The sequence below is a fragment of the Streptococcus hyointestinalis genome, from assembly GCF_011039275.1.
GTDB classification, from domain to species: domain Bacteria; phylum Bacillota; class Bacilli; order Lactobacillales; family Streptococcaceae; genus Streptococcus; species Streptococcus hyointestinalis_A.
The window spans coordinates 57,524-170,825 of sequence record NZ_JAAKGB010000001.1 but is presented as its reverse complement, the minus strand read 5'-3'; the positions used below and the strand labels follow the sequence as shown (position 1 = coordinate 170,825).

114 protein-coding genes, 18 tRNA genes, 3 rRNA genes and 1 pseudogene (2 of these 136 cut by a window edge) are annotated in these 113,302 nt (G+C 44.4%); 14 read left to right on the top strand and 122 right to left on the bottom strand.

The features are described 5' to 3' along the window. The 43 genes and pseudogenes from G5B60_RS01015 to G5B60_RS11540 all read right to left on the bottom strand — a co-directional run. Positions 1 to 2,126: the 5' portion of a phage tail protein gene (locus tag G5B60_RS01015; RefSeq protein WP_164682180.1), read on the bottom strand. 1,393 nt of this gene lie to the left of the window's left edge; only the first 2,126 of its 3,519 coding nucleotides appear in the window; its start codon is at positions 2,124 to 2,126; its stop codon lies off the left edge, out of view. 27 nt (positions 2,127 to 2,153) lie between these two features. Further along, entirely contained in the window at positions 2,154 to 3,707 is a 1,554-nt protein-coding gene (locus G5B60_RS01010; protein WP_206225078.1) for a distal tail protein Dit, read from the bottom strand. Further along, entirely contained in the window at positions 3,704 to 8,479 is a 4,776-nt protein-coding gene (locus G5B60_RS01005; RefSeq protein WP_164682179.1) for a tape measure protein, read from the bottom strand. Before G5B60_RS01005 ends, G5B60_RS01010 begins: the two co-directional genes overlap by 4 nt. Position 8,480: 1 nt before the next feature. Next, the gene (locus tag G5B60_RS01000; RefSeq protein WP_164682178.1) at positions 8,481 to 8,639 is read right to left on the bottom strand and encodes a hypothetical protein; all 159 of its coding nucleotides are present in this window, start codon (positions 8,637 to 8,639) and stop codon (positions 8,481 to 8,483) included. 44 nt (positions 8,640 to 8,683) lie between these two features. Beyond that, positions 8,684 to 9,034 (bottom strand): phage tail tube assembly chaperone, encoded by a 351-nt coding sequence (locus G5B60_RS00995; protein ID WP_164682177.1) that lies wholly within the window; start codon positions 9,032 to 9,034, stop codon positions 8,684 to 8,686. A gap of 51 nt (positions 9,035 to 9,085) precedes the next feature. Further along, entirely contained in the window at positions 9,086 to 9,697 is a 612-nt protein-coding gene (locus tag G5B60_RS00990) for a phage tail protein (RefSeq protein WP_164682176.1), read from the bottom strand. A gap of 12 nt (positions 9,698 to 9,709) precedes the next feature. Beyond that, positions 9,710 to 10,087, bottom strand: a complete 378-nt coding sequence (locus G5B60_RS00985; protein WP_164682175.1) for a DUF806 family protein — start codon at positions 10,085 to 10,087, stop codon at positions 9,710 to 9,712. A 3-nt stretch (positions 10,088 to 10,090) separates the two neighbouring features. After that, positions 10,091 to 10,510 (bottom strand): HK97-gp10 family putative phage morphogenesis protein, encoded by a 420-nt coding sequence (locus tag G5B60_RS00980; RefSeq protein WP_164682174.1) that lies wholly within the window; start codon positions 10,508 to 10,510, stop codon positions 10,091 to 10,093. 1 nt (position 10,511) lies between these two features. Beyond that, a complete protein-coding gene (locus G5B60_RS00975) occupies positions 10,512 to 10,859 on the bottom strand; it encodes a phage head closure protein (RefSeq protein ID WP_164682173.1) in 348 nt (115 codons plus the stop codon). A gap of 1 nt (position 10,860) precedes the next feature. Then, on the bottom strand, positions 10,861 to 11,169 hold the full coding sequence (locus G5B60_RS00970) for a head-tail connector protein (RefSeq protein ID WP_164682172.1): 309 nt from the start codon (positions 11,167 to 11,169) through the stop codon (positions 10,861 to 10,863). A 12-nt stretch (positions 11,170 to 11,181) separates the two neighbouring features. Further along, the gene (locus G5B60_RS00965; RefSeq protein ID WP_164682171.1) at positions 11,182 to 12,387 is read right to left on the bottom strand and encodes a phage major capsid protein; all 1,206 of its coding nucleotides are present in this window, start codon (positions 12,385 to 12,387) and stop codon (positions 11,182 to 11,184) included. Continuing rightward, positions 12,384 to 13,064, bottom strand: a complete 681-nt coding sequence (locus G5B60_RS00960) for a head maturation protease, ClpP-related (protein WP_164682170.1) — start codon at positions 13,062 to 13,064, stop codon at positions 12,384 to 12,386. Before G5B60_RS00960 ends, G5B60_RS00965 begins: the two co-directional genes overlap by 4 nt. After that, on the bottom strand, positions 13,051 to 14,220 hold the full coding sequence (locus G5B60_RS00955; protein ID WP_164682169.1) for a phage portal protein: 1,170 nt from the start codon (positions 14,218 to 14,220) through the stop codon (positions 13,051 to 13,053). Before G5B60_RS00955 ends, G5B60_RS00960 begins: the two co-directional genes overlap by 14 nt. An 18-nt stretch (positions 14,221 to 14,238) precedes the next feature. Further along, complete coding sequence (locus G5B60_RS00950) at positions 14,239 to 14,427, bottom strand: DUF1056 family protein (protein ID WP_164682168.1); 189 nt, start codon at positions 14,425 to 14,427, stop codon at positions 14,239 to 14,241. A 13-nt stretch (positions 14,428 to 14,440) separates the two neighbouring features. Further along, positions 14,441 to 16,321 (bottom strand): terminase large subunit, encoded by a 1,881-nt coding sequence (locus G5B60_RS00945; protein WP_164682167.1) that lies wholly within the window; start codon positions 16,319 to 16,321, stop codon positions 14,441 to 14,443. Then, the gene (locus tag G5B60_RS00940) at positions 16,318 to 16,785 is read right to left on the bottom strand and encodes a phage terminase small subunit P27 family (protein WP_164682166.1); all 468 of its coding nucleotides are present in this window, start codon (positions 16,783 to 16,785) and stop codon (positions 16,318 to 16,320) included. The genes G5B60_RS00945 and G5B60_RS00940 overlap by 4 nt, the downstream gene beginning before the upstream one ends. 123 nt (positions 16,786 to 16,908) lie before the next feature. Continuing rightward, positions 16,909 to 17,400 carry an HNH endonuclease gene (locus G5B60_RS00935; protein ID WP_164682165.1) on the bottom strand — a complete coding sequence of 164 codons (492 nt, stop codon included), beginning with the start codon at positions 17,398 to 17,400 and terminating at the stop codon, positions 16,909 to 16,911. Continuing rightward, positions 17,400 to 17,531, bottom strand: coding sequence for a hypothetical protein (locus G5B60_RS11555; protein WP_277423779.1), 132 nt, complete (start codon positions 17,529 to 17,531; stop codon positions 17,400 to 17,402). Before G5B60_RS11555 ends, G5B60_RS00935 begins: the two co-directional genes overlap by 1 nt. Before the next feature lie 116 nt (positions 17,532 to 17,647). Next, positions 17,648 to 18,052 carry a DUF1492 domain-containing protein gene (locus tag G5B60_RS00930; protein WP_164682164.1) on the bottom strand — a complete coding sequence of 135 codons (405 nt, stop codon included), beginning with the start codon at positions 18,050 to 18,052 and terminating at the stop codon, positions 17,648 to 17,650. A gap of 71 nt (positions 18,053 to 18,123) precedes the next feature. Beyond that, positions 18,124 to 19,038, bottom strand: coding sequence for an N-6 DNA methylase (locus G5B60_RS00925; RefSeq protein ID WP_164682163.1), 915 nt, complete (start codon positions 19,036 to 19,038; stop codon positions 18,124 to 18,126). Beyond that, complete coding sequence (locus G5B60_RS00920; protein WP_241154460.1) at positions 19,031 to 19,342, bottom strand: DUF1372 family protein; 312 nt, start codon at positions 19,340 to 19,342, stop codon at positions 19,031 to 19,033. The genes G5B60_RS00925 and G5B60_RS00920 overlap by 8 nt, the downstream gene beginning before the upstream one ends. A gap of 75 nt (positions 19,343 to 19,417) precedes the next feature. Next, positions 19,418 to 19,774: a hypothetical protein gene (locus tag G5B60_RS00915; RefSeq protein ID WP_164682162.1), complete on the bottom strand. Its 357-nt coding sequence runs from the start codon at positions 19,772 to 19,774 to the stop codon at positions 19,418 to 19,420. After that, a complete protein-coding gene (locus G5B60_RS00910; RefSeq protein WP_164682161.1) occupies positions 19,774 to 20,328 on the bottom strand; it encodes a DUF1642 domain-containing protein in 555 nt (184 codons plus the stop codon). Before G5B60_RS00910 ends, G5B60_RS00915 begins: the two co-directional genes overlap by 1 nt. A gap of 2 nt (positions 20,329 to 20,330) precedes the next feature. Beyond that, positions 20,331 to 20,486 carry a DUF7204 family protein gene (locus tag G5B60_RS00905; protein ID WP_164682160.1) on the bottom strand — a complete coding sequence of 52 codons (156 nt, stop codon included), beginning with the start codon at positions 20,484 to 20,486 and terminating at the stop codon, positions 20,331 to 20,333. Further along, positions 20,483 to 20,710, bottom strand: coding sequence for a hypothetical protein (locus G5B60_RS00900; protein ID WP_164682159.1), 228 nt, complete (start codon positions 20,708 to 20,710; stop codon positions 20,483 to 20,485). Before G5B60_RS00900 ends, G5B60_RS00905 begins: the two co-directional genes overlap by 4 nt. Then, positions 20,707 to 21,105: a RusA family crossover junction endodeoxyribonuclease gene (locus tag G5B60_RS00895; RefSeq protein WP_164682158.1), complete on the bottom strand. Its 399-nt coding sequence runs from the start codon at positions 21,103 to 21,105 to the stop codon at positions 20,707 to 20,709. The genes G5B60_RS00900 and G5B60_RS00895 overlap by 4 nt, the downstream gene beginning before the upstream one ends. Further along, positions 21,098 to 21,379 carry a DUF3310 domain-containing protein gene (locus tag G5B60_RS00890; RefSeq protein WP_164682157.1) on the bottom strand — a complete coding sequence of 94 codons (282 nt, stop codon included), beginning with the start codon at positions 21,377 to 21,379 and terminating at the stop codon, positions 21,098 to 21,100. Before G5B60_RS00890 ends, G5B60_RS00895 begins: the two co-directional genes overlap by 8 nt. A gap of 5 nt (positions 21,380 to 21,384) precedes the next feature. After that, on the bottom strand, positions 21,385 to 21,615 hold the full coding sequence (locus G5B60_RS00885; protein ID WP_164682156.1) for a hypothetical protein: 231 nt from the start codon (positions 21,613 to 21,615) through the stop codon (positions 21,385 to 21,387). A 315-nt stretch (positions 21,616 to 21,930) separates the two neighbouring features. Further along, on the bottom strand, positions 21,931 to 24,192 hold the full coding sequence (locus G5B60_RS00880; RefSeq protein ID WP_164682155.1) for an AAA family ATPase: 2,262 nt from the start codon (positions 24,190 to 24,192) through the stop codon (positions 21,931 to 21,933). 15 nt (positions 24,193 to 24,207) lie between these two features. Beyond that, the gene (locus tag G5B60_RS00875; RefSeq protein ID WP_164682154.1) at positions 24,208 to 25,791 is read right to left on the bottom strand and encodes a DEAD/DEAH box helicase; all 1,584 of its coding nucleotides are present in this window, start codon (positions 25,789 to 25,791) and stop codon (positions 24,208 to 24,210) included. A 10-nt stretch (positions 25,792 to 25,801) separates the two neighbouring features. Further along, positions 25,802 to 26,416: a hypothetical protein gene (locus tag G5B60_RS00870; protein WP_164682153.1), complete on the bottom strand. Its 615-nt coding sequence runs from the start codon at positions 26,414 to 26,416 to the stop codon at positions 25,802 to 25,804. Between the two features lie 16 nt (positions 26,417 to 26,432). Then, a pseudogene (locus G5B60_RS00865) lies at positions 26,433 to 27,166 on the bottom strand (hypothetical protein). Between the two features lies 1 nt (position 27,167). Then, positions 27,168 to 27,590 (bottom strand): hypothetical protein, encoded by a 423-nt coding sequence (locus G5B60_RS00860; RefSeq protein ID WP_164682152.1) that lies wholly within the window; start codon positions 27,588 to 27,590, stop codon positions 27,168 to 27,170. A 39-nt stretch (positions 27,591 to 27,629) separates the two neighbouring features. Continuing rightward, complete coding sequence (locus tag G5B60_RS00855) at positions 27,630 to 28,814, bottom strand: ATP-binding protein (RefSeq protein ID WP_164682151.1); 1,185 nt, start codon at positions 28,812 to 28,814, stop codon at positions 27,630 to 27,632. A gap of 3 nt (positions 28,815 to 28,817) precedes the next feature. Continuing rightward, entirely contained in the window at positions 28,818 to 29,006 is a 189-nt protein-coding gene (locus G5B60_RS00850) for a hypothetical protein (RefSeq protein ID WP_164682150.1), read from the bottom strand. A gap of 12 nt (positions 29,007 to 29,018) precedes the next feature. After that, positions 29,019 to 30,320 (bottom strand): AAA family ATPase, encoded by a 1,302-nt coding sequence (locus G5B60_RS00845; protein WP_164682149.1) that lies wholly within the window; start codon positions 30,318 to 30,320, stop codon positions 29,019 to 29,021. Beyond that, positions 30,301 to 30,549: a hypothetical protein gene (locus tag G5B60_RS00840; RefSeq protein WP_241154459.1), complete on the bottom strand. Its 249-nt coding sequence runs from the start codon at positions 30,547 to 30,549 to the stop codon at positions 30,301 to 30,303. The genes G5B60_RS00845 and G5B60_RS00840 overlap by 20 nt, the downstream gene beginning before the upstream one ends. After that, positions 30,533 to 30,964 carry a hypothetical protein gene (locus G5B60_RS00835; protein WP_164682148.1) on the bottom strand — a complete coding sequence of 144 codons (432 nt, stop codon included), beginning with the start codon at positions 30,962 to 30,964 and terminating at the stop codon, positions 30,533 to 30,535. Before G5B60_RS00835 ends, G5B60_RS00840 begins: the two co-directional genes overlap by 17 nt. After that, on the bottom strand, positions 30,964 to 31,116 hold the full coding sequence (locus G5B60_RS00830) for a hypothetical protein (protein WP_164682147.1): 153 nt from the start codon (positions 31,114 to 31,116) through the stop codon (positions 30,964 to 30,966). Before G5B60_RS00830 ends, G5B60_RS00835 begins: the two co-directional genes overlap by 1 nt. 10 nt (positions 31,117 to 31,126) lie before the next feature. Next, positions 31,127 to 31,261, bottom strand: a complete 135-nt coding sequence (locus tag G5B60_RS11550; RefSeq protein ID WP_277423778.1) for a hypothetical protein — start codon at positions 31,259 to 31,261, stop codon at positions 31,127 to 31,129. Positions 31,262 to 31,263: 2 nt separating this feature from the next. Then, complete coding sequence (locus G5B60_RS00825) at positions 31,264 to 31,440, bottom strand: BOW99_gp33 family protein (protein ID WP_164682146.1); 177 nt, start codon at positions 31,438 to 31,440, stop codon at positions 31,264 to 31,266. A gap of 80 nt (positions 31,441 to 31,520) precedes the next feature. Further along, positions 31,521 to 31,649, bottom strand: a complete 129-nt coding sequence (locus G5B60_RS11545; RefSeq protein WP_277423777.1) for a hypothetical protein — start codon at positions 31,647 to 31,649, stop codon at positions 31,521 to 31,523. 3 nt (positions 31,650 to 31,652) lie between these two features. Then, positions 31,653 to 31,781 (bottom strand): hypothetical protein, encoded by a 129-nt coding sequence (locus G5B60_RS11540; RefSeq protein ID WP_277423776.1) that lies wholly within the window; start codon positions 31,779 to 31,781, stop codon positions 31,653 to 31,655. A gap of 70 nt (positions 31,782 to 31,851) precedes the next feature. On the opposite strand from G5B60_RS11540, the gene G5B60_RS00820 reads away from it, so the two are divergent. Continuing rightward, positions 31,852 to 32,064, top strand: a complete 213-nt coding sequence (locus G5B60_RS00820) for a hypothetical protein (RefSeq protein ID WP_164682145.1) — start codon at positions 31,852 to 31,854, stop codon at positions 32,062 to 32,064. Here the strand turns inward: G5B60_RS00820 and G5B60_RS00815 are convergent. Both G5B60_RS00815 and G5B60_RS00810 read right to left on the bottom strand, forming a co-directional pair. Beyond that, positions 32,048 to 32,395 carry a hypothetical protein gene (locus G5B60_RS00815; RefSeq protein WP_164682027.1) on the bottom strand — a complete coding sequence of 116 codons (348 nt, stop codon included), beginning with the start codon at positions 32,393 to 32,395 and terminating at the stop codon, positions 32,048 to 32,050. The two genes, G5B60_RS00820 and G5B60_RS00815, sit on opposite strands and share 17 nt — an antisense overlap. Positions 32,396 to 32,448: 53 nt before the next feature. After that, positions 32,449 to 32,682, bottom strand: coding sequence for a helix-turn-helix domain-containing protein (locus G5B60_RS00810; RefSeq protein WP_277423800.1), 234 nt, complete (start codon positions 32,680 to 32,682; stop codon positions 32,449 to 32,451). A gap of 199 nt (positions 32,683 to 32,881) precedes the next feature. On the opposite strand from G5B60_RS00810, the gene G5B60_RS00805 reads away from it, so the two are divergent. The 3 genes from G5B60_RS00805 to G5B60_RS00795 all read left to right on the top strand — a co-directional run bounded on the left by G5B60_RS00805 (position 32,882) and on the right by G5B60_RS00795 (position 35,813). Next, positions 32,882 to 33,661 carry a helix-turn-helix domain-containing protein gene (locus G5B60_RS00805; RefSeq protein ID WP_164682143.1) on the top strand — a complete coding sequence of 260 codons (780 nt, stop codon included), beginning with the start codon at positions 32,882 to 32,884 and terminating at the stop codon, positions 33,659 to 33,661. A gap of 54 nt (positions 33,662 to 33,715) precedes the next feature. Next, positions 33,716 to 34,240, top strand: coding sequence for a PH domain-containing protein (locus G5B60_RS00800; RefSeq protein ID WP_164682142.1), 525 nt, complete (start codon positions 33,716 to 33,718; stop codon positions 34,238 to 34,240). 127 nt (positions 34,241 to 34,367) lie between these two features. Then, the gene (locus G5B60_RS00795) at positions 34,368 to 35,813 is read left to right on the top strand and encodes a recombinase family protein (RefSeq protein WP_164682141.1); all 1,446 of its coding nucleotides are present in this window, start codon (positions 34,368 to 34,370) and stop codon (positions 35,811 to 35,813) included. Between the two features lie 76 nt (positions 35,814 to 35,889). Here the strand turns inward: G5B60_RS00795 and comGB are convergent, their stop codons facing one another. From comGB to G5B60_RS00770, 5 genes are all read right to left on the bottom strand, one after another. Continuing rightward, positions 35,890 to 36,975, bottom strand: coding sequence for a competence type IV pilus assembly protein ComGB (gene comGB / locus G5B60_RS00790; RefSeq protein WP_277423775.1), 1,086 nt, complete (start codon positions 36,973 to 36,975; stop codon positions 35,890 to 35,892). After that, positions 36,857 to 37,798: a competence type IV pilus ATPase ComGA gene (comGA, locus tag G5B60_RS00785; RefSeq protein ID WP_164682139.1), complete on the bottom strand. Its 942-nt coding sequence runs from the start codon at positions 37,796 to 37,798 to the stop codon at positions 36,857 to 36,859. Before comGA ends, comGB begins: the two co-directional genes overlap by 119 nt. Before the next feature lie 220 nt (positions 37,799 to 38,018). Continuing rightward, complete coding sequence (locus tag G5B60_RS00780; RefSeq protein WP_164682138.1) at positions 38,019 to 38,384, bottom strand: DUF1033 family protein; 366 nt, start codon at positions 38,382 to 38,384, stop codon at positions 38,019 to 38,021. A gap of 78 nt (positions 38,385 to 38,462) precedes the next feature. Then, entirely contained in the window at positions 38,463 to 39,029 is a 567-nt protein-coding gene (locus G5B60_RS00775; protein ID WP_164684059.1) for a TMEM175 family protein, read from the bottom strand. A gap of 76 nt (positions 39,030 to 39,105) precedes the next feature. Continuing rightward, the gene (locus tag G5B60_RS00770) at positions 39,106 to 40,398 is read right to left on the bottom strand and encodes an adenylosuccinate synthase (protein WP_115268045.1); all 1,293 of its coding nucleotides are present in this window, start codon (positions 40,396 to 40,398) and stop codon (positions 39,106 to 39,108) included. 209 nt (positions 40,399 to 40,607) lie between these two features. Between G5B60_RS00770 and gshAB the strand changes: the two genes are divergently transcribed. The 3 genes from gshAB (at position 40,608) to G5B60_RS00755 (ending at position 45,022) form a co-directional block, all read left to right on the top strand. After that, a complete protein-coding gene (gene gshAB / locus G5B60_RS00765; RefSeq protein WP_164682137.1) occupies positions 40,608 to 42,854 on the top strand; it encodes a bifunctional glutamate--cysteine ligase GshA/glutathione synthetase GshB in 2,247 nt (748 codons plus the stop codon). A 65-nt stretch (positions 42,855 to 42,919) separates the two neighbouring features. Beyond that, the gene (locus tag G5B60_RS00760; RefSeq protein ID WP_164682136.1) at positions 42,920 to 43,747 is read left to right on the top strand and encodes a hypothetical protein; all 828 of its coding nucleotides are present in this window, start codon (positions 42,920 to 42,922) and stop codon (positions 43,745 to 43,747) included. A 12-nt stretch (positions 43,748 to 43,759) separates the two neighbouring features. Further along, positions 43,760 to 45,022: a toxic anion resistance protein gene (locus G5B60_RS00755; RefSeq protein ID WP_164682135.1), complete on the top strand. Its 1,263-nt coding sequence runs from the start codon at positions 43,760 to 43,762 to the stop codon at positions 45,020 to 45,022. 36 nt (positions 45,023 to 45,058) lie between these two features. Here G5B60_RS00755 and G5B60_RS00750 read toward each other — a convergent pair whose 3' ends face one another. Further along, complete coding sequence (locus G5B60_RS00750) at positions 45,059 to 46,231, bottom strand: hypothetical protein (protein WP_164682134.1); 1,173 nt, start codon at positions 46,229 to 46,231, stop codon at positions 45,059 to 45,061. Then, positions 46,228 to 46,824, bottom strand: coding sequence for an ABC transporter ATP-binding protein (locus G5B60_RS00745; protein ID WP_164682133.1), 597 nt, complete (start codon positions 46,822 to 46,824; stop codon positions 46,228 to 46,230). The genes G5B60_RS00750 and G5B60_RS00745 overlap by 4 nt, the downstream gene beginning before the upstream one ends. 142 nt (positions 46,825 to 46,966) lie before the next feature. Here G5B60_RS00745 and hslO point away from each other — a divergent pair, with 142 nt between their 5' ends. Both hslO and dusB read left to right on the top strand, forming a co-directional pair. Then, on the top strand, positions 46,967 to 47,842 hold the full coding sequence (gene hslO / locus G5B60_RS00740; protein WP_164682132.1) for an Hsp33 family molecular chaperone HslO: 876 nt from the start codon (positions 46,967 to 46,969) through the stop codon (positions 47,840 to 47,842). Beyond that, positions 47,826 to 48,806 carry a tRNA dihydrouridine synthase DusB gene (gene dusB, locus G5B60_RS00735; protein ID WP_164682131.1) on the top strand — a complete coding sequence of 327 codons (981 nt, stop codon included), beginning with the start codon at positions 47,826 to 47,828 and terminating at the stop codon, positions 48,804 to 48,806. Before hslO ends, dusB begins: the two co-directional genes overlap by 17 nt. Before the next feature lie 40 nt (positions 48,807 to 48,846). Here the strand turns inward: dusB and perR are convergent, their stop codons facing one another. After that, the gene (gene perR, locus G5B60_RS00730) at positions 48,847 to 49,314 is read right to left on the bottom strand and encodes a peroxide-responsive transcriptional repressor PerR (protein ID WP_164682130.1); all 468 of its coding nucleotides are present in this window, start codon (positions 49,312 to 49,314) and stop codon (positions 48,847 to 48,849) included. A 129-nt stretch (positions 49,315 to 49,443) separates the two neighbouring features. Between perR and G5B60_RS00725 the strand changes: the two genes are divergently transcribed. Together G5B60_RS00725 and G5B60_RS00720 are read left to right on the top strand one after the other, a co-directional pair. Next, positions 49,444 to 49,980, top strand: a complete 537-nt coding sequence (locus G5B60_RS00725; protein WP_164682129.1) for a phenolic acid decarboxylase — start codon at positions 49,444 to 49,446, stop codon at positions 49,978 to 49,980. Positions 49,981 to 50,038: 58 nt separating this feature from the next. Beyond that, positions 50,039 to 50,578: a PadR family transcriptional regulator gene (locus G5B60_RS00720; RefSeq protein ID WP_164682128.1), complete on the top strand. Its 540-nt coding sequence runs from the start codon at positions 50,039 to 50,041 to the stop codon at positions 50,576 to 50,578. A gap of 21 nt (positions 50,579 to 50,599) precedes the next feature. Here the strand turns inward: G5B60_RS00720 and G5B60_RS00715 are convergent, their stop codons facing one another. The 12 genes from G5B60_RS00715 to G5B60_RS00660 form a co-directional block, all read right to left on the bottom strand. Beyond that, the gene (locus tag G5B60_RS00715) at positions 50,600 to 50,776 is read right to left on the bottom strand and encodes a hypothetical protein (RefSeq protein WP_164682127.1); all 177 of its coding nucleotides are present in this window, start codon (positions 50,774 to 50,776) and stop codon (positions 50,600 to 50,602) included. Between the two features lie 33 nt (positions 50,777 to 50,809). After that, complete coding sequence (locus tag G5B60_RS00710) at positions 50,810 to 50,989, bottom strand: hypothetical protein (protein WP_115268036.1); 180 nt, start codon at positions 50,987 to 50,989, stop codon at positions 50,810 to 50,812. A 3-nt stretch (positions 50,990 to 50,992) separates the two neighbouring features. Next, on the bottom strand, positions 50,993 to 51,178 hold the full coding sequence (locus G5B60_RS00705; protein WP_164682126.1) for a hypothetical protein: 186 nt from the start codon (positions 51,176 to 51,178) through the stop codon (positions 50,993 to 50,995). After that, complete coding sequence (locus tag G5B60_RS00700) at positions 51,165 to 51,368, bottom strand: hypothetical protein (protein ID WP_164682125.1); 204 nt, start codon at positions 51,366 to 51,368, stop codon at positions 51,165 to 51,167. The genes G5B60_RS00705 and G5B60_RS00700 overlap by 14 nt, the downstream gene beginning before the upstream one ends. 18 nt (positions 51,369 to 51,386) lie before the next feature. After that, positions 51,387 to 51,542 carry a hypothetical protein gene (locus G5B60_RS00695; RefSeq protein ID WP_164682124.1) on the bottom strand — a complete coding sequence of 52 codons (156 nt, stop codon included), beginning with the start codon at positions 51,540 to 51,542 and terminating at the stop codon, positions 51,387 to 51,389. Next, complete coding sequence (locus G5B60_RS00690; protein ID WP_164682123.1) at positions 51,539 to 51,721, bottom strand: hypothetical protein; 183 nt, start codon at positions 51,719 to 51,721, stop codon at positions 51,539 to 51,541. Before G5B60_RS00690 ends, G5B60_RS00695 begins: the two co-directional genes overlap by 4 nt. Next, on the bottom strand, positions 51,718 to 51,909 hold the full coding sequence (locus G5B60_RS00685) for a hypothetical protein (RefSeq protein ID WP_164682122.1): 192 nt from the start codon (positions 51,907 to 51,909) through the stop codon (positions 51,718 to 51,720). Before G5B60_RS00685 ends, G5B60_RS00690 begins: the two co-directional genes overlap by 4 nt. Positions 51,910 to 51,996: 87 nt before the next feature. Continuing rightward, entirely contained in the window at positions 51,997 to 52,887 is an 891-nt protein-coding gene (locus tag G5B60_RS00680; protein WP_164682121.1) for a helix-turn-helix domain-containing protein, read from the bottom strand. A gap of 128 nt (positions 52,888 to 53,015) precedes the next feature. Further along, complete coding sequence (locus G5B60_RS00675; protein WP_164682120.1) at positions 53,016 to 53,444, bottom strand: CoA-binding protein; 429 nt, start codon at positions 53,442 to 53,444, stop codon at positions 53,016 to 53,018. Between the two features lie 10 nt (positions 53,445 to 53,454). After that, the gene (gene polA, locus G5B60_RS00670) at positions 53,455 to 56,100 is read right to left on the bottom strand and encodes a DNA polymerase I (protein WP_164682119.1); all 2,646 of its coding nucleotides are present in this window, start codon (positions 56,098 to 56,100) and stop codon (positions 53,455 to 53,457) included. A gap of 83 nt (positions 56,101 to 56,183) precedes the next feature. After that, positions 56,184 to 56,510, bottom strand: coding sequence for a carboxymuconolactone decarboxylase family protein (locus tag G5B60_RS00665; protein ID WP_164684057.1), 327 nt, complete (start codon positions 56,508 to 56,510; stop codon positions 56,184 to 56,186). Between the two features lie 9 nt (positions 56,511 to 56,519). Then, positions 56,520 to 56,960, bottom strand: coding sequence for a cupin domain-containing protein (locus G5B60_RS00660; RefSeq protein WP_164682118.1), 441 nt, complete (start codon positions 56,958 to 56,960; stop codon positions 56,520 to 56,522). Positions 56,961 to 57,108: 148 nt separating this feature from the next. Here G5B60_RS00660 and G5B60_RS00655 point away from each other — a divergent pair, with 148 nt between their 5' ends. Next, positions 57,109 to 57,990: a LysR family transcriptional regulator gene (locus tag G5B60_RS00655; protein WP_164682117.1), complete on the top strand. Its 882-nt coding sequence runs from the start codon at positions 57,109 to 57,111 to the stop codon at positions 57,988 to 57,990. A gap of 26 nt (positions 57,991 to 58,016) precedes the next feature. On the opposite strand, the gene G5B60_RS00650 is transcribed toward G5B60_RS00655, so the two are convergent. The 5 genes from G5B60_RS00650 to pbp1b all read right to left on the bottom strand — a co-directional run bounded on the left by G5B60_RS00650 (position 58,017) and on the right by pbp1b (position 69,477). Next, entirely contained in the window at positions 58,017 to 58,352 is a 336-nt protein-coding gene (locus G5B60_RS00650) for a hypothetical protein (RefSeq protein WP_164682116.1), read from the bottom strand. A 1-nt stretch (position 58,353) separates the two neighbouring features. Continuing rightward, on the bottom strand, positions 58,354 to 59,436 hold the full coding sequence (locus tag G5B60_RS00645) for a hypothetical protein (protein WP_164682115.1): 1,083 nt from the start codon (positions 59,434 to 59,436) through the stop codon (positions 58,354 to 58,356). Between the two features lie 189 nt (positions 59,437 to 59,625). Then, entirely contained in the window at positions 59,626 to 63,261 is a 3,636-nt protein-coding gene (gene rpoC, locus G5B60_RS00640) for a DNA-directed RNA polymerase subunit beta' (protein ID WP_164682114.1), read from the bottom strand. A gap of 61 nt (positions 63,262 to 63,322) precedes the next feature. Next, positions 63,323 to 66,904, bottom strand: coding sequence for a DNA-directed RNA polymerase subunit beta (rpoB, locus tag G5B60_RS00635; RefSeq protein WP_164682113.1), 3,582 nt, complete (start codon positions 66,902 to 66,904; stop codon positions 63,323 to 63,325). Between the two features lie 326 nt (positions 66,905 to 67,230). Next, on the bottom strand, positions 67,231 to 69,477 hold the full coding sequence (gene pbp1b, locus G5B60_RS00630; protein ID WP_241154541.1) for a penicillin-binding protein PBP1B: 2,247 nt from the start codon (positions 69,475 to 69,477) through the stop codon (positions 67,231 to 67,233). A gap of 153 nt (positions 69,478 to 69,630) precedes the next feature. On the opposite strand from pbp1b, the gene tyrS reads away from it, so the two are divergent. After that, positions 69,631 to 70,887: a tyrosine--tRNA ligase gene (tyrS, locus tag G5B60_RS00625; protein WP_164682111.1), complete on the top strand. Its 1,257-nt coding sequence runs from the start codon at positions 69,631 to 69,633 to the stop codon at positions 70,885 to 70,887. 216 nt (positions 70,888 to 71,103) lie between these two features. Here the strand turns inward: tyrS and G5B60_RS00620 are convergent, their stop codons facing one another. The 46 genes from G5B60_RS00620 to G5B60_RS00395 all read right to left on the bottom strand — a co-directional run bounded on the left by G5B60_RS00620 (position 71,104) and on the right by G5B60_RS00395 (position 108,114). Further along, a complete protein-coding gene (locus G5B60_RS00620; protein ID WP_241154458.1) occupies positions 71,104 to 71,445 on the bottom strand; it encodes a DUF2200 domain-containing protein in 342 nt (113 codons plus the stop codon). Positions 71,446 to 71,785: 340 nt separating this feature from the next. Next, complete coding sequence (purH, locus tag G5B60_RS00615) at positions 71,786 to 73,333, bottom strand: bifunctional phosphoribosylaminoimidazolecarboxamide formyltransferase/IMP cyclohydrolase (RefSeq protein WP_164682110.1); 1,548 nt, start codon at positions 73,331 to 73,333, stop codon at positions 71,786 to 71,788. Positions 73,334 to 73,406: 73 nt separating this feature from the next. After that, positions 73,407 to 73,778 (bottom strand): hypothetical protein, encoded by a 372-nt coding sequence (locus G5B60_RS00610; RefSeq protein WP_164682109.1) that lies wholly within the window; start codon positions 73,776 to 73,778, stop codon positions 73,407 to 73,409. Positions 73,779 to 73,824: 46 nt separating this feature from the next. Continuing rightward, positions 73,825 to 74,001 (bottom strand): hypothetical protein, encoded by a 177-nt coding sequence (locus G5B60_RS00605; RefSeq protein ID WP_164682108.1) that lies wholly within the window; start codon positions 73,999 to 74,001, stop codon positions 73,825 to 73,827. A gap of 13 nt (positions 74,002 to 74,014) precedes the next feature. Beyond that, on the bottom strand, positions 74,015 to 74,392 hold the full coding sequence (locus G5B60_RS00600; protein WP_115268013.1) for a hypothetical protein: 378 nt from the start codon (positions 74,390 to 74,392) through the stop codon (positions 74,015 to 74,017). Then, positions 74,389 to 74,949 (bottom strand): phosphoribosylglycinamide formyltransferase, encoded by a 561-nt coding sequence (purN, locus tag G5B60_RS00595; RefSeq protein WP_164682107.1) that lies wholly within the window; start codon positions 74,947 to 74,949, stop codon positions 74,389 to 74,391. The genes G5B60_RS00600 and purN overlap by 4 nt, the downstream gene beginning before the upstream one ends. Beyond that, the gene (gene purM / locus G5B60_RS00590) at positions 74,946 to 75,965 is read right to left on the bottom strand and encodes a phosphoribosylformylglycinamidine cyclo-ligase (RefSeq protein WP_164682106.1); all 1,020 of its coding nucleotides are present in this window, start codon (positions 75,963 to 75,965) and stop codon (positions 74,946 to 74,948) included. The genes purN and purM overlap by 4 nt, the downstream gene beginning before the upstream one ends. A 117-nt stretch (positions 75,966 to 76,082) precedes the next feature. Next, on the bottom strand, positions 76,083 to 77,522 hold the full coding sequence (gene purF, locus G5B60_RS00585) for an amidophosphoribosyltransferase (protein WP_164682105.1): 1,440 nt from the start codon (positions 77,520 to 77,522) through the stop codon (positions 76,083 to 76,085). Between the two features lie 35 nt (positions 77,523 to 77,557). Further along, a complete protein-coding gene (locus G5B60_RS00580) occupies positions 77,558 to 81,274 on the bottom strand; it encodes a phosphoribosylformylglycinamidine synthase (protein WP_164682104.1) in 3,717 nt (1,238 codons plus the stop codon). A 1-nt stretch (position 81,275) separates the two neighbouring features. Continuing rightward, the gene (purC, locus tag G5B60_RS00575) at positions 81,276 to 81,989 is read right to left on the bottom strand and encodes a phosphoribosylaminoimidazolesuccinocarboxamide synthase (RefSeq protein WP_164682103.1); all 714 of its coding nucleotides are present in this window, start codon (positions 81,987 to 81,989) and stop codon (positions 81,276 to 81,278) included. A 181-nt stretch (positions 81,990 to 82,170) separates the two neighbouring features. Next, positions 82,171 to 82,425 (bottom strand): acyl carrier protein, encoded by a 255-nt coding sequence (locus G5B60_RS00570; RefSeq protein WP_164682102.1) that lies wholly within the window; start codon positions 82,423 to 82,425, stop codon positions 82,171 to 82,173. A 12-nt stretch (positions 82,426 to 82,437) separates the two neighbouring features. Then, positions 82,438 to 83,442: a phosphate acyltransferase PlsX gene (gene plsX, locus G5B60_RS00565; protein ID WP_164682101.1), complete on the bottom strand. Its 1,005-nt coding sequence runs from the start codon at positions 83,440 to 83,442 to the stop codon at positions 82,438 to 82,440. A gap of 145 nt (positions 83,443 to 83,587) precedes the next feature. Then, entirely contained in the window at positions 83,588 to 84,355 is a 768-nt protein-coding gene (recO, locus tag G5B60_RS00560) for a DNA repair protein RecO (RefSeq protein WP_164682100.1), read from the bottom strand. Then, positions 84,345 to 85,520, bottom strand: a complete 1,176-nt coding sequence (locus G5B60_RS00555) for a pyridoxal phosphate-dependent aminotransferase (protein ID WP_164682099.1) — start codon at positions 85,518 to 85,520, stop codon at positions 84,345 to 84,347. The genes recO and G5B60_RS00555 overlap by 11 nt, the downstream gene beginning before the upstream one ends. A gap of 117 nt (positions 85,521 to 85,637) precedes the next feature. Continuing rightward, positions 85,638 to 86,609 carry a ribose-phosphate diphosphokinase gene (locus G5B60_RS00550; protein ID WP_115271569.1) on the bottom strand — a complete coding sequence of 324 codons (972 nt, stop codon included), beginning with the start codon at positions 86,607 to 86,609 and terminating at the stop codon, positions 85,638 to 85,640. A 108-nt stretch (positions 86,610 to 86,717) separates the two neighbouring features. Next, positions 86,718 to 88,139, bottom strand: coding sequence for a CHAP domain-containing protein (locus G5B60_RS00545; RefSeq protein WP_164682098.1), 1,422 nt, complete (start codon positions 88,137 to 88,139; stop codon positions 86,718 to 86,720). Positions 88,140 to 88,260: 121 nt separating this feature from the next. Further along, entirely contained in the window at positions 88,261 to 88,758 is a 498-nt protein-coding gene (locus G5B60_RS00540; protein WP_164682097.1) for a sigma-70 family RNA polymerase sigma factor, read from the bottom strand. Positions 88,759 to 88,948: 190 nt separating this feature from the next. Continuing rightward, positions 88,949 to 89,036, bottom strand: a tRNA-Ser gene (locus G5B60_RS00535). A 2-nt stretch (positions 89,037 to 89,038) separates the two neighbouring features. Next, positions 89,039 to 89,112, bottom strand: a tRNA-Ile gene (locus G5B60_RS00530). A gap of 27 nt (positions 89,113 to 89,139) precedes the next feature. After that, positions 89,140 to 89,210: transfer RNA gene (locus G5B60_RS00525), tRNA-Gly, on the bottom strand. Positions 89,211 to 89,217: 7 nt separating this feature from the next. After that, a tRNA-Phe gene (locus tag G5B60_RS00520) sits at positions 89,218 to 89,290 on the bottom strand. Between the two features lie 7 nt (positions 89,291 to 89,297). Beyond that, positions 89,298 to 89,371: transfer RNA gene (locus tag G5B60_RS00515), tRNA-Met, on the bottom strand. A gap of 9 nt (positions 89,372 to 89,380) precedes the next feature. After that, positions 89,381 to 89,470 (bottom strand) — tRNA-Ser (locus G5B60_RS00510). A 10-nt stretch (positions 89,471 to 89,480) separates the two neighbouring features. Continuing rightward, positions 89,481 to 89,554: transfer RNA gene (locus G5B60_RS00505), tRNA-Ile, on the bottom strand. Positions 89,555 to 89,575: 21 nt separating this feature from the next. Then, a tRNA-Met gene (locus G5B60_RS00500) sits at positions 89,576 to 89,649 on the bottom strand. A 7-nt stretch (positions 89,650 to 89,656) separates the two neighbouring features. Then, positions 89,657 to 89,730: transfer RNA gene (locus G5B60_RS00495), tRNA-Pro, on the bottom strand. A 15-nt stretch (positions 89,731 to 89,745) separates the two neighbouring features. Beyond that, positions 89,746 to 89,819, bottom strand: a tRNA-Arg gene (locus G5B60_RS00490). Positions 89,820 to 89,830: 11 nt separating this feature from the next. After that, positions 89,831 to 89,915 (bottom strand) — tRNA-Leu (locus G5B60_RS00485). Between the two features lie 12 nt (positions 89,916 to 89,927). Further along, positions 89,928 to 89,999, bottom strand: a tRNA-Gly gene (locus G5B60_RS00480). Between the two features lie 3 nt (positions 90,000 to 90,002). Next, positions 90,003 to 90,075: transfer RNA gene (locus G5B60_RS00475), tRNA-Thr, on the bottom strand. A gap of 12 nt (positions 90,076 to 90,087) precedes the next feature. Beyond that, positions 90,088 to 90,169 (bottom strand) — tRNA-Leu (locus tag G5B60_RS00470). 6 nt (positions 90,170 to 90,175) lie between these two features. After that, a tRNA-Lys gene (locus tag G5B60_RS00465) sits at positions 90,176 to 90,248 on the bottom strand. Between the two features lie 9 nt (positions 90,249 to 90,257). Beyond that, positions 90,258 to 90,330, bottom strand: a tRNA-Asp gene (locus G5B60_RS00460). A gap of 6 nt (positions 90,331 to 90,336) precedes the next feature. Next, positions 90,337 to 90,409, bottom strand: a tRNA-Val gene (locus G5B60_RS00455). A 4-nt stretch (positions 90,410 to 90,413) separates the two neighbouring features. Then, positions 90,414 to 90,529 (bottom strand): 5S ribosomal RNA (gene rrf / locus G5B60_RS00450). Between the two features lie 80 nt (positions 90,530 to 90,609). Further along, positions 90,610 to 93,507, bottom strand: a 23S ribosomal RNA gene (locus G5B60_RS00445). A gap of 114 nt (positions 93,508 to 93,621) precedes the next feature. Continuing rightward, a tRNA-Ala gene (locus G5B60_RS00440) sits at positions 93,622 to 93,694 on the bottom strand. Between the two features lie 53 nt (positions 93,695 to 93,747). Further along, positions 93,748 to 95,296, bottom strand: a 16S ribosomal RNA gene (locus tag G5B60_RS00435). Together the 16S, 23S and 5S rRNA genes with 18 tRNA genes alongside form the textbook arrangement of a ribosomal RNA operon. Before the next feature lie 615 nt (positions 95,297 to 95,911). Beyond that, positions 95,912 to 97,252 (bottom strand): ISLre2 family transposase, encoded by a 1,341-nt coding sequence (locus tag G5B60_RS00430; RefSeq protein ID WP_164682096.1) that lies wholly within the window; start codon positions 97,250 to 97,252, stop codon positions 95,912 to 95,914. Between the two features lie 97 nt (positions 97,253 to 97,349). After that, positions 97,350 to 97,655, bottom strand: a complete 306-nt coding sequence (locus tag G5B60_RS00425) for a hypothetical protein (RefSeq protein ID WP_164682095.1) — start codon at positions 97,653 to 97,655, stop codon at positions 97,350 to 97,352. A gap of 116 nt (positions 97,656 to 97,771) precedes the next feature. Beyond that, entirely contained in the window at positions 97,772 to 99,073 is a 1,302-nt protein-coding gene (locus G5B60_RS00420) for a site-specific DNA-methyltransferase (protein ID WP_164682094.1), read from the bottom strand. 12 nt (positions 99,074 to 99,085) lie between these two features. After that, complete coding sequence (locus G5B60_RS00415) at positions 99,086 to 100,711, bottom strand: helical hairpin domain-containing protein (RefSeq protein WP_164682093.1); 1,626 nt, start codon at positions 100,709 to 100,711, stop codon at positions 99,086 to 99,088. Further along, positions 100,671 to 101,057, bottom strand: coding sequence for a plasmid mobilization protein (locus G5B60_RS00410; protein WP_164682092.1), 387 nt, complete (start codon positions 101,055 to 101,057; stop codon positions 100,671 to 100,673). The genes G5B60_RS00415 and G5B60_RS00410 overlap by 41 nt, the downstream gene beginning before the upstream one ends. Before the next feature lie 315 nt (positions 101,058 to 101,372). Continuing rightward, positions 101,373 to 101,663: a hypothetical protein gene (locus G5B60_RS00405; protein ID WP_164682091.1), complete on the bottom strand. Its 291-nt coding sequence runs from the start codon at positions 101,661 to 101,663 to the stop codon at positions 101,373 to 101,375. A 54-nt stretch (positions 101,664 to 101,717) separates the two neighbouring features. Continuing rightward, positions 101,718 to 106,385 (bottom strand): PBECR4 domain-containing protein, encoded by a 4,668-nt coding sequence (locus G5B60_RS00400; protein WP_164682090.1) that lies wholly within the window; start codon positions 106,383 to 106,385, stop codon positions 101,718 to 101,720. After that, positions 106,375 to 108,114, bottom strand: coding sequence for a DNA topoisomerase (locus tag G5B60_RS00395; protein ID WP_164682089.1), 1,740 nt, complete (start codon positions 108,112 to 108,114; stop codon positions 106,375 to 106,377). Before G5B60_RS00395 ends, G5B60_RS00400 begins: the two co-directional genes overlap by 11 nt. Positions 108,115 to 108,288: 174 nt before the next feature. Here G5B60_RS00395 and G5B60_RS00390 point away from each other — a divergent pair, with 174 nt between their 5' ends. Next, a complete protein-coding gene (locus tag G5B60_RS00390) occupies positions 108,289 to 109,197 on the top strand; it encodes a hypothetical protein (protein ID WP_037608016.1) in 909 nt (302 codons plus the stop codon). On the opposite strand, the gene G5B60_RS00385 is transcribed toward G5B60_RS00390, so the two are convergent. The 6 genes in view from G5B60_RS00385 to G5B60_RS00360 are tightly spaced (at most 21 nt apart) and all read right to left on the bottom strand, a layout consistent with a single transcriptional unit that may run on beyond the window. Beyond that, positions 109,173 to 109,532, bottom strand: coding sequence for a hypothetical protein (locus tag G5B60_RS00385; protein ID WP_241154457.1), 360 nt, complete (start codon positions 109,530 to 109,532; stop codon positions 109,173 to 109,175). The genes G5B60_RS00390 and G5B60_RS00385 overlap by 25 nt on opposite strands. Positions 109,533 to 109,553: 21 nt before the next feature. Continuing rightward, positions 109,554 to 109,784, bottom strand: a complete 231-nt coding sequence (locus G5B60_RS00380; protein WP_164682088.1) for a hypothetical protein — start codon at positions 109,782 to 109,784, stop codon at positions 109,554 to 109,556. 19 nt (positions 109,785 to 109,803) lie between these two features. After that, positions 109,804 to 111,780: a VirD4-like conjugal transfer protein, CD1115 family gene (locus G5B60_RS00375; RefSeq protein WP_164682087.1), complete on the bottom strand. Its 1,977-nt coding sequence runs from the start codon at positions 111,778 to 111,780 to the stop codon at positions 109,804 to 109,806. Further along, complete coding sequence (locus G5B60_RS00370) at positions 111,777 to 112,274, bottom strand: DUF3801 domain-containing protein (protein ID WP_164682086.1); 498 nt, start codon at positions 112,272 to 112,274, stop codon at positions 111,777 to 111,779. The genes G5B60_RS00375 and G5B60_RS00370 overlap by 4 nt, the downstream gene beginning before the upstream one ends. 12 nt (positions 112,275 to 112,286) lie before the next feature. After that, on the bottom strand, positions 112,287 to 113,090 hold the full coding sequence (locus G5B60_RS00365) for a hypothetical protein (protein WP_164682085.1): 804 nt from the start codon (positions 113,088 to 113,090) through the stop codon (positions 112,287 to 112,289). After that, on the bottom strand, positions 113,090 to 113,302 hold the 3' portion of the coding sequence (locus G5B60_RS00360; RefSeq protein ID WP_164682084.1) for a hypothetical protein. It continues 54 nt past the right edge of the window; the window shows 213 of its 267 coding nt (coding positions 55–267); its start codon lies off the right edge, out of view; the stop codon is at positions 113,090 to 113,092. The genes G5B60_RS00365 and G5B60_RS00360 overlap by 1 nt, the downstream gene beginning before the upstream one ends.

Below are 113,302 nucleotides of genomic sequence, written 5' to 3'. Positions count from 1 at the left end.
TGGGTGTATTGAGTTCGACCGTCTGCGCCCTTGGCACCGGGCAAACCTTGGTCACCTTTAGGTCCCTGTATGCCTTGGGCACCATCTCGACCATTAACGCCGTCCGCTCCAGCAGGTCCACGAGGACCAACGTCACCCCTATCTCCTTTCTCACCTTTAGCTCCAGTGTCGCCCATTTTAGCGACAGAGTAGCTGGTTTCAGTGGTGCTGTCTGTATACGTCCAGACTGTTTTTGTCCAAAGATATTGCCCAGCTGGGACACTTGGGACTTGACTTGTCCAGCCAGTGGTTGGGGCAGTCGTGCCAGAGGTGGCTTTGGCGTAGGTGATTGTGGTATCGCTGATACCGACACCGTCCTTACCAGCTATCCCGTCGTTACCGTTATTACCATCTTTGGCAATGTAAGTAGCAGAATAGCCAGTCTCACTAGTTGAGTCCGTATAAGTCCAGATAGTGCGTGTCCAAAGATACTTGCCCTTGATGAGTTTAGGGACTTGTGCTGTCCAGTTTGACGTTGGGGCGGTTGTTCCAGTTTCACCAATCGCATAGCTGATTGATGTCGCATGAATACCCACGCCATCTTTACCAGCGATACCGTCGCTACCTCTGTCGCCCTTGTCACCTTTAGGTCCTCTATCTCCTTTTTCGCCTTTCTCGCCCCTGTCACCTTTTTGACCGTTGACACCATCGTTGACATTAACGAGAGTCACTTCATCCACAGCCACTTCTTCATCGCCGATGTAAGCAGCCATAGTCAAGATACCTGTATCTTCAATATCGCTTCCTTGTGCGACAAAGAAAGTACCTGTGATGACATTGCCTTCTAGTGAAAATCGCCATGTCACGTCTGCGGTGATGATTTTATCACCCTTTTTCAAAGTCGGTGTAATGGTGCTTTCACCAGTATGATTTTTAAAAGCTGTGCCGTTGGTCGTTGCGACTTGGATAGTGTAAGGCACTTTCTTGTCAATCATCTCTTGCATACGAGCAGACAAGCTAGATGATAGCTGTGACTTGAGTTTGACGTAGTTTGAGAACGTCAAGGTGTTATTGTTTGGATTTGAAAAGCTGATGACTTGTTCAGATACACGAGCTTGCAAAATCAACCCATTGACAAAGTTCTCATCTTGAATCTTAACAGTATCACCAAGCGCCAAGTCACTGTAGTTGTTGACGAAGTTAGACTGGATAGTCGCTGTGTATGCCATTTGTGGATAGGCGTATTGTTTCAGAGTGCGAAAAGCGTACGCTAACAAGTCATTAGCGTTGGTGTACTCTGTTTGATAGTCACGTCTAATCCATTTATCAGTCAAGGACGCCACGCCTGAACCGTACATTTCAGCTGCTTTTGGTGCGTAGACCTCTGACGTGCCTTTTCGTGTATAGAACTCTTCATTGCCAAGCTCGTCTTTGTCTGACCGCTCTAAGTCGTTGAGATTAACACCATCAGCGCCAGTAAAGACGCCCATAGTGAATAAGTCCGTTTTGTCAGTCGTGACCTGCACGCCCTTAACATCCTTGCCATAGCGCAAAATGACATCATCCCTAATCCGTCCCACGCCGTGGTGGGTATCGTCGGCTTTGTGATAAATGTTCAAAACTATGCGCTTATAAGAGCCGTCACGATTAAGCTCTACGTTGAACTTAATTTCAGCGTCAAAGTGTGACGCCAAAGACAGCAAGCGTGCCAGCTTAGTCTCTTGATTTTCAAAGGTCAAGGTGCGTTTCGTGTCTGATACTTCAAAAACACCAATCTCACCACCATCAAAGACCAAAAGTTCCATTTGTCGGATATACCAGTCCATGGTATGGGCTTCGGAACTGGTGAATGGATTGGCTAGCTCGTTAATCAGCTCAAGACTGGTATTGTTGCATGTCAGTTGGATTTGGAAATCATCCTCAACCATTTGTGCAACGTAAAAAAGATGGTCTTCACCTTGATAGCGAAAAGAGAGATAGATCCTATCTGTGATATAGATGAGGTCATCATGCAGCTTGCCATTATAGAATTTAGGAATAGTCAGGTCAAAAGTAGACGTCGCTTCAGCAAGATAACGATGCCAAGTATCGTTCGTAAACGATAGCATACCTTGAACTTTGTTGTTCAGAGCTGTCAGACGTCTCAAATTACTGTCTCTCACTACAATTTGCAATTAGATATACCTCTCTTTCCATTCGATTTTGATTGTTGGGTCTTTTGCTAACCAGCTTGAAAATTGGAAATCAAGCTCACTTTTGCCGACTGGTAGCGCCAATGGTTCAGAACCGTTCAGTTCTTCGCTATTTTTTGGCATACCGTCCAAAGTTGTTTTACCAGTAGACATGTCAATCACCAATTGGCTACTCATCGGATAGCGATTGGGGATGTCTCTAGTCGTTGGGACAAAGTCTTTTCGATAATAGAGCTTTTCCACATACATCCTTGTCACTAGTGGCTTATTGCCAACAGCTCCAAAAGCGATATGGATTTTAGCGGACTTGCGCCCCTTGATTTCAGGAATGGTGAAAGTCGGATAAGACCCCCACCAAAAAACCTGCACCTTGTCATCATTGCGCTTGAGGTCTGACCACCCCCTAGGCTCATTGAAAGGATTTTGTGTGTCAAGGTGTGTGGCGTCAAACGTCCAACGCTTGAGAATGTTATAACCACCCTTGCCATCGCTTGCTAGGAAATTATACTCACTTCTCAAACCGTTTGAGCGCTTAAACGTTTCAACCCCATAGAGAAACTGTCCGTTCGTGTCCGATACCGTCAATTTGATAAAGCCGTACTGATTAGCTGCGCCTGCCCAAAAGAGTTGACGCCACCAGATATAGTCGTTTAGCGAACCTTTTGTGCCATTGCTGTCCGCTGGAATATCCCAGCTAACAGAGCCTGCACTATTTCCGCCAGAGGTAGACCAATTGGACAAAAAGAGAAACTTCCTGCCATTGAAATCATAAGACCCAACTTGACCATTAAGCGCCTGCGATGTGTCATTTAAGATAGCTTGACGTTGCTTAGCAGCCTGCAAGCCATCACTCCACAAATTAAAGCGATAATCGAGCAAGGGTTCAGAACGTTTGATGTTCTCTGTATCTGCTTCTTCTGGATTGCCAATCTCATATATCCCACCAGCGTTCACCAAGCCCACATAGCCGTTCTCAGCGTTGTTTTTGATGGTGATGATAGGATAAGCCTCAGCCGTCCCTAAATTGTTCAGAACGGCTTTATATGAGCCGTCAGACTGCTTCACAAGCGAACCATACTTACCGTTAAGTTCTGTTGAGACCATAGCTGTTGTTTTGCTGGTTGCATAGGCGCTTGGTACTTCAAAGTTAATCGTCACAGTCGCTGTTGCTGGTGATGTTGAGTGATCAATCGCAAAGGACTGCGAACCAGTCGGCACTGCAAGCCATTCTTTGTTTGGCTCATCACCAAAAACGAGTGGTTTAGGCTCGGTCACATTTAAGAGACCTCCTAACCACTCCTGCGCTGATACTAAAAAGGGCTGTGTGCCCCTTAGTTTCAAGGTCACAACGATAGGCTTATAAGCCAGTGTTCCATACATGAAAGACTGACCGTAGCGTTGTGAGCCTTGGTCTTGGTAAGTGTTACTAAAACTACTGCCAATGTTTCGAGTGACATCGCTAGTCTGTGCTATACCCCCGAGGTCTTCGAGGGCTTCAAGCACGTCAATGTCGTTGTAATTAAAGCTGATACTCATAGTATTTCTCCCCTTTCACCTCGTAGGATTGCCATACGTTTATCATAGGCTTCTTGTGCTTTTGTCATGTAAGGCGCTAAACCGTTTGATACACCTTGACCGTCAATGATGTTGCGAATTTCAACGGGCTGTTGACCGTTCGCTACTAATTGACTCAAGAGCGTAATCATTGTGTCTAGCTTATTTTCAAGTTTTGATAGTGCGCTGTCATCATCACTAGTCTTTTTGAACTTGCTGTCATCGTCTCCGATGAAATTACCAACGACTTCTGCCAATAGTTGCCAAGCTCTGCTACGTCTTGCGATGTCCGTTGGGATGACGTACTCTGGTTTATTATTTTCAGCCAGCTCATAAATGCCGTGTTGGGACACTAAGCCACCGTTTGCGTAAGCATACTTAGCAACTCGTGTAAAGGCTGCGTCAGACGAACCATAACGACTGATGATGTAGTGGATAGAAGCCAGCAAGTTGTCATATCCGTTACGAATATTCTTGTGTCCAGGGAAAGCATGAGCGTTGAACGTGCCGACAGTCGTCTGTGTAAGACCGATGGACGGATTACCATTTCTTGCATTGATGTCCCAGTCATTCATAACGGTCGGATTACCGTTTGACTCACGCTGGATAAGTTGCAACATGGATGTGACTTGGTGGTCAGTAGCAGGTAAGCCGTTCTTTTTGAGGGCTTTGATGACCGTACTACGCCAACGCTCTACACCAGTGCCACCACCACCAGACGGCTCGCTGTCCGTTTCAGGCGCCAAGAATTTTTTAATCCAGTCAAACATGCCACCGACCTGACTCTTAATGAGTCTTTGGAGTGGTGAGTTGGCTTTCTTAGCGCTGTCTGAACCGTTGTCATCGTCACTGCTACCACCTCGGACACCAAAGTCCAAGAAAGTCGTCGCTTGTGACGCTAAGCGGTTGGCAAACGTGTGATACTTACCATCGCCACTTTGGTTGTATTCCTCACCGCTATACCTGTCACCGTTGACGGATGACACGATAGCGACGTGGTTAGGGAATTGGCTACCCGGTGCGTAAACGGCTACGCTACCAGCCTTCGGTTTACTCATATGGGGTACTCGTGCACTTACCCAGTCCGCACCGTTTCCAAGGTGTGAAAACTTAGCTGGATTGACGCCCCAGTTATTAAGACGGTTGGCAACAAAGGACACACATTCACGGATGAAATAGCCCCAAGGGTCTGCGATAGCGTCCTTAGCCATGTTCTTCCATTTGGCAGGATAGTCGTCACCAACTGCGCCCATAGCCACAGAGCTACCTTCATCAGCAGCTGACTGCGCCATACCCCACAACTCTTTCCACCAATTCTTGGCTTCATTGATTGGGGTCTTAAAGAGTGCATTACCTAATGGATTAAAGAGTCCATCGAGTTTGTCCGCTTTTGGATTGAATTTCTTGGCTAGTGTGCCGACTGGGTCTTTCACGGCGTCAGCGATATAGCCAAGCATTTTCGTGAACTTAGTGACAGTATCCTTGATACCGTCCCAAACGTTACCAGCAACATCGGTCGCTGTGTTCCAAATCTTAGACCAGAAACCAGTACCACTCTTGAACGGTACTTGATTGCCAAGGCTTGATAGTAGCCGTGTTTCAAAGGCGTTTAGCACTTCTGTGCCAGCTGGTAAAATAGCGGACACATTGCGCCCTTGCGGTTGCCAAACATTGCCATTAGGGAAAATGACAGTCTCTTGATTGCCTGTTTCAGGGCTATCATTACCGTCATTTAGCAGGGCAAGCGTTGGTCTTGTGATTGGTCGGCGGACACGAGAGATACCTTCAAACGCACCAGTACCTTCAGCAAACTTCACTTTAGGAATTTTCTTGATAGCATTTTTAGAACCGCCAAAAGACTCAATCAAGCTGTTGATACCGTCAATACCAGCGTTTGGGATTTTAATAACGGCGTTGATACCGTTGCCTGCGAGGTCTTTTAAACCGTCCCACATTGACCCAAAGCCCTTTTTAATAGCGTCCCAAGTATCGCTGAACTTCTTTCCGATACTGTCCACAACTGGACTTAAGAGTTTTTTCAGACCCTCAACGCCGTCTTTTCCCTTTTTCTTCATGGTGTCCCATGTTGAACCAAGAAAATCACTAGCAGCTTTCCAAGTGTCGTTCCAGCCTTTGGAAATGCTCTTAGACACATCACCGATTATTTTAGCTGTGGCATTGTAGGTCTTCCCAACGCCTTTTTTGATACCGTCGAAGGTATCACCGATGAACTTGCCTGCTGCACCAAAGAACTTCTTGAAACCGTCGTACAAGTCTTTTGCACCCTTGATGAGACCGTTGATAAAGTCCCTAAAAGGCTTGACATGCTTGTACATTAGAGCAAAACCAAGAACAAATGGATTTGAAAAGACTAGAATTTTCATCACTATCGTTCCAAAATTAACGACAGTCTTGATGATATTGCCAAAGAACTTCACAACCTTGCCGACACCGTCAGTAGTTGCCTTGACCATTTTACTAATGCCTTTGCCAAAGTTACTAAAGAACTTGCCAACACCTTTGAAAAAGTTGCCCATGGTCTTGAATGCTTGACCGAACCACTTTCCGACTCCTTTGAAAAAGTCAGCACAAGCCTTGATGATGTTATCGACAAACTTTTTAAAGGTCTTATTGTGCTTGTAGAGTTCGACAAGCGCCACGACAACTGTCGTCACAGCCAGCGCAATCATCCCAAATGGATTAGTCGCAAAAGCAACCTTAACGGCTTCAAAGCCAGACTTTGCAAGCATAAGCCCTTTGTAGAGCGATTGAAAACCATTGATGACTTTTGTAGCGATGAAATACGTCGCAATAACCATCCCAACTGCTTTCAAGGCTTCTTTGTGCTTAGCGATTTCTTTCAGACCACCAGCAAGACCAGTGACTGACTTTTTAGACTTCTTGCTGTTGCCACTCATGAGTGCAAAGCCATCAGCGATAAAGCCGATAGTGTCCTTAGCAACTGCCCAAACACCTTCACCTAAAGACTTAGCGATACTTGCCACAGAGCCTACACCAGAAACAGCGTTCTTTGCGAACTGGGCGATTTCGGGCGCATGAACAGCAATGCTATTTGAGAGCTTTTCGACATAGCCTGTAAACTTGTCCATGATGTCGTTCATGACATTGCCTTTATCGCCAAGATTAAAGACCTTCTTGAAACTGTCTACGACTTTATCAAGACCTTTAGAAGCAACTTCACCAAGATGAGTGAACTTGTTTTTAGTCTCATCGCTGGAAATCCACTCGGACGCTTTGGCTAAAAGCGGATTTTTCATCTTCATAAACGGCGCTTCAACTGCTGCAATCAGCGCTGGTCCACGCCCTTTAATCGTCCGCTCTAGCCCCTCTGTGGTATTCGCAAAGTTCTTTGTAGCGTCCTTATACTTTTCACCCATTCTTTGCAGGGCTTTATTAGCGATTTCAGACGTGACTTCACCGTTCTTTTGCATTTCTGCAAATGCAGCGTTGGTGATTTCAGCGCCACCTTTCATCTCTGAAATGACGCCAATCATTTCCTGCTTAATAGTTGGGAAAACGTTCATAAAGGACAGCATGTCCTGTGCTTGAACCTTACCATTTCCCAACATTTGCCCCCATTGTGTGGCAAAGTTTTGGACAGCGTCATCCGCTACCCCAAAAGCGTCCTGCAAGGTCAGAATGGTGTTTGTAAGCTGTTTGGTATCATCTGCATTATGCGTTACTGCATAGATTTTCTTGTTCAGCTCATCAACCATTTGGGCGCTGTTGGACGCCGCTTGAGCCATGTCGTTTGTCATGTCGACCATGACCTTGCCTTCTTTGGCTGATCCAGTCAAAGTCGTCCATGACGCCGTCATGACTTCTTGGTAGCGGATGTACTCATTGCCTTGTTGCAAAAGGTCTGAAAAGAGACTTTTTGCAGTGCCTAAACCGTTCATCAAGGCACTAGAGAGGATATTGGCACTAAAGACACTCTTGAAAATAGAGCCTGTTTTATTGGCTTTCTCACCAGTTTCTTCGGTCTCTTTGCCCAAACCCTGCATTTTTTCTTTGAGACGTTGGATAAGCGTTGGGTGTTCGTTCAGTTTTTTCAGCTCATCATTGAGCTTATCTTGCTCACGCTTGGCATTTGCCATAGCTGTGGCAGTCTCGTTGAGCCTAGTCTTTTGTTTTTGATAGGCTTCGCTAGCTGTGCCGCTTTCTTTAGCGACCTTTCCGAGCATTCTCTCTTGAACCTCATATTGTTTCGAGAGGTTCGAGATAGTGCTTTTTAGACCTGTAGCTTTAGCTTGCAGGGCTTCATTTTCCTTGCCTTCAGCTTGCAAGCGCTTGACGTTGCTTTCTGACAGTTCGTTTTGCGCTTTGTAGCTTTTTTGCAAATCTGCTAGACCAGACTTGTAGTAGTCCATAGACTGCTTAGCCTTGGTCTGTTGGGCTTCCATGCTAGCCAGTCGGGTGGTAGCTTGGTCAATTTGTTGTTGATATTTGAGGTACTCGCCAGCCGTTTCGGTGGTGTTCCCTTTGAGTTCTGATTGTTTTTGTTTTAAGTTTTCGATTTTAGCCTTTTGGGCTTCAATCGCATTGCCCAAACCTTGATATTTGGTTTCAGCCGCCTTGGTGTAGTCTCCTACGGCTTTTAATTGCGCTTCCTGCGCTTTCCAAGCGTTGGTGGCACTATTTACCACGCTGGTCAAATTACGCACGGATTGGCTTGCTTTGACTAAATCTAGGGCGATTTCTGTGGACATCTGGGCTTGAATTTTCTTTGCCATGCTACCTCCTTCCTAGTCCTAGCAATGTCATCGGGTCTACAGGTCTTTCTTCGACTTCTTTGGCTGTCATGACTTCCATCAAGCGGAAATAGTCCGCATTTTCATAGTCATCGAGTGTCCAGCCAAAGTTCATCAATGCGTGCTTTTCAGCTAAGTCCATGTCAGCGATGACATTCTCAAGCTCAAAGACACGCCTGCTCCAATCTACTGTTCCTTTGGGGCTGACTCCTGCGCTTCAATTTCCTCGTCAGATAAGCCCATCATGCGCCCTGTGATACGTTGAGCAATCTTTTGAGTTTCTTCATAGTCCATGTTTTCGAGGACTTCCATTTGTGCGTCGTCCAAGTCGAGGATTGAACGCATGAATTTTAGTGTTTCGTCAATGATATTGATACCAGCCTCAATTTGCGCTGTTAAGTCATCGTCTGGTGTATCAGACAGTTTTGCAATTTCAAGTTGATATTGTTGCATGCGTCGCATGTTGCGATTAGTGGTTGCGATAACAAAAGGCTTTTTAGCCAATTCTGGGATAGTAAGTGTTTTAATTCCTGCCATGATAGTCTCCTTTACAAAAATAAAAGGTCGCAATATGCGACCTTAGAGCAATTAAGCGCCTACGCTTGCTGGGGCAGCATAGCCACCAAGTACTTCTTTAAGCATATTCTTCTTGTCGAAGCCTGTTGCGCCCGAAAAGTAAGTCTTGATAGGCTCACCGTCAAAATTCTTAGTAGACAATGCATTGTAAGTCATGTTGTCATCGTTACGTGTTTGAGCTGTGTCTGTGTCAGTACCGATATTTTGAGCAGTTTCTTGGAAAATACCAGCCCCAAAACCAAAGTAAATTGAGTTCTTACGGTCTAGTGTTTCAGTCTCAATCAGCACTGCGACGTGTGGCTTAGTGCCTTTGTCCACAAAACCACCTTTACCGTCAGACTCACGCCCTAGAATTTTTTGTTTCACTTCAAAATCAAGATTATTAAAGTCAAACGCTACTTGAGGTGAACCAGGTCCCACAAACACGTCTTGAACTTGGTTATTACCAGGCACTTTTGAGATACTACCTTCAAAATTTGTGATATTCGCTGTTTTAGTACCAAGCATGGTGTTGTCAACTTCAACGATACCACTTTCTGAAAGTCCTTCTGCGCCTTTTAAAAGTTGTTGTGTCTTTGGATTTACGAGAGCCAAAGTAACCATTTTTAAACCAACTACTGCCATTTAATTTTCTCCTTATACTAATTTTTCTTGAGCAACATAAAAGACCGCCGTCACTTGTAACGTGTCGGGGTCTACTGTGTGCTCTCTAATGTCTGTGATTGACCAGTGATTTTCTTTGAAAAAGCGATAGAGCGATAACTCAAAAGCGTCCATGTCAAAGTCATCTGGTAAATCAAACTTGTAAAATAACTGAATTTCCACCGCATGACGCACGCCATAAAAGGTGTTATTGCCTTCAAGGTCAAGAGTCGTATTAACGTCAGTGATTAAAGCGATTGTCTTATCGGTGTTGTCTTGCATTTCTTGAGGGATGTTCGTGGTGTAGATATAGTCTATATCTGTAAACTGACCCTCTTCCAGCAAGCGTTGGGCTTCTAATGTCGCTAACATAACTCACCCCCTCTTTTTATTGACAATACGTTCATAGGCTTCTTTTTCAGCCTGTAAGACTTTGGCTTGCACCTCTTTGCTGTCCTGAACATTAGTCACAAAGTGGTCAGCCTTGTATTTCTTTGTGCCGTCATTCAAACGGCGGGCATTGGACGCATGATAGGGATTGTTCCAGCCTACCGTCGACACGCCTGTCACACGTCCGTCTACATCCTTGCCTTGGACAGCAAGATTGTCTGCCATATGCCCATAGACAGAGTTTTTATGCCTTGAGTAGTGTCGTTTTTTCGTCTCTCTTTCAAGTTCTTCTTTGAACACGTCAGCGCCAGCTTTAGTGACTTGCGCCTGCTCTTTTGGCGTGAGGTCAGTTAAGTGCTTGACTTCATCTAGCCAATCATTAAGAGCGCTATCGAGTCCAATCATATCAACGCCCCACTTTCTTTTGTTTGCGCAAGGTAATGTAGTCATACTTGCCAAAACCAAAACTACCGTCAGAGCTGATAGTGACAATATCATAAGCGACGCCGTCCATACGCACCTTATAGCTGTCATTTAGCTTTTTATTGTGCCTACACACAATAACTATCGTGTCGTCTAGTCCAGCTTGTGTCGCTTGATATTGCTGATTAAGTGTGCGCTTTTGCGGTTTGACGTGCAAAGTAAAAGCCGTTGTCAGCCTTGGCACATTGACCCCAGCGGCGTTTGGGCTTGAGGTCATCGTGCAAAACTCCGCCTTTTTATTGAACTCGGATGGTAAGAACTTCTTAACCATTCTACACCTCCTCTAGGTGGCTATCATATAGCCCTCTTAGCTGTCCAATAATGCTATTTAGCGTCAAGTCAATAGCGTACGTTTGAGTGTCACTAAGCGCAATGCGATACTGATAGTAACTACCAGCTAGTGCCTTGACCGCAACATCAAAGAGCGGTACAACGTCAGCTTTACTGTAAAAGGTCTCATCGCTCCCAATAGCATTTTTGACAAACGCTGTAGCAGCTGTCAGATAGCTTTCAATGAGTGTGTTATCATCGTTGCCATCAACTGCCATCATGCTTTTAATGTCTTCAACTGTGACACTCATACGCTATCCTCCTTACGCTCCAGCGGTGGTTTTAAGGTTACCTGCTTGATCAGCGACTTTCTTAAATGACCCTGCGACAAACGCTTCTTTGTCAGTTGTAACCACGTCAAAGCGGTCAATCACACGGATTTTAGTCAAGTCTTTTTCAAACGCACCAGCACCGATGTTAGTAGTGAGCAAGGATAGGTGTTCACGGTCAAAGAGTGTCACGGCTTGCTTGAGGTCACCAAAGTAAAGTGGGTGGTTGCCTGACTTGCTTGGTAGCCATTTATCAGCGATTTCAACGACTTGTTTGCCTTCGATGAGGTAACGGTCTGGTTGAGTCACATCACGCTGCAAGAGGTAGTTGCCCATGGCGTCCTTGACTTTGGCAAGCTCTGTGATACCTGATGTGTTTGTCAAAAAGAAAGAGGTAGAGCGAATGGATGGGTCTACACCTTTAAGCGCCAAATCCTTGATGTCATCAAAGCTGGTGATGGTTGGTTTAGCTGGTACAGCGTCCATGGCTTCGATGATTTTGAGGTTACGAGTCACAACGACTTTCTTAGCAATCCAGTCAGACAACCAAGCCAAAATGTTTTCAGCGGTGTCTTTGAGCAATGTGTTAGTTGCTGTAGTGATACCTGCATAACGCTTGATAGCGTATTTAACAAGAGTAAGTTTAGGGTCGTCATTGTCGCCAATCGCTGCGTCTTCAGCGTCAAGGTTGGCAAGTGGTGTGATGTCAGACCATTTTTCAAAGACACGAGACCCAGTTGGGGTTGTGACAGACTCTTTATTGACGTATTGCTCAAGGCTGTCAAAACGACGTACTAGCTTGTTGATAGTAGTGCGGATGTCTTGAGGGATAGTCAAGCCAATTTGATTGCCAGACTCGTCAGTGTCAGAGCCGACTTGTGCTAGGATAGTTGGGTCACCTTTGACCATAGACACAAAGTTTTTAACAAAGGTGTCTTTGATGTCTTTTTCTTTGTCAGTCAGTTCTTCCACGTCATCTTCTGACATAGCTACTACTGCCTGCGCTTGTGCTTCAATCATTTGTTCATGCAAAGCGTCACGGCGTGCTTTGGCGTTGTCACGCTCTGCTTTAAGTTCTTTGAATGACTCAGCAGAGAAAGAGTCATCGTTAAGTGCTGCGTTGATTTTTTCGTTGAGGTCTTCGACCTTGTGCCCTGCTGAAATCCAGAGTTCATTAAGTTCGTTTACTGTTTTGTTCATGTTGTCATCTCCTTTTCTTGCAAAATCGCAAGTTTCTGTGCTTTTAAGTTATTTGTTGTTGCTTTGTCTTTAGCCAGCATATTCAAAAAAGTGTTGAGCGCTGTCTTGCTTGGCAAGCTGTGCATGCTGTTGGTGATGATGTCTTCATCTTCATTGACGAACATCATCTCGTCAGCAAAGCCCATGTCAACTGCTTTTTGGGCGTTCATCCACGTCTCATTCTGCATTAACTGCAAGATGTCCGCTTCATCACGCCCAGTCTTTAGCTTGTAAGCATTGACAATAGCACTGTCCACGCTGTCCAACGTCTCGGCATTGTGGCGCATATCGTCCGCATTGCCAACTAGACCACTGCTCGCTTTGTGTATCATCATTTGAGCCGTTGGACTCATCTTGACCACATCGCCAGCCATGGCAATCACACTAGCTGCGCTTGCTGCTAGACCTTGGACACGCACGGTTACTTTTTTACCGCTCGCTTTTAGCATAGTGTAGATTTCGCTTGCTGCAAAGACATCACCGCCGTTTGACGCAATATCCAAGACAAGCTCATCATCTTCGTCGTTATCAATCGCTTCTTTCACTTTTTTGGGATAGACGCTGTCTATTCCCCAATAGTCAAAAAAAGTGCCGTAGAGATTATCAACGACATCGCCTTTAATATCAATTGTCCCCATTTCCCTCACCTCCTTTCGTTGTCTTATGGGTGCTCAATAGAGTTCGGTCTGCTTCAGGCAAGTCATCCGGCAAGAACCCAGCACGCTTCAAAAGAAACTCGCCTTGGTTTTGCGCCAGCGTCCCTTTAGCGACCATGCTCGCAATAGTTGAGGCGTAGCTCTCGCCCACTGGGTCAATGGCTGGGTAGATATTGACATCAATCGCTGTGCCTAGTTTAAAGCATAGCTCGCTAACTAGTGGTTGCATATAGCGATTGATAGCATGGGCGTACAGCCCCTTGATTTGGTCAAGGGATGACTGCTGGTCACCTTGACCGCCTAAGTAGCTGTCTGGGATACCGTAGACCTTGGCGAACTGCGTCGTTGTCCAGTTTGCTTGATTAAGTAGCTGCGACACGTTTGACTTGATTTCCAGTGATTGAAATTCTTCTAGGTCATCCAGCACCAACGGTCCGCCTGTCATTTGCCGTTGTACTGCTCTTGAGCGTGCCGCCTTTTCTTTCATGGACAATAGACCACCGTTCTTAATCTTGAGCACACCATTGGCGTTGAGTGAGTTTTTGAGGGCGTCTAATGTCAGCTTGTGCGACGCCTTTTGGATTTCACGCTCATTAACTAGAGCTGTGAGGGGGCTGACACCGTTCCGACCACCGTCAATTGAAAGTAGCTTGAAATGCAAGACGTCATTTTGCGGGACGTGCATTTTAGGGCTAACTTTTGGGTCTTCAAAGCTGATATTGTAGTAAAGACCATTTTCATAATCATAAGGGTATTGAGTGACTTGTGAGGGCTTCAAAAACTCCCATTTCACGTCAGACCCATTTTGATTGCGCCAGCGATAGGCAAAGGCTTCACCACCAAGTAAGAGCTGGGCAAAAATGGACTGGTAAAAGCTGTGTCGGCTCACGATATTGCTTGGATTGTTTACAATCCCTTGCATGCGACTGCGCTCAACGGTCAAGGTGACGTTGGCTAAGTCGTTGGACAGCTGATTAACGATTGCAAACAAGTCCGAATTTTTAAGTGCTTCATGAGCAGATACCCAATCCCCACCAGTCAAAAGCTGGTTGAGGTCAAACGAGGTTAGTCCGTAGGCGTCCACCTCGTTTTGGGGTGGTTCTTTGTTTGCTGTGTTTGAAAAGTGTAAAATCGGCATAGTTTAGTGTTCTCCTTCCTATTCTCGTTTATGCCCTGCAATCAATTCAGCCCCTAGACCAGCTAAAATGAAAGTCACAGTGAGCGTGATACCAAAAGCAAGCCAGCCGACATGATACATGGTCACGTTGATAGTGATAGCTGCTGCAATAAACATTAAAACGTCAAAAATTGCCCAAATTCCTGTAAAAAATGACTTAAATAGCATGTTTTTCCTCCTTTCACCAATAATCTTCATCCGAGATTGAGCCAGACTCATCCGACATTAGCCACTCTCTGACCGCTTCTTGGCTCATATGGTCAACCATATAAGCCCTGTCGTTTGGCAAGCCATAGTCCTCAAAGTGAAACATAGCTTGATAAAGGGCGTTAATAATAGCGTCCACCACGTCAATTTTATAGCTTGCTGTGGTTTTGCTGACTTGAATACCAACCTTGTCCTCAACGATGACTGCATTTAACAAGGCTTTTCGCATGATAGGGTCATCAAGCCGTGTCGCATTGCCCTCAATAAACAAAGTCTGTAAGAACTTTGTTGGGTCTTTTAGTTCACTAGTCCTTTGGCGGATAGGCTGCAATGGATAGCTGGTGTTAAGCTCCAAGGCTTTAATCACCTTCGTGATACCCATAGCGTCATATCCAAAAAAGATGACATCTAGCTGATTGTCCTCAATGTAATTGACTAGCCACTGATAGACCTGATCATCGTTGATGAGACCTTGAGGGTGGCTAGTGATAGTACAGTAGCCCTGCTCTGCCAGCTCACGATAGTTCATACCGTCCTTTTTCTCTTTAGCTTCAAGACTGCCAGCTTGTTGCCAAGGAATGAATGAATGCTGTTCAATATGCCATTTTGGCGTATTGTTATCATCGGCGTAGGGGTACACAAAAGCTATCGCCGTATTATCGCTAAACAGCGAATAGTCCACGCCGACGTAAACTTGACGATTGCGAATGTCAAACTTTGGAATAACAGCTGACTCAATGTCATCAAGGTTCAGAAATGAGTTGCTATCAGCATTTAGCCACATATTCATATTTTTGACTTGAAAGTCTGCTAGTTTACCCATCATCATCTTTTTGTCTCGCTCTGAAATCAAGCTCTTCATCAAGTTGTCATGGTGGCTTTTAAGATATAGCAAAGGATTGCTCTTATACCATGTTTCGGGCTTAAAAGTCTCCTCAAGGCTGTCTTGAGACCAAATAAGGCACAGCTGGTCATCGCCAGCTCGGTCAAAGTCTCGTTCCATGACCTCAATGAGCTTTTGTTGTTCTCGATGAAACGGCACGTCAGGCACAGTGTAAGCTGTTGAAATCTCAATAAAGCGTGAGCCTTCAGTGTTAACTTGTCCAGATGTAATCTTGGAAATACCGTCATCCACCCTAAGCTCGCCGACCTCATCCGCCACAGCCAGCTTAAAGTGCTTACTATCGAATTTGCCGGACTCGAAAGAAATCGTATTGATGACATTGTTAGCTGCTAGTGATTTGATTTCACGAGAGTAGAGCTGTACGCCTGTTTCTTCGGCTAGGCTCTTGAATGGCTCACGTTCGATAATACGAGCCATCATTGACTTGATATATCCAAAGAGCTTCATGGTCTGCTCAAAGTTCAGAGAGCTAACCAGAAAGTCTTGGTTAGATAGCCCTATAGTCTCAATCAAAAATGAGTAGCATTCCAAAATACCAGCTATCATCGTTTTGCCCTGCGCCCGTGCAATAGATAAAACGATATTAGAAAAGCGTGGTAGACCTTTATCATCTAACCACGCCATTATCTGACTGAAAATAAAGACTTGCCAATCCATAAGATGTAACGGCTCGTCCAAGTTATCAATATTTGGGACAATGCTTGTAAACTTCAAAAACTTGTTTAAAGCACTGATTGAGTAGACAAATGGAAAGTCATCCTGCCCCTGCCGTTGCAAGTCTCGAAGGTGGCGAAAACAAGCCAGCTGGATTTTATAGCTAGCCATGATGTCACCGTCAAGAACTTTAAAGGCGTATGCTGTGCCGGGGTCTTTGTAGTTTTTGCGGATGTCTGTCCAATCAATGCTCTTGTAAGCGCCGATGACATCATGGGTTTTAGTTAGATCAATCATTCAGCACCTCCAAAGAAATCCTTGAGGGCGTCGCCTGCGCTCTTATCATCCTTGTCCTCATCCACGATTGCCAGCAACTCTTGACGCCCTTTTGGTGTCAGTCCCAGCTGTATAGCAACCTTATTGAGAGTGTCCACAGCGTCTTTCATTGTGGCGACTGCTGGGTTCTTTTTAAAGCCTAAAAACTGCTCGCCCAATATCTCACCACTGCCCTGTGCTTGAATAGGCTTGGTGATTGCTTGTTGTATGCCGTTTTCTTTAACGTCTTGGTAAGACAGCCTGTAGACCTCGTAAGTCGTGCAGTACAACTCAACCAACATGCTGTCGATACGCTGGACTTTCTCTGTGTGTTCTAAAAACGGAACGATTTTCACCCAAACTGCCCTCGCCACCTTACCTAGATAGTTTGGAGGGTCGTTGGGTAACTTCCCTTTATTCTGCTTAAAGTACGGGTTCTTTACCACTCGCCACCCCTCCTTCCTAATTTAATTAAGACACCCATTAAAAATCTGAAAAAATCGTCTGCGACGTAAGAAAACACCTTGTGGCGGCTCTCCTTACGGCTTGACTAGGCGGGGGGTGTAAAATTATTTTGTCATTAAACGAACGATAGTTTTGATATTTTTGATTTGCGGAGCGTTTGTTCGTTTATTGCCTGCCCCAGTGCCGTAATAGCACCGCTCCCATTCGGTTTTTAGGTTATGACAGGCTCTGCAAGTCGTTGCTAAGTTTGAACTGTCAGCTTTTAGTTGACTGTTGATCTCGATTGGAATAATGTGATCCACAGTCTTGCTGTTTGGCGTTAGCTTGCTCTTTGCTAGACAGTACTGACAGAGATAGTGCTGACTGTCCAGCACCGATTGTCTTAGATGTACCCATTGCTTTGACCTATAGAACTGATACTGTTCTTTCTTCTCGTCATTGCGATTGCGTTGATACTTGTTGTATCTCGAACGACTGTATCGCTCACGCTCTTCTTTGTACTTAGCTTCGTAGTGTATGTGCTGACTGCAATAGTGCAGTGGTAACTCTACCAGAGCGTGACAGTTGTCGTATCTACATCGTCTCACTCGTGGCATTACTTCATATCCTTGAACGTTTGAATAGCAGCAGCGATAAGCATTACACTGATAAAGATAAGAAAGCCTAGCACCATTAAGCCAAAGATGATAGCGATAGCATTCCAGATAAAGTTGATTAGTAATAACATATTAACCTCACAAGAAAAGAGCCGCGATAGTCTCACAGCTCTTCGTTCAATTATTTGATAATACTATAATAACACTTTGCAATGTGTTGATTAGTGTTAATTTGTGTTAATTAGTGTTAATTTGTACCGCCTAGTAAAATCTCATCCAACATTTTGATACCACCTTTTTTAAGTTGATAGTACCTATTGCGACCAATTCGCAATCGGTCTCGGATTTCATATTCACTGTACCTGTTAATAAACGCCATTCTCAAGACCAGCCCTTCCTCGTGCGGTAGTTGCTTAAGTAATCCAGTCAGCTCTCGTTTACGTTTGAGAGCTTCTTCAAGTTCCTCATCAATGCCAAGCATACTAATATACGAGTCATCAACGTTGCGTTTAATACCGCCAGCAACTTTCATGTCACTGATTTTTGGACTGGTCAAGAGTGATGCTCTCAACTGCTCACGCTCATCTTCTAAGCTTTGAATGTATGGCGTCAGCATTTTGAGTTCGTTTAAAATATCGTACGCTTTGCTCATGATTACCCTTTCATGTTATAATAGTATTAAATATATGCTTTAACATGCTGTGAGTAATCACGGCTTTTTTATTACCCTCCAAGATTGTACTGTACTTCATAGTTCGCTAGAATATCGTACGCCTTTGAAATAAAGCCTAGATAATCAATATCCGCCCCAAAATAGCGAATAACCAGCAATTGTGACTCTAGGTGCTTTTGCAAGCGGTCTAAGACTATCCTGTCCAGTTCTTGATTGACAAAGTCAATGTCGATGACTTCTTTTTCCGCTTCAATCCGCGGCTGTTCCCAATTATCCGTATCAATTCCCCAACTGTCAACTAATAGTTGACTACCACTCTTGCAATCGTAGATTTCACGTTGACAGGTCTTGCCTGTCTTTTCTTTATCAACAACGATAAACAAGACGTCAATACTTGTGTCCTCAAAGCCATTCTGGACAAGGTTCAATTCAGCTAATTGATTGCCAATCAACTCTCTAAACTTCCGTTCAGTCCCACGATAGCCGACACCCGGAAAGAGGATATAAAAGCCGTAACGTTTGCTGTGTTTGAGCGATTTCAAGACAAACATGTCATCAATCTTGCCTGACTTTTTCCAAGGAAATTCTTTTTGAATGACTGCTTTTTCATGGTCTGACAAGTCCTTAAACATCAATGAAAACGGTGGGTTCATGATGACACAATCCGCTAAAACGACCTCTTCAAAATCAAAGAACGATTGATTATAGACATGAGCCTTGTCGCCGTAGTTCTCTTTGAAAACCTCACAAGACGCTGACTGGATTTCTACGCCATAGACATGCCTTGGCTCAACTAACCACTCTAGCTGTCCAGAGCCGACAGCACCGTCAAAAACACTTGGATTATCGCCAACATACTGCTTGACCTTGCCCGCCACATATTTTCTAAAGGCTTCACCAGTCACATATTCAGCGTATTGATTAGCGATTTTGCGGTTATTATGTTCTTTGAAAACTTTAGTCATTCGCCTTTCCTTTCAAATAATCAGGCACATTATCACCAACAGCCACTGACTCATACTGTTCTTTTGTGACAAGGAACTTACCATAAGCCCCAACTGTCACTGTATAGCACCCCTCGATGATTTCCTTGTCTGTGACTTTGCCGACAATCGAAGCGCCAGCGTTATCAACTTTGTGAATGATGATTTTGGGCTGTTGTGTCTCTAGTTGATGACGTAAACGATTATTTTCGTTAAAACAAGCTATAACTATCAATAACAAAATAACTATTAACGTTGCTGTGATTGTCTCGTATTTAGTCATCATTTCCTCCTATCTATGAACGCCAGCACCAGCACAGTGCCAGTAATCAGTAGACCCAAAACGAGGCTCGCTGTGTTGTTAGTCATTTACTACCTCCTCAGCTCCCACACTTCCTGAATATCCATATAGTAAATAAACTATCATCTCCATCTGAGCCATATTATGCAAATAACCGACCCATTCTGTGAAAGTTTCTGTCATAGGTAGCCATGGTTTAGTAGCTCCTAAATCATAATCTGTTGGCTTTTCCTCTGCAAATATACATTCAACAACCCCTAAGAAAGTCAACCCATCTTCCGCCATTTCTGCGAAATAATCAGCTCGTTCTTTAACTTCACGAGGAAATTTATGAACTGGTGCAACCGCCTTGTCTCCGCTAGTAGTCCAACCATAAATACCCTTGAACATATTTTCAAAATTGCTAGGTAATTCCATTACTCTACCTCCTCCACTTCAAACATTTCGTTATCAAACACACCACCAAATCCTGCGTCGATGAGTTCTTTCTTGGTGAAAGTCGTTTTTCGCTCAAATACAGCACTGATATAAGCAAATCCAAAGTTACCCTCTTTATGCAAGTGCAAAAATTGTCCAGTACTTTTAATAGCTACTGTATACAGCTTATCTTCCTCCACCTCATACCCATCAAGCCATGCTCGAGCGAAGAGTTCTTGATTTTTTGTGGACTTCATCCATAAAATCGTATCAGGTTCCTGAAAATGTTTTCGCATAAAAGTGGGCGACATCGCTGTAAATATACTTATAGGAAGATTTTCCTTACATACTTCTAAGTAATCCGCCACCGATTTCGGTAGTTTAACCTTGGGCTTTTCCAGTAATAACGAAACAGTCTTTTCATACACCTCGCTACCATCAGAAAGTAGATATCTTACTCCAGTTTCATCAGTGCTAAGACTTGCTCCTATAATTTCGAGTCCACCAATCAATTTAGTCTCACCATTATATTTTCCTTTTTGTATTTTAAACATGTCTACTTCACCTCCTCAAATTCCACTTTATACATCGGCTTACCACGATATTTAGCCTTGAGCTGTGCTAGACACTTTCTAGCGTCGCCCTCTTTTTCAAAGTAGTGTGTTTCGTCAACTTCCATGTTGTCGAAAATCACTGTCACTGTGTAACTCATGCTTGTACTCCTTTCGCTTTTTCGTCTAGCCAGTCCCAGATAAGATGAAACTGACCATTGACTAACTCGTCATTTTCATAGCGCTCACAAATCGCTACGATAGACTGATTGCACCATTCCCAATATGCCAACGAACCAAAACCAAGTTCAGCCATTTTTTGATTGCTTTCTCTCATCCAGCTTGGCACAACAGTCTCGAAAAACTCGATATAGTTTATCTTCATACTAATTCCTCCAAGCGAACGTAGATACCAACTGTATCACCCCAAAATTTTTCAGTAATCTCACTCGCCACACGACTATCATTGACGTAGTAGCCAGTCCGTTCCATGCAGTCTTTTAGTAGCTTGATGAGATTGTCTGTATCGGGCTTTGTGTGTTTGGGTTGACCGTCGTACGTTCCACGCACTCGTGGAAAAATCCATTTTGTGGTTAGTCGCAATGGACCATCCATTGGCTTATCTGGTCGATGACTGGCTAGCATATCCACGAACTGCGCTCGTGTCGCTTTCAGTTCATCTGGTTCGTAAAACTGTGGTCTACCTTTCACCACACGGACTTTTTTCTGTTGGTGGGTAATCGTTGGAATTTTTTTCATCGGCAAGAAAAACTCAATCATTGTTCTTACCTTCCAAACTCTCAATTAACCAATTCAAGTTTTGACGTGCTTTCTTCAAATCTTGAACGCCACCTTTTGCATGCCAGCGCAACATATACTTGATAGCATTGCCCCAGTAGAACCCCTCAATGTATTCAGGACAAGCTGCAAAGTTCGTCACAACGTCAATCGCTTCTAGTCCATAACGACCTTGATAGTGCGATGGTCTTTTTACTGGGTCTGTTCCCATAAATGGTAAATCATGCTGACCTGTTTCAAAATTGTATTTACTCATAGACTTTACTCCCAATCCTCTATTCCAGACCACACACCAGTTTCAGAATTGTACTCAACATAACCTGCTGTTTTTAGTTGAGCGAATGTCCATTCCAAAAGTTGTGGTTGCTCTGCTATCCATTTCAATACTTCGGAATTTTGAGCGTCATAAATTTGGTTGGGCAATTTATGATATAAAGGTGGCATGCGTTTACCAATCTCCAACTTCGCTGACCTTACTTTTTTACGTCTCATTTTTTCTCCTTTCAAAATTCATGTTTTATGTGCGCCTTTGTCAAAGATGAGACAAAGGATAAAGGGGCAGAGCTTACAGCCCCTTTTCCTTTTCTCTTTGACTTTTGACGAAGGAAAAACATTTTACTACGACTTTTAAGTCTAATACTGTTTTCTTCATGAAAATAACATGTTTTTTCTCGTTTTTTTCGTAGCAAGAAATCTTTGAAAAAAACATTATTTTTCGTGGTACGAAATGAAAATAACATACTCTTTCACGTTGTTTTCAACATGTTTTTTTCTTTCTTTCGTAGAATGCACCTTTTGAAAAAAACATTATTTTTCATTTTTTTCTGATTGAGCAACTTGATAAATTGTTCCTTTTTGAGCGATGAAACCGTCATGTTCTTTCACATAATTGAGTACAGTTCTCTCAGTAGTGTCCAGATATTCAGCAAGCTCTTTTTGAGTTACTGGCGTTGTGCCATCGAACAATGCGCTATAAGCTGTCTCTAGTTTCTCTTGTCGCTCTTTGAGTTTTTCTTTTTTGGACTTTCTACTGTCCTTGGCTTTTTGCCATGCAGGCTTACTATCTTCTAGCTGTATATCAGCCAGCACGCCTGTGTCATCAATGCTGTGGACTGGATAGCTAAACCACATATTTACTGGTGGAAACTTCGCAAACTCACGCAACGTTCCCTCAACTCGCCAAGCGGTACTAATCTCGATAGCGTGTACCGCTGCTTTCATAGCGTCAACGTAAGGCGCTCTAACTAGCACATCGTCTATAGCTTGTTCAAAATGCTTTTGCATTTGTGCTCGACTTTGCAAGTCATCTAATGAAACATGCTGTTGATAGTAAGCTAAGTTTTGCTCTTGCAGAGCTTTCTTGTAGTGTTCGCATTTGACTTTATCAATGCGTGTCTTGATGATGTCGTCTGACAGCTCAAGCTCAACTAAGTCTATCAATGCGTCAGGGTCACGAGCAAACACTCCTGAACCGCTCGCACGGTCCATAGACTTCTTACCACCTTGAGCGCCTTTAGAGTGGTGATGACAGTAAATCACAGAACAGCCAAGCTCTGTAGCGACTTTGTCGAACTGATTGGTGAAGTGCGCCATCTGGTCTGCACTGTTCTCATCACCAGTCAGCACTTTGTAAATCGGGTCAATGATAACTGCTTGATAGTTCTTTTTAAGTGAACGCCTGATAAGTTTCGGCGCTAACTTGTCCATCGGAACAGTCTTACCACGCAAGTTCCAAATGTCGATGTTTTTCAGATTGGCAGGTTTTAGCTGCATTGCTTGGTAAACATCCTTGAAACGATGAAGTGCTGACGGTCTGTCTAGCTCCAAGTTGACGTAGAGCACACGCCCTTGTTCACACTGCCAACCCAGCCAGTCTCTACCCTCTGCAATGGCGATAGATAGCTCTATCAAGGCAAAGGACTTACCAGCCTTGGATGGACCAGCGATTAAGAGCTTATGTCCTTGACGTAAGACGCCCTTTATAAGTTCTGGCGCTAAGTCAGGCAGATTGTCCCACTGCTCTGATAGCGTTTCAGGGTCAGGCAAGTCATCGTTCAAGTCTTCAATCCATTGATACCACTCGTCATAATTCGCTTTACCGATGTTAGTATCAATCAAGAACTGCTTATGTCCGTCACGAATGACACCAGGCATGCGAGACAGCCTGCTTGGATTGCGGTTCTGCGTGTCGATGTCTAAGCCATTTTTTTTACAGATTTGATAGATGTAGTCTACACGCTTACGATACTCTTGATAGTCTCTAGCGTCGACTTTCACGATAGCGTGTAGCGACTTCTTACCACTATGCACCAATGTGGCGATTGGCAATTCTAGCTCTTTAAACAAAGCGTATTGCTTGCCAAGTTCCATGCTGTCCGACTCGACCAGCGCAAAACGAAAATCAGTTACATTGTCATTTTTGACGCCGTTCCCGTCCAATGGATTGAACCGTATCCACGCCCCAGCTTCTTCTTTGTAGTCTCCAAAGACAGCTCCGATGTCGCCATTGCATTTCTGCAAGGCTTGGATGAGTTCGCCTGCTGTTCTGTCATACGCCCCTTTTGTTGGCTTGTAGATTGTTCCCTTGTCTGTCTCGATTGGATAAGTCTCTGTGACATAGCCAACCTTATCCGTCGACTCAAAAAGGGTGTCGATGTAAGTGATGAGGTCATGCACTGGCGACCAGTTGACTGGCTCTCTGATTTCCTTAGCTTCGACCCAGTTTTTATCCACAATGCGATAATCACGGTCAATCGTGCTGTTCCAGTCCAACTCGTGAGCGTCGTTGCTCATAGCGCTGTAGTCTGATACCCAGCCGTTTTCTTTAGCCATTTGAGTAATGGTCGCACCCGTTACTGTGCCTAGACCATCTTCTTTGAAAGTATCCCATTTAGCAAAACACTCACCCTTTTTGTAGCGACTGTCTGCCTGCGACCAGCTATCCCAATCCATTGCGGTATAGCCCTCATGTTTGAGAGCCATACCGACATTTATCCATTCTTGATACGACAGAACAGAAGGATTGATATAGTCTAGCAGAGGGATTAAGTCAAAATTACCTTCTGTCATTCTTCACCTTTCTATTTATTGTGGTTGATATTCTTTGGCAATGACGCCTTGCGGCAATCGCCAGCCACTAGCTGCTATGCGATTGATCATATAGCTTGCTTGTTCAAACTTCCACAAACCCACATTTCTAAAGCCATAGCGCTCCAGTAGTCTGATTTGTTTTGGCGTAGTCAGTCCATTTATTTTGCGCTTGTTGAGACGGTCTAGCAGTTTGCTAGCTTTTCCAGCGTTGCCGATTTCATCCGTAAAAATACCGTACTTTTCAAGAGCTTTTAGCTGACTGTCGCTTGGTGGTTCCATTTCCCAACCAAAAGACGGCACATAGTCCGCCAAGTCCTCAGCTTGGATAGACATTTCAAATTGCAGAGGGTCAACGAGCTTACGCTTACGTTTGCGCATTTCCTCAAGCTGTTTGGCTAGGGCTTCCTCACGCTCAGCCACGACATCTTGACTGGCGACTTCTTCAGCTTCGATGAGTTCGAAAGCTGTTTCAGTGTCTTCAGTCATCTCTTCAATCATCTTTTTAGCGACTTCTGGACTGTCAGTCACGAGGTGAGCAGGACGACACAGCTCATGGCGTTCAGTGTGCCAGAGGAAGTCCAGCAATAAAAGATTTTCTTTGCCGTCGGCTAGACGTGTGCCACGCCCCACCATTTGACTATAAAGCGCACGCACCTTTGTTGGACGCAAGACCACCACACAGTCAACGCTTGGACAGTCCCAGCCCTCTGTCAAAAGCATAGAGTTGCACAGTACGTTGTACTTGCCCTTGTCGAAATCCTCTAGCACTTCTGCACGGTCTTTGGACTCGCCATTGACTTCTGCAGCTTTAAAACCTTTGGCGTTTAAGATGTCTCTGAATTTTTGTGAGGTCTTTACCAGTGGTAAGAAGACGACTGTTTTGCGGTCTTTACATTGCTTGACCATTTCGTCTGCAATTTGCTCTAAGTAAGGGTCTAATGCTGTCCCGATGTCACTCGCTTTAAAGTCCCCAGCTTGTTGACTGACACTGGATAAGTCAAGCGTCAAGGGGATAGTCACCGCCGAAATCTTAGACAGATAGCCAGACTTGATAGCGTCAACTAATGAATACTCATAAGCCAAACTATCAAATACCTTGCCTAGATTTTGCTTGTCTCCACGGTCGGGCGTAGCTGTCACACCTAAGACCTGTGCGTCACTGAAATAGTCCAGTACTGTCCGATAGCCTGTAGACAAAGCGTGATGAGCTTCATCGATGACAATCGTGTCAAAGTAGTCTTTTGAAAACTGGTTCAACCGTTTTTCACGCTGTAAGGTCTGCACAGACCCAACCACCACACGATACCAAGAGCCAATAGCACTACTCTCCGCTTTTTCAAGCGCTGTGCCAAGTCCTGTTGCGGTCTTGAGTTTATCGCTGGCTTGCTCCAAAAGTTCTGAACGGTGCGCTAGTATCAGGACACGCTCACCACGTCTAACGCGTTCTTCAATGATTTTTGAAAAGACAATGGTCTTACCACAGCCAGTGGGGAGGACAAGAAGCGTCTTCTTCTTGCCACTTTCCCATTCCTGCTGTACAGCAACCACAGCCTCTTTTTGATAAGGTCGTAGTTCCATTTAGACCTCCTTAAAAGCCAGTAAAGGTTTGTTGTTGTGGTTGCTGTGGTTGTTGTGACTGCGGTTGCTGTGTTTGAGGTTGTTGGTAAGTCTGCTGTGGCTGTTGATAATTTTGTGGACTTTGTTGCGCTGGTTGTGCTTGTCCTTGATGAGCGTTAAGCACCTTAGACCAGTCCACTTCATCGGCGTAGACCATGGACTTGATATTGTCGAACTCTCTATCAGCGTATTCGCCAGTTCCTTTACGTTTATTGATTTGACAAACACCTTCAGCGCCAAGAATGTTCCAGTTCATGCGTAGTGGTTCACCATGTTTCTTTTGACCGATAGCACCAAAGAATGCTGACAACATGCCTTCAGTCGACGTGTGCAAGAAAAGATTGTGCTTAAGTTGTGCGATACCTTCTTCAGTTTCGATTTCAATTGTGATAATTGCTTTATTGCAGGCTGGCAATTTACCGGGATTTGTAGGATTAGGCGTGTGACGTCCACGTTCAAAATTAGTCACAGTAAATTGATAGAACCCCGGTGTCAGACTGACGAACTGCGCACCATCTTGAGTAATCTCATCTTCCCAGCCAAGCTCGTGTTCAAAGTTGTTGTTAGTGTTGTTGTATTGTGTCATTTTTTGAGTCTCCTTTTTAAGCTAAAATTGTGATGTTGTCTTGCAATACAAGACTTTCTTTCAGGTAGTTTGCGATATTGTTGATAGCTTCTAAACGCCATTTTCCGCCGTCGGCTTCAAAGAGTGCCATTTGAGCATTTTGATTGATACGAAAAACAAACTGGCTCGCTGGTTGCTCCACCTCTGCAAAGGTGCGATATGGGCGCAAAGTCACTGGATTAGGCGCTTTTGCTTTTGCAAGACTAGCCACACCATTTTGACAGTCATTGTCTGACTGATACCATCGTCGACCACCTCTGAACCATTTTCGATTTTCAAGGCACTCGCAAAGCTAAGTACAGTTTCACGGTCATCGCTATCTTCAAACAGAGATTGCAAGAATACATTGAAATCAGTAGCGTTCTCATATTCTCCAAAAGGAACATGCGGAGTAAGTGACTGCACAGTAGCAATGTGACTACGTTTGACTTCAGGGTCCAAAGGTGAGTAGACATTGACCTCTTTGGGACTTTCCACAACGATTAACAGCTGTGAGTTCAGAATGTTATCTAATCCAGACTTCAAATAGTCAATCAGACTGTCTAGTGTGTTGAAGTGCAGCGGTGTTGGATAAGGTGTTGGTTTTAATCGACGCATGCTGGTTTTGTTGGCGTCGTAATACTCTGTACCGTCAGCAGCTGTGACGATTTCCATACCATATTGATTTAATTCCACTGCATACTCTAGCGCTTCTTTGATGTTTTCGCTCATGTTACTTACCTACTTTCTTTTGCTTGTTAAAATCAATGACATCTTCATTGATACCTTTTTCTAAGTCTTCGACTGGCTCTCCCAAATCGGTCCTTAATGTCGCTTGGTCGTCAAAATACATTTGACCAGGAGCGCTACTTTTAAGCTCGTTGGCGTAGACATGTCCGTCTTTCTGACCGACAAGGACAGTCGTAGCGACTCCATTTTGCGGAGCTAGTGTCGACTTAACTTCCATGCTAGTACCAACCACCTCACGACTTTCGTCAGCGCTCATCGTCAGTGTGATAACGAGCTTACGTTTGGTCTTGTGGTCTGTGTTGGGGTCTAAGATATTGTCAAAGACTTTTTCAAGCTCTCTGTCTACTTTCTCTTGGAGACCACCATCACCCAAAATTGATAAATCTAAGTTAATACGTCTTTCCATTGTTTATTAAACCTCGCAATCGCTTCTAAAATCCAAAACCTATGCCCCCTCCACGGTAAAGGGTATATCTGGATTAGCTCGTACTTTTTCATTGATGACTACCATCACCTTATCCCAGACACTAGCCATATAGTTCCAATAATCGGGGTCGATATTTTCTACTGGTGTGCCCAATGGGTAAATGTTATTGACATAAGTTGCTTGTAACACTTCTTCTTGTGTGACTTGGTTACTAATCATCAAATCTTGTAGCGCTTTAGGGATGAGCGGACTGATAACATTAGCTTGTTGGGATTGTTCCGCTGTTGGTACTGGTTGCGCCTTGTCTGCAACGACGCTCATATCTAAGTCAAGACTCGTCTGTTCTTGTGCCTGTGGACTGTCTTGCGCTGGATTTTGAGTCTGTGGCTGTTGTGGTGTTGGGTCTGCTCGCTCAACTGGATTAGGTTCCATTGTGCCAGCTTGCGGTTCTTGCTGCGGTTGTGGTTGTGCTGGTGCGAAGATATGAGCAATACCTGCATAGTCTAGTGGCAATTCGTCTGGCAAGCCGTGACGGTTTTTAGCGTCCCAAGCTGGTGAGTGGGTCGTATGAATAACACGCTGTCCACCCTGTGCTTTTTGTTTCTTGGTTTTATCGTCTGTAACGATATACGTTTTATAGTCAATAAACAAAACCATATCAGCCCACTCTTTAACTTTAGCAGACACATTCGCTTCAGTTTTTTTATTACTTAGCTTCAATTCATAGCGGTCATAGCCACCCATTTCATCAGGCTTGGTAAACTTCTTAACTTGAGCATGCGCTGTGAGTACAACGTTAATCCCAATTTCAACTAATTCTTGCAACAGGTTTAAGAGACGTCCAATTTCCTCCCACAAATAGACATAGCCATTGCCATAACCGAAACTTTCAATACCCGGTTGGTTATTTTCAGCACAAATATGATTGATAGCCAAAGCCTCCGCCCAGTCAATGGTATCAATGACCAGCGTCTTGCATGCCGTTGGGTTAGCTTTGACCCATGCAATTTGATTTTTCAGCATGGTATAGCCGGTTGGTTTCGGCAGACGTGCCACATTCATGTTATCCGTTGACCCCTCTGTATCAATAAAGAGCGGTTCTGGGAACTGTGCTGCAAAGCTAGACTTCCCAATGCCCTCTGGTCCATAGATAACCACACGCTGCGCACGAGCACGTTTACCTCTTGTGATTGTAAAATCCATAACTTAACTCTCCAATCCTTTCATTTTTTCATAATGCTTAAATTCTTTTGTTGCAAGTCCTGACCATTTAACTAGAGTGCACTCTCGACGTTCTCCAATCGCATAACCGACAACTTCAAACAGCCAGTTGGGATTATTTCGAATATCTTTGTTCAATTCGTAAGTACTCCAGTACTCTTTTACAAAAATCATAGCATTTCCTTTCTAAAATCCACCTTGCCAGCTTGGTGCTGTCGCTGGTGCTGGTTTAGCTTGATGGTTTTCGTTTTCGACAGAATAGCCATCTTCGATTATGATAGAACATTCATCACCAGTAGAGACACGAGTAGCGATAGCCTGTAAGCCCTCCTGCTCTAGCCAAGCCCCAAAGGTTTCTAAAGTCTGATTGTCCATTTGTTCCAGCTTGTCGATAAGGACAAAACCACAATCTGGCTTGAGCTTGCGGATAATAGCTGTCGCTACTTGCAACTGCTGACTGCCTGACATGTTATCCCAAGCCTGACCAAGATAGAGTAACTGTCCATCTTCGACGGTCAGACCCGCTAGTGGCAAATCCGCATTTGTCAGCAAGTCCGTTTTCTCTTGACGAACTTTGTTGATGTCAGTCGTCAAAGCGTTGTACTGCTCACGTTGCAGTTTTGCGTCATCTTCCGCTTTTTCCTTGTCAAGGTTCGCACGTACTTTACGATTGATGTCATCAATTTCAGCGATATTCTTTTCAATCTCTGCTGTTGACTCATCGTGCAAGTCCATAGCGTCTTTTTGCGCCACTTCAAGGTCATTAGCCAGTTGGGCAAGCTGTTCTTCTGCCTGTTTCAACTTCATCTTGAAATCATTGACTTCTGCTTGTTTGAACTCATAATTTTGCTTAATGATGTCCACATTCTGACGCTTACGAGCATTCTCACCATTTTTGGCTAAGATGTCTTGTTGTTGCTGGATAAGCTCTGAAATAGATACCATTTCCTTTGGCGCTTCAGGATAGTAGACCTGTTCTTTAGCGAACTTTTCCTTTTGGTCTGCAATCACACCAATTGCATGACGCTGATTGTACAGTTCCTTTTCTTTGAGTTCCAGCTCAGCCAACTGATCACCAACGCCGATGATTTGTAAAAGCGTGTTTGCCTTGTCTTTAGGACTACTTTCAAGGAACTTTGGCAAGTTAATAGCTAACTCCTCCACAAAGCTATCCAGTAACTGCTGTCCGCCTTTTTGACCGTTTGGGTCAATGACTTTTAGACTAGCATTCTTGCCCTTACGCTCTACTATAAGACCGTTTGACATTGTTATTTTTAGCGTTGGCGGGACTTGTGACCCTTCACGCATAGCTTTACTTGGTTTGTACTTATTGCCACCTAGCGCCCACGCAATGCTGTCTAAAACGCTTGTCTTACCTTGGTTATTATTACCACCAATAATCGTCAATCCTTTTGCGGACGGCTCAATCTTGACCGCTTTAATCCGCTTGACGTTTTCGATTTCCAGTTTATTGATTGTCATTGTCATCGTTAAATTCCTCCGCACCAATTCTAAACGTGTGCACCTCTACCACTTTTTCTTCTGTGATAATCTCACTGTGCTCCAAAGCATAACCTAGAAGTGCATTCGTCACGCTCGTTAGTGTAAAGCCACACTTATTAGCAATATCAACAATTTCATCATACAAAGCCATATCACAGCCAATACGACCATATCCATTTGATTGTGAACCAATTTTCTTATTTGCAATTCTCATCTTGTAACTCCTCCAATTGCTGCACAATTTTCCAGATTTCATTCAGCACAAATCCAGTATCTTTGTAAGTTTCTGTTCCTGTTATCGCTGGTATATTTGGCGTCCAGTCACAAGCATGGACACAATCGAAACCAACAACACGCCCCTTCATTGAAAAGAAATCCACATTTTCTTGGTCAAACGTAATCCCACCATGACAATCAATGTCATGAATATTGATTGTGAGATTATCTGGAACTTCGACATATCCACATAAATGATTTTTACCAATACGCTTAATAGCAGCATTGAAACCGTTGATAGTTAAATACTTCGTTTCATTGAAACCGATATTTTGCAAGTCCAATTCGTAGGCTTTCTTTTGGTCTACACGCATGTCTCGCAATTTCACAAACGAATTTTTAATTACTGTCATCACTTCTTCCCCTTCCAGTTATGAACCGACGTTAAAATACTATCAATCACAGCGTTTAACTCTGCATTTTCCTTGATGTAGTAGTCACGCTGACGTATGATTTCTTGCCACTCGCTACGTTTCAAAGTGACTGTTTCTTCTGTAAAGTCCATTCTTGCCACCTCAAATCAAACTGTCCTCTGCAATGTCGTGAGCCTTGTTGTAAAGCTCTTTTGATTTTTCCCAGCTTTGCCATTGTCGTTGTGGCAATTCGACTTGTTCTTGTTTTTTACTAAAAATAAAGTTAAATAGTTTCATTGTTATGCTCCTTTGTCTAGCTGTTGTCTGTTTAAATCTCTGATGATGTCATAGTACTGATGCCCAGCAGGGATGACATACTCCGATGGTTCAAACTTAATCCATTGCTCTTTGCCGTCCTCGACAACTTTCCGTAAATTGACAATGGCTGGTTCCCATTTCTTTTTTGCTGTTTTCATGTTATAATATCCTTATAATATTTTTGCTGCGCTTCTCATTGAATTGCCGTTCGTGAGAAGCTTTTTTTGATATAGTTGAATCAAAGAAATTTCACGATAAATAGATAAAAGATAGCTGTTCCGATGACTACACCGATTAAACTACCTATGATTGCTAATGCAATATCTCCCTCGTCTAAATATGCGAAGGCTTTTTTTAGTTTTTTCATGTATCAATCTTCCTCCTCTTCAAAATTTTCCGAAGATTTTTGGTGTTCTTCAAGGGACTCTTTAAACATAGAGAAGACAATCGGTGAGTAAATAATAGCCCAAAGCAAAATGATGACTAAAAATCCTCCCATGCTTACCTCTTTCCTTTTTTGACTTTTATTTAAACTCATCTCTGATATAATAAAATCAGGAGGTGATTTTATGACCATCGACGAACTAAGAGGTTGTCTCAATTCCATTGACGACTATGAAAGAACAATTTTACATTCTACGGTCGGTTCTTTCAAAATTGACAATTGGATTGAATTTGATAGTAGTCGTGAGATGCTTGTTTTTGTACAAGACAATGAAATTGTAGCTTTAAAAATAAGTTCAATCTTTGGCTACTCTACTCTTCCTAAAACATATCGTTAGGAAGTTCAGCAAGTATTTTGTAAATTTCTAGCTTATCTTTAGAATTAGCAAAATGCCACTTCAAGCTTAGACGTTCGCTAGGTTTCAACCAACCTGCTCTTTTGAGTAGGTTTTTCATTATTTCCATCGGTACTGTTGCTGTTGTCCCTTTTTCTTCTAGACGTGTAAAAACACAAGAGTCAATAGTATTTAGCACAATGTCTGTTGCTTCATTAGCGCTAACTGTATCATGATTGGCTTCAAGAATAGCTTCAGTAAGCTTCTTGCTGTCTATCTCATTTGAGATAGGCTTTTTTCTTTGTCCGCTATACGGATATTTTTGTGGTTTCATTTTTCCCCTTTCTAGTCTCTATATGATTTTAAATCATATATGGTTTAAAAAAATTATGTGACTTTCTTAATGCCAAGAATGTCATCAGTTGAAACATTGAAAAACAACGCTAAACTAATAAGATGTTCTCCCGCTATTTTAGTCTGGTCCTTTTCCCAATTGCTGATGGATGTTTGAGTAACACCAAGTTTTTTTGCTAACTCACGTTGAGACATCTTGTTATTTTTAGCTCTTAGCTCTGCAATAGTGACCATTTCTTTTTTCTCCTTTCGTTTTGATGATTTTATTTTATATGATTTTAAATCTTATGTCAAGTATTTTTTATGATTTATTTTCTTTTTTTTTGAAATATTTTTTAAATTCATATGTCATATAAAACTTTTTTCTTATATAGTTGATTTTTAATCATGTATTTGATATAATAAACTTATCAAAATAAAGATAAAGAATAAACAAAATATAACATTTGAGATAAGGAGGAGTCTCATGGAACAATTAGGTGATAGAGTACGAAAGTTAAGAGAGAGTCGCAACATGACGCAAACTGAACTTTCTGAAATACTTGGAATGAAGACTTATACAACTGTATCAAAATGGGAAAAAAACGAAAACTTCCCAAAAGGTAAAGATTTAAAAAAGTTATCAGAGATTTTTGGCGTTACTTCCGATTATCTTTTGGTATTAACAGACAGTCCACATGGAAAAATTTCAGACTCAAATAAACAGTCTGAAATTGCAACTGTTTATAAACAGTTAGAAGAGCCACGACAAAAGAAGGTTCTTGACTTTGCACAAGAGCAATTAGAAGAACAAAACAATCCAAAAGGAACAGTCACATCGATCTTTGATAAATTGAAAGCTGAGGAGGAAAATCCAGAATATACCACAGACTATGTTGAGGGACTGGTATCAGCAGGTCAAGGGGTCTTTCAGGACGACAATTTACACATGGAAGTTAAGTTGCGTGTGGATGATATTCCTGAAAGAGATAAATATGACACTGTCGCTAAGGTTGCTGGTGACTCAATGGAACCACTGATAAAAGATAATGATTTACTATTTATCAAAGCATCTAGTCAAGTCGAAGTTAATAAAATCGGTATTTTCCAAGTCAATAATCAAAACTTTGTTAAAAAGTTAAAACGTGATTATGATGGCTCATGGTACTTACAAAGTCTCAATAATAAATATAGTGAGATCTACCTGACTGAAGATGACTCGATTAGAACGATTGGTGAAGTTGTAGACATCTATAGAGAAAACTAAAACAAATATGTGCAATAACTGATCCACACTAAAAGCTGTGTAGGAGAAAAAAAGATGAATATTGAAACAGTATTAAAGCAATTAAAAGACGCTGGTGTTTATGATACTTTTGGTACTAAAAAAGAAATTAAATCTCTTCCTGAAATTCTTTACGATGATGAAGTCATTCAATATGCAACATCTGGATTAGTTAACGGAAATACTGTTTTAGTTGTGCTCACTCAAAAACGATTGCTCTTTATCGATAAAGGATTTTTCTACGGCGTACGAACCACTGAAATTCCTCTTGATATGGTAAATGGTGTTTCTTATTCTAAAGGACTTCTTTTAGGGGAAATTTCTGTAATGAATGGCACTACTTCCGTCAAGGTAGGCAATGTTGCAAAACAAACAACTGATATTATGGCAAATGCTATCAAAGAAAACGCTGAAAAGTACAAAAAACAGTTACATGGATATAGCGCCCAAGCTGAGGGAACTGTAGCTGATGAACTTTTAAAACTAAAAGGTCTTTTAGACGCTGGCGTTTTATCACAAGACGAATTTGAAGCGCAAAAAGCAAAAATTTTAGCTAACTAGACAAAAAAAGCCCCACGCTCAAATTTTGGTCAAGGAGAGCGCAGGGCAAAGCAAAAGTATAAGAAAATCAGGCATTCAAAAGCCCTTTTTCTTGTACCCATTTTACCAAAAAAAGAGGTACAAAACAATGATTACTACAAATAAAGTTGCAATTTACGTTCGTGTTTCAACGACTAACCAAGCCGAAGAAGGCTACTCGATTGAGGAACAAAAGGACAAACTTACTAGCTATTGCAAAATCAAGGACTGGACAGTCTATGATGTTTACGTTGACGGTGGCTTTTCAGGTTCAAATACCGAACGACCAGCGCTGGAACAGCTCATTAAAGACGCCAAACGCAAGTCATTTGATACAGTCCTAGTCTACAAGCTGGATCGTCTAAGCCGAAGTCAAAAAGATACTTTGTACTTGATTGAGGACATATTCATTAAAAACGATATTGCGTTTTTGAGTTTGCAAGAAAACTTTGATACTTCGACACCCTTTGGTAAAGCCATGATCGGACTGTTATCAGTCTTTGCCCAACTTGAAAGAGAACAAATCAAAGAACGGATGCAACTTGGAAAACTAGGACGTGCCAAGGCTGGTAAGTCTATGATGTGGTCAAAAGTGGCTTATGGTTACAACTACCACGCAGGCACTGGTGAAATGACCATAAATGAGCTGGAAGCTCAAGCTGTTAAATATGCCTTTGAAACATATTTAGCTGGTAGGTCGATTACTAAGTTAAGGGACGATATGAACCAAAAATACCCTAAGAAAACACCATGGAGTTATCGAACTGTCAGAAACATGCTAGATAATCCAGTTTATTGTGGTTACAATCAATACAAAGGACAAGTTTTCTTAGGCAATCACGCGCCGATTATTTCAGAGGAAACTTATAACAAAACACAAGAGGAACTGAAAATCAGACAACGAAAAGCTGCTGAATTGAATAATCCTAGACCATTTCAGGCTAAATATTTGTTGTCTGGCTTATTGAAATGTGGCTACTGTGGCGCACCGCTTAGAATTATTATGGGAGTACCTAGAAAAGATGGTACACGATATATCAGATATGAATGCGTTCAGAGACATCCACGGACAACGCTGGGCGTCACAGTCTACAATGACAATAAAAAATGTGACTCAGGGGCATACGATAAACAAGAATTAGAACAATATGTGCTCAAAGAAATTAGCAAATTTCAAAATAATAATGACGCTATTGACGACCTATTTTCCAACACCAACACAAAAAAACTAGACCGTGAAAACTTGAAAAGACAATTGAAAACACTATCCACTAAACTAGAAAAATTCAATAATTTATACATCAATGATATGATTACACTTGATGAACTAAAAGCAAAATCCACTGACATTAAAGCCACAAGAAAACAAATACAATCCGAACTCGAAAATGACCCAACTTTAAAACAAGAGGAACGAAAAAAGGACATAATAAAACTTTTAAGCTGTGAAAACATTTTAGAGATGGATTACGAAGAACAAAAAGTGCTCGTCCGTAGCTTGGTTCATAAAGTAATCGTAAAAGCTCACAAGATTTTCATTCAGTGGAAAGTATAACAAATTTTACTATCGTTCATTTCAATAAGTGTGAAGGCTTTAGCCTTGGTTTTGGTGAGAAAATTGAGATATTTTTTCATACATTAAACTCCATATTTTGATACATTGGTAGTAACATTGCAGCGTAAATCATAACGATAACGAGTGCTACAAAGATAAAAATTAAGGGTTGGATGAGCTGGGTTGCCTTTTGCAAACGTAAAAAGAATGTCTCCCAAGTCTCATCGGCATAGATGTCTAGCTCAGCACCTAGCTTTGCCTTGACCTCGCCGTACTCGATGATAAGCCCTAGCTCTCTTAGAAAAAAGGGATAAGCTAGCACCGTCTCACAAAAGGTCTGACCAGACAGGAACTTTTCTTCTAAGTCACTGCCAATCTCGTTAAAAAGTTGTGACTTTTGCTCCTGCATAAGACGGACAATCTGAGATAAATCCACCCCTTGACCGATGAGATTGCCCCACTCACGAGCGTAGTAAGCCGTCAGATAGAGCTTGACATAATTTCCGATAAAGGGAAGTTTACTTAAGAGCGTAGCTGCCATCATACGAGACATCTGCCGCAGCCAAAGATAGCACGCAGCTAAAATGGCGAGACCGCCAAAAAGAAAGGCGAAAAAGAGAAGAGGAAAGGAAGCTACGAGACGTGTCGCTAGATTGCCACCGTCCAGCTGAGGGATGAGGTAGTTTTTGAGCCCTATCATGATTAACACTAAAAAACTAAGGAGGATAATCGGATAGGTCGCTACTTCAACCAGTTTTTTCTTGAGTGTCGCCATGCTGCGCAGATAACTCTCGATTTTGGTCAGACTCTTTTGAGTGTTGCCATGAATATCAGCAAGCGACATCTGGGTGACGATGGTATCTGAAAAGCCAACAGCTGCCATCATCTTTGCCATGCTGTCTCCCTCTAAGAGCGAGGCTTCCATCTGGCTGGTGTAGCTGTCATTCAGCAATTGACTGCGTTTTAAAAATGTCACCATCTCGCCGAGTGTAAAGCCACTGACAAAAAGATTGTTAAACAGTTGGATGAGTTTTGCCTGCTGTCTAGCGGACAATCTTTTCGATGGTAGCTTCTTGACTAGTGATATGTCCGTCTTTAGCCAGCTGATCCATCTGGGCGTTCCACTGGTCTGCGCTATGCTCTTGGAAATTTTCTGTGGCAAAATCAATCACACCTCCTCCCCCAATCAAGCGTTGATAAGCAATCATGCGAAGGCTATTATCTAGCTCCTCAAGACTAACACCAAGCTCTAGCAAGCGAGCGTAAACACCTGTGATACTCTTGGCGTGGATAGTAGAGAAAACCATAGCGCCTGTCAGACTGGCACGGATAACTGCTCGTGCCGTTTGGCTGTCTCGAATCTCACCGATGATGAGGATATCAGGGCGGTGCCTGAGTGAGAGCTTGATGAGACTGTCGTAGGTCATGCCGATACTTTCATTGAGCTGGAGCTGAAGCATGTTGTCTTGCTTGATTTCGACAGGGTCTTCGATGGTGATGACCTGCTTATCGCTAAACTGGTCAGCAACCAGCTGGTGCATAAGCGTGGTCTTGCCACTGCCGACAGGTCCTGAAAAGAGATAAAGCCCTCGACCAGCGACGGCTGGTTTTAGCCGCTCTAGTCCGTCAAACCAATAGCAAAGCTCATGGCGACCCGAGTAGAGCAAGCGAATGACCAGACTCTCAAGCCCACGGTAGTCACCGACACTAGACAAGCGAAGAGAGACCATCTCATCGTCATCAAAAGTATAATCACACGAACCCAGTTGGCTACGTCTCTTTTCACCAACATTCATTCCTGCAACAAATTTAAAGTGACCAATAAGACTAGCCATCCGATCATTCCCAAAAACATCTATAAACCGCCTTTCATCACCAATTCTCATAAAAACATCGTATTGCCTAGATTTTGGAATAATGTAAATATCCTGTGCATTGGCAGCAACAGCTGTTTTGATGAGGTCTTTGGCTAACTCTTGTACCATGATTACCCCTTTCTAAAAGAGCAATTTCCTATTGAGCAAGACATAACACCACAGCCAACGACATTGATAAAGGATAGATTTTGAATAGTAATGAAATATAACGAAGGGTGTTAGCTGTGGTGCTATGCCTTGCTCACTTATTCTATTCGTAAGAAATCACAAAAGTTGAAGAAAATCGTAAAAAAGTTGAAAAAAACTCAGTTGTTTTACACAACTGAGTTTAGAGTTCTTTCATTTGACAGCTTTTGGGAGGTGTTTGGCTATTTTTTTTGATGAGACTTTTTCTGTGCCATTGTCTTGGCAGGGGCTTGCCGTCTTTTAGGAGGAGGAGCGAGTGGTATTGCTGGAGGTATTCGTTACACTCCTCACACCAGCGCTCGTCTTCTTGATTCCAAAAAGCGGCTAAAAAGTCTTGATGGCTATCGTAGCAACTATAGTGCCTGCAGCCCTTTTGCCACTCTTTTTCATAGTAGCTAGCTGCTGACTCAAAAGTGGCAAATCGCTTTTGCGCTACAATATCATCTGTCCAACCGTCTAAAAACCACCACGGCTCCCAATCGCCGTACATTTTAATCACTTGATACATAACATTCACCCTTTTGGTTTATTATAACCTAAAGCGTTCTTTTTTTGTATTATTTTGATTTAAATAATGAGAAAAAAATTAGTTTTTGAGCTGATTGGGAATGACAAGGATACAGAGATTAAACAGTAGAGCAAGAGACATGGCTGGCGGAAAGAGCGTAGCAGACAGGATGAGCCCGATAAGTTTTATCGGCATGTCCCACTTCATCCAAGATAGGCGCTTCATTTTATAGCGATGGACAGCGTCTAGATTAGGATTTGCCTCCTCAAGTGTGTAGGTATAATAGAGAACACTTATGGAGATAAGCAGCGATATCACACCGTAGACCACCTGCATGCTAGAGCTGTAAAAAGCCAGCGAAATCAGGCGTGTCGCATAGGGAAAGAGCGAGGAGAAAAAGAGGACAAGAAGAGCTGCCCAGACGGTTTTTTGGCTGATTTTCTCAACAGCACTGTACTCACGATGGAGATTAATCCACATCGTCCCCAGCCAGAAAAAGGACAAAGTGTAAGCAAAAAAGCTCTCTCGCAATTCCCAAAGCCCTTGTAAATCAAAGGTTTTTGGCTCTTTTAAATCCAGCACTAAAATGGTCATAATTATGGCTAAGACAGCGTCCATAAAGGCTCCTAGGCGCTCCTTTTCCATTGTAAATAACATAAGGTTTCTCCTTTTATCATACGACAACAAAAGAAGCAAGAACACTCTCACTTCTTTTTAGTTATTAGATATTGCTCCAAACACTTTCTAAGATGTTTGTCTGGTCACGGTCTGGTCCGACAGAGAAAGTCGAGATACGCACACCGACAAGCTCACTGACACGGCGCACATAATTGCGGGCATTTTCAGGAAGCTCATCTAAGCTACGGCAGCCTGTAATATCTTCAGACCAACCTGGGAGCTCTTCGTAGATTGGCTTGCAACGCTTGAGCGCTTCAAGGCTCGCTGGATAGTAATCAATACGCTCACCATCAAGGTCATATGCCACACAAATCTTGACCGTATCGAGTCCAGAGAGGACATCAATAGAGTTAAGGCAGAGGTTGGTGATACCTGAAACACGACGGCTATGGCGCATCACAACAGAGTCAAACCATCCGACACGGCGTGGACGCCCTGTTGTTGTACCGTACTCATGACCAACCTCACGAATGCGGTCTCCCACCTCATCAAAAAGCTCAGTAGGGAAAGGACCGTCTCCGACACGGCTAGTGTAAGCCTTGCAGACCCCAACAACCTTGTTAATCTTGCTTGGTCCAACACCACTACCAATGGTCACACCACCCGCAACTGGGTTTGATGACGTTACAAATGGGTATGTCCCCTGGTCGATATCAAGCATGACACCTTGAGCACCCTCAAACAGCACACGCTTGCCACTGTCAAGCGCGTCGTTTAGAATGACAGAAGTATCTGTGACGTATTTCTTGATTTCTTGTCCGTAGGCATAGTATTCCTCGAAAATGTCGTCAAAGAGAATTGGGTCTGCTTCGTACATTTTCTCAAAGAGGCGGTTTTTATCCGCTAGGTTGCGCTTGAGGCGTTCTGCAAAAATCTCACGGTCAAGCAAATCTGCAATGCGGATACCAACACGAGCTGCCTTGTCCATGTAAGCTGGACCAATCCCTTTGATCGTTGTGCCGATTTTATTGTCGCCTTTGGCTTCTTCTTGCAGACGATCGAGGTGAATGTGATAAGGCAAGATGACATGCGCACGGTCTGAGATACGCAAGTTATCTGTCGTTACACCCTCGTCATGCAGATAATGCAACTCTTTTACCAATGATTTGGGATTGACCACCATACCATTTCCAATAACAGAAATCTTTTCAGGAAAGAAAATCCCTGATGGAATCAAGTGCAGTTTGAACTTTTTACCATCGATGACAATGGTGTGCCCTGCATTGTCCCCACCTTGATAACGTGCGATTACCTCGGCGTCTGCAGACAGAAAGTCTGTAATCTTACCTTTTCCCTCGTCCCCCCACTGGGTACCTACCACTACTACTGAAGTCATATCGTAAACACTGAGCTTTGCGCTCAATCCTTTCTTAGAAAACCACGGCAGGAATCTCACCTGCAAGTTTATCTTACACTCTATTATAAGAAAATTCCTACTTTTTTTCAAGAAATCGTAGTAAAACTCTGCCTTTTTCCGAACGATAGGGTAAACTATAGCTAAAGACAGTATTTTTTGAAAATAATGACAATGAAGGAGACCTTAAAATGACCATCAAACAGCTACTGCAAAAACTAGACCCTAATCTCCCGCTTTTAGAAGGAACTTTTGGCATTGAGCGTGAGTCCTTGCGTGTCCAAAAAGACGCAAGTAAACTCGCTACCAGTCCTCATCCAAAGGCGCTTGGCGCACGCAGCTTTCACCCTTATATCCAGACGGACTTTAGCGAGTCACAGCTTGAGCTCATCACACCTGTCACACGCTCACCAAAAGAAGCGCTTAGATGGTTAGGCGCTATCACAGATGTCGCTGAGCGAACATTAACCGATGAGTACTTGTGGCCTCTGTCCATGCCGCCTAAAGTCGCCGAAGACGAGATTGCCATTGCTCAGCTGGAAGATAGCTTTGAGCGTGATTATCGTGACTATCTGGCTAGCGCTTATGGCAAGACCTTACAGACCATGTCAGGCATTCATGTCAATATGGCATTGAGCGCTACTGTTATTCAGGCGCTCTTTGAAGCAAGTGACTATGAGGATAAAGCCAAGTTTCAAAATGACCTTTATCTCAAAATCGCACAAAATTTCCTACGCTACCGTTGGCTACTAACCTATCTCTACGGAGCGAGCCCTATTGCTGAAAAAGGCTTTTTGAGAGAAGACTTGGCTCATCCCGTGCGCTCCATTCGCTCCAGTCAGCTTGGCTATGTCAACCACGAGGATATTGTCATCTCCTATGCATCGCTTGACGACTACATCACTAGTCTAGAGACGGCAGTGGCTAATAAGCAGCTCATCGCTGAAAAAGAGCATTACTCTGCGGTGCGCTTGCGTGGGCAAAAGGCTTGTCGTGGCTATCTCGAGCAGCCTATCAGCTATCTGGAGCTGCGCTGTTTTGACCTCAATCCATTCACTCCTCTTGGTATCACACAGGAAACTATGGACAGCGTGCACCTCTTTTTCCTAGCGCTCCTTTGGTTGGATGATGTGGACAATGTCGATACTGCTATCGCACAAGCAAATGCGCTCAACAATACCATTGCTCTTAGTCATCCACTAGAAGTGCTACCAAGTGCAGCGCCTACATCCGACATCCTAGACGCTATGGAAAGTGTCATCCAGCACTTCCATCTGCCTGACCACTATAAGGACTTGCTTGAGGCGATAAAAGAGCAAGTCGCAGACCCAAGCTTGACCTTATCTGGACAGCTGCTAGCGCATATAACAAGCCAGTCGCTTGAAACCTTTGGGCAAAAAGAGGGACAAGCCCACCACGACTACGCTTGGAATGCCTTTTACGCCTTAAAAGGCTTTGAAAACATGGAGCTCTCCACACAAATGCTCATGTTTGACGCCATCCAAAAGGGAGTGCAGATTGAGATTTTAGATGAGGAAGACCAGTTTTTGCGCCTGAGCTACAAGGGGCATGTCGAGCTGGTCAAAAACGGCAACATGACATCAAAGGACAACTACGTGGTGCCACTGGCCATGGCAAATAAAGTCGTCACCAAAAAACTCCTGCAAGAACACGGCTTTCCAACGCCTGCTGGCAGAGAATTTTCCGATAAAGCAAGCGCCAAAGCCTACTATCACCACATCAAGAAAAAAGCTATCGTGGTCAAACCAAAGTCCACTAACTTTGGACTGGGGATTTCTATCTTTAAAGAGGGGGCTAGTCTTGAGGCTTACCAAAAAGCGCTTGACATTGCATTTTCTGAGGATAGTAGTGTGCTGGTTGAGGACTATGTGGCTGGCACCGAATACCGCTTTTTCATCCTAGATGGAAAGTGTCTCGCTGTGCTCCTTCGGGTCGCTGCCAATGTCGTTGGTGATGGTAAGCATACTATTAGAGAGCTCATTGACCTTAAAAATCAAAATCCTTTGCGAGGACGTGACCACAGGTCACCTCTTGAAATCATTGAACTTGGAGAGATTGAGCGACTAATGCTGACACAGCAAGGCTACAGTCCCGACAGTGTCCTAGAAGCAGGTGTCAAGGTGGAGCTGCGTCGCAACTCCAATATCTCAACAGGTGGCGACTCAATTGATGTGACCGAGAGCATGGATGACAGTTACAAACAATTAGCCAGCCAAATGGCAAGTACACTTGGCGCTTGGGTATGTGGTGTGGACTTGATTATCCCTGATACGACAGAAGAAAATCCACACTGTACCTGCATTGAGCTTAACTTTAACCCATCCATGTACATGCACACCTACTGCCAAGAAGGACCTGGGCAAGTCATCACGCTCAAAATCCTTGAAGGGCTCTTTCCTGAAATAAGACCACAATAAACAATTGTCTATTCGCTTATTTTAAGCTACAATAAAGGTATATTGACAAAGAAGTAGGTAGTTTTATGGCGAGACGTTCCAAATCAAAAAGCTCTAGCGAGGCACTCATGACCATTATTGTTGTTCTCATTGCAGTTTACGTGCTGGTGCATGTGCTTTTGCCCCTAGCTGTAGTTGTAGGTATTGGCTATGGGTCTTACCGTCTCATTCGCTACATGCGTCAAAAGAAAAGGCAAGAACAGCTGACCAGCTCTACAGCAGCTATCGAAAGACTGCAAGAGGACATTCGCCAAGCGGATTATCAGTTAAAAAAACTGGACACACTCTGGGAGAACGAGGACTTTGACGCTTATCGACAGCTTGCTGACAAGATATTACCTAGTATCCAGCATATCGAGTCTGAGCTTGACCAGCTAAAAGAGCACATCAATGCGACAACCTACCAGCGGGTCAAAGCGCATGCTAGAGCGTCCTACGATGAGGTCAAAGAGCGCCTAACTAGCCTTGTCACTAAGGAAGAGGATAAGCATGAGCTGACTATCGAGGAGAGTGTTGCCACTTACGCTCCAGAGCTTAAGACGACCTATGACAACATCATGCGTGACCACGAGACCATTTTAGAGAAAATCAAAAAGGCGGACAATAAAGAAGAACTGCTCGCCCTGCACCAAGCCAGCATGAATCGCTTTGAGGATGTGCTAACTGGCTATCTCAAAATCAAGCAATCGCCAAAAGACTACTACAAAGCAGACGAGCGCCTAGAGACGGCAAGGCTTGCGCTCGTGCAGTTTGATGAGGATCTGGACGAGACCCTACGTCAGCTCAATGAAAGCGACATGAAAGACTTTGACATCAGCCTACGCTTGATGAAGGACAAACTGGAGAAGGACTAAAGGAGAGAGATTATGGCAGACACCTTTAATTTTGATATTGATAAAATCGCTGAAAATGCAATCACAACAACCGATAAAACCACTGACATCATCACAAGCACTGACACCAGTGAGACTGGACAAATCAGCTTTTTTGACAAACTCACACCTGAACAACAAAACGCTATCACCCAAAAAGCGCCAGCCCTTGTCGATAGCTTTCTAGCAGACCAAAATGCCCTCCTTGACTTTGGGCAGTCTGCCGTTGAGGCGGTCAACAACACCGTCAATCATATCCTTTCTGAGCAAAAGAAACTGCAAATCCCGCAGGTTGATGAGCTGCTTTTAAACGCTAACCGTGAGCTCAACGGTTTTATCGCCAAGTACAAGGAAGCTACTCCTGCTGAGCTGGACAAGAAACCCAATTTTCTCCAAAAGCTCTTTAGGCAGAGCAAAAATAGCCTACAGGAGTTTTACTTTGACGCTCAGAGCATTGAGCAAAAAATGGACTCTATGGCAGCCAGTGTGGTCAAGCAAGAGGATTCACTCGCTCGCAACATCGTCTCAGCGGAGCTCTTGATTGAGGACAATACCAAGTCGATTGAAAACTTGGTTGGGGTCATCGCCTTTTTAGAAGCGACACAAAAAGAATCTGCCAAGCGTGCCAAAGATTTGCAAGAAAATTTAGAGAGTCTTGACAGTGCAACACCTGATTATCAAATCAAAAGTAATGAGCTTGCCCACCTCACCGAGGTCATCAACACCATGGAACAGCAACACACCGAGTACATGAGCCGCCTCTATGTGGCTTGGGCGACAACACCTCAGATGCGCAATCTGGTCAAGGTCTCCTCGGACATGCGCCAAAAGCTAGGCATGCTCAGACGCAACACCATCCCAACCATGAAGCTCTCTATCGCACAGCTGGGTATGATGCAGCAGTCAGTCAAGTCTGGCGTGACAGCGGACGCTATTGTCCATGCCAACAATGCTGCGCTTGAAATGCTGGCTGAAACCAGCAAGGAAGCCATTCCTATGCTGGAGAAAACAGCGCAAAGCCCGACGCTGTCAACCAAGTCTGTCACAGCGCTGGCTGAAAGCCTTGTCGCACAAAACCAAGGCATCATCAAAGCCATTGACGATGGGCGTAAAAAACGGGCTGAGCTTGAGACTGCCATCATCAAGTCCGCCGAAACCATCAACGACTCCGTCAAACTCCGAGACGAAAAAATCGTCCAAGCCCTCCTCAACGACAGCAAAGACATCCAAGAACAAGTCGAATCAAAGGATGAGTAAAGATAGAAAAAAGGAAACTTGCTTTGCAGTTTCCTTTTAAGCTATGCTAAGCTGTATTTTCCTAGCTGAAAATGCCTTCCATAGCAGACTAAGTAAAGTAAGCCCAACCAGCCAAGCGATGAGGATGACGTAACCTTGTGTGGCACTCATCTGCCAGTTGTCCAGCTGATGTTGTAAAAGCCCTGTTGCCACTTCAAAGCTCTTGATGTAGCCTGTTGGTAGCCATTGCACATAAGGCGCTAGTGGCACGACAACCAAGGGCAAAACTACCGCTCCTAAAAGAACAACGAGAGCGACAAAAAGAGTGGCGACTTTATTTTTAACCAGTTGGGCGATGATGTAAATGGCAACGCTCATCACAAGTAGCGACAGCACTTGCAGTAAAAGGCTGGGCAGCACACTGTCCTTTATGGCTGAAAAATAGAGTGTCTTATCAGACAGATGATAATGCAATATGGGATAATCCCACTCCCCCACACCAAAAAAGATGGCAGCCACCAGAAAAACTGGCAGGACAGACAGGATGAGGAGGGCAAGACTAACTACAAAACCAACTGCTATGTCCTTTAGCGCCAAGCACCAAGCACTCTCTGGCAAGAGTCGTGTCTTATCAATGGTCTTTGAGGCAAAAGCACTGGTGTAGAGATTGGACAGGATAAAGATAAGAGCTATAGGCAGAAGCGCTGGAAAGAGATAGTCGGTCAAAGACAGGACAAAGGGAAGGGCTTGGGTTGGAAAATAAGGGTCTTCGTAGGCAAAGTTTTCTTTAGCAAGCGCTTGATACATGAGCAGATCACGGTTAAGCACACTTTTCATCGTGGCATCAATCGTCTTGTCCTTAGCGGTTTGTCTGACCTTCTCTAAGTAAGCGATCTGTTTTTGATAAACCGTCTTCCAATCGCCCTTTTGATAGGCGGCTAGAAAAGCCCTATCGCTTTTAATGGTCGCCTCTCCCCCGCTGATATTTTTTTGCACATAAGGATACTCGGCGCTATCTTTTGATAAGGTCTTTAAGCGTTCCTTTTCGTCCGCTACTGCTTTTTGCGTTTGCTGGAGGCTCTCGCTAATCTGCACGCCAAGATTGTTGTTTTGATTGGCTTTGGCATTTAGAAAAAGTGTGACAAGACTAGCTGCGACAATGAGGAGCAAGGGCACATAGGTCAAGCGACTTTTTAAGAGACGCTTGAGTTGAAAGCATAGATAAGTCATAGAGCACTCACCTCCATCTTTTCATCCCCCAAGGTCAAAAGATAATCACAGTAAGCTTCTATGTCCTCCTTGTAGTGAGAGGAGAGGATGACGATCTTGCCCGCCTCTTTGAATCCTTTTAAAATCGAAAAGAATATCTGACGGCTCTCCTCATCCAAACCATTGGTCATCTCATCCATGAGGAGACACTGATTATCACTGACTATATACATGGCAATCAAGAGGCGCTGCTTCATCCCAAGGGAGTACTTACGGATAGGCAGACGGATGTAGTCCTCCATCTTCCAAGTCGCAATGACATCTGTAAGTGCGACCTGCGAGCGCCATTCCTTTTGGACAAAGCGGAGATAGTCAAGCCCAGAGAGGTCGCTATCTAGCCAGTCACTAGTCTCATAATAAAAAGCTGAGCCACTCTCTAGCTCAACCTTTCCCGATAGGATGGGGAGTAAACCCATGATAGAGCGGAAAAAGGTCGTCTTGCCAGAACCATTTGTCGCTACAATGCCGTAGAGATTTCCCTCCTTGAAATCATAGGAAAAATCCGTCAAAATCGGATGTCTCGTCCGTATCGTCAAGTGCTGGATGTTAAGCATAGACTCACCCACTTTCTCTCACTTTTCTACTTTTAGTATAGCAAAAGAAAGCGCTTTTATCCATCCTTTACCCAACTTTCTTACGACCAATCTCTAATCCCTATCCCATGCAAAATCAAGACTTTGTGGTATAATAACAGTTATGGATAAAATCATTAAATCAATCGCAACAAATGGTGCTTTCAGGGCTTATGTGCTGGATTGCACCGAGACCGTCAAAACGGCACAAGAAAAACATCAGACACTCTCAAGCTCCACTGTCGCTTTGGGGCGAACGCTCATTGCTAACCTCATCCTCGCTGCCAATCAAAAGGGTGAGAGCAAGGTGACGCTCAAGATTATCGGCAACAGCTCTTTTGGGCATATCATCTCAGTCGCTGACACGCACGGCAATGTCAAGGGCTACATTCAAAACCCTGGTGTTGACATCAAAAAGACAGCGACCGGTGAAGTTTTGGTGGGACCTTTCATGGGGCAGGGGCATTTTGTGGTCATTACCGACTACGGCACAGGAAAACCCTACACCTCAACCACGCCCCTCATCTCTGGCGAAATCGGCGAAGACTTTGCTTACTATCTGACTGAAAGCGAGCAAACCCCTTCTGCTGTCGGGCTCAACGTTTTGCTTGACGAGGAGGACAAGGTCAAGGTTGCTGGAGGCTTTATGCTCCAAGCACTGCCTGGAGCGTCTGAGGCAGACATCAAGCGCTATGAAGAGCGTATCCAAAAGATGCCTGCTATCTCTAGCCTGCTAGCGTCTGACAATCACGTAGACGCCCTGCTTGACGCTATCTACGGCGAAGACGACTACAAGCGTTTGTCTGAGGAGAGCGTACGCTTTCACTGCGACTGCTCCAAAGAGCGCTTCAAACTCGCTTTGCTCTCGCTTGCAAAAGACGAGCTTATCGCTATGAAAGACGAGGATCACGGCGCAGAGATTACCTGCCAGTTCTGCAATGAACACTATCACTTTTCAGAAAAAGACCTCGAGGAGATAATCAATGACAAAGCTGAATAATTCCTTTCATATCGGGTCGGTAGAAATCCCTCACCGCACGGTCTTAGCGCCTATGGCTGGTGTGACTAACTCCGCTTTTCGCACCATCGCTAAGGAATTTGGCGCTGGGCTTGTCGTCATGGAAATGGTCTCAGATAAAGGGATTCAGTACAATAACGAAAAGACCCTGCACATGCTCCACATCGACGAGGGCGAACACCCTGTCTCTATCCAGCTTTTCGGCAATGACGCTGATAGCCTAGCACGAGCTGCTGAGTTCATCCAAAAAAACACCAAGGCTGACCTTGTCGACATCAATATGGGCTGCCCTGTCAATAAAATCGTCAAAAACGAAGCCGGTGCTATGTGGCTAAAAGACCCTGAAAAAATTTATCAAGTCGTAAGCACTGTGAAGTCTGTCCTTGATATTCCCCTCACGGTCAAGATGCGTACCGGCTGGTCTGACAGCTCTCTAGCCGTTGATAATGCGCTAGCTGCTGAGTCTGCTGGTGTCTCTGCCCTTGCCATGCACGGACGCACTCGTGAGCAGATGTACACAGGGACCTGCGACCACGAGACCCTAGCCAAGGTCGCAAAAGCCATCACAAAAGTGCCTTTTATCGCAAATGGCGACATCCGCACTGTCCAAGACGCGAAGTTTATGATTGAGACGGTGGGCGCTGATGCGGTCATGATTGGACGTGGCGCACGTAGCAACCCTTATATCTTCACCCAGATTAACCACTACTTTGAGACTGGTGAGGAGTTGCCAGATCTTCCATTTGACAAGATGTTAGACATCGCAGAGGACCACTTGACCCGCCTGAGTCAGCTAAAAGGCGAAGTCATCGCTGTCAGAGAGTTTCGTGGGCTAGCTCCGCATTATCTGCGTGGCACTTCTGGTGCTGCCAAGATCCGTGGCGCTGTCTCACGTGCTGAAACCGTTGACGAGGTGCGAGAACTCTTTGCTAGTCTACGTGCCTAAGTACAAAAAATCCACTTATGCTTTCAGCATAGGTGGATTTTTATCTATGATTTTCCTGCTTTTTTTGGCACTCTGGGCAAATTCCGTAAGCCAACAGCTGTAGCTTGGTGATTTTAAACTGGGTTTGCTCGTAAGCTTCCTTGGAAATATCCAGCAGCTCAACGTCCATAAAATCCACAATCTTGCCACAGGACTCACAGACGATATTGATATGATCATGCCCCATGAAGTCATAGTAGGTCGTGCTGTCATTGGTGATTTTTATCTCCTCAACAAAGCCCTCATCTACCAGAACCTTGAGGTTATTGTAAACCGTCGCAAGACTCATGCTTGGATAAAGCGGCAGGAGATCTTTATAAATCTTCTCGGCACTAGGGTGCTCCTTGCTATCAACCATATAAGCAATAATCGCCTTGCGTATTTCTGTTATTCGCACACGTTTTGCACGCAGATGCTCTAGAACATGCTCATAAGCTCTCGTTGAACGTGGTGATACCTGACTCGCCATGATCTCCTCCTTTCTCATCGTCTTTATTATAACAAAAAAATGCTGGGTTCGCCTATATTAAAACTTGACACTTGACTTTATGTCGATAACGACATATAATGGTGGTGTTGATTTTAAAAGGAGGCTAAGATGACAAAACACTTTAAAACACTAGAAGACTTTATCGGAACACACTTTATCTACACCTATGACAATGGCTGGGAATACGAGTGGTATGCTAAAAATGACCACACCGTTGACTATCGTATCCACGGTGGCATGGTCGCTGGACGCTGGGTCAAAGACCAAGAAGCTAATATCGTCATGCTGACAGAGGGCATTTACAAGGTCGCTTGGACAGAGCCGACCGGCACTGACGTGGCGCTGGACTTTGTCCCTAATGAAAAGAAATTAAACGGCACCATTTTCTTTCCTGCTTGGGTGCATGAACATCCTGAAATTACCGTCTGCTTTCAAAATGACCACATCGACCTTATGGAAGCATCTCGTGAAAAGTACGCCACTTATCCAAAGCTAGTCGTGCCAGAATTTGCCACTATCACTTATATGGGCGACGCTGGAGTAGATAACGAAGACGTCATCTCTGAAGCGCCTTACGATGGTCTTCCTGACGATATCCGAGACGGGCGATACTTTGACGAAAACTACAAGCGCTTGAGAAAATAATTGGGTTCTGCTCAAAAACTTGATATACTAGAAGCAATCAAGTCACAAGGAGACCCTCATGCCAAAAGAACGTATTCTGCCCTATGTTATTTTAGGGATTGTAAGAACACATCAATCCCTCACTGGAAAGGCAATCAGTCAGCAGTTTGAAACGGAAATCGGTGAGTTTTGGAAAGCTTCGCACAGTCAGATTTACCCAGAGCTAAAGCGTATGATTACAGACAAATGGCTGGAGCAAACCACCGACCCAAACAACCTAAAAGAAAAATACTACCAGCTCACCCCGCTTGGTGAGGAGACCTTGAAGGCATGGTTGCTTGCGCCTGTGCTTGAAGCTCCGACTCAAAAAGACCTCTTTTCACTCAAGATGTTTTTCATCCACAGCGCAAAAGACAGCCGTGTCCAGTCGCTCTTGGAGGAAGAAAAAGAGCTGCTAGATAAGCAATTGGCGCATTTGAACAAGCGCCTTGAACTCCTCTTTCCAAGTCAAGAAAAAATTGCGCAACAGTATGGTCACTACCTCATCCTCAGCCGAGCTATCGCTCGAGTGAGAAGCCAGCTGGACTGGATAGAGGACACCCTAGCACACTTAGTATAAGATAAGAGCCTTGAGGTTTTCTCAAGGCTCTTTGTCGTCTGCGATCAAGTAGAGGATAAAGCAGCACCAAGCCAGATAGTGGAGATTGACCTTGTGCTCTATCAGCAAGTCCATCCCAAACACCATCAGCATGGACACAATGAGAGTAAAACGAATGATTTTAAAGATAAGTTTATTGAGCTTAGAAGCATTGGACATCAAAACCACCTCCTAGAACAGCTGGGCGAGATATTAAACCAGCAAACCATGCAGGACGACAATCACCTCGGACACGACAGTGAAGCCGACCACTAGTCCCACTAGACACTTAGGCAGAAAACCGCTCAAGAGCTGAGGTTTCTTAGTTTGCAGATAAAGCGCCAGCACTAAAACAAAAATCGCAAACATTTTCAAATCAAATAAAGCAAGCATAGACTATTCTCCTTTTCTTTCCACACGATAGCTGGTCGCATAAACAGCGAGATAGAGGATAATGACGAGTGACATGGGAATGGCATTCACCAGAGACAGGGACAGAACCTTCATGTCGTTTAGGATGTAGAGTACACTCCAGAGGACAAAGAAAATGGTGGATAAGCTTGTGACTTTAACATTTTTCATCGCTTTTCTCCTTTTTTTGACCTTGCAACAAAGCATAGATAAGAGTCGTTGCGCCGACGGTTGTTAACATCAGGACTAAGTAGGTCTGCGACAGGGTTTGCCCATTAAAAAGTGTCGCTAGGACAAAGACCGACTGAATCAAAAGATTGGTGACATAGCAAAATGTGAAAATAGAACGTCCTCTTATCATAATCGTCTCCTTTTTCGTTTAGAAAAGCTTAGCCAGTGCCTGTCCGACCTCTTTTCCAATATCAAAAAGTGCCATGCAAATGCCCGGTGCACATACCAAAAACACAAGCCCAAAGAGCACTTTTGCAAACCATTCTAGCGGATGTTGTGTCATGATAGCGTTTACTTTTTTCATTTTTTCTCCTCCCTATCTAGCAGGTGTAAAAAGCCAAGCACAAAGGCAAGCATCATGACGTAGCTTAGTAGATTGTCAAAGGATTTTCCTGACCAGTAAGCACCTAAAAAGTAACAGCTACTACAGGACAGACTGGAAAGTAGGATAATATCGACTGCTGTGAGTGATTTTCTCTTCATAACTCCTCTCCTTTCCCAAGGATGATAATGCCAAAGGTAAACAAGGAAAGGCTAGTGAAGTCAGTGGCGAGTAGCCAGCTCGGAAGCACTAGGACACCCAAGTCATCAAGGATATAAAAGATGAGATAAATGAGTCCTATGGAAAAGATAGAGATTTCTAACAAATGGTAGCTGCGTCTTCTCTTCATAGCTTTCCCCTTTCTTGTAAGCCTTTTCTTTATACTTCTATTATACACGAAAAACAAAAAAGCAACAGGACACGGATGTCGGGTTGCTTAGTTTTTTAAATCTTTTTCAGACTCACGAATGAACTCCTCTGCCAAGGCTTCGTCATTGAGCATATTGGCAAATAAAATGGCTTTATCATAGAGAGCTTTAGCTTTTTCCTTGTCTTTTTTGACAAGCAGGTAATACTTAGCTTCAAAAGCATAGACGACTGGCTTATGCTGAAAGTTATTTGTTCTCTCTATAATGTCTCTCAAAACGGCTGTATAGGTCAGATAGTCCTCTGGCTCAGCGTTTATCAAAAGCGTTACTAAAATCCTCTCTGTCGCATAGACCCGCTCAAGGTCACTGTAGTCAATGTCCTCCATGACACGACTCGCCAACTGCTCCATATGGCTCTTGTCCTCTAGTCCCAAAGCACAACAGAAAAAGTAGAGATTGATGATTAAGAGGTCGTTATAACTGTAGTGGCTTTTCTTTAGGATTTGCTGGAAATACTCCTCTAAAAGCGTGAGCCCATACTGGTAGTCTCGACTAGTAAAAACATCTAGTTGCGCTTGCACAACCTCGACAAGGAGCTGCTCCTCCTCAGGTAGACCGTCATAGTAGTGCTCATAAATCTCATCAAGAAAGCCTTCCAACTCCTTGATACGCTCGGGGTCACCATAAGTATGCGTTTTTGTTAGCCGATTTTTCAGCTCTAGATAGCGCTTGGGCAGGCTTATCGCCTCCACATCCACCAGCTCCTGCACTCCCACACCCAGCTTAGACGCCAAAAAGAGCGCCTTTGGGATAGTGAGCAGGGTATGCCCATTTTCGATCCTCGTTAGCTGTCTAACGGTCAACTCAGACTCATCGCCACAGATGTCTGCCTGCGTCAAACCTTTACCAAGCCTAGCTTGTCGCACTCGTTTTCCTATTTCCTCTTTTAAATCTACCATTTTCCTTCACCTCTTCCATATTACTTTTATTATAAGCTATTTTCTGAAAAGAGACAAATGGAGCGCTTTCAAGATGTGGCAAGTTTTTCTTAAGAACATATAAAAAGAAGCACTAATGTGCTTCTTTTTTAGTTAAGGGCTTGGTATTCGATTTTGAGGCATTTATTCATGACGATGTCATCGACACCATGCTGACGTAGGATAGCCTCTGCCTCTTCATTTTCAAGCCCCAGCTGCGCCCAAAAGATACGAGCCTTGGTCGCTACAAAGTCACGTGCCACATCTGGCAGAAACTCGCTACGTCTAAAGACATCCACGATGTCAATCGGCTCTGTGATGTCCTGCAAGCGAGCATAAACCGTCTCACCCAGTATCTGCTCACCAGCCAGTTTTGGATTGACTGGGAGGATGGTGTAGCCAGCGTCCTGCATGACCTTTGCCACCTTGTAAGCAGCAGTTTCTGTGCGGTTTGACAGTCCCACAACGGCTATGGTCTTGCTACTTGTGATGTAGTTTTTGATGGTTTCTTGGTCTGGATTTTGAAAATGATAGGTCATAAAAACTCCTTTATTTTGCCTCGTACCAGGTCTTGCCGTCACTCTCATCAGCGATTAAAGGCACTGACAAGTGGATGGCAGACTCCATAGTCTCCGTTACTAGGCGCTTGATGTCAGCAAGCTCATCCTTTGGCACCTCAAGGACAATTTCATCGTGCACTTGCAGTAGCATCTTAGCCTTGTAATTGCCCGCCTCAAGAGCCTTATCGAGATTTATCATAGCAATCTTTAAAATATCAGCGGCTGAGCCTTGGATAGGGGAGTTGATAGCTGTACGCTCTGCGAAGTTTCTGATGTTGAAGTTGCGTGAGTTGATGTCTGGCAACTCACGACGGCGGTGAAAGAGCGTCTCCACATAGCCCTTGTCCCTCGCCTCACGCACCACACGCTCCATATAATCCTTAATCCCCGGATAGCGCTCAAAGTAGGTCTCAATGTAGCGTTTTGCCACCTTGCGTGGGATACCGAGGTTATTGGCTAAGCCAAAGTCTGAAATGCCGTAAACAATCCCAAAGTTGACCGCCTTAGCGTTTCTGCGGTCATTTGCCGTCACGTCCTCAGCCTTAGTAATCCCAAAGACACGCATGGCTGTCGAGGTGTGAATATCAGCGCCTTCGTTGAAGGCTTGAATCAAATGCTCATCCCCAGAGATATGCGCCAGCACACGCAGCTCGATTTGCGAGTAGTCTGAGCTTAACAGCACCTCGTCCTCGCCAGACGGGACAAATGCCTTGCGGATAAGACGCCCTGCCTCGAGACGAATCGGGATATTTTGCAGATTAGGGTCAGCACTTGAGAGACGACCAGTCTGTGTTAGGTCTTGGATGTAGCGGGTGTGAATCTTGCCATCCTCTAGGATGTAGTCCTGTAGCCCCACGATGTAGGTCGACTGCAATTTGGCAATCTGACGATACTCTAAAATCTTGGTCACAAGCGGTGAGATTGGCGCTAGACGCTCTAGCACATCAACGGCGGTCGAGTAGCCTGTCTTTGTCTTTTTGGTCATCTCAACAGGCAGACCCAGCTTTTCAAAGAGCAGGATACCCAGCTGTTTGGGCGAGTTGATATTGAACTCCTCACCAGCTAGCTCATAGATTTCCTGAGTCAGACTGTCGATAGTCGCTTGGTTGTCACGCTCCATCTCTTGCAGGGTCTCCTTGTGGACTTTGATCCCTGCGATTTCCATCTTGGCAAGCACCTTGGCGAGCGGCTGCTCCATGTCAAAGAGCAGTTCTTTTTGCGCATGGCTATCGAGCTTTTCTAGCATGACAGACTCAGACGCTTGCAAGACCTTGACTTTTTTCGCCAAATGACTAAGAAGCGTTGCCTTGTCAGGCACTGCACGCTTAGCGCCCTTGCCATAGACTGCTTCGTCGGTGTCTAGGGCGTAGTCGGTGTAGAGTCTAGCGATGGTGGCTACTGTATTGTCCTCAACGGTCGATAGCAGATACTTAGCCAGACGACTGTCAAAAGCCAGCTCCTCTAGGTCAACCCCCAAATGACTGAGCAAGACCTTGCTCCGCTTAAAGTCGTAGGTCTTGACAGGCTGAGCTAGCGCCTCTCTAAAGGCAGGGCTAGTGAGCAAGTCCAGATTATCAGACGCATAGATGTGCTGACTATCGCCCCAAGCAAAGCCGATAATGTCCTCCATGTGGTAGTTTTCACCCAAAAGCTCAAAGTAATAGTAGGTCTCCTGTGAAAACATATCCGCTGACAAGCTATCCACATCGTCAATCACTTGATAGTCCACTTCAAAATCTTCTTTTGGTGTGTCTTTGGTGAGATTTGCCTTGAACTGCTTGAAACCCATCTCGTCGTAAAAGGCAGAGAGCTTCTCAACGTCAGCGCCCTTATAGACAATGTCCTCAAGTCCGATGGTGATTGGTGCCTGGGTGTTGATGGTCGCTAGAGTTTTTGAGAGAAAGGCTTTTTCTTTGTCGTTGATGAGGTTTTCTTTCATCTTAGATGCTTTCATCTCATCGATGTGCTCGTAGACCCCTTCTAAACTGCCGTAGTTTAGCAGCAGTTTGAGGGCTGTCTTTTCACCGACCTTGGTCACCCCTGGGATATTGTCCGACTTATCGCCCATCAGCGCCTTGAGGTCGATAAACTGACTCGGTGTGATCCCCATCTTTTCCATGAGGTAGTCTGGCGTGTACTCCTCAAACTCTGCCACACCTTTTTGGGAAATCTCAACGACCGTGTTCTTGTCCGTCAGCTGGATGAGGTCTTTATCCCCTGAGACGATGGTCACATCATAGCTCTCCTCATCCTCGGCTAGCTTATCCACGGTACCGATGATGTCATCTGCCTCGTACTGCGCCAAATCGTAGTAGCAAATGCCCAGATGACTAAGCAGCTCACGGATATAAGGCAATTGCTCACGAAACTCATCTGGCGTCTTCGCCCGACCTGCCTTGTAGTCGCTGTACATCTCCGTTCTAAAAGTAGTCTTGCCCGCATCAAAAGCCACTAGGACATGGGTCGGCTCCACACGCTCCAGCAAGTGGTTTAACATCAAGTGAAAACCATAGATGGCATTGGTGTGCAGACCATTTGGATTTTTAAAGCGCTCGATCTGATTGTAAAGCGCAAAAAACGCACGATAGGCCACAGATGACCCGTCAATCAATAATAATTTCTTCTTGTCTACCATGCTTTTAGTATAACGTTTTTAGCCCATTTTGTCACTTTGGAGCTTTTCAAGCAGACAAAAACGACTTGCTAAAAGCAAGTCGATTAGTCCTCATCTGTCCAGATAGTTTTGGCTTGGCTAAAAGCTGACCAAGCCTTGGGCCAGCCGACGTAAAAGGCGGCATGGGTGATGATTTCAGCTATCTCGTCCTTGGTGACGCCATTTTTCTTAGCAGTTGTTAGATGATAGCCTAACTGCTCAAAACCGCCCTGTGTCATGAGTGCTGTCACCGTGACAATAGAGCGTAGCTTTGGAGACAGCTCTTTTTCACGTGACCAGACTTGACCAAAGAGCACATCGTCATTGAGCGCTGCAAAGGTCGGTGCAAAATCGCCTAGTTGGTCACGTCCTGCGGTTTGTTTGACCATGATAATCCCTCCTTAATCTTCTAAAGCTAGATAGTCCTCGTCAGAGACTTCCTCTAGCCAGATATCTTCCGTATCTTCGCCCGGTACAGCAAAAGCGATATGGCTAAACCATGAGTCGCATTTAGCGCCGTGCCAGTGCTTGACATTTGCTGGGATGACAATGACACTGCCTTCTTGTAGAGACACTGCGGGTTTGCCCTCTTCTTGGTACCAGCCCTCACCAGCGGTGCAGATTAAGACCTGTCCGCCACCACGGCTCGCCTTGTGAATATGCCAGTTGTTGCGGCAGCCTGGCTCAAAGGTGACATTGGCTAAACTGATTGCCCCATCGCTAGTAGCACCTAGACCTTTTAGATACGATTGCCCGATAAAGTACTTAGCGTAAGCATCATTGGTTTGACCTTTTCCAAAGTGATTGGCTGTGTCAAATGCTGTTTTATCCTGATATTTCATGTCCGTACCTCACTTTCACAGCCATTATATAGCTAATCTCGCTATAAATCAAATACTTTAAAGCTATCCTTACCATGCTTTTTTCTTATGATAAGCTTGCTTTTTGAGGATTTCTTTTCTATAATAAAGGCAAAAAAGGAGAAGAAATATGGATATTCGTGTTTTGCGCTATTTTTTAAAAATCTGTGAGCTGGGCAATATCTCAAAAGCAGCTGAGAGCCTACACACCACCCAGCCCAACCTCTCACGCCAGCTCACGCAGCTAGAGGACGAGCTCGGAAGAACGCTTGTCATCCGTGGGAAAAGACGGCTGACGCTGACGGAGGAGGGCGAGTACCTCAGAAAGCAAGCGCTCTCTATCGTGGAGATGGCTGACCACACCGAGTCGACCTTGAAATCTTTTCAAGACCACATCAACGGGCATGTCCATATCGGAGCAGCCGAGTCGACAGTTATGGCGGTTTTTGCTCCTATCTTTCAAAAGTCTTGGAAGACTTATCCTGGTATCAGCTATCATCTCACTAGCGGCAACTACGTCGATGTCACACGTAGCCTTGACAATAGCTTAGCGGACTTTGGCATTGTCATCGAAAAAACAGACAAAAGCAAGTACCACCACCTACAGCTCCCACACAGGGACACTTGGGGTATCCTCATGCACCGAGACAGCCCCCTAGCGCAGCAAAAAAGTATCACTCCAGCTGACTTTGCAAAGCTTTCTCTCATCGCTTCACGAGAGATTGAGGAGATTGGAAAGATTAAAAACTGGGCGAGCGAGGGCAGTCCCAAGGTCATCGCTACCTGTAACCTCATCACAAACGCAGCGCTCATGATTGAAGCGACTAGCGGCTATGCCCTGACCTTTGAAGGTTTGACCTTCCCATCTGAGTCCAACCACTTCGTCTTTTGTCCACTTGAACCCGCCGTCACCTCCAACACCTACCTCATCTGGAAAAAAGACACCCCACTCAGCAAATCCGCCCAAATCTTTTTAGAGCTTGTAGAGGAGGCGATGGGGAGAGCAAACTAAAAGCGCAACAATGTTGCGCTTTTAGTTTATTTTTCAAAAGTATATGCACCTATTGTATCTTCTCCACCACCATCAACATTAACAACTAGGTGTCCATCTTTATCAATATCTCCTGTACTTGCAGAACCAGAAATTGAGCCTGTAAAAACATAACCTGATTTACCTTGTTTTTTCCAAGAACCTAAATAGTAATTTCCATTAAGTCCATAACGATAATACCTGTATGAACCATCTTTCTCAATAAGGATAACTCTACTTCCTTTATTCATTTGTTTCCATTTACCAATCACTTTGTCTTGACCACAAGCTGTTAGTACTAAAATAGTCAACACGGTAATAGATATTAATACAACCTTTTTCATCTTATTTCTCCTCTTCAAATAATTCCATAATCATAGCGATACACAGCTCTTGCAAGATAAGGGCTAAACTCACTAGCTCTTGGCTGTTGGCATTGTCCATAAGAAAGTCGTTGACCATGGCACGCCCATGAAACTGAGCGTTACGGTAGTGATAGATATAGCTAATCGCTAGATAAATATAGTCCGCATTGACAAATTTCCCTTCTGCGATTTGCTTTTGAACCTTATTTCGATAAGACTTTCGCTGTGACCTCGCTTGCTTATCCAAAGTTTCATCTGAAAGTTCAGCCACAAAGCGAGCGTCATAGTAGTCTAACAAACGCTTGAGTATAGCCTTGTCAGAAAAAGCCTTCGTTCCATAAAAATCGTGATAACGTTCTTCTGCTGTTTTGATATCCAATTCGTAGCCTATATTTTCTAAAAGACAGCGATAAAGACGATTATCCTCAAACCACGCTTCAACCAAGGACTTGAAACTTTTAGACATGTGCTGACCAAGCTGTTTGCTAAATCCAAGAGCGTCTCCAACTGCTCGAAGTTGCTCACGCTCTTTTTTCTTATCTTGATAGAGATAGGCATAGAGAGCATTGAAAGCACGCCAAGCGTGGTCAAAAGCGTGCTTACTCGACAAACTCATGACAAGATTCATCAAACAGGTCAAAAGCGCCTGTGACTTTTCTTCATCATCAGAAAAAAGCAAGGCTAGCCGTTCTTCTGGGAGATTCATCTGCTTAAGAAGTGCTTTAGTGAAGCGTTGCTGAAAGGTAACAGATTCTTTTTGACTCTTGCCATCCACTGTCAAGGTCAACTCACCTAAACGAAAGTGACAACCGCTAAAATAAAGTACCAACAAAGCTTTGACTAAAGCTTGATAGGTATTACTCTTTAGCGTTGATAGATGTCCCATTGCATCTATCACATGACTACGCTCTCCTCGTATGGTAATCTTATCAGCCGTCAGTATAACATCATCGTAATAATGCTTATCCTCAAGACTGAAGTAGCGGTGCTGGTATAACCTTTTGTCAAAAGAGGGCGATAATTCTGACAATTGTAGGTCAATACAAAAGCTGTGCTTTTCCATTTTTCTTTCTCCTTTACACTTGGGACTAAGTAGTTGACTTTACAGTCAACTACTCCTGTACTTAGTATAGCAGCATTTTTCTTATTTAGATGAAACTCTATGAAAGCGCCTGCACCTCTCTTTTTCTGGAAAAGACCCACACTAGTTTATGCTAGCAAAAAAACCAAGCCATATGGCTTGGTTTTTTTATTAGTGTACTTCTTCGGCAACGATTTCTTCTGCGAGAGCTTCCTCTGCAGCTTCTTCTTCGTTGATTGCCAAAGGTTCGATATTGCGGTAGCGTGCCATACCAGTACCTGCTGGGATGGTTTTACCGATGATAACATTTTCTTTAAGACCAAGAAGATGATCTTTCTTACCACGGATAGCCGCATCTGTAAGCACACGTGTGGTTTCTTGGAAGGATGCAGCAGACAAGAAGGAGTTGGTCTCAAGTGAGGCTTTGGTGATACCCATAAGAACTGGACGAGCTGTCGCAGGGATACCTCCAGAGATGAGGATGTCTTTGTTAGCGTCTGTAAAGTCTGAAATGTCCATCAATGTACCTGGGAGAAGATCGGTATCTCCTGGATCCATGATACGAACTTTACGAAGCATTTGACGAACCATAACCTCAACGTGCTTGTCACCGATTTCTACCCCTTGGCTACGGTAAACTTTTTGCACCTCAGCAAGGAGGTAAGTCTCAACAGACAAGGTATCACGCACTTCAAGAAGGTGCTTAGGTTGGATAGACCCTTCTGTAAGAGCCGCACCACGGTGCACCATGTCACCCACTTCCACTTTCATACGAGCGGTAAATGGTACCACGTACTCGCCTTCGCCAGTTTGACCTTTGACGTAGACTTTCTTGGTACGTGTTGCTGCGTCTTCTTCGATAGCTGTGACTTCCCCTTTGACCTCAGTGATGACCGCTTCCCCTTTAGGATTACGGGCTTCAAAGATTTCTTGGATACGAGGAAGACCTTGGGTGATGTCGGTATTAGACGCCACACCACCCGTGTGGAAGGTACGCATAGTAAGCTGTGTTCCAGGCTCACCGATAGATTGGGCAGCGACGGTACCAACTGCTTCACCAACTTCAACGGCGTCACCAGTTGCAAGGTTGATACCATAGCAGTGACGGCAGACACCGTGACGTGTGTTACATGTAAAGACAGAACGGATAGTCACTTCCTCAACACCAGCAGCCACAATCTTCGCTGCCAAGTCCTCAGTAATCAAGGTATCTGGACCAACGATAACCTCACCTGTCTCAGGATGTTTAACGGTTTTCTTGGTGTAGCGACCATTGAGACGCTCTTCAAGAGTCTCAGTGACTTCCTTACCATCTGTAATGGCAGTGATGGTAAGACCACGGTCAGTACCACAGTCGTCCTCACGAATGATAACGTCCTGTGCCACGTCAACCAAACGACGTGTTAAGTAACCAGAGTCGGCAGTCTTAAGGGCGGTATCGGTCATACCCTTACGAGCACCGTGAGTTGAGAAGAACATTTCCAAAACGGACAGACCTTCACGGAAGTTAGACAGGATAGGCAGTTCCATGATACGACCGTTTGGCGCTGCCATCAGACCACGCATACCCGCAAGCTGTGAGAAGTTGGAGATGTTACCACGAGCTCCTGAGTCCATCATCATAACGATTGGGTTCTTCGGATCTTGTGTCTCAATCAGGCGTGCTTCCAACTCTTCTTTGGCTTCACGCCAAGTGGTTGTAACCGCCACATAACGGTCATCATCGGTCATCAAACCACGACGGAAGGCTTTGTTGATTTGCTCAACCTTGCTGTGAGCTGCGTCGATGATTTCTTGCTTGTTGTCAATGACTGGGATGTCAGCGATACCCACAGTCAAACCTGCAAGTGTTGAGTGGTAGTAACCTAGGTCTTTCAAGCGGTCAAGAAAGGCTGATGTTTCTGTTGTACGGAAACGTTTGAAGGTTTCAGCGATGATGTTTCCGAGATTTTTCTTCTTAAATGGAATGTTAATCTCTAAGTTGTCAATCACCGTTTGAATGTCTTGACCTGGCTCTAGGAAGTACTTGTCTGGTGTCTTTTCAGTGAGGTTGCTGTTAGTTGGCTCGATGAGGTAAGGTAGGTCATCAGGCATAATGTCGTTAAAGAGGATTTTTCCGACAGTTGTCACCATGATTTTGTGCTGTTGCTCTGGTGTCCAAGGTTTGTTTGGCATAGAGTCAACGGCAATACCAACACGTGTGTGCAAGTGCACATAGCCATTGCGGTAAGCCATAACAGCCTCGTCACGGTCTTTAAAGACCATACCTTCACCCTCACGACCAGCGTCTTCCATAGTGAGGTAGTAGTTACCAAGTACCATGTCCTGAGATGGGGTAACGACTGGTTTACCATCTTTAGGGTTGAGGATGTGCTCAGCAGCTAGCATGAGAAGACGTGCTTCTGCTTGTGCTTCTTCAGAGAGAGGCACGTGAATCGCCATTTGGTCACCGTCAAAGTCGGCATTGTAGGCTTCACAAACCAGTGGGTGAAGACGAAGCGCCTTACCATCGATAAGCACAGGCTCAAAGGCTTGGATACCGAGACGGTGGAGGGTCGGTGCGCGGTTAAGGAGCACTGGGTGTTCTTTGATGACTTCCTCTAGGATGTCCCAGATACGCTCATCCCCACGCTCAACCATGCGCTTAGCAGCTTTGACGTTTCCAGCTAAGCCATTAGCTACGATTTCACGCATAACAAATGGTTTGAAGAGCTCGATCGCCATCTCACGTGGCACACCACATTGGTACATCTTAAGTGTCGGACCAACGGCGATAACGGAACGTCCTGAGAAGTCAACACGTTTACCAAGCAGGTTTTGACGGAAGCGTCCTTGTTTCCCTTTTAGCATGTGGCTAAGAGACTTGAGCGGACGGCTACCTGGTCCTGTGATAGGACGACCACGACGACCATTGTCAATCAACGCATCCACCGCTTCTTGTAGCATACGTTTTTCATTTTGGACGATGATACCTGGCGCATGCAACTCTAAAAGACGAGCCAAACGGTTGTTACGGTTGATAACACGACGGTAGAGGTCGTTTAAGTCAGAAGCCGCAAAGCGTCCACCGTCAAGCTGTACCATGGGACGAAGATCTGGTGGAATAACAGGCAAGATGTTGAGTACCATCCATTCTGGCTTGTTGCCAGATTTTTTGAAGGCGTCTAGAACATCCAAGCGGCGAACAGCCTTGACACGTTTTTGACCGGTCGCTGTTTTGAGCTCTTCCTTGAGCTCAGCGATTTCAGCATCCAAGTCAACACGTTTTAAGAGGTCTTGGATAGCTTCAGCACCCATCTTGGCTACGAAAGAGCCATAGCCGTACTCTTGTAATTTTTCACGGTACTCACGCTCAGTGAGGAGAGACTTAGGCTCAAGTGGTGTGTCTTTAGGGTCAATCACCACGTAAGCGGCAAAGTAGATGACCTCTTCAAGGGCACGTGGGCTCATATCAAGGGTCAAGCCCATACGACTTGGAATCCCTTTGAAGTACCAGATGTGTGATACTGGCGCTTTTAGCTCGATATGCCCCATGCGTTCACGACGCACCTTGGCACGAGTGACCTCAACACCACAGCGGTCACAGATAATCCCTTTGTAGCGGATACGTTTGTATTTACCACACGCACATTCCCAGTCTTTTGTAGGACCAAAGATGACTTCGTCAAAGAGTCCTTCACGCTCTGGTTTTAGCGTACGGTAGTTGATTGTTTCAGGTTTTTTAACTTCACCATAAGACCATGAACGGACCTTACTTGGTGAGGCTAATGTGATTTGCATACTTTTAAAACGATTTACGTCAACCACTAGTTTTACCTTTCTGTCAATTTATCTCAAATCTAGCTAGAAACTTAGCTAGTTTTAGTCATTAGTCATTTGTTGCAGGTGCTTCTTCTTGATTTTCAGCTTCTGCTTTTGCCTTTGCTTCTTGCTCTTTTCTCGCTTTTTCAAGCTCATCAACGTGCATGACGTCATCGTCTTCGCCCTCATCAAGGTCACGAAGTTCGACTTCATTGTCATCCTCGTCAAGGACACGCATGTCAAGACCAAGTGATTGCAATTCTTTGACAAGCACTCGGAAGGACTCAGGCACACCTGGTTTTGGAATTGGTTTGCCTTTTGTGATGGCTTCATAGGCTTTTAGACGTCCAGCAACGTCATCTGACTTGTAAGTCAAGATTTCTTGAAGGACATTTGACGCACCGTAAGCTTCAAGCGCCCAAACCTCCATCTCACCGAAGCGTTGTCCACCAAACTGGGCTTTACCACCAAGCGGTTGTTGGGTAACGAGTGAGTAAGGTCCGACTGAACGCGCGTGCAATTTATCATCAACCATGTGGTGGAGCTTGATCATGTACATGACACCAACAGACACACGGTTATCAAACGGCTCACCAGTACGTCCATCGTAGAGGACAGTCTTAGCGTCGCTATCCATACCAGCCTCACGAACGGTATCCCAGAGGTCTTCTGAGCTTGCTCCGTCAAAGACTGGTGTTGCGATATGAATGCCAAGGTTACGAGCTGCCATACCGAGGTGAAGCTCCATAACTTGTCCGATATTCATACGAGATGGTACCCCAAGTGGGTTCAACATGATGTCAACTGGTGTTCCATCTGGAAGATATGGCATGTCCTCAACAGGAACGATACGAGAGACAACCCCTTTATTTCCGTGGCGTCCCGCCATCTTATCTCCGACTTTAATCTTACGTTTTTGAGCGATGTAGACACGCACCAGCATGTTGACACCTGATTGCAGCTCGTCACCGTTTGCACGTGTAAAGATCTTCACGTCACGAACGACACCGTCACCACCGTGTGGCACACGTAGAGATGTGTCACGGACTTCACGAGACTTGTCACCAAAGATAGCGTGAAGGAGACGCTCTTCAGCTGAAAGGTCTTTTTCACCCTTAGGAGTGACTTTACCAACGAGAATATCACCTTCTTTAACCTCAGCACCTATACGGATAATCCCCATTTCGTCAAGCTCTTTGAGGGCTTCTTCACCGACGTTAGGGATTTCACGAGTGATTTCTTCAGGGCCAAGCTTTGTATCACGTGTTTCAGACTCAAACTCTTCAAGGTGGACAGAGGTGTAAACGTCCTCTTTAACCAAGCGCTCACTCATGATGACCGCATCCTCGAAGTTGTAGCCTTCCCATGTCATGTAGGCAACGATAGGGTTTTGTCCAAGCGCCATTTCACCACGCTCCATAGAAGGACCGTCTGCGATGAAATCACCTTTTTCAACCAAGTCGCCGACCTTGACAAGAGTGCGTTGGTTGTAGGCAGTACCTGAGTTTGAACGGCGGAATTTTGTGATGTGGTAAACATCAAGGCTACCGTCCTCACGGCGTACTTCAACTTTTTCAGCGTCTGAGAAGACGACACGTCCGTCGTGTTTTGCGATAACTGCCGCACCAGAGTCGTGGGCTGCTTGATATTCCATACCTGTTCCGACATAAGGCGCATGCGGGTCAATCAATGGCACAGCCTGACGTTGCATGTTGGCACCCATGAGGGCACGGTTGGAGTCATCGTTTTCAAGGAAAGGAATACATGCTGTCGCTACCGCAACTACCTGCTTAGGTGATACGTCCACGTAGTCAACGATACTTGCTGGGAACTCTTGGTTGTTACCTTGGTGACGTCCCATGACGATTTCTTCCGCAAAGGTTCCGTCTGGATTGAGCTTAGAGTTGGCTTGGGCAACAGTGTACTCGTCCTCTTCATCGGCTGTCAACCATTCGACTTCATTGGTCACGACACCTGTTTTTCTGTCAACCTTGCGGTATGGTGTTTGGATGAAACCGTATTTGTTGAGGTGACCATAGCTTGACAAGTTGTTAATCAAACCGATGTTAGGTCCTTCAGGCGTTTCAATCGGACACATACGACCGTAGTGAGTGTAGTGCACGTCACGCACTTCATATCCCGCACGGTCACGAGTCAAACCACCAGGTCCTAAGGCTGATAGACGGCGTTTGTGAGAAAGCTCAGAGAGCGGGTTGTGTTGGTCCATGAACTGTGACAATTGAGACGAACCAAAAAACTCTTTGACGGCAGCTGTCACAGGACGGATGTTGATGATTTGTTGTGGTGTGAGGACTTCATTGTCCTGAACGCTCATGCGCTCACGCACGTTACGCTCCATACGAGCAAGACCAATACGGAATTGGTTGGCAAGAAGCTCACCGACCGCACGGATACGACGGTTTCCGAGGTGGTCAATATCGTCGACCTTACCGATACCTTCTGCTAGGTTGAGGAAATAGCTCATCTCAGCGAGGATATCAGCTGGTGTCAAGGCACGAGTCTTGTCATCTGGGTTGGCATTACCAACGATAGTCACGACACGGTCTGGATCTGTCGGTGCAACGACCTTGAATTTTTGTAAAATCACAGGCTCAGTCACAACAGCGTAGTCGTTTGGTGTGTAGACAAACTTGTTGAGGTCGCCGTCAATGTAGTCTGCGATAGAGTCGATGACATCACGTGTCATGACAGTACCAGCTTCAACCAAGATTTCACCAGTTTCTGGGTCAACCAAGTTTTCAGCGATGGTTTGGTTCAAAAGACGTGTCTTGAGGTTGAGTTTTTTGTTAATCTTGTAGCGACCAACAGCAGCCAAGTCATAACGACGTGGGTCAAAGAAGCGAGCTGTCAAGAGACTACGTGAGCTGTCCGCTGTCTTTGGCTCACCTGGACGCAAGCGCTCGTAGATTTCCTTGAGGGCTTCGTCTGTACGTGAGTCTGCTGGGTTTTTGTGGATGTCTTTTTCGATGGTGTTGCGCACAAGCTCGCTATCCCCAAAGATATCCATGATTTCATCGTCACCAGAGAATCCAAGCGCACGCACAAGCGTTGTAAATGGAATCTTACGTGTACGGTCGATCCTTGTATATCCGATGTCTTTTGAGTCAGTTTCAAGCTCTAGCCAAGCCCCACGGTTAGGGATGACAGTTGAGCCGTAGCCGACCTTACCATTTTTGTCAACCTTATCGTTAAAGTAGACACCTGGAGAGCGCACAAGCTGACTAACGATGATGCGCTCACCACCATTGATGATGAATGTTCCCATTTCAGTCATGAGTGGGAAGTCGCCAAAGAACACTTCTTGTGTCTTGATTTCACCAGTTTCTTTGTTGACCAAACGGAAGGTCACAAAGATAGGTGCAGAGTAAGAAGCGTCATGGATACGAGCTTCTTCTAGGGTATATTTTGGCTCTTTAAACTCATACCCTACAAATTCAAGCTCCATAGTATCTGTAAAGTTTGAGATTGGGAGCACGTCTTCAAAGACTTCTTTTAGCCCATTTTCCAAAAAGTCTTTAAACGAATCTGTCTGAATTTCAATCAAATTAGGTAAATCAAGAACCTCTTTGATTCTTGAAAAACTACGACGTGTACGGTGTTTACCGTATTGAACTTCATGTCCTGCCAAGATTTTACTCCTTTTATTAAGATGAGAGGCATGTAGCCTTGAGGGTGAACTAACTTCCTAAGTAAGCTGCTAGCTTACTCAAGTAGCGTGATGCTCTTTCACATCACCCGGTCGTCTGAGCTATTTTAGATAAAGAAATGTGAATTGTTAGAACCTTTAAATATAGGTTACACTTGTCTTTTTTACTAAAAATAGGCACAAAAAGAGCAGCTAAACCCGACTTAAAAGTTTGATTTAACTGCTGTAAGCCCTCTTGGACAATATTTCAAGAAAGCAGACGACAAATAATTTATACTATTATATCTTATTTCGTCAAAGATTGCAAGTTATTTTTTCAAAATACTTGCCCATGCTTTTTGGTAGTCACTGTCTGTACCACCGATAGCAAATTTATAAGTTGTTTTGCCTGGACCATTTTTTGCCCAGTAGCTCGTTGTCATGTCGCCTGTGACACTGACGTCCTTGCCGTCAACTGAGACCGTCGCAGGTAGTAAACCTGTTGATTTGAGGACATTTGCCTTAATCACGCTGGAATCAAGGGTGAACTTAGAGGTGCCAAAGACCGTGCTATCTGCTTGGTTGATGGCATTGACCAGATTTGCCATGTACTGCGAGTTCTTGGAGTAGCCAGTGGTGTTGGCAAGCGAGCTATTATCATCGTGACCAATCCAGCCACCCAAAGTCACGTTTGGTGTCGCTAGCATGAGCCAACCGTCTGAGTAGTTGTTGGTTGTCCCTGTTTTTCCGATCCAGTCGGCATTTGCTAGCCCTGCGTTTAGCGATTGCAAGTCTTTCTTGAAGGTCGTGGTCAAGCCTGACTCGATAGGACCTCGCAAGAGACTCTGCATGATGGTCGCTGTCGCTTTTGAGAAGACCTGTGTCGCCTTGGACTCGTGCTTGTAGATGACCTCGCCAGTGCTATCTGTGATGGAGTCAATCATGTATTTTTCCTGATAAGCACCGTTATTGGCTAACATCTGATAGAGGTTGGTCTGGTCGGCAACGGATACCTCAACCCCACCACCAAGTGGGAGACTCTCGATATTGTAGTTGTCAATGGTGTAATTCATCTTGTCCATGTAACCTTTGACATCAACGTTCTTACTTAGAAGCAGTTGATAAGTCCAGTAGGCTGGGATGTTCCAGGACTTGTTGAGCGCTTCTTGAAGATCCATCATACCTGTTCCTTCCTCGGTGTCGTGCATGATTTTCTGACCATTTGAGAAGGTGGTTGGATAGTTTGAGAGGATACTTGCACTTCCCATGAGCCCTTGGTCAATGGCGATACCGTAAGGAATAATCGGCTTGATACTTGATCCTGTAGAGCGCTTGGTGTCAAAGGCATGGTTGTTTTGGTTGGTGCTGTAATCATGCCCACCAATGAAGCCTAAGATAGCCCCTGTTTTATTGTCCATGAGGACATTTCCCATCTGAACGGTACCTGTACCGTCGTCAAGGAGGCTACCATACTGCGCAGCGGCATTTTGCATGGCAGTGTAGATGTTTTGGTTAATGGTGGTTTTAATAGTGTAGCCACCTTGTTGCAACTCTTCGAGTGCACGCTCTTGGTAGGCTTGCTTAGTGGCGTCGTTTTTCAAATCCTGCTCAGACACACCGTCACGCTTGATGAGGTAGTCATACATGACCTGCTGGGCTTCACTCATCACCGTGTAGTAGAGATAATCATGTGTATTTGCCTGCTGGGTTTCAGGAGCGATAAAGTCTTGCTTGATATCATAGGCCTTATAAGTTTCATACTCGCTCTTTGTCAGACTGCCTGTGCGGTACATGTTGTAGAGCACATCTTGCTGGCGATTGATACCATATTGAAGATTCTCGTCTGACTTGAGCTGAGCATTAGCGGTGTAAGGTGAGTAGACGATAGGACTTTGCGGAAGCCCTGCGATATAGGCTGCCTGTGGGATGGTAAGGTCCTTGGCACTCACTCCGAAAATCCCCTGTGCTGCTTCCTCGACACCTGCAATATTTTGCCCCTTGTTATTGCGCCCAAAAGGAGAGACATTGAGATAAGCCGTTAAAATCTCATCCTTACTCATGTAGCGCTCAAGCGCTAGCGCATAGATAATCTCACGCGACTTGCGTTTAAAGGAAGGGTCGTCTCCTAAGACCTGCTGTTTGAGCAGCTGCTGCGTGAGGGTCGAGCCACCACTCGACTCCCCAAGTCCCAATATAGACCCAACTGCCGCACGAAAAACAGCCTTTGGCACCACACCGTGGTGGGTCTCAAAGTTGTCATCCTCAGTCGCAATAATGGCTTTTTTGATATTATCTGAAATGGCACTGCTCTCAACAGGCGTACGCAGCAAATCCGAGTCAATATCTGAAATCAGCGCTTGATTGGAGTAGGTCATCTGTGACACCTGCGATACAGAAGTCACCTCCTTGACCAAGGTTGCCTTGTCAGGCACCTTGACACTATCAATCTGGCTGGCTAAATACCCCAGCGCCATACCACCACCTAGCATGCCCAAAAGCAGGATGATGATATAAGCAAAGTCAGACAATAACTTTAGGGTCCTTAGAAAAACAGCTCCGATCTCGCTAAAAGGCATAGGCTGATTGGTGTTTTTCGGACGTTTCTTTTGATTTCTTGGTTTTTTAAACATGAAAATACCTCAATTCCCATTATATCAAATTTAATAGGGCTTGCATATCCCAAAGAATTTTGATATAGTTGGCTTGATATACTAACATAGGAGAAGATTATGACCATTTTAGAAGAACTCAAAGAACGTGGGCTTGTCTTTCAGACAACGGATGAAAAAGCGCTCGAGGACGCTTTAGAAAACGGACAAGTCTCCTATTATACTGGTTATGACCCAACGGCTGATAGCTTGCACCTTGGGCATTTGGTTGCCATTTTGACGTCACGCCGCTTGCAGTTGGCTGGACACAAACCTTACGCCCTCGTGGGTGGTGCGACAGGACTCATCGGTGACCCATCCTTTAAAGACGCCGAGCGCAGCCTACAAACCAAGGAAACGGTTGACGGCTGGGTGACAAAAATCCAAGGACAACTCTCTCGCTTCCTTGATTTTGAAAATGGCGACAACAAGGCTGTCATGGTCAATAACTACGACTGGTTTAGCGACGTGAGCTTTATTGACTTCTTGCGTGATGTCGGCAAATACTTCACTGTCAACTACATGATGAGTAAAGAGTCCGTTAAAAAACGTATCGAGACAGGTATTTCTTATACCGAGTTCGCTTACCAAATCATGCAAGGCTACGACTTTTACGAGCTCAATGACAAGTACAATGTCACTCTTCAAATCGGAGGAAGTGACCAATGGGGCAACATGACAGCTGGTACAGAACTTCTTCGCCGTAAGGCAGACAAGACTGGTCACGTCATGACAGTGCCTCTCATCACAGACTCAACTGGTAAAAAGTTTGGTAAGTCTGAGGGCAACGCCGTCTGGCTTGACGCTAGCAAAACCAGCCCTTACGAAATGTACCAATTCTGGCTCAATGTCATGGATGAAGACGCTGTTCGCTTCTTGAAAATCTTTACCTTCCTCTCTCTTGAGGAAATCGAAGACATCCGTGTGCAGTTTGAGCAAGAGCCACACAAACGCCTAGCGCAAAAAACATTGGCTCGTGAGGTCGTGACTCTTGTCCACGGTGAAAAAGCCTACCAAGAAGCCCTCAACATCACAGAGCAACTCTTTGCCGGCAACATCAAAGGACTCTCTGTCGCAGAACTCAAGCAAGGACTCCGTGGCGTGCCAAACTACGCTGTCAAGGCTGAGGATAGTCTTAACATCGTTGACCTCCTTGTCACTGCTGGCGTGGTCAACTCTAAGCGCCAAGCCCGTGAGGACGTCCAAAACGGTGCTATCTACCTCAATGGTGAGCGTATCCAAGACACAGGCTACACCCTCACTGACGCCGACAAACTCGAGGGTGAGCTAACCGTTATCCGCCGTGGTAAGAAAAAATACTTTGTTCTGACTTATTAAGCGAAAATCACACTGATATCAGTGTGATTTTTCCTGTTGGTTTTTATAAAGCAAGGAGAGAGGGCACCGCAAAGCGATGCCCTCTCAGGAGATTTTGAAAAAGAAAAAGTTTTAGGATGGTTATAGTATAGCTAGACTTCCTTAAACGAAACTTAAAAAGAACTATATTTTTAGTTTATGTGATTGTTTGACATCTCTTTATTGTCACAATCACGTTTACACACGCTTTATCTTGTCCATAGCTTTCCCTTTTGCCAATTCGTCAACTAGCTTGTCCAGTTGGCGGATTTTTTTCATCAAAGGGTCTTTGACCTCCTGCACCTTTACCCCACAAATCACGCCTGTAATCAAGTCTCCTTTTGTGTTGTAAGCTGGTGCTTGCTCAAAAAAATCACGCATTGTGAGCTGACTACCACACATAAGGGCTATCTCCTCCTCACTGTAGCCTGTCAGCCAAGTTATCACTTCATCAAGCTCTTCTCTTGTGCGCTGTTTACGCTCCACTTTATTGACATAAGCCTCGTAAATACGGGCAAAGGTCATCTCAAAAACGTTCATAGACTTACCTCCTTGGATAGGATAACAAAAAAATATGATTACCTCAATAAATCAGATTTTCAAGTTTCATCTCAAGAACACACAAAAAATAAGGGCAAGCCAAGGCTTGTCCTTACTTAGGAGATTTTATGAAAAAGTTTTAGGATAGATATAGTATAGCTTGACAGGCTTAAAAAAATCTAAAAATACAGATTTTAGACAAATAGCAAAAAAAACACTCGACAGTATCGAGCGTTTGTAGGAGTTTATGAAAAAGAAAGTTTATTTTGGATTGACTATAGTATAGAGCGGCTAACTTAATCAAACCTAAAAAATTTCTTTAACAAAACTTAAAATCATTTTAATGTCTGAAATGTCTCACGCCAGTGAAAATCATGGTTAAACCATGCTTATCAGCTGCGTCAATAGATTCTTGGTCACGCACAGACCCACCTGGTTGGATGATAGCCTTGATACCGCTCGCTGCGATTTCTTCGATATTGTCCGCAAATGGGAAGAAAGCGTCAGAAGCTAGCGCTGCACCTTCTAGGCGGTCCTTGGCTTGGTCGATAGCAATCTTGACAGACGCCACACGGTTGGTCTGACCAGGACCTACGCCTAGCACCATACGGTCGTTGGTGATGATGATACCGTTTGACTTGACGTACTTGATCGACTTCCAAGCAAACTCAAGAGCTGTACGCTCTTGCTCTGTTGGCTGGCGCTTGGTCACTACTTGCCAGTCGGCTGGATTTTCAGCGATGACGTCTTGGTTTTGCACCAAAAGCCCGCCTACAACACCTGTGTATTCTGGCTCGATTTCGCTCTCAGCCTGCTTGTCAAATGGCAACTGCAAGATACGCAAGTTTTTCTTTTTATTGGTCAAAATAGTCAGTGCTTCGTCTGTGTAGCTTGGTGCGATGATGATTTCAAGGAAAATACTGTGCATCTTCTCAGCTGTCGCTGCGTCCACCTCACGGTTAAGCACAACAATCCCACCAAAGATAGAGACTGGGTCTGACTCATAAGCGTAGTCCCAAGCCGTCTCAATGTCATCTGCCTGACCGATACCGCATGGGTTCATGTGCTTGAGTGCTACAACCGTTGGCTTGTCCTTGAAGTCACGGATAATGCGGATAGCAGCGTCAGCGTCACGAATGTTGTTGAAGGACAACTCTTTTCCGTTCAACTGTTTAGCAGATGAGATGGCATAGTCTGTCGGCAGAGCTGACTGGTAGAAGTCAGCGTCCTGCTGAGGATTTTCCCCATAGCGCATAGGCTGTTTGAGGTCATAGGTGATGGTCAGCTTCTCAGGCTTTTCTTCACCCACTTGCTTGGTAAAGTAGTCCGCAATCAAAGCGTCATAAGCTGCTGTGTGGCGGAAGACTTTGGCTGCCAAGCGTTTGCGCGTCTCAAGCGTGGTTTCGCCTGCATTTTTCAACTCGTCCAAGACCACAGCGTAGTCAGCTGGGTCAACGACCACAGTCACGCTGGCATGGTTTTTAGCGGCTGAACGAAGCATTGAAGGACCGCCGATGTCGATATTTTCCACAGCGTCCGCATAGGTCACATCTGGCTTGAGAATGGTTTCCTTAAACGGATAGAGGTTAACCACCACCAGGTCAATGAGGTCAATCTCGTGGCTCTTAGCTGCGTCCAAGTGGCTGTCAAGGTCACGACGAGCTAGAAGCCCCCCGTGAATCTTTGGATGAAGGGTCTTGACACGACCGTCCATCATCTCTGGAAAACCCGTCACATCGTCAATAGCAATGGTCTCAACCCCTGCATTGTCAAGGGCAGTCTTAGTCCCACCAGTTGAGATAATATCCCAACCAAGCGCACGCAATTCCTGTGCAAATGCGATAATGCCAGCTTTATCTGACACACTAATCAGTGCTTTTTTTGTCATTTGGTTCTCCTTAAATTACTTTTATACTCTCAGATAGTAGAGAATGTCTAGTTTAATCAGCTAAACTGTCGTGCTATGTCAGTTCATATAAAAAGTAGCAGTCAATGTCCATACACTTTTTGATATAAACTTTATGTTTTTCTTGTAAGGGATAGTCTGGAAAATAGGCAACAAGTGAGCTGAGATAAATATAGTTAGGGTGTCTACGATAAGAAAAATCAGCTTGTCCGAATTTCCCTTGAAAGTGGTCATAGGTCAGTTGCATTTGTGCTGTTGTCTCACAGTCTAAGAACTCTTTCAAATCTGTCAATCTTGATTTATTCACATTGTCAATCATCGCCCTAGCTGTATTGATAACTAGCAACAACCAGTCTTCTAGACTATCAAGCTGATGGGGACGGCTAGATAATTTTTCTTTCAAAAGCTGATAATCATACGTTGTCATGATAGCTCCTGTATGTAATCTAATAATCTCTGTCTATAAGCGAGCTTTACTTAGTCTTTTCTCTTTTGTCCAGCCATTTGTCTATAGGGTAGGCGATAGCTGAGCCCAAAACACCAACCAAACAGCCAACCCAGATACTAGAAAGCTGTGGAGATAGAGCTGTCACGAGAAAAGCCACCAAGCCAAAACTCAGCATATAGATTAAAAGGTGCGAACTTTTCATCAATTTCTCCTATTTAGTTAACGAGGGAGAGCTCCTTGTAGATACGTTTTATCTGTAAAATAAACTTATCCGAATCTCTGCCCTGTGCTTGAATGTCTTTATGTGTTGCTGTTGACCATCGATAGATTTGCTCGATACTACCATAGGTTCTTTTGAACAATCTTGCATACTTGATACAGTTAGCCTTTGTCGCTGAATCGGACAAAATAATCTTCAATTCTTCGTCTGACCAAGGTTGTCGCAAATGGCTCGTATCAAAGTCTTCTGAGTGCTCTTTTTGGTATTGGATAAAACTATTTTCTATAAAATCTATTTTTTCGCTAAATGATAATCCTTCAACATCTAAATCATAAAGCTCAAACAATTGCTTTTTAAAAGCTGACTTCTTCATTCTTGATGTCTCTCCACACCCAAACTCTCCAAAACCTCTGGGTAAAGGCGGTATTCCATGGCATGGATACGCTCTTCAAAGCTGTCGATGGTGTCACCCTCTAAGCGTGGCACACGCTCTTGGCGAATGATTTGCCCGCTGTCAACGCCTGAGTCCACCCAGTGGATGGTCACGCCGCTCTCTGCCACACCTGCAGCCCAAGCGTCCTCAATGCCGTGCGCACCAGGAAATTCTGGCAAGTAGGCTGGATGGATGTTAATCATGCGCCCCTCGTATTTGGCAAGGAGGGTGCTTGCCACAATTTTCATGTAACCAGCCAGTACCACGAGGTCAATCTCGTGTTCTTCCAGCAAGTCCACGATGGCCGCTTCATAAGCGGCTTTGTTGTCAAACTCTTTGAGCTCAAAAGCGTAGCTAGGCACACCCAGCTTTTTGGCACGCTCAAGCACATAGGCGTCACGGTGGTCTGAAAAGACAAAGCTAACTAGAAACTGCTCAGCGATGACTTGGAAGTTAGAGCCATTACCCGAGGCAAATACTGCTATTTTCTTGGTCATTTGATGATTACACTCTTATCTTCTTTTTCCACGATACGTCCGACTTGGTAGACTTCTTCGTCTAGCAGACTCTTGACCTTGTCGACATTTTCAGGAGAAACCGCTAGAATCATACCCAGCCCCATATTGAAGATTTCAAACATTTCCTCGTGCTTAATCTCACCGTATTTTTCCAAGGCTTTGAAAATCGGAAGGACTGGAATCTTGTCCTCCTCAATTTCAGCAGCCAAATGGTCAGCAAACATACGAGGGACATTTTCCACGAAACCGCCACCTGTGATGTGGGCGATACCGTTGACCAGATTTTCCTTAATGAGTGGCAAAAGCGCTTTGACGTAGATACGGGTCGGCTCAAGCAAGACATCCTTGAGCGCTCTTCCTTCCAGATCAGGAAGAACAGCGTCACCGTCAAAGTCTGCAAAGACACGACGAACGAGTGAGTAGCCGTTTGAGTGGATACCGCTTGAAGCAAGTCCCAAGAGAACATCGCCAGCTTTGACCTTGCTGCCATCGATAATCTGGGATTTCTCTGCCACGCCGACCGCAAAACCAGCCAAGTCGTAGTCGTCCTCGCCGTACATACCAGGCATTTCAGCAGTCTCACCGCCGATAAGACCAGCGCCAGCCTCCACACAGCCGTCGGCAACGCCCTTGACCACTTGCTCCAGCTTAGCTGGTTCGTTCTTACCCGTTGCGATGTAGTCAAGGAAGTAAAGCGGCTCTGCACCTGCTGCGACGATGTCATTGACACACATAGCCACACAGTCCTGACCTATAGTATCGTGCTTATCGTACTGGATAGCCAGCATGAGCTTAGTGCCGACACCATCTGTCCCAGAGATGAGCACAGGCTCTTTGACATCAAGCGCTGTCAGGTCAAACATCCCACCAAAACCACCGAGTGCCCCCATGACACCCAGACGCTCGGTTTTTGCCACGTGCTTTTTGATACGCTCAACGACTTCATAGCCCGCTTCCACGTCAACGCCTGACTGGGCGTAAGCATTTTTAGACATAGTTTGTCTCCTTGTTTTTTTGTTTTTGGAAAATAGCAGAGCAGACTGTTCTACTATTTCAGTAAAGTTCGTTTACAGATAGTTTTAGAGTTGTCACAGCTTGTCAAGCTAGCTGCTCTAATAAAAACTCGTTTTTTCCTCTAAACTTTGCAGATAGCGTTCTTCGTAGTCATAGAGTGGTGTTGGGTAGTTGCCGTCAAAGTAAGCCACGCAAAGCCCACCATTTGGCGCATCTGTCTCTAAACCAACCGACTCAATCAAACCGTCAAGTGACAGGTAAGTCAGACTATCCGCTCCGATAATCTCGCAAATCTCATCCACACTGTGGTTTGCCGCAATCAACTCACGACGTGTCTGAATGTCAATGCCGTAGAAACATGGGTACTTGAGAGGTGGACTAGCAATTGCCACATGCACCTCAGACGCTCCCGCTTCACGCAAGAGCTGCACGATACGGCGGCTGGTCGTCCCTCGAACGATAGAGTCATCCACCATGACCACACGCTTGCCCTTGACGATACTTGACACGGCTGACAACTTCATGCGCACACCCTGCTCACGCAATTCTTGCGTTGGCTGGATAAAGGTACGCTGGGTGTATTGGTTTTTAATCAAGCCCATCTCGTTTGGCAGACCTGACTCTTCTGAAAAGCCAGAAGCTGCTGATAAAGAGGAGTTGGGCACACCAACGACGATATCCGCTTCGTGTTTAAATTCTTGAGCCAAACGGCGTCCTGTATTTTTACGAGCCGTATGGACATTGACACCGTTGATCACAGAGTCAGGGCGTGCAAAGTAGATGTACTCCATGGAGCAGATGGCAAGCTGGGTATCTGTCGTGTAGCTGTCGTAGTGGATACCATTGTCATCAATGACAACAATCTCACCCGGCTTAACATCACGCACCCACTCAGCACCAATCACCTCAAAAGCACAGGTTTCACTTGAGATGACCCAAGCGCCATTTTTCATCTTACCTACAGAAAGTGGTCTAAAGCCATTTGGGTCAAGCGCTGCGATAATCTTGTCCTCTAACATCAAGAGATAAGCAAAGCCGCCCTTGACAGTGTTGAGCGCTTCCTTGACACGTCCCATAAACTCTGGGTGATGGCTACGGCGAATCAAATGCGCCAAAATCTCTGTGTCCGATGAACTTGAGAAAATCGCCCCTTGGCTCTCTAGTGCTTTCTTGAGACTTTCTGTATTGGTCAGATTGCCATTGTGCGCTAAGCCAAACTGGGTATCTGAAAATTTAAAGTGAAAAGGTTGGATATTGTCAATAGAAGCCTCACCTGCTGTGGCATAACGCACATGCCCAATAGCGGCTTGTCCTGTTAACTTTTCCAAGTCGCTTGGATTGTGAAAGACCTCTGACACAAGCCCCGTATCACGGTGACGTAGTAGTTTACCGTTGTCATTGGAGAGGATACCTGCCCCCTCCTGACCTCGGTGCTGAAGACTGTGGAGACCAAAGTAGGTCACTTGGGCAGCTTGAGGGTGCCCCCAAATGCCAAAGATACCACATTCTTCATTTAAAGATTTTACTTCGTATGTCATATTTAGGTTACCTTATTTTATGATGGTCGATAGGCTTATTTGCCAGTGAAATACTTGACCGCACTTTCAAAGAGGTGTTGGTCTTTATTGCCTGGGATATTTTGGAAGAGCCCTTCCTCCCAGCGCTCAGAGTGTCCCATCTTACCGATGATTTGCCCATTTTTGCTGGTGATACCTTCGATAGCGTGGTAAGAACCGTTTGGATTGTAGCGGCTGTCCATGCTTGGTTTGCCGTCAAAGTCAACGTATTGGCTCCAGATTTGACCATTGTCACGCAGCTCAGCAAACTCCTCATCTGTCACGACAAATTTCCCTTCACCGTGTGAAACTGGAATGGCGTGCACGTCCCCTACAGAAACGCCTGCAAGCCAAGGAGAGTTGGTGTTTGCGATACGTGTTTCTACCATTTTAGCCACGTGCTGGTTGGCATCGTTGTAGAAAAGGGTTGGGCTCGTTTCGCTTGAGCTCTCAAAGTTTCCGTATGGCAAGAGACCAGACTTGACAAGCGCTTGGAAACCATTACAGATACCGATAATCAAGCCACCTCGTGCGATAAAGGCGTCAATAGCTGTGCGCACTTGCGCATTCTTGAGGATATTGACGATGAATTTAGCTGATCCATCTGGCTCATCCGCTGCTGAGAAACCTCCGGCAAAGAAGAGAATGTTAGCTTCTTCGATATTTGCCACCATGTCAGCGATAGATTTTTCAATATCCAGTGTCGCAAATGGCACAATCTTGGTTCTAGCACCCGCTGCTTCAAAGGCTTTGGCTGAGTCGTACTCTGAGTTTGTTCCAGGGAAGGCTGGCAAGTAAACGAGTGGTTTTTCAACGCTGGCTTGTGCTGCTTTGACAAAGTCTGTCTCAAGCGCTGGCACATCAACTAGCTTGTCAGATTGAGCAAAGGTCGTTGGATAAACTTCCTCCAGTGTACCTTCAAAGGCTGAGAGAAGCTCAGCGCCAGAAATAGCCACACCGTTGACCTCTAGGCTAAAGTCCGCTGTCGTTATTCCAATCTTCTCAACGCCTGCAATTTCTTCTGGTGAGGTAAAGACGAAACCACCAAGCTGCGCTCTTAAGCTGCTAGCAAGGTCAGAGAGTGTCACTTGAGCACCGATACGGTTACCAAAGCTCATAAGGGCTAGGCTTTCTGCCACACCGCCGTATTTGACCGCTGACGCTGCTGTAATCTTGTGCTGTGCTTGAAGAGCAGAGAATTGTTCAAAGTTTTTCTTGATAGCCGCAAAGTCGATGTCCTCAGACAAGTGACTTCCTGCGATATAGTAGATATTTTCACCAGCATTTTTGAACTCTGGTGAGAGGATACGGCTAGCTGTGGATGTTGTCACACCAAAAGCGACCAAAGTTGGTGGTACAGTCAATTCCTCAAAAGTACCACTCATAGAGTCCTTACCGCCGATAGAAGGCAAGCCAAGCTGGATTTGGGCTTCGATAGAGCCTAGAAGAGCTGACACTGGCTGGCCAAAACGCTCTGCCTGCTTGTCCATACGCTCAAAGTACTCTTGATAAGAGAAGCGTGCCTTGTCCCAGTCACTACCTGTTGCCACCAAGCGTGCGGTTGCTTCAATCACCGCATAGGCAGCACCGTGATAAGGTGACCAAGCCGCCACATAAGGCTGATAGCCCTGCGCCATGACAGAAACTGTCTCTGTCACACCATGCTCTACTGGCAATTTCTGAACAGAGCTTTCGGTCGGTGTGATTTGGTAACGTCCACCGATAGGATGGTTGACCGTTGAGCGACCAACAGACGAGTCAAAGATAGTCTGCAAACCTTTTTGACTAGCATGGTTGAGGTCAGAAAGCACTGCTTTCAAATCTGTCTCAAGGTGTGCTTCATCCGTCGTCACTTGACCTGGAAGCTCGTCTGTGCTGTCAACGACCTTAGCGTCCACCTCGACACGCACACCGTTGGTATCAAGGAAGCTGCGCTCGATGTCCACAATAGTCTGACCGTTCCAAGTCATGACCAGATTAGCTTTTTCAGTCACGACCGCAACGGCAACTGCTTCGATATTTTCCTCCGCTGCAAGAGCGATAAAGGTATCTACGTCCTCTTTACGCACGACAACAGACATACGCTCTTGACTTTCAGAGATGGCGATTTCAGTACCGTTGAGTCCAGCATACTTGAGTGGAACCTTGTTGAGGTCAATCTCAAGACCGTCTGCTAGCTCACCAATCGCCACACAGACACCACCTGCACCAAAGTCGTTGGCCTTCTTGATGAGGGTTGTCACTTCTGGTTTACGGAAAAGACGTTGAATCTTACGCTCTTCGATGGCGTTTCCTTTTTGCACTTCAGCACCCGCAGTCTCAACAGACTTGACGGTCTGCACTTTAGACGAACCTGTCGCACCACCGATACCATCACGTCCAGTCTTGCCACCAAGTAGGATAATGACATCGCCCGCTTCTGGCTTTTCACGTTTGACATTTGATTTTGGTGCAGCACCGACAACAGCGCCTAGCTCCATGCGTTTCGCTACAAAGCCTGGATGGAAATACTCACGCACATAGGTCGTCGCAAGACCGATTTGATTGCCGTAAGAAGAGTAGCCGTGCGCAGCTGTTTTTGAGATAGTCTGCTGTGGCAATTTTCCAGCACGAGTGGCTGAGAGTGGTTGAGTAATATCGCCCGCACCAGAGATACGCATGGCTTGATAAACGTAAGAACGTCCTGATAATGGGTCACGAATAGCACCACCAATACAGGTCGCAGCCCCACCAAAAGGCTCGATTTCTGTTGGGTGATTGTGGGTTTCGTTCTTAAACATGAGAAGCCAAGGCTCTTTGACACCGTCAACGTCCACTTCGATTTCAACCGAGCAAGCGTTAATCTCATCAGACACTTCCATGTCATCAAGGCGTCCATTAGCACGCTCATAGCGTCCAAAGATAGTCGCCATGTCCATAAGCGTTTGTGGCTTTTCAGAGCGCCCTAGCTCATCACGCATAGCGATATACTTGTCATAAGTCGCCTGCAATTGCTTTTCAAACTTAGACGCTGAAAAATCAATAGTTTTCAAAGCTGTCTCAAAGGTCGTGTGACGGCAGTGGTCACTCCAGTAAGTGTCTAGCACACGTAGCTCAGTCTCTGTAGGCACACGCCCAATAGACTTGAAATAGTCTTGAATGTAGAGCAAATCCGCCACTTCCATAGCGAGGTTTTTCTCTGCTTTGTAGGCAACAAAATCCGCTTCTGTGTAAGTCTCAAAGACATCAAGACTTGGAATTTCTGTTTGAGACACTGAAAATTCCTCAAAAGCAAGTGGCAAGGTCATGTCCTTGAAACGAGAGTCTACAGGGTTGAGCAGATATTTTTTAATCGCTTCAAGCTCCTCCTGTGGCAGGTCTTTATTGACCAGATAAAGGCGGCTAGCACACACAGTGACACCGTCTTTTGCACCAAGCAGGTAGAGCGCTTCTGTCGCTGACGCTGCACGTTGGTCAAATTGACCAGGCAAAGCCTCGATAGCAAAGAAAGCATAGCTAGAGAGTGCTTCGTCAACCTCTGCTTGTGACAAGAGTCTGTCTGTCACCGTCTCAGAAAAGATATGCGCTTCTGCCTTTTCAAACAGCGCTTCCTCTAAGCCAAACACCTCATACACTTCCACCAAGCGCACATCACTCAAGCCTTTTAGCTGCAAATTGTGCGTCAATTCTTTTTTGAGCGCCTCAGCCTTAATCCCAAAGTCCGCTTTTTTCTCAACAAAAATACGTTTATCCATTTTATTTACCTACTGTACTCTGCAATTTTTCAAGAACCACTTCATAAACAGAAGTCAACTCACCAAGGTCACGACGAAAGACATCCTTGTCCATGTGATTGCCATCCTTGTCCCACAGACGGCAGTTGTCTGGTGAAAACTCATCCGCTAGGATAATCTTGCCATCCTTATCCTTCCCAAACTCTAACTTGTAGTCGATAAGCGTCAGGTCAACGTCAGCAAAAATCGCCTGCAAGAGCGCATTGATACGGCGGCATTCCGCCTTGAGGTAAGCAATCTCCTCATCTGTTGCAATTTTTAGGAATTTGACATGCTCATCATTGATGAAAGGATCATCAAGGTCATCGTTTTTGTAGTAGAACTCAACGATAGCCTCTTCCAGCTTAATCCCTTCTTCCACGCCAAAACGCTTTGAAAAAGACCCAGCCGTGTAATTACGCAAAACCACTTCAAGCGGAATAATCTCTACTTTTTTATTGAGCTGCTCCGTGTCTGAAAGCTTTTTGATGAAGTGTGTCGCCACACCCTCTTTATTCAAACGCTCAAAAATAAGCGATGAAATCTGATTGTTGAGGCGTCCCTTGCCCGCTACAGTTTCTTTTCTAGCCCCATTTAGCATGGTTGCTTGGTCTTTGTAAACTGAAACAATCTCATTTGCATCACTTGTTGCGTAGATGTCCTTTGCTTTACCGGTATAAATCAAATCCGTCTTCATGATGTTATTCGCCTTTCGCTCTTTTCTAAAGATAATTTTACCACAAAGAAAAATAGAACTCAACATTTTACGGATTTTTAAAGATAATATAAAGTTAATGTTCGGGTTTTATATTGTAAACGCTTGCTTTTGAATGAGAAGTTAGGTAAGAAAACCACAAAAAACTAAGCATCTACGATGCTTAGTTTTCATTTTTATGTAGTCGTGTATCGAGATAATCGAGCATTTCACCCATAGAGGTCATATCGTCCACGTCCTCATCTGGGATGTCGAGCTGAAACTCATCTTCTAGATTGATGATGAACTCCATGAGAGCGATGGAGTCTACACCAAGCTCATCCTGCAGGCGTGTCTCCTCAGTCACTTCAAGGTCCGTCACATGCATCTGCTCTTTTATCATGGCGACGATTCTCCCAAAAATCTCAGCTCTTGTCATCTCATAACTCCTTTAATCCTCTTTTTCCACCTTGGTAAAGGCAGCTACGGACTGGTCGACCACCTTTGTCTCAAGCATAGTGCGCACTTGCTTGATAGTGCTGTAAACAGCAGTCGCATCACTAGAGCCGTGGCATTTGACAACAGGCGCCTTGAGTCCAAAGAGAACTGCCCCACCTGCATCTGAGTAATCCATGATACCCTTGAGATTGTAAAGCGTTGGTTTGAGAAGCAGGGCTCCCATCTTAGCTCTAGCACCGCCTGATTGGATACTTGATTTCAAAGCAGAGAGAATGCTAAGCCCTGTACCTTCCATGGTTTTCAAAACAGCATTTCCCGTGAAGCCATCGGTCACGACAACATCTGCGACACCTTCCATCAAATCACGCGCTTCAACATTTCCGATAAAGTTCAGACTGGTATCAGCAGCAAGCAATTCATAGGCTTCCTTGTGAACAGGGTCACCCTTGGTCGCTTCTGTTCCGTTGTTTAAAAGCCCGACACGGGGGTTGTTAATCTTGCGGACATTTTGAGCGTAAAAGGACCCTAAAATGGCAAATTGGTGCAGGTGGTGGGCTGAATTTTCTGCATTGGCACCAAGGTCCAGCATATCATAACCCTTACCATCTAGTGTTGGCATGGTAGACAGCAGACCTGGACGGTCCACTCCCTTGATACGCCCAACAACAAATAGCCCAGCAGCAAGCAGCGCTCCTGTATTTCCTGCGGAAATCACTGCATCCGCCTTTTTCTCTCTAACAGCCTGCGCCCCAAGCACCATTGACGCTTTTTTCTTGTGACGAACCGCTTTTGCAGGCTCATCATCCGAGTTGATTTTCTCATCCGTGTGGATAATCATCACGCGCTCAGTCGCGGTCAAATAGGACTTGATTTTCGCCTCATCACCATACAATTGGATGGCAATATCTGAAAAATCTGCTAAGGCTTGATTCACCCCTTCTACTATGGCTTTAGGAGCGTTGTCGCCTCCCATAGCATCCACAGCAATTGTTTTCATGATTAGTCACCTCAAGTTTAAAATAGAATAGTACCATTATATCACGATTTCACGCTTTTTGATAGATGTTACAAAGTTAACAGTAAGATTATGATAATTTTTAATCTTATAAAAATAATGGAAACTCAAAAAAGATTAGGACAGCCTAATCTTTTTCAGATTTCATGATGTCGCCCCAGGACGCTAGGCTATCAATGAATTTCTTACTCTTTAAGTGAATACCGACATAGTCCTCGTAGATACTATCTAAAAATTGCCTGATTTTTGCTTTCATCTCAGGCTTTAGCGAGATGGTCTTGAGGTCATCAATCGCCACCTGCTGAAAACGATCAAGCAAATAAAGCACATTGGGGTCGACATGACTGCGATAGTCATCCTTGTCATAGTGCTCTGGGCAGAGAACGCCTGAAAAGCGGTGCGAAAAGTCAAAGGGCAAGCCCGTCCTGTGACAGAAACAGCAATTATGAAAATTCAGCGATACACCAAAGCGCTCTAAAATCTGCACCTCAAAGATATTGGTCAAAATCTCATAATCCAGCCCTTCCTCCATGAGGTCAAGCACTTTCTGTAAAAAAGCAAATAAGTTGGCATCCGCCACATTGTCCTCAATAGCAGCATCTGCTAAAGCCAATATATAGCTGGCATAAGATAGCCTAAACAAATCCGCTGTTATCTTATCATAGCGCTGCACCTTTTTATAGTCAATGATATAAGAGAGCCCATTATCATTGATACGCAGGATAAAGTCCGCCATCATCAGCGGCTGAATGACAGGCTGAAGAGGAGACTTGCTTGCATGTTTCACGAAAAACATTCGCTTGCCACTGGTTTCTGTGAAGATTTTCACCAGCTTATCATCCTCACGGTAATCACGGTTAAAGAGAATCAGTCCTTTTGTTTCTCTAACGTCCATAAGTTGCTAGAAACTGCTCCAAGCGCTCCATGGCAGCGCTAATCGTCTCCATACTTGCTGCATAGGACAGACGCACGTAGCCCTCACCGTATTTACCAAAGGCAATCCCTGGAATGATAGCCACCGCTTGTTGCCTTGCAAAATCTTGACAAAAACGGAAGGAATCCTGATTATAGCCCTCTGGGATTTTAGCAAAGATATAAAAGGCACCTGTTGGCTTGATAATCTCAAAACCAAGCGCTGTCATCTTGTCAATGATGTAGTCACGACGTTTGATGTATTCCACGCACATCGGCAGGGCATCGTCTTTCCCTTCTGTCAAGGCTTCTACCGCTGCAAATTGCGAGATTGTGCTGGCTGCTGTCACCAGATACTGGTGGCTCTTGATAAGCTCGGCACACAAAGCCGCTTTGGCAAAGATAAAGCCAAGGCGCCAGCCGGTCATAGCGTGTGATTTTGATAAACCATTGATGAGGATGGTCTGCTCTGGCAGATACTCTGCGATAGACACGTGTCCTTCCTCGGTGTAGCTCAACTCCGAGTAAACCTCATCACTCACGACAAAGACAGGATATTTCTTCAAAACATCCGCAAACGCCTTGATTTGCTCTCTGCTATAGGTCACGCCAGTTGGATTGGTTGGGTAATTAAGTAAAACTGCCTTGAGCTTATCGCCTTGCGCCAAGATAGCTTCCTCCAGCATCTCAGGCGTTAGGATAAAGTTATTAGCTCGTGTGTCAATCTCGACAATTTCAGCTCCAACGAGATTAGCGATAGGCTCATAGCCAGGATAAGCAGGTGCTGGCAAGAGAACTGTATCACCTGGCTCTAAAATGGCTGTTAGTGTCGCTGACAAGGCTTCTGTCGCACCGATAGTCACCAAGATTTCATTGTCAGGATGATAATCAAGATTATACTTTTCCTTGACAAACTGGCTGGCTGCTTGGCGCAACTCCAAAAGCCCACTCATACCTGTATAGTGTGATTGGTTATCATCAATTGCCGTCTTGGCAGCCTCCTTGATATGTTCTGGCGTTGTAAAATCAGGCTCCCCCAAAGTCAATTTCAAAATCCCAGGCACATCCGAGATAGACTGGTCAAACTGACGAATCAAAGACACCTCAATCTTCTCTAAATTCTTATTAAAACGGTGTAAAAGCTCCATAATCACCCTCCTAGACTTTTTTCTTATTATACTAGAATTTTGCACAGATTGCACCCTAAAATGACTTATCCACATGTGGATAAGAGAAAAAGACTGGGTCTTCCCAGCCTTCAGCTATTAACAAATACGTTGTGACATCTCAAAGAGAGGTGACAACGGACGTTTTTCGTGAATGCGAATAATCGCCTCACCAATCAATTCTGCAATTGAAATTTGCTCAATCTTGTCAATCAAGCGCTCCTCTGGAAGAAAAATGGTATCTAAAACAACCAATTTCTCAATCGCTGATTTTTCAATATTGTCAAGCGCTGGACCTGAGAGAACAGGGTGGGTACATGAAGCATAAACAGCCGTTGCTCCAGCCTCTGCCAAAGCATCCGCCGCATGGCAAATAGTCCCCGCTGTATCAATCATATCATCAATCAAGATACATTTCTTACCCTTGACGTTACCGATGATGTGCATAACCTCACTGGTATTCATCTTAGTCACACTACGACGTTTATCGATAATGGCAATCGGTGTTTTGAGATATTGTGCCAATTTACGAGCACGTGTCACACCACCGTGGTCAGGACTCACCACCACGACATCATCACCAACCAAGCCATTGCGATCAAAATACTCAGCAATAAGAGGTGCCCCCATCAAATGATCGACAGGAATATCGAAAAATCCTTGGATTTGTGCTGCGTGGAGATCAACCGTCAACAAACGATCAACGCCTGCAACCTCCAGCATATTGGCTACAAGTTTAGATGTGATAGGCTCACGTGAGCGCGCTTTACGGTCTTGACGAGCATAGCCGTAATATGGCATTACTACACTAACAGTCTCTGCGCTAGCTCGTTTCAAAGCGTCCACCATAATCAAAATTTCCATCAAATTGTCATTAACAGGCGAGCTTGTTGACTGCAGGATAAAGACATGATGCCCACGGATAGATTCCTCAATGTTTACTTGAATTTCACCATCAGAAAATTGACGCACACTTGACTTCCCTAAAGGAATGCCGATGATATCCGCAACCTTTTGTGCCAACTCCTGATTGGACGAGAGCGCAAACAACTTCAAATTAGAATAAGACATGATTTCCTCCAAAGATTTTCTCCTATATCATTGTAACGTTTTTTGGATAAATTTTCAATCTTATTGGAAAAGAGCTCGAAGAAATCTTCGAACTCTCGTTTATCTATCTTATTGGTAGATGTAGTAAACCGCACTTCCGCTCCAAGTGTTAGTTGGATCAAATGTTCCACGGTAGTTACCGATACTCATGTTACCATTGTAGTTTGATTCCATAACTTGGATAGATGTAGAGCTGTTAACAGCAGTTACGTATGCAACGTGACCGTAACCACCACCATCGCTAGGCCACACAGCAACCGCACCAACTGCTGGAGTTGTTCCTACAGAGTGACCTGCTGCTTGCGCACTTGCAATCCAATCACGGGCGTTACCCCAGTTGTTACCAACCCATGATGCCATTGATTTAACACCCCAAGTACATTGACCAACTGGGTAAGTGTTAGCTGATGAAGTGCTGGTTGATACTGTGCTTACTGTAGCTGTTGAAGTTGCTGTGCTTGTTGAAGCAGCTGGTTGAGCTGCTGTAGAAGCAGATTGTGTAGTCGTTGCTACAGTTTGTGTTTGTGTAACTGTTTCAGATTGAACTGTTGCTACTGATTGGCTTTGAACTTCAGATGTAGCTACTGTTGATTGTACTGGAGCTGTAGACTCGCTGACAACTTCACTTGTAGCCACTTCAGTACTTGCGGTTTCAGATGTTGCAACAGACTCAGAAGTAGCTGCTGTAGCAGATTGTTGTGCAGCAATTTCTTCTTGAGCTTGAGATTGAGCATTAGCCTCAGCCTCTGCTTGCGCTTTAGCTTCTGCTTCAGCTTGAGCCTTAGCAGCAGCTTCTGCTTCTGCAGCTTGACGTGCAGCTTCTTCAGCAGCAGCTTTTTGTGTTTGAAGTTCAGCTTTTTCGTTTTGAGCAGTTGTCAATTGAGCAGACAATTCAAGCTGTGCTACTTCAAGTTGTGCTTGTTGTGTTGCTAAGCTATTTTTGTTTTCTTCAATAGCTGCTTTGTTAGCTGTTACTGTGTTGATAGCTTCTTGGTTTTCAGCTTGTTTAGACTCAAGAGCAGCTTTATCGCTTTCTTGTTGTTCCAAAAGTTTTTCATTAGCAGAAACCACTTTATTGATAGCAACAAGACGTGTGATTGCTTCAGAAACAGATTTAGAGTTCAAGATAGAACCAAGGTAGCTTGAAACACCACTTTGTTTTTGAGCATTACGAGCTTGCTTTTTAATCGCTTCGTTACGTGCAACAATCTTTGTTGATAGCTCTTGAATTTCACCACTCAACTGTTGTGAAACAGCTTCTAAACGAGTGTTTTCATTTTCAAGCTCTGTTTGTTGCGCTTGCAAAGTACTTACTTGACTTTGAATAGCAGAAACTTTACTTTGAGCAGCTGCTTGCTCACTTGTTAGGTTGTTGATAACTGCATCTTTAGCAGCAATTTGCGAATCGTAATCATCCGCATTAGCATTTACAGTAGCAGTACCAAGTGTCACACCACTTACAAGTACTGCAGATAGAATTCTTTTTTTCATGTTAATACAATAACTCCTTTTTCTATAAGACATATTTATTTTACCAAAAAAACACCTGTTATATGTTACGTCTTAATTACAATTTCATTTGATTTAGAGAAAATCAAGCTTTTGCTATCCATCAGCCCAAGACATGCTGGCTAAATTCTTGAAAATTAACTCGCAACTCTTTGATAAATTTTGCCTTTCCGCTAAAACGTTGACCTGCAATCACTTTTGACAACTTATCTTTACCGTCTTGCGATAAACTCTTTTCCACTCTTTCCAAAAGCTCTTTATATGCCACATAATCATCCAAACCTAGCCCTCTATCCTTGATAGAATGACCAAATTCACTCACCTCTTCATAAGGCATCTTGTCAAAACGACGTTTTTGACTTTCCTGTTTTCGTATAACATCCTTTAAATGACTCGAAAATTTGGTTTTAAAATAACGATAAAACGTCAACTGATCATCTACTAAATCAGGATTGTCCTGCAATAAACGATATAAAATCACTCTTCCTTCTTGCAACCAGTCATCCCTATCCCATAATTTAATATAGTAAGTTCTTTGCAACTTAAAAACAATAGGTTTCACTGAAATAAATAAACTCTCGAAATGTACTGAATTTTCCATAAGATATTCTCCTTTAGCAATGTTGTTATTATTATAATAAAGGAGATAAAAAAACAACATGACAAAAATGTCATGTTCAAAAATCAAAAATAGTGATTCAAAGTTTTTTCATTCTGATTCTAGCTGTTACATCTTACTCATCACAAAAAAAGGAGCAAAGCTCCTCTTTCTATTATTATTGCACAGACGACGGAGAATGGGGGATTCGAACCCCCGCGCCAGTTACCCGACCTAACGATTTAGCAAACCGTCCTCTTCAGCCTCTTGAGTAATTCTCCAATGGGCACAAGTGGACTCGAACCACCGACCTCACGCTTATCAGGCGTGCGCTCTAACCAGCTGAGCTATGCGCCCAGATTATAGAAATCTGGAATTCTATAAAGCGGGTGACGAGAATCGAACTCGCGACAACAGCTTGGAAGGCTGTAGTTTTACCACTAAACTACACCCGCATAAAAATGGCGCGAGACGGACTCGAACCGCCGACACATGGAGCTTCAATCCATTGCTCTACCAACTGAGCTACCGAGCCAACTTTATTGCGGGAGCAGGATTTGAACCTACGACCTTCGGGTTATGAGCCCGACGAGCTACCTAGCTGCTCCATCCCGCGATAATCTTAAGGAGGATGTGGGATTCGAACCCACGCACGCTTTTACACGCCTGACGGTTTTCAAGACCGTTCCCTTCAGCCAGACTTGGGTAATCCTCCAAGAAAAACATGGACCTTGTAGGACTCGAACCTACGACCGCTCGGTTATGAGCCGAGTGCTCTAACCAGTTGAGCTAAAGGTCCAAAGTCATCCATAAATAGCAATAGCGGCGAAGGGGATCGAACCCCCGACCTCCCGGGTATGAACCGGACGCTCTAGCCAGCTGAGCTACACCGCCATCTAAATCGGGAAGACAGGATTCGAACCTGCGACACCTTGGTCCCAAACCAAGTACTCTACCAAGCTGAGCTACTTCCCGTATTCACATTTTCTATGCACCCTAGAGGATTCGAACCTCTAACCGCCTGATTCGTAGTCAGGTACTCTATCCAGTTGAGCCAAGGGTGCTCATTAGTATATGCCGAGGACCGGAATCGAACCGGTACGATGTTAACCATCGCAGGATTTTAAGTCCTGTGCGTCTGCCAGTTCCGCCACCCCGGCCTCTTAAGCTAAAGCGAACGACGGGGTTCGAACCCGCGACCCCCACCTTGGCAAGGTGATGTTCTACCACTGAACTACGTTCGCAAATGCCGGCTACATGACTTGAACACGCGACCCTCTGATTACAAATCAGATGCTCTACCAACTGAGCTAAGCCGGCTACTCTTTCTAATGCGGGTGAAGGGACTTGAACCCCCACGCCGTTAAGCGCCAGATCCTAAATCTGGTGCGTCTGCCAATTCCGCCACACCCGCATATCATGACCCGTACTGGGCTCGAACCAGTGACCCTCTGATTAAAAGTCAGATGCTCTACCAACTGAGCTAACGAGTCTTTTCTCTACGGTCCCGACGGGAATCGAACCCGCGATCTTCGCCGTGACAGGGCGACGTGATAACCGCTACACCACGGGACCTACTTATGGGAGTTAACGGGATCGAACCGCTGACCCTCTGCTTGTAAGGCAGATGCTCTCCCAGCTGAGCTAAACTCCCTATAGCCAAGCGACTACCATATCTAACAGGGGGCAACCCCCAACTACATCAGGCGTTCTAGGGCTTAACTACTGTGTTCGGCATGGGAACAGGTGTATCTCCTAGGCTATCGTCACTTAACTATTGAATAGATCTCTTGTCTACTCAAAATTGAATAACTATCTAAACAAGTTAACCTTACGCTACTTCTTTATGACTCTTTGGATAAGTCCTCGAGCTATTAGTATTAGTCCGCTACATGTGTCACCACACTTACACTCCTAACCTATCTACCTGATCATCTCTCAGGGCTCTTACTGATATAAAATCATGGGAAATCTCATCTTGAGGTGGGCTTCACACTTAGATGCTTTCAGCGTTTATCCCTTCCCTACATAGCTACCCAGCGATGCCCTTGGCAGGACAACTGGTACACCAGCGGTAAGTCCACTCTGGTCCTCTCGTACTAGGAGCAGATCCTCTCAAATTTCCTACGCCCGCGACGGATAGGGACCGAACTGTCTCACGACGTTCTGAACCCAGCTCGCGTGCCGCTTTAATGGGCGAACAGCCCAACCCTTGGGACCGACTACAGCCCCAGGATGCGACGAGCCGACATCGAGGTGCCAAACCTCCCCGTCGATGTGAACTCTTGGGGGAGATAAGCCTGTTATCCCCAGGGTAGCTTTTATCCGTTGAGCGATGGCCCTTCCATACGGAACCACCGGATCACTAAGCCCGACTTTCGTCCCTGCTCGAGTTGTAGCTCTCGCAGTCAAGCTCCCTTATACCTTTACACTCTGCGAATGATTTCCAACCATTCTGAGGGAACCTTTGGGCGCCTCCGTTACCTTTTAGGAGGCGACCGCCCCAGTCAAACTGCCCGTCAGACACTGTCTCCGATAGGGATAACCTATCTAGGTTAGAGTAGCCATAACACAAGGGTAGTATCCCAACAACGCCTCCATTGAGACTGGCGTCCCAATTTCATAGGCTCCTACCTATCCTGTACATGTGGTACAGATACTCAATATCAAACTGCAGTAAAGCTCCATGGGGTCTTTCCGTCCTGTCGCGGGTAACCTGCATCTTCACAGGTACTAAAATTTCACCGAGTCTCTCGTTGAGACAGTGCCCAAATCATTACGCCTTTCGTGCGGGTCGGAACTTACCCGACAAGGAATTTCGCTACCTTAGGACCGTTATAGTTACGGCCGCCGTTTACTGGGGCTTCAATTCAGATCTTCGCTAAAAGCTAAACCCTCCTCTTAACCTTCCAGCACCGGGCAGGCGTCACCCCCTATACATCATCTTACGATTTAGCAGAGAGCTGTGTTTTTGATAAACAGTTGCTTGGGCCTATTCACTGCGGCTGACTTAAAGCCAGCGCCCCTTCTCCCGAAGTTACGGGGCCATTTTGCCGAGTTCCTTAACGAGAGTTCTCTCGCTCACCTGAGGCTACTCGCCTCGACTACCTGTGTCGGTTTGCGGTACGGGTAGTGTATGATTAACGCTAGAAGCTTTTCTTGGCAGTGTGACATCACTCACTTCGCTACTAAACTTCGCTCCCCATCACAGCTTGGTGTTATAGATATAAGCATTTGACTCATATCACACCTCACTGCTTAGCCCAGCACTTCCAATCGCTGGGACAAGTTAGCCTACTGCGTCCCTCCATCACTTCATACACTAGTACAGGAATATCAACCTGTTGGCCATCGGATACACCTTTCGGTCTCTCCTTAGGTCCCGACTAACCCAGGGCGGACGAGCCTTCCCCTGGAAACCTTAGTCTTACGGTGGATGGGATTCTCACCCATCTTTCGCTACTCATACCGGCATTCTCACTTCTATGCGTTCCAGCGCTCCTCACGGTACACCTTCAACACACATAGAACGCTCTCCTACCATCCCCTAAGGGATCCACAGCTTCGGTAAATTGTTTTAGCCCCGGTACATTTTCGGCGCAGGGTCACTCGACTAGTGAGCTATTACGCACTCTTTGAATGAATAGCTGCTTCTAAGCTAACATCCTAGTTGTCTGTGCAACCCCACATCCTTTTCCACTTAACAATTATTTTGGGACCTTAGCTGGTGGTCTGGGCTGTTTCCCTTTCGACTACGGATCTTAGCACTCGCAGTCTGACTGCCGATTATATCTCATTGGCATTCGGAGTTTATCTGAGATTGGTAATCCGGGATGGACCCCTCACCCAAACAGTGCTCTACCTCCAAGAGACTTAACATCGACGCTAGCCCTAAAGCTATTTCGGAGAGAACCAGCTATCTCCAAGTTCGTTTGGAATTTCTCCGCTACCCACAAGTCATCCAAGCACTTTTCAACGTGCCCTGGTTCGGGCCTCCAGTGAGTTTTACCTCACCTTCACCCTGCTCATGGGTAGGTCACATGGTTTCGGGTCTACGACATGATACTAAGTCGCCCTATTAAGACTCGGTTTCCCTACGGCTCCGTCTCTTCAACTTAACCTCGCATCATATCGTAACTCGCCGGTTCATTCTACAAAAGGCACGCTCTCACCCATTAACGGGCTCGAACTTGTTGTAGGCACACGGTTTCAGGTTCTATTTCACTCCCCTTCCGGGGTACTTTTCACCTTTCCCTCACGGTACTGGTTCACTATCGGTCACTAGAGAGTATTTAGGGTTAGGAGATGGTCCTCCCAGATTCCGACGGGATTTCTCGTGTCCCGCCGTACTCAGGATACTGCTAGGTATAATCACTATTTCGACTACGAGGCTTTTACTCTCTTTGGCTCATCTTTCCAGATGACTCGTCTATAATCATTAAGTCCACATTGCAGTCCTACAACCCCAAAGAGTAAACTCTTTGGTTTGCCCTCTTACCGTTTCGCTCGCCGCTACTAAGGCAATCGCTTTTGCTTTCTCTTCCTGCAGCTACTTAGATGTTTCAGTTCACTGCGTCTTCCCTCCTACACCTTAACAGTGTAGGATACTAACCATTAGTTAGTGGGTTCCCCCATTCGGACATCCCTGGATCAGCGCTTACTTACAGCTCCCCAAAGCATTTCGTCGTTAGTCACGTCCTTCATCGGCTTCTAGTGCCAAGGCATCCACCGTGCGCCCTTATTAACTTAACCTTATTTGGTCTATTGACCTTAAACTCATTAAATCACAGCGTTTCGGTTTATTTTCTTGTTGCTATTTGATAGTTATTCAATTTTCAATGGACAATCTAGAATCTTACGATTCTATGGAGCCTAGCGGGATCGAACCGCTGACCTCCTGCGTGCAAAGCAGGCGCTCTCCCAGCTGAGCTAAGGCCCCACAAGACCTCTCAAAACTAAACAAGACAATGTACAGTTCCGTTTTTTCCTTAGAAAGGAGGTGATCCAGCCGCACCTTCCGATACGGCTACCTTGTTACGACTTCACCCCAATCATCTATCCCACCTTAGGCGGCTGGCTCCTAAAAGGTTACCTCACCGACTTCGGGTGTTACAAACTCTCGTGGTGTGACGGGCGGTGTGTACAAGGCCCGGGAACGTATTCACCGCGGCGTGCTGATCCGCGATTACTAGCGATTCCGACTTCATGTAGGCGAGTTGCAGCCTACAATCCGAACTGAGACTGGCTTTAAGAGATTAGCTTGCCGTCACCGACTTGCGACTCGTTGTACCAGCCATTGTAGCACGTGTGTAGCCCAGGTCATAAGGGGCATGATGATTTGACGTCATCCCCACCTTCCTCCGGTTTATTACCGGCAGTCTCGCTAGAGTGCCCAACTGAATGATGGCAACTAACAATAAGGGTTGCGCTCGTTGCGGGACTTAACCCAACATCTCACGACACGAGCTGACGACAACCATGCACCACCTGTCACCGGTGTGCCGAAGCAAAATCCTATCTCTAGGACGGGCACCGGGATGTCAAGACCTGGTAAGGTTCTTCGCGTTGCTTCGAATTAAACCACATGCTCCACCGCTTGTGCGGGCCCCCGTCAATTCCTTTGAGTTTCAACCTTGCGGTCGTACTCCCCAGGCGGAGTGCTTAATGCGTTAGCTGCGGCACTGAGTCCCGGAAAGGACCCAACACCTAGCACTCATCGTTTACGGCGTGGACTACCAGGGTATCTAATCCTGTTTGCTCCCCACGCTTTCGAGCCTCAGCGTCAGTTACAGACCAGAGAGCCGCTTTCGCCACCGGTGTTCCTCCATATATCTACGCATTTCACCGCTACACATGGAATTCCACTCTCCCCTTCTGCACTCAAGTCTCACAGTTTCCAAAGCGTACAATGGTTAAGCCACTGCCTTTAACTTCAGACTTATGAAACCGCCTGCGCTCGCTTTACGCCCAATAAATCCGGACAACGCTCGGGACCTACGTATTACCGCGGCTGCTGGCACGTAGTTAGCCGTCCCTTTCTGGTAAGATACCGTCACGACATGGATTTTCCACTCCCACATCCGTTCTTCTCTTACAACAGAGCTTTACGATCCGAAAACCTTCTTCACTCACGCGGCGTTGCTCGGTCAGGGTTGCCCCCATTGCCGAAGATTCCCTACTGCTGCCTCCCGTAGGAGTCTGGGCCGTGTCTCAGTCCCAGTGTGGCCGATCACCCTCTCAGGTCGGCTATGTATCGTCGCCTTGGTAAGCCGTTACCTTACCAACTAGCTAATACAACGCAGGTCCATCTGATAGTGGAGCAATTGCCCCTTTTAAACTAATAACATGTGTTATTACCTCTTATGCGGTATTAGCTATCGTTTCCAATAGTTATCCCCCGCTATCAGGCAGGTTACCTACGCGTTACTCACCCGTTCGCAACTCATCCAGAAGAAGCAAGCTTCTCCCTTCAGCGTTCTACTTGCATGTATTAGGCACGCCGCCAGCGTTCGTCCTGAGCCAGGATCAAACTCTCATTTAAATCATGATTTGTTTGAGTCTTCACTCATTCTGTTCTCTGACAGATTTATTTTTGACTTCTTTAAGAAGCCCTGCACATCGTCTTGTTCAGTTCTCAAAGGTCTTTGTCTCTCAAGAGACAACTTCTATATTCTATCAAACTTTTAATAGCTTGTCAACACTTTTTTTGAAGTTTTTTCAACCTCTCGTGTTAACGTCCTCTCGTTTGACAGCTATATTAGTTTATCAAACTTCATCTACACTGTCAATAACTTTTTTAATCTTGTATGTGTCTTATTTTGTGAGATTGCGCAAATCCCTTGACAGTAGCGGAGTCTAGCAAAAAAGACGGAGCATAATTTATTTGCTCAGTCTTGACAAGTTACCCTACATGGAGTATGATTATCTTAACTGAGTAATAAAGACTACTACTCTTTTTACTCGGCGAGGTACGGTTGCCGCCGTGCCTCTTTTCTTATGTTTAACTTGTCTATATTATAACCAATTTCACTACATTTGTCAAGGTTTTTAGCCAAATTTAAGCTTATTTATTTTCGCTGTTTTCCTAGAAATCATGCGGATTTCAAGCAATTTTCATTGCTATAAAATGGAACTGTCTATGACAGTGTTTTTTATTTTAAAGCAGACGTTTTTTTATTGATTTTCTATCCTTAGTTTGGGTAATCGTTCCTTTCAAACGTTCCCCATAATCTTTATTACTATTATCTTGAAGATAAACATCTGCACTTTCAAGTGGCGTAAAAAATTGATACTGTTCCCGCCATTCACCAAAAAACAAATCACGGATCTGCCCTTCAGTATTTAGTAAAATCAATTGACTCATACGATCAAGCCCATGAACACTCCAATACATTCCCCGTTTTTTCATGCGATAAGTTAATTTACGGTGCTGACTTTCCATAATACCAATCCCAGCATGTGGAAGCCCGTAATAGTTGGGATGAGCGGTATATTTGAAATTTTGGAGGAGCTTTAAGCGAAGTTTACTAAAAGTAGCCTCATCTTCCTTAGTTACAAGTAAAGACTCAGTGGTGTCTAAAATCATCTTTAAATCTTTTTTACTATGTTTCTTTATAGCTTCAAAAGCTCCATCCAGCAATTCGTCAGGAAAATTTTTATAATAAGTTCTTAGCTTTTGATTTAGATGATAACTATCCCAAAAGTGGTAATGATGTTTTACACCTAGGGCTTTCGCAATTTCATCAAATACATAAGGGGTATAACCATGCCCGTTATCTGAATTCGTGATAAGCAGCGTTTGAGGAGTTATCTCGAAATGATTATAAAGGTAGTCAATCACTTTTTCACGAGTCGGAGCATTTTTAATGCCAACAAATTCCTTTTTATTTTGCAATTCAAAGCGATTTTTGCGAATTTTGCGGCTGCCTGTATGAATAACAAAATGCGATAAATCATAGCGGTGGTTATCAATATCAGAATCGGCTACTTTAATCATGACACCATCTCCTTCAAGAAAAATGACAGGAGCTTTTTCTTTTACCACTTCCTCCGACTCCTCAAAAAAACGATAATCTTCCCGTTCTTTTAACAATTTTTCAGCATGATTTAGACATCTAATCACAGTATCCTTACTAATATAGATACCGTACATCAATTCTACAATTTCTACTACTTTTCTATAAGGCACAAGAGTGGCAAGATGGGTAATTTGAAACATTAATTCTTTAGAAATACTGATACGTTTAGCAAGTCCCAGCTTTTCATCAACTGGAATTCGGACACGCTTCCCATTAGACCAGCGAGAACGCTCAAAAGTGACCTCGCCAAACGTAAATAGGACTGTACGCTTTACTTTATTAATCCTTTTGTAGCCCCTAGCTCGCATGATAGGTGCAATAAAACTCTCATAGCGCTCAATAAACTGGTAAAAACCTATTAAATTATCACGTCTAAACTGCCCAACAAGCAAGCGCTCATCAATTGGTTGTTGATCCATAAGGTCTCCTAAACTAAATAAACTAATATACTCTCTAGTTTAGAAATTTTCGTACATAACCTCAACTTTATTTTTTGTCTGCAGCAGCAAATCTTCGTCAATCGTCGTCTTTATCAATAATTTCTTTAATCTGACCAAAGGCTCTAATGTCCCCATTCAAAGCTTTTTGTAATACCACCAAAGCTAACGCCATTTCATTGGTTGGTTCATAACCTAAATTAATCAATAACTCCTTCATTTGTTCATTATTGACCTCTGCAGTCAAAAGAGTCTGAAAGGCTTGACGAAGTTCTGCTTTTTGACGTCTCGTTCTTCCAGAGGTAATTCCTGCCTGTCTTTGTATTTTTCTTCGTTCACTCTCTGGTCGCTGACCAAGAGAAATCAAATTGTGTTCATTTGCCATTTTTTATTCTCTACTTTCTAATTTTTTATCTATTCACAATATAATTTTAGACCTTACTTGAAAATTTTCTCGTTGTTCGCTCGTTGTTCATCTTCAAAAAAACATTTTAGGTGTTATCAGTCATAGTTTCCCTTTTTAATTTTCTGACACTTTTCCTTGAGTTTTATAGCTGTTTTTCCTGTTTCTCTTTCAAAGCGACGAATAATCCGCTCAACATAAAAGGGGTCAAGTTCCATCGAATAATTGATGCGTCCCAACTGCTCACAGACTAAAAGCGTTGTCCCTGATCCTGCAAAGCTATCTAAAACACAATCACCCCTACGGCTAGAATTGCGCACCAAGCGTTCAATCAAAGCTAAGGGCTTCATGGTGGGGTGGTCACCATTACGTTCTGGTTGATTGATGCGCAAAATGGTTGTGGGCTGTTGCTCTTGATAACTACGAATTAAATCCATTAATTCTGCCTTACTTTTATGCTCCAAATCGCTTTCTAAAACAGTGGAAAGCGTAAAATCACGAACAAAATAGTGAGGTGCTCCTGCTTTCCAGCCATAAAGACACGGTTCATGTTGCCACTGATAATCTTGGGGTCCAAGAACAAAGCGATTTTTCACCCAGACGAGTGTTTGTTTTTCTAACCAGCCGACAGCCGCCACAGCTTCTGAAAAAGCGAAACGTTGACTGTCCGCATGCCAGATGTAAAAACCAGCTCCTGCCTTTAAGTGAGCATCTACTGCTCGAAAGCTATCCTCCAAAAATTGACGAAAAGCTTCCTGAGGTAGAGCATCGTTTTGAATGCTCAAGCCTTCGCTTGTCTTGCCTTTGTAGTCCACATTGTAAGGTGGATCGGTGACATAAAGATCCACTTGTTTATCTCCTAAGAGACGCTTTAAATGCTCAGGGTTAGTGCTATCACCACACATGAGAAAGTGGTCGCCTAGTTGAAAGATATCACCTAACTGAACAGACAAGCCTTCTTCATTAGCCTTAACGGGTTCAATCTCTTCTTCTACTGCTTCACTTGTCTCCTCCCCTAGAGGTTTGGAGAGCAGTGACGTGGAAAAGCCAAAGTCAGACATGTCAATGTCTAAGATGGTCGTCAACTCCTGTTTTAACAAACCCATGTCAAAATCCGTGTTCATGGTAATCTTGTTGTGCGCTAGGATATAAGCTTGTTTTTGTTCAGCACTCAAGTGCTTTAAACGAATAACGGGCACTTCTTCGTATCCCAGTTGACTCAAAGCCAGATAGCGTCCATGCCCTTCAATAATGGTGTTGTGTTCGTCAATGGCAATAGGATCGTTATTGCCGAACTGCACAATGGACTGCTTAATTTGGTCAACTTGATACTGAGGGTGCTTTTTGACATTATGTTCATATAAGGTTAGGTCTGCTAGTGGAATGGTTTCAATGTTCATATCAAATCCTTTCTAAAGGTGCTTATGGTGTTTATCCTGACGTTCTTCTTTAAGTTTTTGGCTAAAGTCATAGTCAGCTACAATCTTATCCCGATGTGTTGCTAGTGCCTCTCGCTCAATCTGATACTCCTTGAGTTCTTTTTTGAGAAGGTCGGGGTTTATGTTTTTGTCTAGACGAGCTTTCTCTAAAAGTGCCAGTGTTGTTTCTGATGGAACAAGGGTGCTTTGATACTGGACTAAAGCGCCATACAGTTTATTGAGCTCCGCTATTTTGTCACTTAACCGCTCTAACTCCTGATCTGTTTTGTCCAATTGCTCCAAAAAGTTTTTTTCTAAATCTCTAAACTGCTCAGAGTTCGTGACATGATTAACAGATAAGAAGTTTAATTCATCTACTAAGCGGTCAAGTTTTGAGAGGTAACGGTTCTTATAAAGAATGGTTTCACCATTTTGACTAGACAATTGTTTGATCAGTGTTGTCCCTGTAATGAAGCGGTTTTGTTCCGAATGGTCTGGGTTTAAAAAATAAAAGAAGTCTTTCCGTTTTAGATAAGCCGTAAAACTGCCATCCGCATTTTGGTCTAACAAGCGTGCAGGAATGGCAACCGTACCTTTTCGATCTAAACCAAAACGGATGGGCACGTGTAAAGAACGAGGGGTAATGGTCTCCACCTGCCATGGCTCAATGGTCAGCTTCATCTCAAAGTCCTCTGCTTCTTTTTCCATAACCTTGTCATACTCCGCCTTAATACTATCTTTGTCAAAGACAACTGCATTTGTTGCTAAACGTTTGGTGATGCCTTCAAGGCTGTAACGTCCTTTTTTAGACAGACTGCGGTCACGAACCACACGTTCTTGTGGCTGGTCGCTTAAACGATAGGTTATATACTGACCGCTGGTGTTGACTTGCAGGTTAAGTGCCTGGGCTTTTTGGAGAAAATCCTCTAAGTCAAGCGAGTGCTTAAGTAAAAAGTCCAAACGCTGCTTAATCTCAAAACGAAAACTATTTTTTTGGCGCCAAGCAGAATAGACAGTATAAGATGTTTTGAGTTTAGGTTCAAGTACCATAGCTCCTGCAAGTTCTGCTTGTCTGCTTGAAATTTGAAAAAGACTACGTGCCGTTTGTTTTTGCCAGCGAAACTTTTTAAGCGTGACTTGATTGGTCGTGTTAAAAATGATGTGGTTATGCAAATGCCCTTTGTCCATATGGGTGGCAACGATAAACTGATAATCCCCACCCGTCAACTCCAGAGCCGTTTGATAACCCAGTCGGTTGACTTCTTCAGGGCTTAACTTATCCTCTGGTGCAAAAGATTGGATGATATGATGTGCCATAACTTGATTTGGGTTGGACAGGTCCGACATTTCTTTATTGCGTCTACCGTGATTAAAAGCTGCCGCCGAGTCTTTGACCAAAAAGAAATCGTCAAAAACAGCCTCAGCATCTGAAGCATCTATCACATCATGTCCTGACACCAACCGTTGATAAACTTGTCCGTCTTTCAAGACATAAGGAAAGTCTGAATGGCAATCGTTCTTTGTGACCAGTTTTAGATTGGCATCATCTCGCAAGATGTAATTGAGGGAACGTCTAAGTTTACGACTTTCTTTGATCTGATGAACTTTGGTGATGACCATGTGCTTTTGCCAACTCCTTAACTTTAAACTCTTTACCGATGACGTCTTTTAAAGTTTTGATGTCATGGAGTAACGCCTCCATAAGTTCGCTATCCAAATCTTCAAAAGTATTGACGTAACGGACTAGTTGGTTGATGTTTTGTCCGATGCGGTTGACTTCGAGCCGCAGTGCTTGTAACTCTGAATAGTCATAAGTCGCTACCTGCCCTTGAAGCAACATCTCTAAGGCAAAGCCCTGAAATGTTTTTTGGTGGGCTTGTGCCATGCGTCTTTTAATGCGATGGGCTTCTTGATCGGTGGCACGTAAGACAAAAAGGTTGTCTCGCGTACGATTACTTTTTACCATTGTCTTTTTTCTCCTTTTTAGGCTATTTCGCCACTTTCTGCTCTTGCAAGATTAGCACGTGTTTATCCACGTGCCTCGAAAAAAAGCCCCAAAAGCCCGATTGGCGCTAAGGCTGCCTCGGACTTTTGAACTTTTTTATTTTGGGGAGAACCCCAATCCCCCTTTAGCGCTCAAGCCGTTAAGCAACTCATACCTTTAGGTCAGTGCTCCCTTTTCAAAAAGGACACTAAGGTCTTTAAGACAAAGTGCCAAGTAGCAACCCTGTCTTTTTTCAAAAATCACTTAAGGCTTGATGGCTGTTTAGGGAAATGTATCTTATGACGGTTCGTCCATTTGGCTAATTTTCTGATGTGAAAACATCTCCTTTTTAAAAAGAGCGTATTCCGTATCGGTGAGCTGTTTCAAATAGGCGATGGTCACATGATAATCATCTGCTAAGGGACAATCACTCGCTTCTAGTTCCTGTGCTTCCTGCTTTAAGTAAAGAAGCATATCGCTTCTTGTGTAAGTGCTAAATGGGGCTTGTAGAATTTCTTGCCCCTTAAGGTAAGTGTCAAGGTCAACGAAAAGCGACCGTAAAATCATCTCACTGGTTGTCTTTATCATGGTCAAAGTCTCCTTCTGTTAGGTTTACTGTTTTAGTCCTTGAGCTACGATGCACTACCTTTTCGTAGCTCGTTGGGCTTTTTTTGGCGTGTCCTCTTCTTTGTGTTTTACTTGTGTGCGCTCTTGATAAATAGTAAGCGTCTTATCCATACGCTCCATCAAACTTTTGGCTTCGTTTTGAATGACCTCTAAGTGTTGCGTCAGCTGCTCTAGCCCTTGTTCAGGATGCATCCAATTCTGCCATGTTGCTAAATAATCAAAAGAATGTTTAGTCGGTAGTCCAAGATGACGGCACACTACATAAGTGACAGATTCTATTTGAAAGTCTCTATCCGGCTTGGTCATAAAGCCAACCTTAAAGTGTGGGTTGAGTTCTTCTAGTCTTTTAGAATTGTGCAATTCAGACTCGGCAATCTTTTGAATCAAGGTCGTCAAGGTTTGTTCGTAGCTCATGTCTTTTTGAATGGCAATGTAGTTTTGTTTGTCGTGATACAAGCCTTCATCCTCCACATACTTCAAAAAACGAATGGGAACGCCATTTTGTTTTTCCGAAATGTCTCGCAAGGTGCGGTAAATATTTTGGAAGTAGGTCTTATCCATCACTTCAGGAACAATAGTCTTGTCTTGTGGTAAATCTAGCGTTTTACCTTCCTGCGCTTCGACTTGAGAAACATCAAAGACAGGAACAGCTTTAAAATAGATTCGTGTTTTTTCTTGTCCTTGGTCATCAAGAAGCGTCTGCCCCTTTTTATCGGTTAGGGTGACGGTTTTAGGAGCTTGGACATAAAGGGCTTTTTCTCCTTTTTTCACTCGACCCCCACGGTTTCGCCATTCCTTGAAAGAAGCTACCATCGTCGCTGTTCCCAGTTGACTCTTAAGCAATCGAGCATTGCGACTCGAATAGTGACTAAAATCTACCAGCCCATCTAAATAGTTGAGGTAATTATCTTGGTCAAAATAGTCCTTGTTCCTTTCTTGTAAGTGTTGGTTGATGGCTTTGACATCCCCCTTTTTAATCAACTCACTGAGTTCTAAGTTGTGCTGTTGGCGCTCTGCTGGATTGTCAGAAGCATTGTTAGGGTCTGTGCCACTGCCTTTTTCAATACCATCTGGTGTTCCGTCTCCATCGCTATCAGCACTAAAAGGATTTGTTCCAAGTGCTGCTTCTTCATCATCGGTTAAGCCATCGCCATCAGAGTCCTTAGGAAAAATAGTTTTGTCGTTTTCCTTTGAGACCTGCAAGGGTTCAAAATCTCCCGCTTCCACAATAGCTTGTAGTTCCTTACCACCATCTGTGACAATAGCCTCGTTGATGGATAGAGTTGTGACCTGATTGTCTTTTTGACGGAAAACACCTAGAATCGTTTTGTCAGTGGCTGCTTCTAACTCAGTAGCGAGTTTGTGGTTCACTTTCATTAAAGAAGCAGGGAACAACTCTCCGTCCACATTTCTAAATGCCACCAGGACATCTTCATCTTCTGTTTTAATGGCACTGGCTAAGTCTAAACGCTGCATGCGCTCCACTTGCGACAGGTCATCAAAGAGGAAACTATTGGCATCAATGATTGCTTTAAAATCAGGCAGCACCTGAATCTTACTAAAAGTCGCTCCACGATTGGCAATCATGATGTTTTGATAGTCCGCTTTGCCCTTGACAATATCCTCCAAGGTTTTAGCTGCCGTTTGTTGTTCGCCAATCGCATAGAGTCCAATCAAATGCGGATAGTGCTCCGCCTTAAAACGAATGGTGAGGGCTTCAACAGCCTCCTTATGCTTGTAAAAATAGGTTACTTGACTGTCTGCCAGCTCTTTTTGATACCAAGTGGCATTGTCTTGAATCTGTGAAGCGTAGCGGTTTAGTTTCTTTAATTCCTCAGGTTTTATGGGGTGATACCCCATCTTATACATTGACTGCTCAGGGTCTGAAATGGTAAAATGAAAGAAAGGTTGAGACTGAGTTGGAGTCGGTGACGACTCCTTCAAAGAACGTTCTTTTGGAACGTTAGGTAGAGGTGCTGCCTCCTGAGTCCGCTCAGGGAAATCCCCGATTGGGTTCTCAACCTTTTTATTATGCCCTTGAGCAGTTTCTTCAGAAGCTGTTTTTATTTTTCCCTCCAACCACTGAGCATAAAAACGAGACTCCTGATCTACGACAGATAGGTTAATAGCTTTCTGCACAAGGTCGTCTAAACTCGTTGAGCTAGCACCTAATTGGACAAAGAGGGCATATTCTTGTGGGTGACGTTCCTGAAAAACAACATTATCAAGAATAGCTTCTTCGCCCTTGTCATAGGCTAAGCTAAGAGCAGCGGTAAAATCTCGTGGAACAACACTATCTGCTAGAGCCTCTAAGCTCTCTCTTTGAGCTAAGCCTGCTAAAACAGTGTCATCCAGTTCTTTGAGGTCTTGATGATAAGGAGCATCGGATAAGTGCTCACTTATGGTCTGTGTCTCCTCACCAATGTTATAGCGTAGCCCTTCCTCCAAGACCTCACCCTCTGGACTTAAGAGGTCAAACTTGGTTTTGGCATAAGGCAATACTTCATAGCCCGCCTCTAACGGAGAGTCTGTCGTGCGCTTTTTGAGTCGGTCAAACTGTTTTTGATTTTCCTGATAGAGTGGTGTGGTAAAGTCCTCATAAGAAAGAATGGTGCCTTCTTCCATATTTTGAAAAATGGGACTTTCTGACCAATAAAAACGGACGTGATAGCTAGGCTCTTCCGCAGCTTCAACCTTGCGATTTTGTTCTTCTTCTAGCGACAATTGGGCTTGGTATTCCTCAAATTTATGTTCTAACTCTTGGCTAACGTATGCCAACGCATCAGAAAAGACCTCTTCTCCTTTGGTATAAGCCCCCATTGTCTGATTAAAGACCTCAGTATAGCGGTCGTCTAACAGGTTGTATTCGTCCAACAGTTCTTGGGCGTTTTTTTGTGGTGTGTTCGTTTCCATGATTGCCTCACTTTCTATTGGTTGTTTTAACAGGGCAGTTACGTGTTCTATTTCTTCAGGTGTTTTTGGGGCGTAGCGCTTGGCAACCTCAAAGCTACCATCATCCTTTAAAGTCAAGGCTACACGACGTAAGCCTTTGACAAAATAAGTGTCTGGCTGTTTTTTCCATTGACGAACCTGTCCTTGGTCAATCAACGCTTGCGCTTGGGGACTAATGGTGATTGTGTCCAGGCGCTTCACTTGATCCTCAAGAACCTTTAAACGCTTGGCATAGGTTCTCAGTGTTGCCTTGGTGTAGACGGACTCCCCACGCTTGGCTTTTTCAATCTCTTCACGAATGCGTGGGATATTATCGATCGTTAAGGCAAGACCAGTGCCCCAGCGGTTAAGCCCCTCATCTTGATACTCTAGGGACTGGATGCGTTCTTCTTGTTTAGAGATTTCATCTAGGAGGTTTCTTGCCCGATTTTCAAGCTTTTCCTGACGCTTAAACCAAGCCTCACCACCTCGCTTATCGTTCATCGGTTGCCCGTTTGTGAGCCTCTGGTGGGCAAAAACAGCCTCGACCGCCGTATTGTACTCTTCCTCCAAGCGCTGTTTCTTCCGTTTGGCTTGGGCTAAACGGCTATTATTCGGAGACGTTTCTTGTGCTTGATGAACATCAGACACTTTGTCTTTCCCTTCACCTTTTTCTACTTCAGTTGTCATCTGACTTTCCTCACTTTTCATTTGTTTCAGGTAATCATTCCAATCCATTTTGTTCTGTTCTTCCTTAAGTGGTGGTATATCAACCGTCATTGGGATACCGTCAGCTTGTAAGTCCTTAATAAAGCCCCGTCCAGCCTCATCATTATCAACGGCTAGAGTTATGAGATTTGGGGTGTCTTTAAGAATCCTAGTTGTTTGATGAATGTTATCTAGTGCCCCTCTGATAGACTCTCTAGGCATAGTTTTGGAATACTGCCCATCTGTCAATAAATCGGCTGTGTAACGGCTAATCACCCCTTTTTTAAGCCCATCCATAGCCACTAAACGCACGTTAGATAAGCTGTCTTTATGGAGCTCATAATAAGACATGAGATCAATCGGAGCTTCTGTAAAGACTAGGCGTTTGGGAGTCCCAATGTCTAAGTGGAAACCAGCAAGACCATCCGAGTGTCGCATGATTTTCTTTAAGCGCCCTCGCTCAGGGTGCTGGACTTTATTTTCAATAATCCCTTGTAGGCTGCCACCTATCATCATTCCATCGCTATCCCGACTTTTAAAAAGGATAACGGGTTCAAAGTAATCGCCCTTTTTAAGCGTGGCAGAGACCATATTGCCTGAAGCAAGAACGGTATCAATGGTATCATCTGAGAGTCCCCTCTCTTCCTTAAGATAATGCCTGCCAAGTTCAAAATCCTTGTGTTCATAAGGGGCTAGGTAATTTTTAAAAGGTTCCTTCTTTTCGGGTGTTACAGTGACTTTAGGAAACTCGCCTGTTTCGACAAACTGCACTGCCTCCTTAAAAGGCGTTGGATGCCCTGTCCACTCTTCTCTAACAACACGGACGAGATCAATGGGGTTGCCACCTTTGCCACGTGACCACCACATAAAGCGGTTGGTTTTAGGGTTAATTTTAAAGCTATCATGCTCCTCCCAATAAAAGTGATCGCTCTCTCTTTTGAGTGACATGCCAAGGGCTGTGGCAACCGCCACAATATCCTTGCTGGCAATCTTAGCCAGTTGTTCTTGGGAGCGCTTTTTCACTAAGTGTTGACTATTTGCCATGTGTATCTCCTTTTTCGATTTGTTTGGTGATTGCCCACTTTATCTTTTGGACAAAAGCCTCTGGGTTAACCTCTCCTTGTCCAATTTTAGCCAGTACCGCCTCCCATTTTCCTGTGGTCTCTGGGTTAGTGTAGCTCACTTCCAAGGTATCTAGGTAGTGAATCAACTGTCTGCCACGTTCAGTTGGGAAAAACTGCCCTGTCTTCTTATCCTTGGTCACATAGCCTTTCCTTTGAATCAAATCAATCATGCCGTCTCGTGTCGCTGAGGTACCGAGATTGTACTTAGGCAGCAGCTTCTTTAACAGAATAGACTCGCTGATACGTGTGGGGGGCTTGGTCATACGCTTGACCTGTTTAGGCGATACTATCACCACCTGCCCTTCTTGGTAAGCAGGCATTTCCTTATCTTCCGTCTTTGTGGGCACGTAGCTGCGCCAACCTAAACTTTGCGTTACCGTTCCAGTTGCTTTAAAGGTCTGATTGCCATTCGTGATCAAGACTTGGGTAGACTGATAATGATAATCGCTACTAAACATCAAAAGCGTCCGCTTAGTAACGGTGGTATAAATCAGCTCTTCATCGGTTGAGAGGTCATCTAGGTTAGGGACTAGCTCAGTTGGAATAATGGCATAGTGCTCTAGCACTTTGTCATCATTGACATAAGGCTTTCTAGCCTTGCGGTTTGGCAGGTCAAAAGACAGATTGAGTGCCGCTTGATAGGCTTCTATATGTTTGAGAAGATAGGCGTACTCATTAGTTGTAATGGCTGTCGCATCCGTTCGTGGGTAAGACAAAAAGCCTTTTTGATACAGGCTTTGAACAAGGTCTTTGGTTTTGGTGGCTTCAAACTGATAGTTCTGACTCATCTCAGACTGTAATTGAGTGAGATTATAGAGTTTAGGGGCGGATTGGCTTTTATGTTCAGTGACCACCTCACTTACTTGAGCACTACTCTCCAACAAAGCAAAAGCCTCCTGGGCCTCTTGTTCTATTTGGTACTTGGTATCGTTGATAAAGACTGTCCCATCTTCAGAAAGTAAAGCCAACTGCCAATAGGGTTGAGGTTCAAAATGAGCAATAGCCTCATCATTTCGGACAATCAAAGAAACGATTGGAGTCTGTACTCGCCCCACGGACATGGCTTTTTCTTTTTTGCCTAGTAGCCCTTCTGCTTTCATCTTAAGCGTCACAAAAGGACTGAGGTTAAAGCCCACTAGCCAATCAGCATCACTTCTCGCAGCTGCTTCATGGAAGTAGTTAACCGATAAAGCAGGGTCACGCAAGCGCCCAAAGGCTTCCTGTAAGCCCTTAGTTGTTAAAGAGTTTGCCCAAAGTCTGTAGCGCACTTTTGCCAGTCCTTGCGGAATCAATTCCAATATACGGTAGGCAATTGCCTCGCCCTCACGGTCAGGGTCTGTGCCAATGATAATGCCATCCACTTCTTTAATCGCTTTTTGAATTGCCTTAAAGGCTTTCAGGGTTTCCTTTTTAGGGGCATACTGAAAGCCATCAGGCAGGACAGGAAGATTAGCCAGTTCCCAATTTTCAAAGTTGGGGTAAGGGTTAACTCGCTCAACCAAATGCCCAACAGCAGGGGCTACGAGAACCTCTGCTCCTAAAAGCGCAGAAGTCACCCTAAAAATGCCTTTTTCTTCTTTAGGAGTCCCAAGAGCATGCGCATATTTGCGGGCTTGGTCTGGTTTTTCAGCTAGTAATAAGTATTTCAATAAAATCATCATCCTTTCTAGAAATAAAAAAACAGCTAATTGATAAAATTAACTGCTAGTACTGTGGTTTGGTCGCATTTATTTTTTTGAGGGACTACCTATATCATGAAAATAATTTCTAGTTAACGAAGTATATGTTAGAATATTGTCAAAATAAAAAACGAGGTAAGCAATATGAAACATGATCACGCTTATTCAAAACATTTTCAAGATGATATTTCACCTGAGAATGCTTACAGTTATTTTCACTCTCACCCACTTGCCCCAGATGAATTTAGATGTGATAAATATTGTTCAGTTCCTGTCACCTTAGTCAATGTGAGAAATACTCCTGATAAGTGGAAAGTGCCTCCCTATTTCAAATTTCGTAGCGGATATGATGATAAACATTCTGAACGATGCCCAAACATTTCAAAGATAACGAAATCTACTAAACATTCTACTAAAAATGGAATCAAGGAAAGTTACAAACCATCTAAAGACATTATCATTGAATTATCTGCGAGCGCTCCAACGCTTTATGAAGATATTGGGACTTTTCAGAAAATATCTTTAGCTGGAAAAGCCACACGATCTAGTTCATCTGAACCTGAGTTTCCATCAATTAAGCAACGTTCTAAACGCCTTTCAAAACTATCATCAACCGTTAATCACTTTCACTCTCATCCAAATGATATTGTTAATTTCAATGGTACAACCGCACCACTAAATACTTTTTTTCAAGAGTTACGATATGGACACTATAAGTTATCATTAGACCAAAAGATTTATCACGGTAAAGCTTTTGCCAAAAAAGTTAAGAATAAAAATGGAAAAGGGTTAATATTTTTAGAGTTCAATCAAAAGTGCCAACTTGAAAACACTTATTTTGAAAAACCGGCTGTTTTTATTGAAGCCGATGCTTTATCAAATAACTCTCAACATCGAAAACTATTGAAATATTGTCAGTCTGGAGAGCCTTTTCATCTTTATGTTTGGGGAAGTTTTTTTGTAACATCTAATTCGAAAATTAGAGTTTATAAAACAGATAAATCTGATCACATATTGTTAGGAAATCTCTACTTGGAAGACTGGTCAGAGTAATAGGCTTCCCTTAGTTTCGCAAAATATTTTTCCCAAATGTCATAATCGTTATTAAAACAAAAACGTTCATGATATTGTGTTCCAAGAGAAATCATAATGAAATCATCTATAGACATTTCTAGATAGCCTTCTAATTCCTCAGCTACGGATACCAATGAATCTGCATGGACAATCCATGCTTTTTCTTGGTTCAAGATAAGAAAGCTTTTTTCCTCACCAGGCGTTAAAAAATTATCTGGATAATTTTTTCCGATTATTTCCGTTACCTTATAAGGTGCTGTTTTACCTAAGTTTACAAAAAACTTAGGATCTAGATCTAATTCATAAATAGTCAACTCTTTAGCCCTCCTCTATATTCAATACGAAATAACATTGGCTGACCCACAATTGGGACAAACTAGATTTTGGTCGAATTGTGACCAAGGATCCAAATCTTGAAAAATGAAAGGATCTTCTCGCTCTGCTTCCTCTATCATTGTCTGAGTATAACCTTCCCACTTCGTCCCTATCAAATCTTCTGGTTCAACCCAACCCCGTAAAGCAAACATATTATGACAAGAAAAACATTCTACTGATAACATTGGCATAGTTTTTACCTCCTATTCTTTAAACTTCACCATAATAATCCTCCTCATCATCCGGTAAGGTAAAGGAGAGGGCTTCATCTTCTGATGTTTGAGAGGGCGTTTCTGTGGCTTTGTTTATTTGGCCTTTGGGTAATTGGTCACTAACTGGTTGTAGAATCGCCGTGTCAGACGTTGGTTCAAAACCATTCTTTTCTAAAAAATCTTGGTAATCGCTAAGGTCTGGTTGAAAGACCTCGGCATCAGAGACACTGTCTAAAAAGTCATCAATATCGGTCATGTAGCGTTTGTAGTGGTACCACTTGTCATCTTGGTAGTTATTGGCTAACTCATCTTTTAGGGGGTGGTCCAGGACAGATGCCTTTTTATCCCGCAAAACATTTTGTTTCGAGATAAAGACCAGAGCTTCATCCACTCCGATACGAGCAATTTCATCGGGCGTCATCAAGTCCCGTTGATGGGTTTGGTAGCTGGTAGAGCCTGACACCCGCTGTCCCCTTTGTTCCGAGTAGCTTCTTTGGGTAATGGTTTGTTTCCCTGAGCGCATGGAGAAATACTTCATGGTATCTTCATCATTTGTCCCAAGAAATAAGAGAGTAGCACAGTTATTCAAAATGGTTTTCCAATCATTACCATAGAGACTGCGCAGTTGGTTAATAGCTTGGACAATAATCTTAATGGACATTTCACGACTACGAACAGAAGCCAAGGTCTCATTCAAATGCGGGATTTTACCGACATTAGCAAACTCATCCAAGTAAAACTGCACATGTACCAAGTCATCAGCCGTGTAGCCCTCACGGTCACCTTGTAAAATAGCATCCGCATTGTGGGTCAGCTGGTCAAACATGACCGTAAAGAGGGTGGAAGCGAGAAAGTTATAGGCTTTATTGGTTTCTGAAATCGCCACAAAGACCGCTGTCTTTTCCGTATTCCACCGCTCCATCTGCATGGAATCGTTACTGATGAGATTAGTGACCGCTTCATGGTCAAAGATGGAGTATTGGGCTGAGACAATAGCTAGAACACTGGTTCTAGTCTCTGCCTCAAAGTTAGCGTTGAAGAGCTGCCACTGCTTGCCAGCGTAGTTATTGGGGAATTTTTCCTCGAGCTGTTCAAACATAATCTCCACAGGGCTTGGGGTCTCATCATCTACCCGTTTCATATGCCGAAGCATATCGGCGACCATAGAGAGATTAGGGTCATAGTTTCGCCAGGAGCTGTCAAAATAGAGGTAACCGATAAGGGCACGATTTAAGAGGAGCTTTGCTTGCGTCCAGAAATCCTCCCCTTCACGGTCGCCTTTTTTTGTCCCTTCGACAATAGCTTCTGTGATGCGATCAATATCCAACTCAGAGTGCATGTAATGAAAAGGGTTAAAGGTGTCTGAGTTGGTGAGGGTGACCAGATCAAAGACCTTAATCTGATAGCCGTGGTTTTCAAGCATGGTGCCCACTTCATGAACCAATAGTCCCTTAGGGTCAGTGACGACAAAAGAGCTGTTCATCTGCATGAGATTAGGTTTGACGTAGGTGAAGGTTTTCCCATCCCCTGGTAAACCAACGACCAAGACATTTTTATTGAGCTGCCATTCAAAAGGGAGACGTTTATTCAATAATCCCATTTGGGCGTTCTTAGTGAAAATCATGTTGTTTTTAGCTTCCTTATCTTGAAAACCCACTAAGTCTTGTGGTGTCGCAAAGCGAGCAGAACCAGACTCTTCCCCATGCCGATAGGTACCATCTGGCTTGATTTTGAGGTAAGCCAACATCCCTATCAGAAAGCCTAGGAGGGCAAAAAGCAACGCCAAAGGCGAATGGTCACTATAAAAATAGGGGGCTTCTATGTAGTGGTCAAGCACATAGACATAGGGCGAAAAGGGCTCGGTCATGCTGGGAGCAGGGGCTAGAGCGTAGAGGGCATAGGCACGATGGCAACAAAAAGCCAGCAAAACGCCTAGAAGAAAGTAAGGCAAAAAAGGTTTACGCTTAATGGTCATGAAATCGCCTTGCCTTTCGTTTTCTTGGTGACGGCTTCTACTCCTTTTGCTTTTTGGTCTTTGACGATAGCTGCCATTTGTTCCTTGGGTGTTTTTTCATAGGGCTTTTTAAGAAGCTCGTCCTTTGCCTTTTTGGGGTCTTTAATGATGGCATTGATAGCTTTATTAATGGCATTTTCTAAGACCACATGATCCTTACTTTCAAACCAAATCTGATACTTGCCATCTGTTTCCTTTTTAAAATGAAAACGCACACCAGATTTTTTGAGTTCCTTTTTGACTTTATCCAGATTAACCTCCCCCTCAAGAAACTCTCTCATGTCTTTAGAGTAGCCACTATCATTAAACTGTCGCCAATTTTGTTCACCGTGATTGCTGTGTTCTTTGTACTTTTTATAGCTTTGATGGATGACAAAAGCCAGCAACTGTAAGAGCTGCTTGCCTGTTTGAAGCGCTACACGCTGACTACGATCCATAATGTGTTCTTGTTCCATAGTATTCTCCTTTTAATGCGGATAAAGGCTTAACTGTGGGGCTTTGACTAAGAGATAGCCATAAGTTGCCTCTTTTGCCTGTTTTAGGGTCAAGGTCAAGCGGTTACTTTGCACCTGCCCATCACTCTCCCGACTACTGAGAACATAAGTCAATGTCTTTGTCTTTCCTGCTGTTTTCTCACTTTCGAGTAAAACGCTGTTAGGGCTTGATGTGGTAGGTTCTAGTTTTTTGCTAGCGACACTGCTTGCCACAAAACTACTTAGGTTTGAGGATTTGGCATAGTAAGCACTGATAAAGTAACGACAAAAGACATCGGCACTGTGATCGTAACGAGTCGTCGTTGATACCACCGTGTTTGTCGCCTGTGTTTTATGAGCTTGTTTTGAAACTCCAAACAGGGAAATAATTGATACTAGAATAGTCGTAAGCATAAAAAAGATATACAGTCCCACAACCCATTTCAAGCGTCTTCGAGAGGTCGGATTGGTCAAAGAAGTTTCTTTTTCACCTTTGAAAGCTTTAGGCGGTGGCACCATTTGGGACTTGTCCTTACCACGCTGTTTAGGCTTTTTACTCGCCTTTTGGAAGCCAAAATCAGCCAGCACTTCGACACTATCGGTACCATCTCGCTGTGGGATAATCAATTCCCTGGACTCTAGCACCCTACCGTCCTTGTCCAGGTGCTTTAACACATAAGGAGCACTCTGGTTGGTTGCTAATAAGCGCTTTTCTAAGGTTTCAACGGCGTAGAGAAAGCTAGAGCGATTATCAAACTCGCTCCGCTCACCTGTTACTTGATTGTCTAGCTGAAACATCAGCCTTCACCTCCTTGTCTGCCTGCCACAAAGTCCTCAAAGTCTGCGAGATTGCCGTGCTCCAGCATCATCTCACGTAACCGTTGATTTTCAAGGGCTTCTAGCTCTGCCTGTAATTTGTCTACCCGGCTTTGTGCTTGCGCTAAACTAGCCTCCGCCTTTTGAAGAGACGCTTGTTTATCCCGCAAGCGTTGACTAAGGCTTTTGGGTTG

Excerpts from the sequence above, each read along its gene's own strand:
- G5B60_RS01010 (WP_206225078.1), bottom strand. The coding sequence starts at position 3,707 with ATGAGTATCAGCTTTAATTACAACGACATTGACGTGCTTGAAGCCCTC.
- G5B60_RS01005 (WP_164682179.1), bottom strand. The coding sequence starts at position 8,479 with ATGGCAAAGAAAATTCAAGCCCAGATGTCCACAGAAATCGCCCTAGAT.
- G5B60_RS01000 (WP_164682178.1), bottom strand. The coding sequence starts at position 8,639 with ATGGACTTAGCTGAAAAGCACGCATTGATGAACTTTGGCTGGACACTC.
- G5B60_RS00995 (WP_164682177.1), bottom strand. The coding sequence starts at position 9,034 with ATGGCAGGAATTAAAACACTTACTATCCCAGAATTGGCTAAAAAGCCT.
- G5B60_RS00990 (WP_164682176.1), bottom strand. The coding sequence starts at position 9,697 with ATGGCAGTAGTTGGTTTAAAAATGGTTACTTTGGCTCTCGTAAATCCA.
- G5B60_RS00985 (WP_164682175.1), bottom strand. The coding sequence starts at position 10,087 with ATGTTAGCGACATTAGAAGCCCAACGCTTGCTGGAAGAGGGTCAGTTT.
- G5B60_RS00980 (WP_164682174.1), bottom strand. The coding sequence starts at position 10,510 with ATGATTGGACTCGATAGCGCTCTTAATGATTGGCTAGATGAAGTCAAG.
- G5B60_RS00975 (WP_164682173.1), bottom strand. The coding sequence starts at position 10,859 with ATGGTTAAGAAGTTCTTACCATCCGAGTTCAATAAAAAGGCGGAGTTT.
- G5B60_RS00970 (WP_164682172.1), bottom strand. The coding sequence starts at position 11,169 with ATGAGTGTCACAGTTGAAGACATTAAAAGCATGATGGCAGTTGATGGC.
- G5B60_RS00965 (WP_164682171.1), bottom strand. The coding sequence starts at position 12,387 with ATGAACAAAACAGTAAACGAACTTAATGAACTCTGGATTTCAGCAGGG.
- G5B60_RS00960 (WP_164682170.1), bottom strand. The coding sequence starts at position 13,064 with ATGGGGACAATTGATATTAAAGGCGATGTCGTTGATAATCTCTACGGC.
- G5B60_RS00955 (WP_164682169.1), bottom strand. The coding sequence starts at position 14,220 with ATGCCGATTTTACACTTTTCAAACACAGCAAACAAAGAACCACCCCAA.
- G5B60_RS00950 (WP_164682168.1), bottom strand. The coding sequence starts at position 14,427 with ATGCTATTTAAGTCATTTTTTACAGGAATTTGGGCAATTTTTGACGTT.
- G5B60_RS00945 (WP_164682167.1), bottom strand. The coding sequence starts at position 16,321 with ATGATTGATCTAACTAAAACCCATGATGTCATCGGCGCTTACAAGAGC.
- G5B60_RS00935 (WP_164682165.1), bottom strand. The coding sequence starts at position 17,400 with ATGCCACGAGTGAGACGATGTAGATACGACAACTGTCACGCTCTGGTA.
- G5B60_RS11555 (WP_277423779.1), bottom strand. The coding sequence starts at position 17,531 with ATGTTATTACTAATCAACTTTATCTGGAATGCTATCGCTATCATCTTT.
- G5B60_RS00930 (WP_164682164.1), bottom strand. The coding sequence starts at position 18,052 with ATGAGCAAAGCGTACGATATTTTAAACGAACTCAAAATGCTGACGCCA.
- G5B60_RS00925 (WP_164682163.1), bottom strand. The coding sequence starts at position 19,038 with ATGACTAAAGTTTTCAAAGAACATAATAACCGCAAAATCGCTAATCAA.
- G5B60_RS00920 (WP_241154460.1), bottom strand. The coding sequence starts at position 19,342 with ATGATGACTAAATACGAGACAATCACAGCAACGTTAATAGTTATTTTG.
- G5B60_RS00915 (WP_164682162.1), bottom strand. The coding sequence starts at position 19,774 with ATGGAATTACCTAGCAATTTTGAAAATATGTTCAAGGGTATTTATGGT.
- G5B60_RS00910 (WP_164682161.1), bottom strand. The coding sequence starts at position 20,328 with ATGTTTAAAATACAAAAAGGAAAATATAATGGTGAGACTAAATTGATT.
- G5B60_RS00905 (WP_164682160.1), bottom strand. The coding sequence starts at position 20,486 with ATGAGTTACACAGTGACAGTGATTTTCGACAACATGGAAGTTGACGAA.
- G5B60_RS00900 (WP_164682159.1), bottom strand. The coding sequence starts at position 20,710 with ATGAAGATAAACTATATCGAGTTTTTCGAGACTGTTGTGCCAAGCTGG.
- G5B60_RS00895 (WP_164682158.1), bottom strand. The coding sequence starts at position 21,105 with ATGATTGAGTTTTTCTTGCCGATGAAAAAAATTCCAACGATTACCCAC.
- G5B60_RS00890 (WP_164682157.1), bottom strand. The coding sequence starts at position 21,379 with ATGAGTAAATACAATTTTGAAACAGGTCAGCATGATTTACCATTTATG.
- G5B60_RS00885 (WP_164682156.1), bottom strand. The coding sequence starts at position 21,615 with ATGAGACGTAAAAAAGTAAGGTCAGCGAAGTTGGAGATTGGTAAACGC.
- G5B60_RS00880 (WP_164682155.1), bottom strand. The coding sequence starts at position 24,192 with ATGACAGAAGGTAATTTTGACTTAATCCCTCTGCTAGACTATATCAAT.
- G5B60_RS00875 (WP_164682154.1), bottom strand. The coding sequence starts at position 25,791 with ATGGAACTACGACCTTATCAAAAAGAGGCTGTGGTTGCTGTACAGCAG.
- G5B60_RS00870 (WP_164682153.1), bottom strand. The coding sequence starts at position 26,416 with ATGACACAATACAACAACACTAACAACAACTTTGAACACGAGCTTGGC.
- G5B60_RS00860 (WP_164682152.1), bottom strand. The coding sequence starts at position 27,590 with ATGGAAAGACGTATTAACTTAGATTTATCAATTTTGGGTGATGGTGGT.
- G5B60_RS00855 (WP_164682151.1), bottom strand. The coding sequence starts at position 28,814 with ATGGATTTTACAATCACAAGAGGTAAACGTGCTCGTGCGCAGCGTGTG.
- G5B60_RS00850 (WP_164682150.1), bottom strand. The coding sequence starts at position 29,006 with ATGATTTTTGTAAAAGAGTACTGGAGTACTTACGAATTGAACAAAGAT.
- G5B60_RS00845 (WP_164682149.1), bottom strand. The coding sequence starts at position 30,320 with ATGACAATGACAATCAATAAACTGGAAATCGAAAACGTCAAGCGGATT.
- G5B60_RS00840 (WP_241154459.1), bottom strand. The coding sequence starts at position 30,549 with ATGAGAATTGCAAATAAGAAAATTGGTTCACAATCAAATGGATATGGT.
- G5B60_RS00835 (WP_164682148.1), bottom strand. The coding sequence starts at position 30,964 with ATGACAGTAATTAAAAATTCGTTTGTGAAATTGCGAGACATGCGTGTA.
- G5B60_RS00830 (WP_164682147.1), bottom strand. The coding sequence starts at position 31,116 with ATGGACTTTACAGAAGAAACAGTCACTTTGAAACGTAGCGAGTGGCAA.
- G5B60_RS11550 (WP_277423778.1), bottom strand. The coding sequence starts at position 31,261 with ATGAAACTATTTAACTTTATTTTTAGTAAAAAACAAGAACAAGTCGAA.
- G5B60_RS00825 (WP_164682146.1), bottom strand. The coding sequence starts at position 31,440 with ATGAAAACAGCAAAAAAGAAATGGGAACCAGCCATTGTCAATTTACGG.
- G5B60_RS11545 (WP_277423777.1), bottom strand. The coding sequence starts at position 31,649 with ATGAAAAAACTAAAAAAAGCCTTCGCATATTTAGACGAGGGAGATATT.
- G5B60_RS11540 (WP_277423776.1), bottom strand. The coding sequence starts at position 31,781 with ATGGGAGGATTTTTAGTCATCATTTTGCTTTGGGCTATTATTTACTCA.
- G5B60_RS00820 (WP_164682145.1), top strand. The coding sequence starts at position 31,852 with ATGACCATCGACGAACTAAGAGGTTGTCTCAATTCCATTGACGACTAT.
- G5B60_RS00815 (WP_164682027.1), bottom strand. The coding sequence starts at position 32,395 with ATGAAACCACAAAAATATCCGTATAGCGGACAAAGAAAAAAGCCTATC.
- G5B60_RS00805 (WP_164682143.1), top strand. The coding sequence starts at position 32,882 with ATGGAACAATTAGGTGATAGAGTACGAAAGTTAAGAGAGAGTCGCAAC.
- G5B60_RS00800 (WP_164682142.1), top strand. The coding sequence starts at position 33,716 with ATGAATATTGAAACAGTATTAAAGCAATTAAAAGACGCTGGTGTTTAT.
- G5B60_RS00795 (WP_164682141.1), top strand. The coding sequence starts at position 34,368 with ATGATTACTACAAATAAAGTTGCAATTTACGTTCGTGTTTCAACGACT.
- comGA (WP_164682139.1), bottom strand. The coding sequence starts at position 37,798 with ATGGTACAAGAGTTAGCCAAAGACCTCATCAAAACAGCTGTTGCTGCC.
- G5B60_RS00780 (WP_164682138.1), bottom strand. The coding sequence starts at position 38,384 with ATGTATCAAGTGATTAAAATGTACGGCGATTGGGAGCCGTGGTGGTTT.
- G5B60_RS00775 (WP_164684059.1), bottom strand. The coding sequence starts at position 39,029 with ATGGAAAAGGAGCGCCTAGGAGCCTTTATGGACGCTGTCTTAGCCATA.
- G5B60_RS00770 (WP_115268045.1), bottom strand. The coding sequence starts at position 40,398 with ATGACTTCAGTAGTAGTGGTAGGTACCCAGTGGGGGGACGAGGGAAAA.
- gshAB (WP_164682137.1), top strand. The coding sequence starts at position 40,608 with ATGACCATCAAACAGCTACTGCAAAAACTAGACCCTAATCTCCCGCTT.
- G5B60_RS00760 (WP_164682136.1), top strand. The coding sequence starts at position 42,920 with ATGGCGAGACGTTCCAAATCAAAAAGCTCTAGCGAGGCACTCATGACC.
- G5B60_RS00755 (WP_164682135.1), top strand. The coding sequence starts at position 43,760 with ATGGCAGACACCTTTAATTTTGATATTGATAAAATCGCTGAAAATGCA.
- G5B60_RS00750 (WP_164682134.1), bottom strand. The coding sequence starts at position 46,231 with ATGACTTATCTATGCTTTCAACTCAAGCGTCTCTTAAAAAGTCGCTTG.
- G5B60_RS00745 (WP_164682133.1), bottom strand. The coding sequence starts at position 46,824 with ATGCTTAACATCCAGCACTTGACGATACGGACGAGACATCCGATTTTG.
- hslO (WP_164682132.1), top strand. The coding sequence starts at position 46,967 with ATGGATAAAATCATTAAATCAATCGCAACAAATGGTGCTTTCAGGGCT.
- dusB (WP_164682131.1), top strand. The coding sequence starts at position 47,826 with ATGACAAAGCTGAATAATTCCTTTCATATCGGGTCGGTAGAAATCCCT.
- perR (WP_164682130.1), bottom strand. The coding sequence starts at position 49,314 with ATGGCGAGTCAGGTATCACCACGTTCAACGAGAGCTTATGAGCATGTT.
- G5B60_RS00725 (WP_164682129.1), top strand. The coding sequence starts at position 49,444 with ATGACAAAACACTTTAAAACACTAGAAGACTTTATCGGAACACACTTT.
- G5B60_RS00720 (WP_164682128.1), top strand. The coding sequence starts at position 50,039 with ATGCCAAAAGAACGTATTCTGCCCTATGTTATTTTAGGGATTGTAAGA.
- G5B60_RS00715 (WP_164682127.1), bottom strand. The coding sequence starts at position 50,776 with ATGTCCAATGCTTCTAAGCTCAATAAACTTATCTTTAAAATCATTCGT.
- G5B60_RS00710 (WP_115268036.1), bottom strand. The coding sequence starts at position 50,989 with ATGCTTGCTTTATTTGATTTGAAAATGTTTGCGATTTTTGTTTTAGTG.
- G5B60_RS00705 (WP_164682126.1), bottom strand. The coding sequence starts at position 51,178 with ATGAAAAATGTTAAAGTCACAAGCTTATCCACCATTTTCTTTGTCCTC.
- G5B60_RS00700 (WP_164682125.1), bottom strand. The coding sequence starts at position 51,368 with ATGATAAGAGGACGTTCTATTTTCACATTTTGCTATGTCACCAATCTT.
- G5B60_RS00695 (WP_164682124.1), bottom strand. The coding sequence starts at position 51,542 with ATGAAAAAAGTAAACGCTATCATGACACAACATCCGCTAGAATGGTTT.
- G5B60_RS00690 (WP_164682123.1), bottom strand. The coding sequence starts at position 51,721 with ATGAAGAGAAAATCACTCACAGCAGTCGATATTATCCTACTTTCCAGT.
- G5B60_RS00685 (WP_164682122.1), bottom strand. The coding sequence starts at position 51,909 with ATGAAGAGAAGACGCAGCTACCATTTGTTAGAAATCTCTATCTTTTCC.
- G5B60_RS00680 (WP_164682121.1), bottom strand. The coding sequence starts at position 52,887 with ATGGTAGATTTAAAAGAGGAAATAGGAAAACGAGTGCGACAAGCTAGG.
- G5B60_RS00675 (WP_164682120.1), bottom strand. The coding sequence starts at position 53,444 with ATGACCTATCATTTTCAAAATCCAGACCAAGAAACCATCAAAAACTAC.
- polA (WP_164682119.1), bottom strand. The coding sequence starts at position 56,100 with ATGGTAGACAAGAAGAAATTATTATTGATTGACGGGTCATCTGTGGCC.
- G5B60_RS00660 (WP_164682118.1), bottom strand. The coding sequence starts at position 56,960 with ATGAAATATCAGGATAAAACAGCATTTGACACAGCCAATCACTTTGGA.
- G5B60_RS00655 (WP_164682117.1), top strand. The coding sequence starts at position 57,109 with ATGGATATTCGTGTTTTGCGCTATTTTTTAAAAATCTGTGAGCTGGGC.
- G5B60_RS00650 (WP_164682116.1), bottom strand. The coding sequence starts at position 58,352 with ATGAAAAAGGTTGTATTAATATCTATTACCGTGTTGACTATTTTAGTA.
- G5B60_RS00645 (WP_164682115.1), bottom strand. The coding sequence starts at position 59,436 with ATGGAAAAGCACAGCTTTTGTATTGACCTACAATTGTCAGAATTATCG.
- pbp1b (WP_241154541.1), bottom strand. The coding sequence starts at position 69,477 with ATGCCTTTTAGCGAGATCGGAGCTGTTTTTCTAAGGACCCTAAAGTTA.
- tyrS (WP_164682111.1), top strand. The coding sequence starts at position 69,631 with ATGACCATTTTAGAAGAACTCAAAGAACGTGGGCTTGTCTTTCAGACA.
- G5B60_RS00620 (WP_241154458.1), bottom strand. The coding sequence starts at position 71,445 with ATGAACGTTTTTGAGATGACCTTTGCCCGTATTTACGAGGCTTATGTC.
- purH (WP_164682110.1), bottom strand. The coding sequence starts at position 73,333 with ATGACAAAAAAAGCACTGATTAGTGTGTCAGATAAAGCTGGCATTATC.
- G5B60_RS00610 (WP_164682109.1), bottom strand. The coding sequence starts at position 73,778 with ATGACAACGTATGATTATCAGCTTTTGAAAGAAAAATTATCTAGCCGT.
- G5B60_RS00605 (WP_164682108.1), bottom strand. The coding sequence starts at position 74,001 with ATGAAAAGTTCGCACCTTTTAATCTATATGCTGAGTTTTGGCTTGGTG.
- G5B60_RS00600 (WP_115268013.1), bottom strand. The coding sequence starts at position 74,392 with ATGAAGAAGTCAGCTTTTAAAAAGCAATTGTTTGAGCTTTATGATTTA.
- purN (WP_164682107.1), bottom strand. The coding sequence starts at position 74,949 with ATGACCAAGAAAATAGCAGTATTTGCCTCGGGTAATGGCTCTAACTTC.
- purM (WP_164682106.1), bottom strand. The coding sequence starts at position 75,965 with ATGTCTAAAAATGCTTACGCCCAGTCAGGCGTTGACGTGGAAGCGGGC.
- purF (WP_164682105.1), bottom strand. The coding sequence starts at position 77,522 with ATGACATACGAAGTAAAATCTTTAAATGAAGAATGTGGTATCTTTGGC.
- G5B60_RS00580 (WP_164682104.1), bottom strand. The coding sequence starts at position 81,274 with ATGGATAAACGTATTTTTGTTGAGAAAAAAGCGGACTTTGGGATTAAG.
- purC (WP_164682103.1), bottom strand. The coding sequence starts at position 81,989 with ATGAAGACGGATTTGATTTATACCGGTAAAGCAAAGGACATCTACGCA.
- G5B60_RS00570 (WP_164682102.1), bottom strand. The coding sequence starts at position 82,425 with ATGACAAGAGCTGAGATTTTTGGGAGAATCGTCGCCATGATAAAAGAG.
- plsX (WP_164682101.1), bottom strand. The coding sequence starts at position 83,442 with ATGAAAACAATTGCTGTGGATGCTATGGGAGGCGACAACGCTCCTAAA.
- recO (WP_164682100.1), bottom strand. The coding sequence starts at position 84,355 with ATGGACGTTAGAGAAACAAAAGGACTGATTCTCTTTAACCGTGATTAC.
- G5B60_RS00555 (WP_164682099.1), bottom strand. The coding sequence starts at position 85,520 with ATGGAGCTTTTACACCGTTTTAATAAGAATTTAGAGAAGATTGAGGTG.
- G5B60_RS00550 (WP_115271569.1), bottom strand. The coding sequence starts at position 86,609 with ATGTCTTATTCTAATTTGAAGTTGTTTGCGCTCTCGTCCAATCAGGAG.
- G5B60_RS00545 (WP_164682098.1), bottom strand. The coding sequence starts at position 88,139 with ATGAAAAAAAGAATTCTATCTGCAGTACTTGTAAGTGGTGTGACACTT.
- G5B60_RS00540 (WP_164682097.1), bottom strand. The coding sequence starts at position 88,758 with ATGGAAAATTCAGTACATTTCGAGAGTTTATTTATTTCAGTGAAACCT.
- G5B60_RS00430 (WP_164682096.1), bottom strand. The coding sequence starts at position 97,252 with ATGGATCAACAACCAATTGATGAGCGCTTGCTTGTTGGGCAGTTTAGA.
- G5B60_RS00425 (WP_164682095.1), bottom strand. The coding sequence starts at position 97,655 with ATGGCAAATGAACACAATTTGATTTCTCTTGGTCAGCGACCAGAGAGT.
- G5B60_RS00420 (WP_164682094.1), bottom strand. The coding sequence starts at position 99,073 with ATGAACATTGAAACCATTCCACTAGCAGACCTAACCTTATATGAACAT.
- G5B60_RS00415 (WP_164682093.1), bottom strand. The coding sequence starts at position 100,711 with ATGGTCATCACCAAAGTTCATCAGATCAAAGAAAGTCGTAAACTTAGA.
- G5B60_RS00410 (WP_164682092.1), bottom strand. The coding sequence starts at position 101,057 with ATGGTAAAAAGTAATCGTACGCGAGACAACCTTTTTGTCTTACGTGCC.
- G5B60_RS00405 (WP_164682091.1), bottom strand. The coding sequence starts at position 101,663 with ATGATAAAGACAACCAGTGAGATGATTTTACGGTCGCTTTTCGTTGAC.
- G5B60_RS00400 (WP_164682090.1), bottom strand. The coding sequence starts at position 106,385 with ATGGCAAATAGTCAACACTTAGTGAAAAAGCGCTCCCAAGAACAACTG.
- G5B60_RS00390 (WP_037608016.1), top strand. The coding sequence starts at position 108,289 with ATGAAACATGATCACGCTTATTCAAAACATTTTCAAGATGATATTTCA.
- G5B60_RS00380 (WP_164682088.1), bottom strand. The coding sequence starts at position 109,784 with ATGCCAATGTTATCAGTAGAATGTTTTTCTTGTCATAATATGTTTGCT.
- G5B60_RS00375 (WP_164682087.1), bottom strand. The coding sequence starts at position 111,780 with ATGACCATTAAGCGTAAACCTTTTTTGCCTTACTTTCTTCTAGGCGTT.
- G5B60_RS00370 (WP_164682086.1), bottom strand. The coding sequence starts at position 112,274 with ATGGAACAAGAACACATTATGGATCGTAGTCAGCGTGTAGCGCTTCAA.
- G5B60_RS00365 (WP_164682085.1), bottom strand. The coding sequence starts at position 113,090 with ATGTTTCAGCTAGACAATCAAGTAACAGGTGAGCGGAGCGAGTTTGAT.